Here is a 115343-nt window from a genome sequence, read left to right as displayed (position 1 = left end):
CCCGAGACCGCCTGGCAGGCGCTGCGGCTCAGCCTCGGCAGGCAGGAGACCGCGATCGCCGTCGCGGACGTGGACTGGGAGCGGTTCTGGCCGCTGTTCACCTCCGCGCGACCCGCCCCGCTGCTCTCGGACCTGCCCGAGGTGCGCGGCCTCGGCCGGGGCCTGGCCGAGGACACCGGCACCGGGGCCGATCCCGGCGCCGCCGAGGCCCTGCGGAGCAAGCTCGCCGGGCTCTCCCCGGCCGAACAGGACCGGGCCCTCACCGACCTGGTCTGCGCCCACGCCGCCGCCGTCCTCGGGCACTCCTCCGCGAGCGCCGTCGACGCCGAACGCGCCTTCAAGGACCTCGGCTTCGACTCGCTCACCGCGGTGGGCCTGCGCAACGGCCTGGGCGCCGCCACCGGCCTCAGCCTGCCTGCCACCCTCGTCTTCGACTACCCGACGCCCGCCGCGATGGCCGGTTACGTACGCGATCACCTGCTGGCCGGGGCACGCCAGGAGGCGACCGCCGCCGGGGTGCAGTCGGGCCTGGACCAGCTGGAGGCGGACCTGCTGTCCGTCGCCCTGGACAAGGACGAACGCAAGAACCTCACCCGGCGCCTCGAAGGACTTCTGTCCCGCTTCAAGGACGCCCAGGCCGCCGCCGACGAGGAGTCGGTGAGCGGAAAGCTCGATTCGGCTTCCGACGAAGAGATCTTCGCCTTCATCCGTGAGGAATTCGGAAGGCCCGAGTAGGGCGTCCTCGGATCGGTCAGCATTTCCCACTTCCATTTTCGAGAGGTCCCCCATGGCGAAAGAAGAGACGCTCCGCGATTACCTGAAGTGGGTCACGGCCGATCTGCACGACACGCGCCGCCGCCTGCGGGAGGTGGAGGACGCCGGCCACGAGCCGCTGGCGATCGTCGGCATGGCCTGCCGCTTCCCCGGCGGGGTCTCCTCACCCGAAGACCTGTGGCAGCTGGTCTCCGAGGGCGGCGACGCCATCGGGCCCTTCCCCACCGACCGCGGCTGGGACCTGGACGCCATCTACGACCCGGACCCCGAGCGCTCCGGCCGCACCTATGTGCGCGAGGGCGGATTCCTCTACGAGGCGGGCGAGTTCGACCCCTCCGTCTTCGGGATCTCGCCGCGTGAGGCGATGGCGATGGACCCGCAGCAGCGGCTCGTCCTGGAGGCCGCCTGGGAGGCCTTCGAGCGCGCCGGGATCGACCCGCACGCGATGCGCGGCAGCCGCACCGGCACCTTCGTCGGCTGCTACAACCTCGACTACTGCTGGTCCCTGCCGGAGATCCCCGAGGGCTACGAGGGCCACCTCACCACCGGCAGCGCCTCCGCCGTGGTCTCCGGCCGCATCGCGTACACCTTCGGGCTGGAAGGCCCGGCGGTCTCCGTGGACACCGCCTGCTCCTCCGGTCTGGTCGCCCTGCACATGGCCGCGCAGGCGCTGCGGCAGGACGAGTGCAGCATGGCCCTGGTCGGCGGCGTGACGGTGATGTCGACGCCGCTGGAGTTCATCGGCTACAGCGAGCAGCGCGGCATGGCCGCCGACGCCCGCTGCAAGGCCTTCTCCGCCGCGGCCGACGGCATGGCCCTCGCCGAGGGCGCGGGCATGCTCCTGGTCGAGAAGCTCTCCGACGCCGAGGCCAAGGGCCACGAGATCCTCGCCGTGATCCGCGGCTCGGCCACAAACCAGGACGGTGCCTCCAACGGCCTGACCGCCCCCAACGGCCCCGCCCAGCAGCGCGTCATCAAGCAGGCCCTCGCCAACGCCCGGCTCACCACCCAGGACGTGGACGTGGTCGAGGCGCACGGCACCGGCACCGCCCTCGGCGACCCCATCGAGGCGGGCGCCCTGCTCGCCACCTACGGCCAGGGCCGCACCGGGGCCGAGCCGCTGCGCCTCGGCTCGGTGAAGTCCAACATCGGCCACACCCAGGCCGCTTCGGGCCTCGCCGGTGTCATGAAGATGGTCATGGCGATGCGGCACGGCGTCCTGCCGAAGTCCCTGCACGCCGCCGAGCCCTCCCCGCACATCGACTGGACCTCCGGCGCCGTCTCCCTGCTGACCGAGGCCACCCCCTGGAGCACGCCCGAGGACCGCCCGCGCCGGGCCGCCGTCTCCTCCTTCGGCATCAGCGGCACCAACGCCCACGTCATCCTCGAACAGCACGTCCCGGCCGCCGCGCCCGAGACCGCCCCCGCGGCCCCGGACAAGCAGCCCGAGGGCGCCCCCGAGTCCGTACCCGGCGAGACCGTCCCGGCCGCGCTCACCAGCGCCCTCATCCCGTGGACCGTCTCCGCGAAGCTCCCCGAGGCGCTGCGCGGACAGGCCGCCCGGCTGGCCGAGTTCACCCGCGGTGAGGGCGCCCTGCGCCCCGCCGATGTCGCGGCGGCCCTCACCCGCAGCCGCGCCGCCCTGGAGTCCCGGGGTGTCGTCCTCGCCGAGGACCGCGAGGGCTTCCTCACCGCCCTGGACGCCCTCGCCGAGGCGGCACCCGCCGCCGGAGTGATCGAGGGCGGCACCGTCAAGGGCGCCGACCGCACCGTCTTCGTCTTCCCGGGCCAGGGCTCCCAGTGGGCCGGGATGGCGGTCGAACTCCTCGACTCCTCCCCGGTGTTCGCGAGCCGCCTCGCCGAGTGCGCGGACGCCCTCGCCCCGTACGTGGACTGGTCCCTGGTGGACGTCCTGCGGCAGACCGAGGGCGCCCCCGGCTTCGACCGCGTCGACGTGGTGCAGCCCGCGCTCTGGGCGGTGATGGTCTCGCTCGCCGAGGTGTGGCGTGCGGCGGGTGTCGCCCCGGCCGCGGTGATCGGCCACTCCCAGGGCGAGATCGCCGCCGCGGCCGTCGCGGGCGCGCTCTCCCTCGGCGACGCCGCCAAGGTCTCGGCGCTGCGCGCGAAGGCGCTGCTCGCGCTCGCGGGCAAGGGCGGGATGGTCTCGGTCGCCGAGGCCGCCGACTCCGTACGGGAGCGGATCTCCGCCTGGGGCGAGCGCCTTGCCCTCGCCTCCGTCAACGGCCCCCAGTCCACGGTGGTCTCGGGTGACCCCGAGGCCCTGGACGAGCTGATGGCCGCCTGCGAGCGGGACGGGGTCCGGGCCCGCCGGATCAACGTGGACTACGCCTCGCACGGCCCCCAGGTCGAGCACATCCGCGCGGAGGTGCTGAGCGCGCTCTCCGGCATCGCGCCGCGCACCGCCGAGGTGCCCTTCCTGTCCACGGTCACCGGCGAGTTCGTCAACGGCACCGACCTGGACGCCGAGTACTGGTACCGCAACCTGCGCAACACCGTCCGCTTCGAGGACGCCGTACGCACCCTGCTCGACCGCGGCCACGGCGCCTTCGTGGAGGCGAGCGCCCACCCGGTGCTGACCGTCGGCGTGCAGGAGACCATCGACGCGGTGGGCGCCCCCGCGGTCACCCAGGGCACCCTGCGCCGCGACGAGGGCGGTGCCGCCCGCTTCCTCACCTCGCTGGCCGAGGCCTGGACCCACGGTGTGCCCGTCGACTGGGACACCGTGCGCCCCGCACCCGCCCCGGACACCGCCGTCCACCTGCCCACCTACGCCTTCCAGCGGCAGCGCTACTGGCTGGAGGTCGCCGCGAGCGGTGCCGGCGACGTCGCCGCGGCCGGGCTCGGCGCCACCGACCACCCGCTGCTCGGCGCCGCGGTCCGCCTCGCCGACGGCGACCAGGCCGTGCTGACCGGACGCCTCTCGCTGCGCACCCACCCCTGGCTCGCCGACCACGCGGTCAGCGGCACCGTGCTGCTCCCCGGCACCGCCTTCGTCGAGCTCGCGGTGCGCGCGGGCGACGAGGTCGGCCTCGACCGCCTCGACGAACTCACCCTGGAAGCACCCCTGTTGCTCCCCGAGGACGGGGCGGTGCGGCTCCAGCTCGTGGTCGGCCCCGCGGAGGCCGACGCGCGCAGGCCGGTGAGCCTGTACTCGGCGCCCGAGACCGCCGAGGAGGACACCGCCTGGACCCGGCACGCCACCGGACTCCTCGGCAGCGCGGGCCGCGCCCCCGGCACCGCGCTGACCGCCTGGCCCCCGGCGGGCGCCGAACCGGTCGCCCTGGAGGACTTCTACGAGCGGCTCGCGGGCGCCGGATACGAGTACGGCCCGGCCTTCCGCGGACTGGCCTCGGTCTGGCGGGTCCCCGGCGGCGAGGAGGTCTACGCCGAGGTCGCCCTCGACCACGACCACCAGGACGAGGCCGCCCGCTTCGGCCTGCACCCCGCCCTGCTCGACGCCGCCCTGCACGCCGGTCTCGTCTCCGCGGCCTCCGGCGGCGAGGGCGTCCGGCTGCCCTTCGCCTGGAACGGCGTCACCCTGCACGCCCAGGGCGCCACCTCGCTGCGGGTGCGGATCACCCCGGCCGGGGACGAGGGCGTCGCCCTGGAGATCGCGGACGCCGCCGGACAGCCGGTCGCCTCGGTGGCCTCGCTCGTCTCCCGGCCGGTGGAGACCGCTCGGCTGAGCAGCCGCCCCGCCCCGCAGGACGACTCGCTGTTCCGCCTGGAGTGGAACGAGGCCGGATTCGACGGCGAGGTGCCCGACCCGGCCGACTGGGCGCTCCTCGGCGAGGACCGCCTCGACCTGCTCGCCGCCTTCGAGCAGCTCGGCCACTTCCCGCAGATCTTCGACGAGGTCGCCGTGCTCGGCGAGAGCGTCGACGCCGGACTGCCCGCCCCCGGGGTCGTCGTGCTGCCGCTCGGCGGCCAGGCCTCCGGCGGTTCCCTCGCCGAGGCGCCGGGCCGGGCCACGGCGCAGCTCCTCGGCGTGCTCCAGGAGTGGCTGGCCGACAGCCGCCTGGAGGACTCCCGCCTGGTGGTCGCCACCCGCGGCGCCGTCTCGGTACGCCCCGGCGAGGACGTCACCGACCTCGCCCACGCCACCGCCTGGGGCCTGCTCCGCTCCGCGCAGGCGGAGAACCCGGGCCGCATCCTCCTGGTCGACCTGGACGCCGCCGACCCGGACGCGGCCGGGCTGCTCCCGCGCGCCGTCGCCCTCGCCGCGGAGCACACCGAACCGCAGGCCGCCGTCCGCGCGGGCGCGGTGCTCGTCCCGCGCCTGCTGCGCGGACCCGCCGCCCTGGTGCCGCCGAAGGACACCAACTGGCAGCTGCTTCCCGGGCGTTCGGGCACCCCCGACGACCTCGCCCTGGAACCGGTGGCCGAACTCCCGCTCGGTGAGGGCGAGGTACGGATCGCGGTCCGCGCCGCCGGCCTCAACTTCCGCGATGTGATGATCGCCCTCGGCATGTACCCGGGCGAGGCCACCATGGGCAACGAGGCCGCGGGCATCGTCGTCGAGACCGGCCCCGGCGTCTCCCGACTCGGGGTCGGCGACCGCGTGATGGGCCCGGTGCCCGGCGCCTTCGGCCCCCGCACCACCGCCGACCAGCGCCTGCTCGCCCGCATCCCGGACGGCTGGAGCTTCGAGCAGGCGGCCTCCGCCACCACCGCCTACCTCACCGCCTACTACGCCCTGGTCGACCTCGCCGGGCTGCGCGCGGGCGAGAAGGTCCTCGTGCACGCCGCGGCGGGCGGCGTCGGCACCGCCGCCGTCCAGCTCGCCCGCCACCTCGGCGCCGAGGTCTTCGGCACCGCCAGCAAGGGCAAGTGGGCAGCACTGCGCGCGGCCGGACTCGACGAGGCCCACCTCGGCTCCTCCCGGGACGCCTCTTTCGCCGCGCACTTCGCGGCGGCCGGCCCCCTGGACGTCGTACTGAACTCGCTCAGCGGCGAACTCACCGACGCCTCCCTGGGGTTGCTGCCGGACGGCGGGCGCTTCATCGACATGGGCAAGACCGACATCCGCGAGCCGCAGGCCGTGGCCGAGGCCCACCCGGGCGTCCGCTACCGGGCCTTCGACCTCCTGGAGGCGGGCCCGGACCGGATCGCGGAGATCCTCGCCGAACTGCTGCCGCTGTTCACCTCCGGCGCGCTCGCCCCGCTGCCGGTACGCGGCTGGGACATCCGGCGCGCGGGCGAGGCCTTCCGCTTCATGGCCGCCGCCCGGCACACCGGCAAGCTGGTCCTCACCCTCCCGCGGGGCTGGGACCCCGAGGGCACCGTCCTGATCACCGGCGGCACCGGCACCCTCGGCGGACTGCTCGCCAAGCACCTCGTACGGGAGCAGGGCGTACGGCAGCTGCTGCTGACCAGCCGCCGCGGGCCCGAGGCCCCCGGCGCCGCCGAACTCCTCGCCGAACTTGCCGACTTGGGCGCCACGGCCCGGGCGGTGGCCTGCGACGCCGCCGACCGCGGACAGCTCGCCGCGGCCCTCGACGGCATCGACGCGGCCCACCCGCTGCGCGGTGTGGTGCACGCCGCCGGTGTCCTCGACGACGGCGTGATCGCCTCGCTCACCCCGGAGCGGCTCGACCACGTCATGCGGCCCAAGTCCACGGCGGCTGCCCATCTGCACGAGCTGACCGCCGATCTGGACCTGACCGCCTTCGTCCTCTTCTCCTCGGCGGCCGGTGTCCTCGGCGGCCCCGCCCAGGGCAACTACGCGGCGGCCAACGCCTTCCTGGACGCCCTCGCCCAGCACCGGGTGGCGAAGGGGCTGCCCGCCTCCTCGATGGCCTGGGGCCTGTGGGGCGAGGCCAGCGGCATGACCGGGCACCTCGACGAGGAGGACGTCGCCCGGATGGCCCGCTCCGGCATGGTCGCCTTCTCCGCCGAGGAGGGCATGCGGCTCTTCGACGCGGCCCTCGCCAGCGGCGAACCCCTGCTGGCCCCGGTCCACATGGACGGCGCCGCCCTGCGCGCGATGGCCGCCTCCGGCGCCCTCCCCGCGCTCGCCCGCGGTCTTGTCCGCGTGCCGGGCCGCCGGATCGCCCAGTCCGCGGCCGAGGGCGGCTCCGCCTTCGCCCGCCAGATCGCCGCCCTCGGCGCCGACGACCGGCAGCGCACCCTGCTCGACCTGGTCCGCACCCACGCCGCCGCCGTCCTCGGCCACAGCGGCAGCGCCGCCGTCGGCGCCGAACGCGCCTTCAAGGACCTCGGCTTCGACTCGCTCACCGCCGTCGAACTGCGCAACCGGCTCGGCGCCGCCACCGGACTGCGCCTTCCCGCGACCGTCGTCTTCGACCACCCCACCCCCGCCGCGCTCGCCCGGCAGATCGGCTCCGAACTCCTCGGCGCCGCACCGAAGGAGACCGTCGAGGAGACCCGTACCGCGGTCGCCGACGACAGCGACCCGGTGGTCATCGTCGGCATGTCCTGCCGCTTCCCGGACGGCGTGGACTCGCCGGAGGCGCTGTGGCAGTTGGTCACCGAGGGCCGCGACGCCATCGGCCCCTTCCCCACCGACCGCGGCTGGGACCTCGCCGGAATCTACGACCCCGAGCCCGGCATCCCCGGCAAGAGCTATGTGCGCGAGGGCGGATTCCTGCACGAGGCGGGCCAGTTCGACCCCGAGCTGTTCGGGATCTCCCCGCGCGAGGCCCTGGCGATGGACCCGCAGCAGCGGCTCGTCCTGGAGGGCACCTGGCAGGTCTTCGAGCGCGCGGGCATCGACCCCGCCGCGCTCAAGGGCAGCAGGACCGGCGTCTTCGTCGGCGCGGTGCCCTCCGGCTACGCCACCGAACTCGCCGAGATCCCGGACGGTGTCGAGGGCTACTTCGGCACCGGCCTGTCCAACAGCGTCATCACCGGCCGCGTCGCCTACACCTTCGGACTCGAAGGCCCCGCGGTCACCGTCGACACCGCCTGCTCCTCGGGCCTGGTCGCCCTGCACCTCGCCGCCAACGCCCTGCGCCAGGGCGAGTGCAGCATGGCCGTCGCCGGAGGTGTGGCCGTGATGTCCACCCCGGTGGAGTTCATGGAGTTCGGCCGCCAGCGCGCGCTCGCCCCGGACGCCCGCTGCAAGGCCTTCGCCGCCTCCGCCGACGGCACCAGCTTCTCCGAGGGCCTCGGCGTGCTCCTCCTGGAACGCCTCTCCGACGCCCGCCGCAAGGGCCACCAGGTCCTCGCCGTGGTCCGCGGCTCGGCCACCAACCAGGACGGCGCCTCCAACGGCCTCACCGCCCCGAGCGGCCCCTCCCAGCAGCGGGTGATCCGCCAGGCCCTCGCCAACGCCCGCCTCTCCGCGCTCGACGTGGACGCGGTCGAGGCCCACGGCACCGGTACGAAGCTGGGCGACCCGATCGAGGCGCACGCCCTGCTCGCCACCTACGGCCAGGGCCGCGAGGAGGAACGCCCGCTGCTGCTCGGTTCGTTGAAGTCCAACATCGGCCACACCCAGGCCGTCTCCGGCATCGCGGGCGTCATCAAGTCCGTGATGGCGCTCCGGCACGGTGTACTGCCGAGGACCCTGCACGTGGACGCGCCCTCCCCGCACATCGAGTGGGACCAGGGCGCGGTGGAACTGCTCACCGAGGAGCGGGCCTGGCCCGAGACCGGCCGCGCCCGCCGCGTCGGCATCTCCTCCTTCGGCATCAGCGGCACCAACGCCCACCTCATCCTGGAGCAGCCCGCCGAAGCCGGGCCGGACGGCACGGACCGCGCGCCCGCCCGCCAGGACGCCCCCGCCCTCGCGGAGGTGCTCGCCCCGACCGTCCCCTGGCCGCTGTCCGGCAAGAACCCCGGCGCCCTCCAGGGCCAGGCCGCCCGGCTCGCCGCCCACCTGGCCGAGGACCACGACCTCTCCCTCTCCGACCTCGGCCTCTCCCTCGCCACCACCCGCGCCCGGCTCGAACACCGCGCGGTCGTCGTCCTCGGCAGCCGCGAGGAGGCCCTCGGCGGCCTCGGCGCCCTGGGCGAGCAGATGCCCGCGGGCAATGTCGTCACCGGCGCCGCGGACCTCTCCGGCAAGACGGTGTTCGTCTTCCCGGGTCAGGGTTCGCAGTGGGCGGGGATGGCGGTCGAACTCCTGGACTCCTCCCCGGTGTTCGCGGCCCGGTTCGCCGAAGTCGCGGGCGCTGTCGAGGCGTACGTGGACTGGTCGGTGGAGTCGGTCGTACGGGGTGCGGACGAGGCTCCGTCGCTCGACCGCATCGAGATCCTCCAACCGGTGCTGTTCACCGTGATGGTGTCGCTGGCCGCGCTGTGGCGCGCCGCCGGTGTGGTGCCGGACGCGGTGGTCGGTCACTCGCAGGGTGAGATCGCCGCTGCTGCCGTGTCCGGCGCTCTGTCGCTTGGGGATGCGGCTCAAGTGGTGGTGCTGCGTTCGCAGTTGTTCGCGGATGAGTTGGTCGGCAAGGGTGCGGTGGCGTCGGTTTCCTTGCCTGCGGCTGAGGTCGAGGCTCGTATCGCGCGTTTCAACGGTGACGCTGAGGTGTTGTCGATCGCGGGGAACAATGGTCCGCGTTCGGTGACGGTCGCGGGTCAAGTCGCGGCTCTGGAAGAGCTGGTGGCGGAGTTGGAGGCCGAGGGTGTCCGGGCGAAGGTGATCGGTTCGACGGTCGCTTCGCACTGCGCTCAGGTGGACCCGCTGCACGAGCGGATCCTCGATCTGCTGTCGTTCGTGCAGCCGCGTGAGGGCTCCGTTCCGCTGTATTCGACGGTCAACGGCGAGGTGCTGAGCGGTGCCGAGTTGGATGCTTCGTACTGGTTCGAGAACTGCCGTCGTTTGGTCAGCTTCGAGCCGGTCGTACGCGCCCTGATCGCCGATGGTTTCGACGTGTTCGTGGAGTCGAGCGCGCACCCGGTGCTGACCTACGGCATCAGCGAGACCGCCGAGGCCGCGGGCCGGGACGTCCTCGCGCAGGGCACCCTGCGGCGCGAGGAGGGCGGGCTCGCCCGGTTCTACAGCTCCCTCGCGGGGGTCTGGACCCGGGGCGTGGACGTCGACTGGGCCGGGGCCTTCGCCGGGCGCGGGGCCCGGGTGGTCGACCTGCCGACCTACGCCTTCCAGCACCAGCGCTACTGGCTGGAGTCCGGCACCGCCGCCGCGGCCTCGCCGCTCGCGGACGAGATGACCGCCGGGTTCTGGACCGCGGTGGAGAACGAGGACCTGGACGCCCTCTCCGGCACCGTCGGCATCGACGCGGAGCTGCCGCTGCGCGAACTCCTCCCGGCGCTGTCCTCCTGGCGCCGCGGCCGCCACGAGCAGACCACCGTCGACTCCTGGCGCTACGAGGTCAACTGGGCGCCGCTGGCCGAGACGTCGGAGGCGAAGCTCGACGGGGACTGGCTGGCCGTACTGCCCGCCGGGGCCGAGAGCGAGACCAAGGCCGTCCTCGACGCGCTCGCGGCGCGCGGCGCCCGGCTGCGTACCGTGACGCTCGACCCGGCCGCGCCCGACCGCGAGGCCTGGGCCCGGGAGCTGACCGAGGCGGCGGAGCAGGAACCGGCCGGGCTGCTCTCGCTGCTCGGTCTCGCCGAGGAGCGGGAGGCGGCGGCCACCGGCACCCTGGTGCTCTTCCAGGCGCTCACCGACTCCGGTCTGGGCGCCCCGCTGTGGGCGCTCACCCGGGGCGCGGTCGCCACCCCGGGCGACGGGCCCGCCGACCCGGTGCAGGCACAGCTGTGGGGCTTCGGGCGGGTCGCCGCCCTCGAACAGCCCCGCGACTGGGGCGGTCTGGTCGATCTGCCGGAGGAGTTCGACGAGCGGGCCGCCGACCGGCTCGCCCGGGTGCTTGCCGGTCTCGGCGACGAGGACCAGGTGGCGCTGCGCGAGACCGGCGCCTTCGGCCGCCGCCTGGCCCGCGCCCCGCTGGCCGGTGCCGAGCCGGTACGCCGGTGGAAGCCCTCCGGCACCGCCCTGGTCACCGGCGGCACCGGCGGTGTCGGCGCCCATGTCGCCCGCTGGCTGGCCCGCAACGGCGCCGCCCACCTGGTGCTGACCAGCCGCCGCGGGGCCGAGGCCCCCGGCGCGGCCGAACTCGCCGCGGAACTGCGGGAGTCGGGCGCCGAGGTCACCCTCGCCGCCTGCGATGTCTCCGACCTGGAGCAGCTGGCCGCGGTCCTCGCGGACATCCCCGAGGAGCAGCCGCTGCGGGCCGTGGTGCACGCGGTCGGCATCGTGCAGACCACCCTCATCGGGGACACCACCGTCGAGGACTACCGGCGCATCAACGCGGGCAAGATCCGCGGCGCCGAGCACCTGGACGCCCTGCTCGGGGACACCCCGCTCGACGCCTTCGTGCTCTTCTCCTCCAACTCCGGGGTCTGGGGCAGCGGCCGGCACAGCGGCTACGCCCCCGGCAACGCCTACCTGGACGCCTTCGCCCAGCGGCGCCGGGCCCGCGGCCTGCCCGCCACCTCGCTGGCCTGGGGTGCCTGGGGCGGCGGCGGCATGATGGAGGGCGAGGGCGTCGAGGAGTACATGCGCAAGCGCGGTGTCCTGGAGATGGCACCGGAACTCGCCCTCTCCGCCATGGTCCAGGCCGTGGAGCACGAGGAGGTCTTCCGGGCCATCGCCGACGTGGAGTGGGAGCGCTTCGTCCCCGGCTTCACCTCCGGCCGCCCGAGCCCGCTGATCACCGGCATCCCAGAGGCCGTGCGGGCGCTGAAGGCCACCGAGCAGGACAGCGCGGAGACCGGTGCCGCGAGCGGGGCCGCCGCGAAGCTCGCCGAGCGGCTCGGCGCCGCGACCCCGGCCGAGCGGGACGCCATCCTGCTCGACCTGGTACGCGGACAGGTGGCCGCCGTCCTCGGGCACGCCTCCGGGGAGGACATCGAGCCCGGGCGGGCCTTCAAGAACCTCGGCTTCGACTCGCTCACCGCGGTCGAGCTGCGGGACCGCCTCGGCGCCGCCACCGGCCACAAGCTCCCGGCCACCATCGTCTTCGACTACCCCAACCCGACCGCCCTCGCCCAGCACCTGCGGGCCGCCGTCCTGCCCGACTCGGCGCAGCCCGTCGGCTCCGTACTCGACGAACTCGACCGCCTGGAAGGGGCGTTGGCCGCCTCCGAGCCGGACAGCGACACCCGCACCAAGCTGAAGAAGCGGCTCGAAGCACTGCTGTGGACCTGGGGCCAGAACCCCGCCGACACCGCAGCGGACGCCGAAGAAGGCGACCTGGAGTCGGCCTCCGCCGACGACATGTTCGCCCTGCTCGACAAAGAGCTCGGCACCTCCTGACCCCGACCACACCAGTCCCCGGCCGGAGTCCGTCCGGCCGGTGCCCCGAACCCGGGGCACCGGCCGCGGCGGGCCCGGCCCTCCGCCGCACGCGGCCTCACGGAGATCTCGACCATGGCGAACCACGCGAACAACGAAGAGAAACTGCTCGAATACCTCAAGCGGGCCACGGCCGATCTGCAGCAGACCCGCAAGCGCCTGCAGGCCGTCCAGGCGGCGGAGCACGAGCCCATCGCCCTCGTCGGCATGGCCTGCCGCTACCCCGGCGACGCCGACTCTCCCGAGGCGCTGTGGGACCTGGTGGCCAAGGGCCAGGACGCGGTGGGCGCCTTCCCCGGCAACCGCGGCTGGGACATCGAGTCCCGCTACAGCGCGGACCCCGACGTCCCCGGCAGCAACTACGTACGGGAGGGCGCCTTCCTCTACGACGTGGACGAGTTCGACGCCGACTTCTTCGGGATCAACCCGCGTGAGGCGCTCGCCATGGACCCGCAGCAGCGGCTGCTCCTGGAGACCGGCTGGGAGGCCGTGGAGCGCGCGGGCATCGCCCCGCTGAGCCTGACCGGCAGCGCCACCGGCACCTTCGTCGGCTTCAGCGCCATGGACTACACCTCGGGCATGACCGAGGTGCCCGAGGAGGTCGAGGGCTACATCGGCACCGGCAACCTCGCCAGCGTCATGTCGGGCCGGCTCTCGTACTCCCTCGGTCTCGAAGGCCCGGCGGTCACCATCGACACCGCCTGCTCCTCCTCGCTCGTCGCCATGCACATGGCCGCGCAGGCGCTGCGGGCGGGGGAGTGCTCCATGGCCCTGGCGGGCGGCGTCACCGTGATGTCCAACCAGGCCGGGTTCATCGAGTTCAGCCGTCAGCGGGCGCTCGCCCCGGACGGCCGCTGCAAGGCCTTCGCCGCCGCGGCCGACGGCTTCGGGCCCTCGGAGGGCGCCGGGATCGTCGTCATGGAGCGCCTCTCCGACGCCCAGCGCGCGGGCCGCCGGATCCTCGCCGTGCTGCGCGGCTCCGCCGTCAACCAGGACGGCGCCTCCAACGGCCTCACCGCCCCCAACGGCCCCTCCCAGGTACGCGTCATCCGGCAGGCCCTCGCCAACGCCCGGGTGCCCGCCGCCGAGGTCGACGCGGTCGAGGGCCACGGCACCGGCACCACCCTCGGCGACCCCATCGAGGCGCAGGCCCTGCTCGCCACCTACGGCCAGAACCGGCCGGAGGGGCAGCCGCTCTGGCTCGGCTCGCTGAAGTCGAACATCGGCCACACCTCGGCCGCCTCGGGTGTCGCCAGCGTCATGAAGATGGTCATGGCCATGCGCAACGGCCTGCTCCCGCAGACCCTGCACGTGGACGCGCCCTCGCCGAAGATCGACTGGGACTCCGGCGCCGTCGAACTCCTCACCGAGGCCCGCGACTGGCCCCGCACCGGCCGCCCCCGCCGCGCCGGTGTCTCGGCCTTCGGCATCAGCGGCACCAACGCCCACGTCATCCTCGAAGAGGCCCCGGCGACGGAGGCCCCGGCCGAGGGCGCCGAGGCGAGCGACCCCGCCGCGGACCCCGCCAGCGGCGAGGCGGCCCCGGCGCTCCTGTCCCGGCTCGGCACCACGGTGCCCTGGCTGCTCTCCGGACGGACCGCCAAGGCCCTGCGCGGGCAGGCCGAACGGCTCCGCCGGTACGCGGCCACCGGCGACCTCGACGCCACCGCCACCGGTGTCGCCCTGGCCACCTCGCGGTCCGCCTTCGACCACCGCGCCGCCGTCGCCGCCCCCGGCCACGAGGACACCCTCCGCGGCCTGGCGGCCCTCGCCGAGGGCGACCTCGCCGCCGGCGCGCTCCAGGGCCGCGACCAGGGCGGCAAGTCCGTCTTCGTCTTCCCGGGTCAGGGTTCGCAGTGGGCGGGGATGGCGGTCGAACTGCTTGATTCCTCGCCGGTGTTCGCGGCTCGTCTGGGGGAGTGCGCGGAGGCGCTGGACCCCTTCGTGGACTGGTCCCTGGTGGATGTCCTGCGGCAGACCGAGGGTGCCCCCGGCTTCGATCGCGTCGATGTGGTGCAGCCCGCGCTCTGGGCCGTGATGGTGTCGCTTGCCGAGGTGTGGCGTGCGGCGGGTGTCGCCCCGGCCGCGGTGATCGGTCACTCGCAGGGTGAGATCGCGGCTGCGGCGGTGTCCGGTGCGTTGTCCCTGTCGGATGCGGCGAAGGTTTCGGCGTTGCGGGCGCGGGCGTTGCTGGCGCTGGCGGGTAAGGGCGGGATGGTCTCGGTAGCGGATGCGGCCGGTTCCGTACGGGAGCGGATTTCGGCCTGGGGTGAGCGGCTTGCGCTCGCTTCGGTGAACGGTCCGCAGTCGACGGTGGTTTCGGGTGATCCCGAAGCCCTCGACGAGCTGATGGCGGCCTGTGAGGCGGAGGGGGTGCGGGCCCGGCGGATCAATGTGGACTACGCCTCGCACGGCCCCCAGGTCGAGCAGATCCGCGAGGAGGTGCTCGGCCTCCTGGACGGTATTCAGCCACGCACCGCCGAGGTGCCGTTCCTCTCCACGGTGACCGGTGAGTTCGTGACCGGCACCGAGCTGGACGCCGAGTACTGGTACCGCAATCTGCGCAACACGGTCCGATTCGAGGACGCCGTACGGCAGTTGCTGGCCTCGGGGCACAGCCTGTTCCTGGAGGCCAGCGCGCACCCGGTGCTCACCGTGGGCGTGCAGGAGAGCATCGACGCCGCCGGTGCCGCCGCCACCTCGCAGGGCACCCTGCGCCGCGAGGAGGGCGGCCCCGACCGGCTGCTCGCCTCCCTCGCGGAGGCCTGGGCGCACGGTGCCGCGGTCGACTGGCGCCTGGTCTACGCCGGGCACGAGGCCTCCGGCGCCGACCTGCCCACGTACGCCTTCCAGCGGCAGCGGTACTGGCTGGATGTCGCCGCCGCGGCCGCCGCCGATGTCACCGCGGCGGGGCTCGGCGCCACCGACCACCCCCTGCTCGGCGCCGCGGTCCGGCTCGCCGAGGGCAACCAGACCGTGCTGACCGGGCGGCTCTCGCTGCGCACCCACCCCTGGCTCGGCGACCACGTGGTCTCCGGGGTGCGGGTGCTGCCGGGCGGCGCCTTCGTCGAGCTCGCGGTGCGCGCGGGCGACGAGGCCGGCTGCGACCGGCTCACCGAACTCGCCCTGGAGACCCCGATGGTGATCCCCGCCGAGGGCGCCGTCCAGGTGCAGGTGGTGGTCGGTCCGGAGAGCGACACGGGACGCGCCGTCACCGTCTACGGGCGGCCCGAGAGCGCCGGGGACGCGGGCGAGTGGACCCGGCACGCCCACGGCCGCCTGGAGCGCTCGGACAGCCCCGAGGGCGGCACCGAACTGACCGCCTGGCCGCCGAGCGGCGCCGAGCGGGTCGACCTCGACGGCTTCTATGAGGGGCTGCACCAGCAGGGGTACGGGTACGGCCCGGTCTTTCAGGGGTTGGCCGACGTCTGGCTCGCGGGCGACGGTGGCGGTGTGTTCGCCGAGGTGACGCTGCCAGCGGAGCAGCAGGAAGACGCAGGCCGGTTCGGCCTCCACCCGGCCCTGCTCGACTCGGCGCTCCACGCGCTCGCGGTCAGCGGGCCGGAGGCGGAGGAGGGCACGGCCTGGCTGCCGTACGCCTTCACGGGGCTGCGCCTGTACGCGGCCGGTGCCACCCGGGTGCGCGTCCACCTCAAGCCGGTCGGCCCCGAGGAAGTGGCCCTCGTGGTCGCCGATGTGACCGGGCGTCCGGTCGCCACCGTCGACTCCTTCGCCTCCCGGCTGGTCTCCGGCGCCGAGCTGAGGGCCCTCGCGGACGCGGTTGCCGGAGGCACCGCCGCGGCCGTCCTGCCGGGCGCCCCGCTGCGCCGCGCGGCGGCCGGGCAGGACGACGCCGAGGCCGAGTCCTTCACCGCCCGGCTCGCCGCGATGGGCCCCGAGGAGCAGGAGCGCGCGCTGACCGACCTGGTGCGCAGCCGGGTCGCCGCGGTGCTCGGGCACGGCGAGAGCGAGACCGTGGAGGCCGAACGCGCCTTCCGCGACCTCGGCTTCGACTCGCTCACCGCGGTCGAGCTGCGCAACCGGCTCACCGCCGCCACCGGCCTGAGCCTGCCCGCGACGCTCGTCTTCAGCCACCCCACCCCGCTGGCCCTCGCCCAGCACCTGCTCGACCAGCTCGGCACCGTGGGCGCCGCGGAGGGCCCGGTGGCCCGCGAGTTCGCCGCCCTCGAAGCGGCCCTGTCGGCCGAGGCCCCCGAGGGCGAGGACCGCGAGGCGGTCGTCGGCCGCCTGGAGGCCCTGCTGTGGCGGTGGCGGGAGCGCTCCGGCTCCGGTTCCGGGGGTGTGATCGAGTCCGGCGCCCTCGACTCGGTGTCCGACGACGAGATCTTCGACCTGATCGACAAGGAACTGGGAGCTTCCTGACCTGCTCCTCCAGCCCCGTATCCACAAGGAGAACTCGACAGCATGTCGACGAGCAACGAAGCGAAGCTCCGCGAGTACCTCAAGCGCGTCACCACCGACCTCAGCCAGACCCGCCAGCAGCTGCGCGAGGTGGAGAACGCCGGCCACGAGCCGCTCGCCATCGTCTCGATGGCCTGCCGCTTCCCCGGCGGCGTCACCGACCCCGAGGGCTTCTGGCAGCTGATCGCCTCCGGCACCGACGCGATCAGCACCTTCCCCACCGACCGCGGCTGGGACGTGGAGAACCTCTACGACCCGGACCCCGACAAGCCGGGCACCACCTACGTCCGCGAGGGCGGCTTCCTCGACGACGCCACCCTCTTCGACCCCGAGCTGTTCGGCATCTCGCCCCGCGAGGCCGCCGCGATGGACCCGCAGCAGCGGCTCTTCCTGGAGACCGCCTGGGAGACCCTGGAACGCGGCGGCTTCGACCCCCTGTCGCTGAAGTCGACGCAGACCGGGGTCTTCGTGGGCGCCGTCGCCTCCGACTACGCCTCCCGCCTGGACGCGCTCCCGGAGGGCACCGAGGGCTACATCGGCACCGGCACCATGTCCTCCGTGCTGTCCGGCCGCATCGCCTACACCTTCGGCCTGGCCGGTCCCGCCGTCACCGTGGACACCGCCTGCTCCTCCGGTCTGGTCGCCCTGCACCTGGCGGTCCAGGCGCTGCGCCAGGGCGAGTGCGACCTGGCGCTCGCGGCCGGGGTCGCCGTGATGGCGAGCCCCGCCGCCTTCGTCGAGTTCAGCCGCCAGCGGGCGCTGGCCCCCGACGGCCGCTGCAAGGCCTTCGGCGCGGGCGCCGACGGCACCACCTGGTCCGAGGGCGCGGGCGTCCTCCTCGTGGAGCGCCTCTCCGACGCGCAGCGCAACGGGCACCAGGTCCTCGCCGTGATCCGCGGCTCCGCCCTCAACCAGGACGGCGCCAGCAACGGACTCACCGCGCCCAGCGAGCCCGCCCAGCAGGAGGTCATCCGCCGCGCCCTCGCCAACGCCCGGCTCACCGCGGCCCAGGTCGACGCGGTCGAGGCGCACGGCACCGGCACCACCCTCGGCGACCCCATCGAGGCGCAGGCCCTGCTCGCCACGTACGGCAAGGAGAAGAGCGCCGAGGCGCCGCTGTGGCTCGGCTCGGTGAAGTCGAACATCGGCCACGGCGGACCGGTCGCGGGCATCGCCGGGGTCATCAAGATGGTGCAGGCGCTGCGGCACGGACAGCTGCCGCGCACCCTGCACGCCGAGGAGAGCTCCCCGCACATCGACTGGTCCAGCGGCGCGGTCAAGCTGCTCACCGAGGCGCGGGACTGGGCCCCGGGCGCCGATCCGCGCCGGGCCGGTGTCTCCTCCTTCGGCGTCAGCGGCACCAACGCCCACGTCATCCTCGAAGAGGCCCCGGCCGCCGAGGAGCCGGCGGACACCCCGGCCGAGGACGCGGGCGGCCCCGCCCTGTGGACCCTCTCCGGGCGCACCGAGGCCGCGCTGCGCGCCCAGGCCGCCCGGCTGCTCGACCACGTCCGCGAGGGCGCCGACCTCGCCTCCACCGGCTGGTCGCTGGCCACCACCCGTACCGCGCACCCGGTCAGGGCCGCGGTCGCGGCGCCGGACCACGCCTCCTTCCTCTCCGGTCTGCAGGCCCTCGCCGACGGCGACGACCTCGGCAGCCAGGCCGTCCCCGGCGCCGACCGCCCCGTCTTCGTCTTCCCCGGCCAGGGTTCGCAGTGGCCGGGTATGGCGGTCGAACTCCTGGACTCCTCGCCGGTGTTCGCGGCGCGGTTGCAGGAGTGTGCCGAGGCGCTGGCCCCGTACGTGGACTGGTCGCTGCTGGATGTGCTGCGGCAGGCGGACGGTGCTCCGGGCTTCGACCGGGTGGATGTCGTGCAGCCCGCGCTGTGGGCCGTGATGGTCTCCCTCGCCGAACTCTGGCGCGCCAACGGCATCCGCCCGGCGGCGGTGCTCGGCCACTCCCAGGGCGAGATCGCCGCGGCCGCCGTCTCCGGTGCGCTGTCGCTCGAGGACGCCGCGAAGGTCTCGGCGCTGCGGGCCAAGGCGCTGCTCGCGCTCGCGGGCAAGGGCGGCATGGTCTCGGTCGCGGCCCCCGCCGCCGAGGTCACCACCCGTATCGAGGCCTGGGGTGAGCGCCTCTCGCTCGCCTCGGTCAACGGCCCCCGCTCGACCGTGGTCTCCGGTGAACCGGGCGCCCTGGACGAGCTGTTGGCCGCCTGCGAGCGGGACGGGGTGCGCGCCCGCCGCATCAACGTCGACTACGCCTCGCACTCGGCCCAGGTGGAGTCCATCCGCGAGGAGGTGCTCGGCGCCCTCGCCGGGATCACCCCGCGCACGGCCGAGGTGCCCTTCTTCTCCACGGTCACCGCCCTGCCGGTGACGGGCACCGAGCTGGACGCCGAGTACTGGTTCACCAACCTGCGCACCACCGTCCGCTTCGAGGAGGGCGTCCGCGCCCTGCTCGCCTCCGGGCACGGCCTCTTCGTGGAGTCCAGCGCCCACCCGGTGCTCACCATCGGGGTGCAGGAGACCATCGACGAGCTCGGCTCCTCGGCGGTCACCCTCGGCACCCTGCGCCGCGAGGAGGGCGGCCCGCTGCGCTTCCTCAGCTCGCTCGGCGAGGCCTGGGCGCACGGCGCCGCCCCCGACTGGGCGGCCGTCTACCGCGACCGCCCGGTACGCCGCGTCCCGCTGCCCACCTACGCCTTCCAGCACCGCAGTTACTGGCTGGAGGACGAGAGCGCGGCCGCCGCGAGCGGCACCGCCCCCGGCGGCCCTGTCGACGAGGTGGACGCCGCCTTCTGGGCCGCCGTCGAGAACGGCGACCTCTCCGCGCTCGACGGCCTCGACCTCGCCGCCGACCAGCCGATCGGCTCCGTACTGCCCGCCCTGACCGACTGGCGGCGTACCCGAAGGGAAAAGTCCGTCATGGACTCCTGGCGCTACCGCACTGTGTGGACCGTCGCCGAGACCGCCGAGCCCGCCCTCACCGGCACCTGGCTCATCATCGAACCCGAGGGGCAGGCCGAGGACCTCGCCGAGGCCGCGGCGCGGCAGCTCAAGGAGCACGGCGCCCAGAGCATCCGCATCACGGTCGAGATCGACGCCGCGGACCGCTACACCCTGGCCCAGCAGATCCACGAGACGCTGACCGAGGGCACCGAGATCACCGGTGTGCTCTCGCTGCTCTCCCTCGACGAGCGCCCGCACCCCGAGTACGAGGCGCTGCCGCTCGGCCTCGCGGGCACGGTCACCCTGGTGCAGGCCGTCCTCCAGGTCCGCGAACTCGCCGAGTTCGACGCGCCGGTGTGGTCGCTGACCCAGGGCGCCGTCTCGATCGGCGACACGGACGCCGTCACCAGCCCGGTGCAGGCCGCCGTCTGGGGCCTGGCCCGCGTCCTGGTGCAGGAGCACCCGCGGCTGTGGGGCGGCATCGTCGACCTGCCGCAGCAGGTGGACGAGAAGGCCTGGACCCGGCTCGCCCGGGTGCTCACCGAACCCGGCGACGAGGACCAACTCGCCATCCGCTCCTGGGACATCCTGGTCCGCAGGCTGGTCCGCGCGCCCCTCGGGGACACCGCCCCGGCCCGCGAATGGAAGCCCGAGGGCACCGCCCTGGTCACCGGCGGCACCGGCGGCCTCGGCGCCCACACCGCCCGCTGGCTGGCCCGCAGCGGCGCCGAGCACCTGCTCCTGGTCAGCCGCAGCGGCGCGGACGCCCCCGGCGCCGCCGAACTCACCGCCGAACTCGAAGAGCTGGGCGCCCGCGTGACCCTCGCCGCCGCCGACGTCTCGGACCGCGAGGCGCTCGCCGGGGTGCTCGCGGCGATCCCCGCCGAGACGCCGCTGACCTCCGTCTTCCACACCGCCGCCGTCCTCGACGACGGCATGGTCGACACCCTCACCCCGGACCGCCTGGAGCGCACCTTCCAGGTCAAGGCGCGCGGCGCCCAGCACCTCGCCGAACTCACCGCCGACGCCGGGCTGACCGCCTTCGTGCTCTTCTCCTCCTTCGGCGCCTCCTACGGCTCCGCGGGCCTCGGCAACTACACGCCCGGCAACACCTTCCTGGACGCCCTCGCCGAGCAGCGGCGCGCCCAGGGGCTGCCCGCCACCTCGGTGGTCTGGGGCACCTGGGAGGGCAGCGGCATGGCCGACAACGGCGTCGGCGAGCGGGCCCGCACCCAGGGCGTCTGGGAGCTGCCGCCCGAGCAGGCCACCGCCGCGCTCCAGCAGGCCCTGGACCACGAGGAGACCAACCCGGTCCTCATCGACATCCGCTGGGACAGCTTCTCGCTCGGCACCAACACCGAGCGGAACAGCCCGCTGTTCGAGATGGTGCCGGAGGCCGCCGCCAAGGTGGCCGCCGCGCAGGCCGAGGCCGAGTCCGCCGCCGAGGAGAGCGCCGGCGCCCCCGAGGCCCTGCTCGCCCGGCTGCAGGCGCAGCCGCCGTCCGAGCAGGAGCGCGTCCTGCTCGAACTGGTCCGCAAGCAGGCCGCCTCCGTCCTCGGCCACGGCAGCACGGGCGAGGGCGCCCTCGCCGCCGTCGGACCCGACCGGCCCTTCAGGGAACTCGGCTTCGACTCGCTGAGCGCCGTCGAACTGCGCAACCGGCTCGGCGCCGCCACCGGCCTCAGCCTGCCCTCCACCCTCGTCTTCGACCACCCGACGCCCGCCGAACTCGCCGCCGAGCTCCGGACCGAACTCCTCGGCGAGAGCGGCGGGGTGGAGCCGGTGCTCGACGAGATCGGGCGCCTGGAAGCCGTACTGGGCTCCGCCCCGGAGGACCCGGAGGCCCGCGCGGCCATCACCGGCCGCCTCCAGGCACTGCTGTCCACCTGGACCGGCAAGGGCGGGAACCAGGGCGAGAGCGATGTGGACGCGGCCTCCGACGACGAGCTGTTCGGCCTGCTCGACGACGAACTCGAAACGAAATAACCCATGAACGGCGCCGCTTCGGCCTTCCGCTTCCCGTGCCCGGTCCTGTTTCCGGTAGGTGACTGAGTTGAGCAACACCAATGAAGACAAGCTCCGCGAATATCTGAAGCGGGCCACCACCGACCTGCGCAACGCGCGCAGGCGGGTACGGGAGCTGGAAGAGCCGGAGCCGGTCGCCGTGGTGCGCATGGCCTGCCGCTTCCCCGGCGAGGTCGCGAGCCCGGAAGAGCTGTGGGACCTGGTCGCCGAGGGCCGGGAGGGCATCTCCGGCTTCCCCGAGGACCGCGGCTGGGACCTGGAGGCGCTGTACGACCCGGACCCGGACCGGGCCGGGACCTCGTACACCCAGCAGGGCGGATTCCTTCAGGAGGTCCCGCAGTTCGACGCCCAGCTCTTCGGGATCTCGCCGCGTGAGGCGCTGGCCATGGACCCGCAGCAGCGGCTGCTCCTGGAGACCGCCTGGGAGGTCCTGGAGCGGGCCGGTATCGACCCGCACTCGCTGAAGGGCAGCAGCACCGGCGTCTTCGTCGGCGCCTCCTCCTCCAGCTACGGCGGCGACCTGGAGGAGGTCCCGGAGGGCGTCGAGGGCTACCTCGGCACCGGCAGCGCGGCGGCCGTGGTCTCCGGCCGCCTCGCCTACACCTTCGGCCTCGAAGGCCCCGCGGTCACCGTCGACACCGCCTGCTCCTCCTCGCTCGTGGCCCTGCACCTCGCGGTGCAGGCGCTGCGGCAGAACGAGTGCGGGCTCGCCCTGGCCGCGGGCGTCACCGTGATGTCCACGCCGGGGCTCTTCGTCGAGTTCAGCCGCCAGCGCGGGCTCGCCTCCGACGGCCGCTGCAAGGCCTTCGGGGACACCGCGGACGGCACCGGCTTCGCGGAGGGCGTCGGCGTTCTCCTCCTGGAGCGGCTCTCCGACGCCCGCCGCAACGGGCACGAGGTCCTGGCCGTGATCCGCGGCTCCGCCGTCAACCAGGACGGCGCGAGCAACGGCCTCACCGCGCCCAACGGCCCCTCCCAGCGCCGCGTCATCAAGCAGGCGCTCGCCAACGCCCGCCTGGAGGCCGCCGAGATCGACGCGGTCGAGGCGCACGGCACCGGCACCACCCTCGGCGACCCCATCGAGGCCCAGGCCCTCATCGCCACCTACGGCAAGGGCCGCGCGCCCGAACGCCCGCTCTGGCTCGGCTCGGTGAAGTCGAACATCGGCCACACCCAGGCCGCCGCGGGCATGGCCGGCGTGATGAAGATGATCATGGCCATGCGCCACGGCGTCCTGCCCAGGACTCTGCACGCCGACAGCCCCAGCACCAAGATCGACTGGTCCGCGGGCACCGTCCGGCTGCTCCAGGAGGACACCCCCTGGGAGCGGCGCGAGGACGCCCCCCGCCGCGCGGGCGTCTCCGCCTTCGGCGTCGGCGGCACCAACGCCCACGTCATCCTCGAACAGGACACCCCCGCCGAGCCCGCCCCCGAGGCCCCGGCCGCCGAGCCCGCCCCGCGCGTCCTGGACACCCGGCTGCTTCCCTGGCTGGTCTCCGGCAAGAACCCCGGCGCCCTGCGCGCCCAGGCCGACCGGCTGCACGGCTTCGCCACCGCCTCCGAGGCCGCGCCCGCCGACATCGCGCTCTCGCTGGCCACCACCCGTGCCGCCCTGGAGCAGCGCGGCGCCGTGGTCGCCGCGGACCGCGCCGCCCTCACCTCCGGCCTGACCGCCCTCGCCGACGGCACCTCCAGCCCGGCCGTGGTCCAGGGCACCACCCTGCCCGGCGCCGGAGTCGTCTTCGTCTTCCCCGGTCAGGGTTCGCAGTGGCCGGGTATGGCGGTCGAACTCCTGGATTCCTCGCCGGTGTTCGCGGCGCGGTTGCGGGAGTGCGCCGAGGCGCTGGCCCCGTACGTGGACTGGTCGCTGCTGGATGTGCTGCGGCAGGCGGACGGTGCTCCGGGCTTCGACCGGGTGGATGTCGTGCAGCCCGCGCTGTGGGCCGTGATGGTCTCCCTCGCCGAACTCTGGCGCGCCTCGGGGGTGCGTCCCGCCGCGGTCATCGGCCACTCGCAGGGCGAGATCGCCGCCGCGGCCGTCTCCGGTGCGCTGTCGCTCGGTGACGCCGCGAAGGTCTCGGCGCTGCGGGCCAAGGCGCTGCTCGCGCTCGCGGGCAAGGGCGGCATGGTCTCGGTTGCGGCCCCCGCCGCCGAGGTCACCACCCGTATCGCGGCCTGGGGCGAACGCCTCGCCGTCGCCTCCGTCAACGGCCCGCAGTCCACCGTGGTCTCCGGCGAACCGGGCGCCCTGGACGAACTCCTCGCCGCCTGCGAGCGGGACGGGGTGCGCGCCCGCCGCATCAACGTCGACTACGCCTCGCACGGCCCCCAGGTCGAGACCATCCGCGAGCAGGTCCTCACCGCCCTCGACGGGATCCGGCCGGGCCGCACCGGGGTGCCCTTCCTCTCCACCGTCACCGGCGAGTTCGTCACCGGCACCGAGCTGGACGCCGCGTACTGGTACACCAACCTGCGCAACACCGTCCGCTTCGAGGACGCCGTACGCACCCTGCTCACCGAGGGCCACGGGCTCTTCATCGAGGCGAGCGCGCACCCGGTGCTGACCGTCGGCGTGCAGGAGACCCTCGACGACGCCGGGCAGCCCGCCGCGACCCTCGGCAGCCTGCGCCGCGAGGAGGGCGGCCCCGGGCGCTTCCTCACCTCGCTCGCCGAGGCCTGGACCCGCGGCGCCCCCGTCGACTGGCCGCGCCTCCTCGGCGGCCCCGGCACCCGTACCGTCGAACTCCCCACCTACGCCTTCCAGCAGGAGCGCTACTGGCTGGAGTCCGACCCCGCCGCCGAGAGCGCGGGCGGGCTGCCCGCCGACGAGATCGAGGCCCGCTTCTGGGACGCCGTCGAGCGCGAGGACCTGGAGGAACTCGCCGGGACCCTGGACGTCGACGAGGACGGCGACCACGGCCTGAGCAGGCTGCTTCCCGCCCTCGCCTCCTGGCGCCGGCGCCGCCGCGAGGGCGCCGAGATCGACCGCTGGCGCTACCGCGTCGAGTTCACCCGGCTCGGCGACCCGGGGCAGGCCCGGCTCGACGGCACCTGGCTGCTCGTCGTCCCCGAGGACGCGGACGCTCTCGCCGCCTCCTGCGCCGGGGCCCTGGAGCGGCACGGCGCCGACACCCTGACGCTGCCCGCCGCGACCGCCGACCGCACCGCCCTCGCCGAGACCCTCGGCGCCCTGGCCGGCACCCCCCTCGCGGGCGTGCTCTCCCTCACCGGCCTCGCCGCCGAGGACCCGGCCCTGCTCACCCTCACCCTGGCCCAGGCCCTGGCCGACGCGGGACTCACCGCCCCCCTGTGGTGCGCCACCCGGGGCGCCGTCTCCGCCGTCCGCGGCGACGCGCCCGCCACCCCCGCCCAGGCCCAGGTCTGGGGCCTCGGCCGCGTCCTCGCCCTGGAGGCGCCCCGCACCTGGGGCGGCCTGATCGACCTGCCCGCCGCACCCGACGAGCGGGCCCTCACCCGCTTCGTCCAGGCCCTCGCCGCGAGCGGCGAGGAGGACCAGATCGCGGTACGCGACACCGGGCTCTACGGACGCAGGCTGGTCCGCGCCCGGCTCGCCGACCGCGAGAGCGGCCACGAATGGCGGCCGCGCGGCACCGTCCTGATCACCGGCGGCACCGGGGGAGTGGGCGCCCACGCCGCCCGCAGGCTCGCCTCGCTCGGCGCCCCCCACCTGCTGCTCACCAGCCGCCGCGGTCCCCAGGCGCCCGGCGCCGCCGAACTCATCCGCGAACTCGGCGAGTTGGGCGCCCGCGCCACGGTCGTCGCCTGCGACGCCGCCGACCGCGAGGCGCTGGCCGCCGCGCTGGCCTCGGTGCCCGAGGACGCCCCGCTGACCGCCGTCCTGCACGCGGCGGGCGTCCCCCAGTCCACCCCCTTCGACGCGCTCACCCCCGAGGAGTTCGCCGAGGTCACCGCGGGCAAGGTGCGCGGCGCCGAGCACCTCGACGCCCTGCTCGGGGACACCCCGCTCGACGCCTTCGTGCTCTTCTCCTCCAACTCCGGGGTCTGGGGCGCCGCGGGCCACACCGCCTACGCCGCCGCCAACGCCCACCTCGACGCCCTCGCCGAGCAGCGCCGCGCCCGCGGACTGCGGGCCACCTCGCTGGCCTGGGGCGCCTGGGGCGGCGGCGGGATCATGGACACCGAGGGCGCCCGCGCCTACATGGCCAAGCGCGGCGTCCTGGAGATGGAGCCCGCGACCGCGCTCACCGCCCTGCTGCGCGCCGTCGACCACGAGGAGACCTTCCTCGCCGTCGCCGACGTCGACTGGGCCCGCTTCGCCCCCGGCTTCACCTCCGGCCGCCCGAGCCCCCTGCTCGACGGCGTCCCCGAGGCCCGCGAGGCACTGCGCGCCGCACAGCCCGGTGAGGGCCAGGAGGGCACCTACGCCTCCGAGTTCGCCGAGCGCCTGGCCGGTGCCACCGAGGCCGAGCGCGAGGAGATCACCCTGGACCTGGTGCGCACCGAGGCCGCCGCGGTCCTCGGGCACACCACCCTGGACGCCGTCGCCCCCGACCGCGCCTTCAAGGACTTCGGCTTCGACTCGCTGACCGCCGTCGACCTGCGCAACCGCCTGACCACGGCCACCGGTCTCACCCTCCCCGCCACCCTGGTCTTCGACCACCCCACCCCGACGGCGCTGGCCCGCTTCGTCCGCGCCGAGGTCCTCGGCACCCCCGACCGGTCCGCCGAGCGGGCCGGGACCTCCAACACCGCCACCGACGAACCCCTCGCCATCGTCGCCATGAGCTGCCGCTACCCGGGCGGGGTGCTCTCGCCCGAGGACCTGTGGCAGCTGGTCGCCGAGGGCCGCGACGCCATCTCCGGCTTCCCCACCGACCGCGGCTGGGACCTGGGCTCGCTCTACGACCCGGACCCGGACGCGCTCGGCACCAGCTATGTGCGCGAGGGCGGATTCGTCGACAGCGCCACCCGTTTCGACCCCGGCTTCTTCGGGATCTCGCCGCGCGAGGCGCTCACCATGGACCCGCAGCAGCGGCTCCTCCTGGAGACCTCCTGGGAGACCTTCGAGCGCGCCGGGATCGACCCGGAGACCCTCAAGGGCAGCAGCACCGGCGTGTTCATCGGCGCCGGATACCCCGGCTACGGCGAGGGCATGGAGATGCCCGAGGGCTCCGAGGGGCACATGCTCTTCGGCGCCTCCGCCGCCGTCGTCTCCGGCCGCGTCGCCTACACCTTCGGCCTCGAAGGGCCCGCGGTCACCGTCGACACCATGTGCTCCTCCTCCCTGGTCGCCCTGCACCTCGCCGCGCAGGCGCTGCGTAGCGGGGAGTGCTCGATGGCGCTGGCGGGCGGCGCGATGGTGATGTGCTCGCCCGGCGTCTTCATCGGCTTCAGCCAGCAGCGCGGACTCTCCCCGGACGGCCGCTGCAAGTCCTTCGCCGAGGAGGCGGACGGCACCGGCTGGTCCGAGGGCGTCGGCGTGCTGCTCCTGGAACGCCTCTCGGACGCCGAGCGCAACGGCCACCAGGTCCTCGCCGTCATCCGCGGCTCGGCCACCAACCAGGACGGCGCCTCCAACGGGCTGACCGCCCCCAACGGCCCCGCCCAGCAGCGCGTCATCCGCCAGGCCCTCGCCAACGCCGGCCTCACCGGCGACCAGGTCGACGTGGTCGAGGCGCACGGCACCGGCACCACCCTCGGCGACCCCATCGAGGCGCAGGCGCTGCTCGCCACCTACGGGCAGGACCACAGCGCGCAGAGCCCGCTGCTGCTCGGCTCGGTGAAGTCCAACATGGGCCACGCGCAAGCCGCTTCGGGCGTCGCGGGCGTCATCAAGATGGTGATGGCGATGCGGCACGGCATCGTCCCGCGCACCCTGCACATCGACAACCCCAGCACCGAGGTCGACTGGAACTCCGGGGCGGTGGAACTCCTCGCCGAGTCCCGCGACTGGCCCGAGACCGGCCGCCCCCGCCGCGCCGCCGTCTCCTCCTTCGGCGGCAGCGGCACCAACGCCCACCTCGTCCTGGAGCAGGCCCCCGCACCGGCGCCCGCCGAGCCCCGGCCCGCGGCCGAGGCACCCCGGCTGCCGCTGCCCTGGCTGCTCTCCGGCCGCGGCACCCCGGGACTGCGCGCCCAGGCCGCCCGCCTGCGCGACTTCTTCGCCGCCGACGGGACCCTGGACGCCACCGACCTCGCGTACTCGCTCACCACCACCCGCGCGGCCCTGGAGACCCGCGGCGCGGTGCTCGCCGAGGACCGCGAGGGCCTGCTCACCGCGCTGACCGCGCTCGCCGAGGGCAGCCCCGCACCGGGCGTCGTCTCCGGCACCGCCAAGCCCGCGAAGACCGCCTTCCTCTTCTCCGGGCAGGGCAGCCAGCGCCCCGGCGCGGGCCGCCAACTGCACGCCGCCTTCCCGGTGTTCGCCGAGGCCCTGGACGAACTCTGCGCGGAGTTCGACCGCCACCTCGACCGTCCGCTGCGCACCCTCCTCTTCGCCGAGGAGGGCACCGAGGACGCCGCGCTCCTGGACGCCACCCGCTACACCCAGCCCGCGCTCTTCACCCTCGAAGTGGCCCTCTTCCGCCAGCTGGCCGCCCTCGGCGTACGGCCCGGGGTCCTGGTCGGCCACTCCATCGGCGAGATCGCGGCCGCCCATGCCGCCGGGGTGCTCTCCCTGGCCGACGCCTGCGCCCTGGTCGCCGCCCGCGGTCGCCTGATGCAGGAACTCCCGGCGGGCGGCGTGATGATCTCGCTGCGCGCCACGGAGGAGGAGGTCCTGCCGCTGCTCGCCGAGGTGGCGGACCGCGTCTCGGTCGCCGCCGTCAACGGGCCTGCTTCGGTGGTGATCTCCGGCGAGGCCGAGGCCGCCCGGGAGGTCGCCGCCCGGCTCGCCGAGCAGGGCCGCAAGACCCGCGAACTGACCGTCTCGCACGCCTTCCACTCGCCGCTCATGGAGCCGATGCTCGCCGAATTCCGGCGCGTGGCCGAGCAGTTGACCTACCAGGCGCCCACCCTGCCGGTGGTCTCCAACCTCACCGGCGAGCAGCTCACCGAGTTCGGCGCCGACTACTGGGTCCGGCACGTACGCGAGGCGGTCCGCTTCGCCGACGGCGTCCGCACCGTCTTCGGGCTCGGCGCCAACACCCTGATCGAGCTGGGCCCCGGCGGCGTGCTCACCGCCATGGCCCAGGAGTGCGTCGAGGACGGCGGCCCCGCCCCGCTGCTGGTGCCCGCCCTGCGCAAGGACCGCCCCGAGCCCGAGGCCTTCCTCGGCGCCCTCGCCCAGGCCTGGGCGCACGGCGTCGACGTCGACTGGAGCGGACTGTACGAGGGCCGCGCGGCCCGCCGCGTCGACCTGCCCACCTACGCCTTCCAGCACGAGCGCTTCTGGCCCGAGCCGCGCACCGCGGGCGCCGCCGACGCGAGCGGCCTCGGACTCACCGACGCCGGGCACCCCCTGCTCGGCGCCGCCACCGAACTCGCCGACGGCGCGGGCCTGTTGTTCACCGGCAGGCTCTCCCCGGAGACCCAGCCCTGGCTCGCCGACCACGCGGTCGCCGGCACCGTCATCCTGCCCGGCACCGCCTTCGTCGAGCTCGCCGTACGGGCCGGTGACGAGGCGGGGACCGGCCGCCTGGAGGAACTCACCCTGGAGGCCCCGCTGCCGCTGCCCGAGCGCGGCGGCGTCCAGATCCAGGTGCGCGTCGGCGAGGCCGACAGCGCGGGCCGCCGCCCGGTGGCCGTCCACTCCCGGCCGGAGAACGCCGCCGGACGCCCCTGGACCCGGCACGCCAGCGGTGAACTCGCCCCCGCCGCAGGGGAGTCGGCCCCCGGGCTCGGCGCCTGGCCGCCGCCCGGCGCCGAGGCCCTCGACGTCGGCGACTTCTACGCCGGTGCCGCCGAGGTCGGCTACGGCTTCGGCCCCTCCTTCCAGGGCCTGACCGCGGCCTGGAAGCACCCGGAGAGCGGCGAGGTCTTCGCCGAGGTCGTGCTGCCCGAACCGCAGCAGGCCCAGGCGGGCAAGTACGTACTGCACCCCGCCCTGCTCGACGCCGCCCTGCACGGCATGCGCCTCGGCGACTTCGTCGAGCAGACCGGCGAGGCACGGCTGCCCTTCCTCTTCAACGGGGTCCACCTGCACGCCGCGGGTGCCTCGGCGCTGCGGGTGCGCATCGCCAAGGCCGGTACGGACACCATCGCGGTGACCGCCACCGACACCGCGGGCCACCCCGTCGCCACCCTCGACTCCCTGGTCCTGCGCCCGGTCGCCACCGCCTCGCTCCAGCAGTCCGCGGGCGAGGCCGAGGGCCTGTTCCGTCTCGACTGGGTCCCCGTACCGGCCCCCACCACGGCCGCCGCGGGCACCTGGGCGGTCCTCGGCGCCGACACCCCCGGCCTCGCGGACACCCTGCGCACCGCGGGCGCGGCCGCCTCGTACCCCGATGTCGCCGCCATGAAGGCCGCGCTCACCGCGGGCGACCCGCTGCCGGACACCGTGCTCCTCCCGCTCGGCCCGCAGACCGGAGGGCAGGAGGCCGGTGCGGACGCCGTACGGGAGTCCACCGCCCGCCTCCTCGGCCACCTCAAGGACTGGTTCGCCGACACCTCCTTGGAGGACGTCCGGCTCGCGGTCCTCACCCGCGGCGCCGTCGCCACCCGCACCGGCGAGGACGTCACCGACCTCGCGCACGCCCCCGCCTGGGGCCTGGTCCGCTCCGCGCAGACCGAGAACCCCGGCCGCCTGGTCCTGCTCGACCTCGACCCAAAGGCCGAGGCGCCCGCCGCCGCGCTGCCCGGCGCCCTCGCCGCGACCGCCGAGGTGGACGAGCCCGGGGCCGCATTGCGCGGCGAGACGCTGCTCGTCCCGCGCCTGGTGACCACCGCCGGATCGGGCTCCCTGACGCTGCCCGAGGAGGCCGCCTGGACCCTGGACACCCGGGCCCGCGGCACCCTGGACAACCTCGGCCTGCTGCCCCGCCCGGAGGCGGAGGCACCGCTCGCCGAGAACACCGTACGGATCGCCGTGCACGCCGCCGGACTCAACTTCCGCGATGTGATGATCGCCCTCGGCATGTACCCGGGGGAGGCCTTCCTCGGCAGCGAGGCCGCGGGCGTGGTCACCGAGACCGGCCCCGGCGTCACCTCGCTCGCCGTCGGCGACCGCGTCATGGGCATGATCCCGCACGCCTTCGGGCCGCTCGCCGTCGCCGACCACCGCATGGTCGCCCGGATCCCGGCGGGCTGGACCTTCGAGCGCGCCGCCTCGGTACCGGCCGCCTTCCTCACCGCCGCCTACGCGCTGCGCGACCTCGCGGACCTCAAGCGGGGCGAGAAGGTGCTCGTCCACGCCGCCGCGGGCGGTGTCGGCATGGCCGCCGTGCAGCTCGCCCAGCACCTCGGCGCCGAGGTCTTCGCCACCGCCAGCAAGGGCAAGTGGGACGCGCTGCGCGCCGCCGGACTCGACGAGGCGCACATCGCCTCCTCCCGCGACGCCGACTTCGAGGAGTACTTCTACGCCTCCTCCGACGGCAAGGGCATGGACGTCGTCCTCGACTCGCTCAGCGGCGAACTCGTCGACGCCTCGCTGCGCCTGCTGGCCAAGGGCGGCCGCTTCATCGAGATGGGCAAGACCGACATCCGCGACCCCGAGCAGATCGCCCGCGACCACGGCGGCGCCCTCTACCGGGCCTTCGACCTCGCCGAGGCCGGACCCGAGCGCACCGGCGAGATGCTCGCCGAACTCGCCGCGCTCTTCGACTCCGGCGACCTCACCCCGCTGCCGGTCCGCAGCTGGGACATCCGGCGCGCCCCCGAGGCCTTCCGCCTGATGAGCCGCGCCCAGCACATCGGCAAGATCGTGCTCACCGTCCCGCAGCGCTGGGACCCCGAGGGCACCGTCCTGATCACCGGCGGCACCGGCACCCTCGGCGCCCTGCTCGCCCGCCACCTGGTCACCGCACACGGCGTACGCCACCTGGTGCTCGCCGGGCGGCGCGGACCCGAGGCCCCCGGCGCGGCCGAACTGGTCGCCGAGATCGCCGAGTTGTGCGGTACGGCCCAGGTCGTCGCCTGCGACGCGGCGGACCGGGAGCGGCTGGCCGCGGTGCTGGCCGACATCCCCGCCGAGCGCCCGCTGCGCGCCGTCGTGCACACCGCGGGCATCGTCGACGACGGCGTCCTCGGCTCCCTGGACGCCGAACGCCTCGCCGCCGTACTGCGGCCCAAGGCGGACGCCGCCCTCAACCTGCACGAGCTGACCCGCGACCTGGAGCTGACCGACTTCGTCCTCTACTCCTCCGCCGCGGGCGTCTCCGGCAACTCCGGCCAGGCCAACTACGCCGCCGCCAACGCCTTCCTGGACGCCCTGGCCCACCACCGCCGCGCCCAGGGGCTGCCCGCCCGCTCGCTGGCCTGGGGCATGTGGGAACCGGCGGGCGGCATGACCGCCGACCTCGCCGAGACCGACGTGGCGCGGATGACCCGCGGCGGCGTCACCCCGCTCACCCCGGAGACCGGCCTCGCCCTCTTCGACGCCGCCGCCCGGCTCGACGAGGCCCTGTACGTGCCCGTACGGCTCGACCCGGCCTCGCTCGGCGGCCAGAGCGGCGGCGCGGTACCCGCGCTCTACCGGGCCCTGGTCCGCACCCCGGTGCGGCGCAGCGCCCAGGCCGCCGCCGCGGCCTCCGAGCCCGAGGAACTGCTCGGCCGCCTCGCCGGGCGCACCGCCGCCCAGGCCGCCGAGATCCTCCTCGACCTGGTCCGCACCCACGTCTGCGCGGTGCTCGGCATCACCGACCCGCGTACCGTCGAGGCCGACCGCGCCTTCAAGGACATCGGCTTCGACTCGCTGACCGCGGTCGAACTGCGCAACCGCCTGAACAGCGCCACCGGGCTCCGGCTGCCCGCCACCCTGATCTTCGACTTCCCCTCCCCGGGCGAACTCGTCGACCACCTGCGCACCGAACTGGCCCCCGAGGCCGCCGGCGCCCAGGACACCGGCACCGGCTCCGAGGAGGCCGACGAGCAGCAGATCCGGCGCGTCCTGTCGAGCGTTCCGGTGCGGCGGCTGCGGGAGGCCGGACTCCTCGACGCGCTCCTCGAGCTCGGCGCCGCCCCGGTCGGCGAGACGGCCGCGCAGCAACCGCAGCAGGCCGCGGCGATCGCCGAGATGGACGTCGACGCCCTCGTCTCGCTGGCCCTCGACAACAGCAACTCCTGACGCGCCCGTGGAGCGGAGAACCAAGCCATGAGTACCCCAAGTACCTCTTCGGACAAGCTCGTCGAAGCGCTGCGGGCATCCCTGACCGAGACCGCGAACCTGCGCGAGCAGAACCGCCGCCTCGCCGACGCGCCGCACGAGCCCATCGCGGTCGTCGCCATGAGCTGCCGTTACCCCGGCGGCCTCGAATCCCCGGAAGAACTCTGGGAGTTCGTCCTCGGCGGCGGCGACGCCGTCACCGAGTTCCCGGTCAACCGGGGCTGGGACCTCGACGAGCTGCACGGCCCCGAGGCGGGCGGCAGCGTCGCCACCGAGGCCTGCTTCGTGCACAACGCCGACGAGTTCGACCCCGCCTTCTTCGGGATCTCCCCGCGCGAGGCCCTCGCCATGGACCCGCAGCAGCGGCTGCTGCTCGAATCGGCCTGGGAGACCTTCGAACGCGCCGGTATCGACCCGGGAACCCTCAAGGGCAGCCCGACCGGCGTCTTCGTCGGCGCCACCCAGCCCGCCTACGGCCAGAACCTCACCGACGTCCCCGAGGGCGTCGCCGGGCACCTGGTCACCGGCGGCGTCGCCAGCGTCATCGCCGGACGCCTCTCCTACACCTTCGGCCTCGAAGGCCCGGCGGTCACCCTCGACACCGCCTGCTCCTCCTCCCTGGTCGCCCTCCACCAGGCGGTGCAGGCGCTGCGCCAGGGCGAGTGCTCCATGGCGCTCACCGGCGGCGTCACCGTGATGGCCACCCCCGGCCTCTTCGTCGGCTTCAGCGAGCAGCAGGTCATGGCCTTCAACGGCCGCTGCAAGGCCTTCGCCGCCGGAGCCGACGGCACCGGCTGGTCCGAGGGCGTGGGCCTGCTCCTCCTGGAGCGCCTCTCCGAGGCCCGGCGCAGGAACCACCCCGTGCTCGCCGTCATCCGCGGCACCGCCGTCAACCAGGACGGCGCCAGCAACGGCCTCACCGCCCCCAGCGGCCGCGCCCAGCAGCGCGTCATCCGCCAGGCGCTCGCCAACGCCCGGCTCAGCCCCCAGGACGTGGACGCCGTCGAGGCGCACGGCACCGGCACCCGCCTCGGGGACCCGATCGAGGCGCACGCCCTGATGGCCACGTACGGCAAGGAGCGCGGCGAGAACCCGCCGCTGCTGCTCGGCTCCATCAAGTCCAACATCGGCCACGCGCAGGCCGCCGCGGGCGTCGGCGGTGTCATCAAGACCGTGATGGCCCTCCAGCACGCCAAGCTGCCCAAGTCCCTGCACATCGAGGAGAAGTCCCCGCACATCGACTGGTCCGCCGGGGCCGTCGAACTCCTCCTCGAACCCCGGGACTGGCCGCGCAGCGACCGGCCCCGCCGCGCCGCCGTCTCCTCCTTCGGACTCAGCGGCACCAACGCCCACGCCATCCTCGAACAGGCCCCCGAGGCAGCCGACCCGGCCGCCGAGGACACCGCCGAGCCGCGGCCCGCCCTCTTCTCGGGCGACCCGCTGGTGCCCTGGATCGTCTCGGCCAAGAGCGCCGGCGGCCTGGAGGCCCAACGCGCCCGCCTCGGCCGCCACGTGAGCGGCCGCGACTCGCTCGGCGCGACCGACCTCGGCTATTCCCTCGCCGCCACCCGTGCCGCCTTCGAGCACCGCGCGGTCGTCCTCGGCACCACAACCGAGCAGCTGCGTACGGGACTTGAGGCACCGGACGTGGCGGGCGTCTCCTCCGTCTCCGGCAAGACGGTGTTCGTCTTCCCGGGTCAGGGTTCGCAGTGGGCCGGTATGGCGGTCGAACTCCTGGACTCCTCCCCGGTGTTCGCGGCGCGGTTCGCCGAAGTCGCCTCTGCTGTAGAGGAGTACGTGGACTGGTCGGTGGAGTCGGTGGTCCGGGGTGCGGACGGCACCCCGTCGCTCGACCGGATCGAGATCCTTCAGCCGGTGCTGTTCACGGTGATGGTGTCGCTGGCCGCGCTGTGGCGCGCCGCCGGTGTGGTGCCGGACGCGGTGGTCGGTCACTCGCAGGGTGAGATCGCTGCTGCTGCCGTGTCCGGCGCTCTGTCGCTTGGGGATGCGGCTCAAGTGGTGGTGCTGCGTTCGCAGTTGTTCGCGGATGAGTTGGTCGGCAAGGGTGCGGTGGCGTCGGTTTCCTTGCCTGCGGCTGAGGTCGAGGCGCGTATCGCGCGCTTCAACGGTGACGCTGAGCTGTTGTCGATCGCGGGGAACAATGGTCCGCGTTCGGTGACGGTCGCGGGTCAAGTGGCGGCTCTGGAAGAGCTGGTGGCGGAGTTGGAGGCCGAGGGTGTCCGGGCGAAGGTGATCGGCTCCACGGTCGCTTCGCACTGTGCTCAGGTGGACCCGCTGCACGAGCGCATCCTCGATCTGCTGTCGTTCGTGCAGCCGCGTGAGGGCTCCGTTCCGCTGTACTCGACGGTCAACGGCGAGGTGCTGAGCGGCGCCGAGTTGGATGCTTCGTACTGGTTCGAGAACTGCCGTCGTCCGGTGAGCTTCGAGCCGGTCGTACGTGCGCTGATCGCCGACGGTTTCGATGTGTTCGTGGAGTCGAGTGCGCACCCGGTGCTGACGTACGGCATCAGTGAGACCTCTGACGATGTGGGTGTGGAGGTGCTTGCGCAGGGGACGCTGCGGCGCCAAGAGGGCGGCCCCCGCCGGGTGTTGACCTCCTTCGCCGAGGCCTGGACCCGTGGTGTCGCCCTCGACTGGACCGCGGTCTTCGCGGGACGCGGGGCGAAGGCGGTGGACCTGCCGACGTACGCCTTCCAGCGGCAGAGCTACTGGCTGGAGTCCGGGAGCCCGGCGGCGGGGGCTCCGGCCGCGAGCGCCGCCGACGAGGTGGAGGAGGCCTTCTGGGCGGCTGTCGAGAGCGAGGATCTCGCCGCGCTCACCGGGACCGTGCCGAGCCTGGCCACCGAGGAGGCCCGTACCGCCCTGGGTGAGCTGCTGCCCGCCCTCGCCTCCTGGCGCCGCGGGCACCGGGAGCGCTCCACCCTGGACTCCTGGCGCTACGGCATCACCTGGAAGCCGCTCACCGCGCCCGCCGCCCGGCTGGAGGGCAGCTGGCTCCTGGTCACCGGGCAGGAGGAGAGCGACGGCCGGGCCGCGCTGCTCGCCGCGGGGCTGGCCGCGCACGGTGCCGAGACCGTGGTCCTGGAGACCGATCCGCTCGCCCTCGGCCGCACCGCGCTCTCCGGTCAGCTCGCCGAGGCCGTCGCCACCCTGCCCGAACTGCGCGGCATCCTCTCGCTGGTGGGCACCGGGGCCGCGAACGGCGCCGCCTCGACTCTCCTTCTGGTGCAGGCACTCGCCGACGCCTCGGTGCAGCTCCCGCTGTGGTGCGCCACCCGCGGTGCCGTCTCCGTCGGTCAGGGCGACGCCCCGGCGGAGCCCGATCAGGCCGCGCTCTGGGGCCTCGGCCGGGCCGTCGCCCTCGAACAGCCCGCCGTTTGGGGCGGGTTGATCGACCTGCCGGAGACCCTCGACGAGCGCGCGCTCGGCCGGGTCGCCCGGGTGCTCGCCGGAATCGAGGAGGAGGACCAGGTCGCGATCCGCGCCACCGGCACCTTCGGCCGCCGCCTCGCCCGCCGCCCGCTGCACGACGCCGTACCCGAGCGGGTCTGGCAGCCGCGCGGCACGGTGCTCGTCACCGGCGGCACCGGGGGAGTGGGCGCCCACCTCGCCCGCTGGCTCGCGGACAACGGCGCCGCCCACCTCGTCCTCACCGGCCGCCGCGGCGCCGACGCCCCCGGCGCCGCCGAACTCGCCGCTGAGATAAGGGAGTCGGGCACCGAGGTCACCCTCGCCGCCTGCGACGCCGCGGACCGCGAGGCGCTCGCCGCGGTACTGGCGGCCGTCCCGGAGTCCGCGCCGCTGACCGCGGTGGTGCACGCGGCGGGGCTGCCGCAGTCCACCCTCGCCACGGACACCACGTACGAGGACTTCGTGCAGCTCACCGCGGGCAAGGTGGAGGGCGCACGCCACCTCGACGCCCTGCTCGGGGACCGCGAGCTCGACGCCTTCGTGCTCTTCTCCTCCAGCTCCGGCGTCTGGGGCGCCGGTCGGCACACCGCCTACGGGGCGGCCAACGCCTGGCTCGACGCGCTCGCCGAGCAGCGCCGGGCCCGCGGGCTCACCGCGACCTCGGTGGCCTGGGGCGGCTGGAGCGGCGGCATGATGGCGCTGGAGGGCGCGGGCGAGTACATGCGCCGGCGCGGAGTCGGCGAGATGGCGCCCGAGCGGGCGCTGGCCGCGCTGCGGCGGGCCGTCGAGCACGACGAGACCTTTGTCGCGGTCGCCGACGTCGACTGGGAGAAGTTCGCGCCCGGCTTCACCTCGGAGCGGCCGAGTGCCCTGCTCACCGGGCTGCCCGAGGTCCGCAGGGCCCTCGCCCCGGCCGCTGTCGCCGCCCCCAAGCAGGCCGAGGAGTCCGCCTCCGACCTGGTGCGCAGCCTGCGCGCGGGCACGCCCGCCGAACGGGAGGCACAACTGCTCGGCCTGGTGCGCACCGAGGCCGCCTCGGTGCTCGGGCACGCGGGCGCCGAGGACGTCGAACCCGGCCGCGCCTTCCGCGAGATCGGCTTCGACTCGCTCACCGTCGTCGAGCTGCGCAACCGGCTCAGCGCCGCCACCGGCCTGAAGCTGCCCACCACCCTCGTCTTCGACCACCCGAGCCCGCTGGCGCTCGCCCGCTTCCTCGGCGGCGAACTCCTCGGCACCGAGGAGGAGTCGGCGCCCGCCGGTGCCGCCCCGGTCGCCGCGGGCGCGCACCACGAGGACCCGGTCGTCATCGTCGGCATGAGCTGCCGGCTGCCCGGCGGCGTCACCAGCCCCGAGGAGCTGTGGCGGGCCGTCGCCGCGGGCGAGGACCTGGTCGGCGACCTGCCGGCGGACCGCGGCTGGAACACCGCCGCGGCGGCCCTCTCCGCGGACGGCGACCCGCAGGCCGTACGCCTCCTCGACCAGGCCGGACTGCTCAGCGGCATCCACGACTTCGACCCCGCCTTCTTCGGCATCTCGCCCGAGGAGGCCCTGGTCATGGACCCGCAGCAGCGGATCCTCCTGGAGATCGCCTGGGAGGCCTTCGAACGCGCGGGCGTCGACCCCGGGGAGCTGGCCGAGGAGAAGGTCGGCGTCTTCGCGGGGCTCGGCTACCAGGGCTTCATGCCCGGCGCGCGCATCCCCGCCGAGAGCGAACCGCACCTGGGCAGCGGCATCGGCCCCGCCTTCGCCTCCGGGCGCCTGGCCTACGCCCTCAACCTCAACGGCCCCGCCCTCACCGTGGACACCGGCTGCTCCTCCTCCGCGGTGGCCCTGCACCTGGCGGTGCAGTCGGTGCGCCGGGGCGAGAGCGCGATGGCCCTGGCGGGCGGCGTCACCGTACTGTCCAGCCCGGTGGCCTGGCACCACATGGGCGGCGCCGCCGCCGACGGCCGCTGCAAGCCCTTCTCGGAGGACGCGGACGGCACCGGCTGGGGCGAGGGCGCGGCGATGATCCTCGTCGAACGCCTCTCCCGGGCCCGCGAGTTGGGCCACGAGGTACTGGCCGTGGTGCGCGGTTCCGCGGTCGGCCACCACGGCGCGAGCAACGGCCTCTCCGCGCCCAACGGCGCCTCCCAGCAGCGGCTGATCCGCGAGGCGCTGGCCGACGCCGGGCTCGGCGCGGCCGAGATCGACGCGGTCGAGGCGCACGGCACCGGCACCCCGCTCGGCGACGCGGTCGAGGCGGAGGCGCTGCTCGCCACCTACGGGCGGGAGCGGCCCGCGGACCGTCCGCTGAAGCTCGGCACGGTGAAGTCCAACATCGGCCATCCGCAGGCCGCTTCGGGCGTCACCGGGGTCATCAAGACCGTCCTGTCGATGCGCCACCGGCTGCTGCCGGGCACCCTCAACATCAAGGAGCCCGCGAGCCGCGTGGACTGGTCGGCGGGCGCCGTCGAACTCGTCACCGAGGCCACCGCCTGGCCGGAGACGGGCGGACCGCGCCGGGCGGGCGTCTCCTCCCTCGGCGCCAGCGGCACCGAGGTGCACCTGATAATCGAGGAGGCACCCGCGGCCCCCGAGCATCCGGAGAGCACCGGGGCCCGCCCCGTGGCGCTGCCGCTCTCCGGCCACACCCCCGAGGCGCTGCGGGCCCAGGCCCGGCAGCTGGGCGAGCAGGTGCGGAGCAACCCCGAGCGCAGCCCCGCCGACTACGCGTACTCGATGGCGACCGGCCGTGCCCTGTTCCGGCACCGCGCGGTGGTCGTCGCCGCCGACCGCGCCGAACTCCTCGACGGACTCGGGGCCTTGGCCGCGGGCGAGGAGCGCCCCGGCCTGGTCGCGGCCCCGGCCGAAGTACCGCGTACCGCCCTGCTGTTCACCGGCCGGGCGGCGGAGAGCGCCGAACTGCGGGCGGCCTTCCCGGTGTTCGCCGAGGCCTGGGAGGAGGTGCACGCCCACCTGGACGTGACCCTGCCCGCCCCGCTGCCCGACGCGGCCGAGGCCTTCGCCGCGGAGGTCGCGCTGCACCGGCTCCTGGACACCTGGGGCATCGCGCCCTCGGTGCTGCGCGGCCACGGCCGGGGCACCCTCGCCGCCGCGCACGCCGCCGGGGCCCTCGGGCTCGACGGTGCCGTGGCCCTGCTCGCCGCCCTCGCGGCGGGCGAGGGGGAGCAGTCCGTACAACGGGCCCTGCGGGCCGCGGAGATCGCCGAGCCCGCGCACCGGCTGCTGACCGCCGGGGGTGAACCGCTCACCGCGGAGCGGCTCGGCGACCCGGAGTTCTGGACGGCGGCCTGGGCCGAGCCGGACGCGGCGCCCGCGGATCCGGCCGCCTTCGAGGCGGGAGCCGCCGGCGCCCGCGAGGTCCTCGGCCTCGCGGGGGAGCGCTACGCGGGCGGCGCCCGCATCGACTGGACCGCGGTGTTCACCGGCTCGGGAGCGCGCCGGGTGGACCTGCCGACCTACCCGTTCCAGCGGGAGCCGCACCGGATCTGACAGCACGTCAGCCGGTGTCCCGGCACCCGTCCGACGCGTGCGGTCCGACCGGGCCGTACGTCAACCACCTTCACCACAGGAGGACTTCATGCAGGACGAGCAGAAGCGCAAGGAGATCGTCGCGGAATACTTCCGCAAGGTGAACGAGGGCGATGTCGACGCCATCGTCGAGATGTTCACCGAGAACGCCACCATCGAGGACCCGGTCGGCAAGGATGTCCGCGAGGGCCGCGCAGCGCAGCGCGAGTACTTCAACAGCAACGTCACCGCCGAGGTCACCATCGAGCCGGGACACCTGTCGGCGGGTCAGGACGGCAAGTCCGTCGCCGTCGCCCTGGCCGCGGAGATGACCAACATCCTCGACCCCAACCGCACCCGTGTGAAGATCAACGCCGTCGACGTCTTCACCCTCACCCCCGAGGGCAAGATCGACAGCATGCGCGTGTTCTGGGGCATGACCGACATCGGCGTCTGAGCACACCGCACCACGAACCGGACGAAGGAGAACGCTCCCCGATGAGCACGCAGCGCACGCAGGGCAGTCAGGACGCCGACGACGAGCTGTGGGTACGGCGCTTCCACCCCGCACCCGAGAAGCCGGTACGCCTGGTGTGCCTGCCGCACGCCGGTGGCTCCGCGTCCTTCTTCTTCCCGTTCTCGGCAGCGCTCGCCCCTCACGCCGACGTCCTGGCGATCCAGTACCCGGGCCGCCAGGACCGGCGGGGCGAGCCGCTGCTCGGCACCGTCCAGGAGCTGACCGACGCCGTCTTCGAGGCGCTGCGGCCCTGGCACGACCGGCCGCTGGTGTTCTTCGGCCACAGCATGGGCGCGGTGCTCTCCTTCGAGCTGGCCCGCCGCTTCGAGCGCGAGGGCGCCCCGGTGCAGGGGCTCATCGCCTCCGGGCGCCGGGCCCCCACGGTGCACCGCGAGGAGAACGTGCACCAGCGCGGCGACGACGCGCTGATCGCGGAGATCCGCGCGCTGAGCGGCACGGACACCGGGCTGCTCGCCGACGAGGAGCTGCTGCGGATGGTGCTGCCCGCGATCCGCAGCGACTACAAGGCCATCGAGACCTACCGCTACCGGCCGGACGGGACCCAGCCGCCGCTGACCTCGCCCGTCAGCGTGCTCACCGGGGAGTCCGACCCGCGGGTCAGCATTCCCGAGGCGCAGGCCTGGCAGGAGCTCAGCAGCGGGAAGTTCACCTTCCGCAGCTTCCCCGGCGGCCACTTCTATCTGACGCCGCGCCAGGCGGAGGTGACCCGCGCGGTGGCCGAGGACCTGGCCGCCTTCGCCCGGGTCCCGGCGAACTGACGGCGCCGTACCGACCTCACGAAACGGAAAACGGTAATCCATGGAGACGAAGCCGGCGCAGTTCACGGCCGAGACCGAGAACCTCCTCATCGCGCTCTACTCCCGCGCCCACGACGCCAAGTCGGCCAAGCCCATCCTCAACGACCGGATGGCGGTCACGGTCAGCGAGTCGATCGAGTACGACTACGCCAAGCTGAAGATCCGCGACGACGACGCCATCAGCCTCGCCATCCGCGGTGAGCTGATCGACGGCTGGATCCGGAGCTTCCTGGACACCCACCCGGACGCGGTCGTACTGCACCTGGGCACCGGTCTCGACGGCCGCGTCCACCGGATGGACCCGCCCGCCTCCGTGGAGTGGTACGACCTGGACCTGCCGGAGATCGCCGCGCTGTACGCGCAGCTCTTCCCCGAGCGGGAGCACCACCACGTCATCGGCTCCTCGGTGATGGACCTCAAGTGGCTGGAGCAGGTGCCCACCGACCGGCCCACCGTCATCGTGGCCGAGGGCCTGCTCGTGTACTTCACCGAGGAGGAGGTCAAGGGGCTGATCCGCAAGCTCTTCTCGGTGTTCCCGAGCGGTCAGCTGATCTTCGACGCGTACACGCCCTTCTCGGTGAAGGCGATGAACAAGCACTGGACGGTCAAGGCCTCCGGCAAGCGCTTCGTCTGGGGCCTGGCCGAGCCCGCCTCCCTGGAGCAGTGGCACCCGGGCGTCAAGCACCACGACGCCTGGACCTTCTTCGGCTCGCCCTATATCGCGCACATGCCGTGGACCTCCCGCGTGGTCTGCAAGATCATGAACGCGATACCGGCGCTGCGGCACTACAACCGCGTGATGCGCTACTCCTTCTGAGCCCGCTCCCGCCGAGCCCGCTCCCGGCCGCCTGCCCCGCGCACCCCGCGGGGCAGGCGGCTCGCGTACCGGAGGCGCAGGGGGCGGACCGAACGCGGAACGGCCCCCTCGGAGTGCTCCGAGGGGGCCCGGTGTTCTCTGGCGTGAATCGCGGTGCAACCGGTTCGGTGGGCGTTTCGTCCGGTCCCGGGTCAGAACTCCTCGGGCGCCAGCACCCGTCCGGTGGCCCGTTCGGTGACGCGGATGGCCTCCAGGGGGCAGTTCTCGGCGGCGTCCAGCACCGTCTCGTCGGGCTCCACGGGGGAGCCGAGCGCCTGCGAACGGCCGCCCACCAGGCCGAAGAAGGCGGGCGCCGCGTGGACGCACATGCCGGTGCCGGTGCAGGACAGCCGGTCGACGCTGACCTCCCAGTCGCCGTCCCGCGGCCCGCCGCCGGTCTCCTCCCGCGCGGTCGGCGTCCCCGCGGCGCTCACCAGCGCACCGGCAGCGCGAGCGGCCCGCGGACCAGCAGGCTGGAGCGCCAGCGGATCGCCTCGTCCTCGATGTCCAGCTCCAGGGTGGGGAAGCGGTCCAGTACGGATTCGACGGCCACCGCCAGTTCCATCCGGGCGAGTTGGGCGCCCACGCAGAAGTGGACCCCGTGGCCGAAGCCCATGTGGTGGTTGTCCTCGCGGCCGAGGTCGAGCTCGTCCGGGTTCTCGAAGAACTCGCCGTCCCGGTTGGCCGAGTGTATGTGTACATACACGGACTCACCCTCGGCGATCCGCTGCCCGCCGATCTCCAGGTCCTCCGTCGCGATCATGGCGGCGTGGTGCCCGGTGCCGAGCGGGATGTAGCGCATCAGCTCGTCCACGGCCTGCGGCATCAGCTCGGGTTTCTCGCGTAACAGGGCGAGTTGGCCGGGGTGGCGCAGCAGCGTGTAGAGGAAGTTGGTGATCTGGTTCGCGGTGGTCTCGTGGCCGCCGGCGAGGAGCACCACGGAGATCGAGATCAGCTCCTGCTCGCTGAGCCGGTCGTCCTCGTCCCGGGCCTGGATCAGCGCGGTGAGCATGTCCTCGGTCGGCTGCGCCCGGCGCTGGGCGATCAACTTGGCCAGATACAGGCAGAGTTCGTTGATACGGGAGGTGAACTCGGCGTGCGGCAGGGTGTCGCCCTGCATCAGCGCGTCCGCGCCGCGGCTGAAGATCTCGCGGTCCTCGTAGGGCACCCCGAGCAGTTCGCAGATCACCCGGGTGGGCAGCGGCCAGGAGAAGGTGGACACCAGGTCCCCGCCGCTGCCCTGGGCGGCCAGGTCCCCGGCGAGTTCGGCGGCGATCTCGGCCACCCGGGGGCGCAGCATCTCCACCCGCCGCCGGGTGAAGGCCTTGGTGAGCAGGCGCCGCAGCCGGGAGTGGTCGGGCGGGTCCATGTACATGATCCCCTCGGGACCCACTTGCATCTCCTGGCGCCGCGGTACGTCCGCGTTCACCACCGCCGCGCGGCTGAGCCGCGGGTCCGCGAGCGCGTTGCGTACGTCCTGGTAGCGCGTGGCGAGCCAGGCCTCGCCGCCGTAGGGCAGGCGGATCCGGCTGATCGGCTCCTCGCGGCGCAGCTCGGCCAGGACCGGCTCGATGACCAGGCCGTCGACAGGGGTGAAGGGGAAATCACGCACGGGCCCGTGCGCGACGGGACAGGAAGACTTTGAGGCAGGCATGACACTCCTCGAAGATTCGTGACTAGTGCAACGTTCCCGAGGGCGCTCTCGCCGGGTCAACCCCTAGCTTGCACCCGTAAACACCCCTGACTGTCCGGTTCCGTATGGTGCTCGATTGCCGACGCGGCAACCTGGCCGCGATGCTCGACCACACCACACCGTGAAAGGGGTGCGCGTTGGCGCCCAACGAGTACGCAATCACCGCGGAAGGCCTCACCAAGGACTTCGGCAAGTTCCGCGCGCTGGACGGTCTCGACCTGTCCGTGCGCACGGGAGAGGTCCACGGCTTCCTCGGCCCCAACGGTGCGGGTAAATCCACCACCATCCGTGCCCTGCTCGGCCTGCTCAAGCCCACCGCGGGCAAGGCCACCCTGCTCGGCAAGGACCCCTGGGCCGACGCCGTCGAGGTGCACCACAAGCTCGCCTACGTCCCCGGCGACGTCAGCCTGTGGCGCAACCTCAGCGGCGGCGAGGCCATCGACCTGTTCGGGACGCTGCGCGGCGGCATCGACAAGTCCCGCAAGGCGGAGCTGATCGAGCGCTTCCAGCTCGACCCGACCAAGAAGTGCCGCGCCTACTCCAAGGGCAACCGGCAGAAGGTCGCCCTGGTCTCCGCCTTCGCCAGCGACACCGAGCTGCTCATCCTCGACGAGCCCACCTCCGGACTCGACCCCCTGATGGAGGCCGTCTTCCAGGAGTGCGTCAAGGAGGTCAAGGCGCAGGGCCGCACCGTCCTGCTCTCCAGCCACATCCTCGCCGAGGTCGAGGCGCTCTGCGACCGCGTCAGCATCGTGCGCCGCGGCCGCACCGTGGAATCGGGCTCCCTGCAGGAGCTGCGCCACCTCACCCGCACCTCGCTCAGCGTCGAGACGCAGCGCCCGGCCACCGGGCTCGCGGAGCTGGCCGGCGTCCACAACGCGGTGGCCGAGGGCAACCACCTCAAACTCGACGTGGACAACGCCCAGTTGGAGCCCGTACTCGCCAAGGTCCTCGGCTTCGGCGTGATCTCCCTGAACAGCGCCCCGCCCACCCTGGAGGAGCTGTTCATGCGCCACTACGGCGACGCCCCCGCCGAGGACGGCGACGGCGGCAAGGGCGGCGACGGCGGCAAGGACGCCGAGGACCGCGCGAAGGCGGAGGCGGCCACCCGATGAGCGAGAAGTCCCCCTACACCGGTACGCAGGCGCTGCTGAAGCTCGCCACGCGCCGCGACCGGATCCAGCTCGCGGTGTGGATGTACGGCACGGCCGCCCTCGCCTACAGCGCGGCCAACAGCGTCAAGAGCACGTATGAGAACGAGAAGGCGCGTGTTGACGCCGTCCAGTTGCTTTCGGACAACCCGGCGCTCCTGCTGACCCGCGGCGCGCCCGTCGGCAGCAGCCAGGGCGCCGTCTCGATGGTGCAGGTCTTCTCCTATCTGTGCGTGCTCGCCGCCCTGATGAGCACGATGGCCGTGGTGCGCCACACCCGGCAGAACGAGGAGACCGGCCGCGCCGAACTCATCGGCGCCCAGCCGGTGGGCCGCCAGGCCGGTCTGATGGCCGCCCTGCTGCTCGCCCTCCAGGCCAATATCGGCCTCTTCATCTTCCTCGGCATCGTGCTGCCGCTGGCCGGTCTGCCGATCGGCGGCTCGCTCGCCGCGGCGGCCGCCGTCGCCAGTGTCGGCCTCGCCTTCGCCGGTGTCGCCGCCGTCACCGCCCAGCTCGCCGGTACCGCGCGCGGCGCCAACTCCCTTGCCGGGGCGGCGATCGGCGCGGCCTTCCTGATCCGCGGCGTCGGCGACGCGCTCGGCGACGTCACCGAGAACGGCACGGTCGTCCACAGCGCCTGGCCGTCCTGGCTCTCGCCGATCGGCTGGGGCACCCTGGTGCACCCCTTCGGCGACGAGCGCTGGTGGGTGCTCGCCCTGCCGCTCGCCTTCGCGCTGCTCACCATGGGGCTCGCGCTGCGGCTTTCGGCCGAGCGCGACCTCGGAGCGGGCCTCCTCGCGGACCGGCCGGGACCGGCCGAGGCGCCGCGGGCCCTGCTCAGCCCGCTCGGCCTCGCCTGGCGGCTGCAGCGCGGCGCCCTGCTCGGCTGGCTCGTCGGCATCGCCGTCCTGGGCGCCACCATCGGCGCGATCGGCAAGTCGGCCGCCGACGCCCTCAAGGACAACGCCGACCTCACCGACACCCTCGGCAAGATCGGCGGCGGGGGTACGGACGACCCCGCGGGCGTCTTCTTCGCCTCCATGATGGTGATGGTGGGCGCCGTCGCCGCCGGGTTCACCGTGCAGGCGCTCCTGAGGCTGCGGGCCGAGGAGACCTCGGGGCGCCTGGAGGCCGTGCTCGCCACCTCGGTGAGCCGGGGCCGCTGGGTCGCCGGCCATGTCCTGGTCGCCGTGCTCGGCGTGGTGGCTTTGCTGCTCGTCTCCGGACTCGCCGCCGGCCTCACCTACGGCGCCGCCACCTCGGATCTCGGGCAGGCCCTCAGCGACCTGACCGGCGCCGCGCTCGCCCAGGCCCCCGCCGCGCTCGTCCTCGCCGGGTTCGTGGTCGTCGTCTTCGGCGCGGTGCCGGGCCTCACCTCGGGCGCCGCCTGGGGCGGACTCGCCCTGTGCCTGGTCGTCGGACAGCTCGGCGGACTGCTGAAGCTGCCGCAGGCGGTGCGCGACCTCTCGCCGTTCACGCACCTGCCCGCGCTGCCCGCGGCCGAGGCCGAGGCGCTGCCCTTCATCGTCCTGCTCGCGGTGGCCGCGGTGCTCGCGGCGGCCGGTGCCGCCCTCTTCCGCAGGCGCGACCTCGCCCCCTGACCCCAGCCGAGAACGCAGCGGTACGGCCCGGACTCCCGCGGGAGTCCGGGCCGTACCGCTGTGTCCGGGAAAGCCGGGAAAAGCCCAGGGGACGGGAAGGTCGGGAGGAACGAACAGGCCGCCCGTGCCGGGGTGTTCCGGAGCGGGCGGCCAGTGTTCTTCCGGGGGTAACCCGGCGGACTCATTCCTCGCCGGGGTCGAGCAGGCTCAGGTCCGATTTCCCCCAATAGACCCACACCGCCTCGATGAGGCCGTGCGAGCCGGTGCGGAAAATGCTCGTGAGATCGAACTTGATGCGCTTCTGAAACGGGTTGGTGGGCTTGTCCAGATAGCCGTGTTTCGTCAGCGTGGGGCCGAGCGGGAGATAATTCATGTAGACGGCGACCGGGATGGCCACATGGATACCGTCCTGGGCGGCGACGGGAATTCCGGCGACATCGACCGTCTTCGCCTCCGCGGCCCGCTGGAAATGCGGCCGCAATTCGTCGTGCCCGATCATCGGAACCGAGCCGACCGGGTCCTCGAAACGCACGTCCTTCGTATAGAGGCCGAGCATGTGATCCACGTCGCCACTCGTCATGCGGCGGCAGTGTTCGAGCGCGAGTTCTTTCCGCGTCGCCTCGTCAAGCATGTGCTCCTCCTTGTGCCGCGTCGACGAGAGCGACATCACTCGTGCCCCAATAGGCCCGCATGTCCTCGATGAGGCCGTCGGCGCCCGCCCGGATCACCATCAGGAAGTGGAATTGCATGCGCTGGCCGGTGGGATCGGCCGGCGTGGGCAGCACCCCGTACCGGGTGAGGACCGGCCCCAGCGGCAGGTAGTCCATCGTCGCGGTGACCGGGACCGCGGCGTGCAGCCCGTCCTGGGCGGCCACCGGCCTGCCCGCGATCTCCACGGCGTTGCTGGTCACCGCGCCGGTGGCATGGGCACGCAGCGCCTCGTGGCCCTGCTGGGCGCCGGCTCCGACCGGATCCTCGAAACGGACCTCGGGGGAGTACAGCTTGAGCAGGCCCTCGACATCACCGGCATTGACCCGCCTGGTGTGTTCGAGGATCAGCTCTTTCAGTGCCGCCTCATCCAGCATGAATTTCTCTCCTTCCGGCAGGCGTGCCCACATCCTGGCAACGGCGCGGACGGGGCGCCAGGATGACCGGTATGTGTTAGGGGTCGACCGCTCTGGCTAGGGGTTCAGCGCTCTTCTACGCCGGTGCTAGCGTCGCCGGGATCGGAATTGCCGCACGTGATGTCCGGGAGAAATTCCCCGTGCCCGCGGCCGACGGAAGGGTCACCCATCTCATGACCGGAGAAACGCACGCCGTCGTTCTCGGCGGCGGTCTGACCGGAATGCTGACATCCGCCGTCCTCGCACGGCACCTGGACAAGGTCACCGTCATCGAGCGCGATGTGCTGCCCGAAGGCCCCGAACTGCGCAAGGGCGTACCCCAGGCCCGCCACGCCCACCTCCTGTGGTCCGGCGGCGCCCGCGCCATCGACTCCGTACTGCCCGGCACCGTCAAGCAGCTCATCGCCGAGGGCGCGCACCGCCTCTACCTGCCGCGGGACGTGGTCTGGCTGACCCCGCACGGCTGGCAGCACCGCTTCTCCGGCAGCCAGTTCATGGTCACCTGCAGCCGCGCCCTGCTCGACTGGGTGGTGCGCCGCCAGGCCCTCGCCGAGCCGAAGATCACCGTGCGGCAGGAGACCGAGGTGCTCGGCCTGCTCGGCGGCGCCGGGCAGGTCACCGGTGTCCGGCTGCGGGACAGGTCCGGCGAGAGCACCGAGCTCGCCGCCGACCTGGTGGTCGACGCGGGCGGCCGGGCCTCCGCGCTGCGCCGCTGGCTGCCCGAACTGGGCCTGGACCAGGTGGAGGAGGACGTCGTCGACTCCGGGATCGCCTATGCCACCCGGGTGTTCAAGGCCCCGGCGCCGGTCGCCCAGGGCTTCCCGATGGTCAACATCGCCGCCGCACCCGGACTCGGCAAGCCCGGCCAGAACGGCGCCCTGGTGCCGATCGAGGACGGCAAGTGGCTGGTCACCCTCGCCGGTACCCGCGGCGGCGAGCCGCCCACGGACGACGACTCCTTCCTGGACTTCGCCCGCGGCCTCCGGCACCCCGTCCTCGCCGACCTCCTGGAGCGCGCCGAGCCGCTCGGCCCGGTCAAGGGCTCCCGCTCCACGGTCAACCGCCGCCTCTACTACGACCGGGTGGCGAACTGGCCCGACGGGCTGCTCGTCCTCGGCGACGCCCTCGCGGCCTTCAACCCGGTCTACGGACACGGCATGAGCTGCTCCGCGCTGAGCGCCAAGGCCCTGGACGCCGAACTCAGCCGCAGCGGACTGGCCCCCGGCATGGTCCAGGCCGTGCTGCAGAAGGTCGCCAAGGTCGTCGACGATCCCTGGCTGCTCGCCACCACCCAGGACATCTGCTACCCGGGCACCAAGGTCACCGCCCAGGACCCGCGGATCGCCCCGCGCGGCGACCAGGAGCAGCAGTTCGCCGACCTGCTCAGCACCGCAGCCCTGCACGACCCGGTGGTCAGCGCCGCCGCGATGCAGGTGACCGCGCTCGCCGCCCCCGTCAGCAGCCTGGAGTCCCCGCACCTGGTGGCCGCCCTGCGCAAGGGCAAGGCCCACGAGCCGCTGACCGCACCGCCGTTCAAGGACGCCGAACTGGCCGTACTGGACGGGGACGCCGCGGGCGCGGCGGCCTCCGCCTGAGGTCCGCCGGCCGCATCGGCATCGCGCGAGGGGCCGCCGGGAACAGCGAACGCACTGTTCCCGGCGGCCCCTCGGCGCTGCCGGGCGCCATTTCGGCACCCCATGGGGGGACTTGCTGCCAGGCGGCGCGCCGTGGATGGCAGCAAGAAGTCAGCCGGGAATGTGTGCCTCGTCACTGTCTCTGCCCGCCGGACGGTCTGCCGCCGCCCTCGCCGGAGCCCGGTGCACACGCCGTACCCCCGAGCGGAACCTTGCGTTCAGGCCGCCCCTCGCGGGCGCATATGCCGCCGCACCGCCGCGACCTGGCTGAACGAGAGGACCAGGCCCAGGTTTTCAGCCAGGCATAACCAGAATTATCAGGCCGCTAACACCCGCCCCCAGGGCCTGCCCGGCAGCTGTGTGGGAACTCTGTGTGCCCGGCGTCAGAAGATGTCCCGCAACTTGTGGCCACCGGTTGCCCCTTCACCGGTTCGTAGGATGAGAGCGCGGCTGACCGGTAGGAAAACTTTGGCTTCGGGGGAGGCGGTCCGTGACTCTTTACGACCGTGACAAGGAATTCACACGCGTCGAAAAGGCGCTCGACTCAACTTTTTCCGGGACGGCCGGAATCGTCCTTCTGGAGGGGGCGGTCGGCTGCGGCCGCACCGAGTTCCTCAAGGAGTGCGCCGACCTCGCCCAGGAGCGCGGCGCCCGCGTCCTGTACGGCGGCGGCGCCGAGGGCGAGGCACTCCCGCACGGACTGCTGCGCAGGCTGCTCGCCCCGCTGGCCCCGCGCGGCGGACAGCAGCGGAGCATCCCGACCCACCAGGAGTTCGCCGAGACCCTCGCCGAGGCGGCCGAGGACGCACCGGTGGTCCTGTGCGTCGACGACTTCCCGCACGCCGACGGGCCCTCCCTCGGCTACCTCCTCCACCTCGCCCGCGTGGTGCGCCGCCAGCGGATCCTGCTGATCCTCACCGGCCCCCTGCACGAGCGCACCGACAGCCCCGTCCTCGGCACCGAACTGCTGCGCCACCCCGGCTTCGTACGGATCCCGCTCACCCATCTGAGCCCCGCCGGAACCGCCGCGCTCCTCGCCGAGCACGCCGGTGCCCCGGTGGCCGCGCCGCCCGCGGAGCGGCTGCACGCCCTCAGCGGCGGCAACCCGCTGCTGCTGCGCGCCCTGCTCGCCGAACAGCCCCTGCCGCAGCGGGAGTCGCAGGAGTGGCCCGCGCCCGAAGCCGGGGGCCCCTTCACCAAGGCGCTGCTCACCTGCCTGCACCGCAGCGGCTCCGGAGTGCGCGAACTGGCCCGCGCCGTCGCGGTCCTCGGTGAGCACGCCACCCCGGAACTGGCGGCCCGGCTGGCCGGCACCACCCCCAGCCGCGCCCGGCAGGGCCTGACCGCCCTGGAGAGCGCGGGCCTGACCCGCGACTGCCGCCTGAGCCACCCGGCCGTGGCCGCCGCCGTCCTCGACGACCTGCCCGCGGCCGAACGCACCGCCCTGCACGGCCGCGCCGCGCACATCCTCGACGAGGCCGGGGTACGGGCCGCTTCGGTCGCCCGGCACCTGCTCGCCGCCGGGACCGCCGAGGGCCCCCGGGCGGTGCGCGTGCTCCACGAGGCCGCCCGGCAGTCCCTGGTCACCGGCGACGACTCCCGGCACGCGGTGGCCTGCCTGGAACTGGCCCGCAGCGGCTGCGCGGACGAGAGCACCGACTGGGACCTCGACCTGCGGCTCGCCGCCGTCACCTGGCGCTTCGACCCGGCAGCCGCCGAGGCGCACCTGAAGGGCCCGCTCGCCGCGCTGCGCGCCGCACGCCTCGGCGCGGCCGCCGCCGGGCACCTCGCCCGGCTCCTGGTCACCCAGGGGCGGATCGAGGAGGCCGCCGAGGCCCTGGAGTACCTGGCCCGCGCCACCGGTTCCGGCGGCGGGGCCCAGTGCACCCGGGAGGACCCGCTGCGCGGACTCTTCGCGCTGCCGCCCACCGAGGACAAGCCCGCGCCCGCCCCGGCCGCCGGGGAGAGCGGCGCCGAGCAGCCCGCCGAGCCGGTGCGCACGGTCTCCGCCGAGCTGCGCTCCTCGGCCTCGCTGTGGACCCACCCGGGCACCCAGGCCGACGAGCAGGCCATCGACAAGCTCCTCGAAGGCACCCCGCTGGCCCAGAGCACCTTCGACCCGATGGTCCAGGCGGTCCGCACCCTGGTGCACACCGACCACGCCGACCGCGCGGTGACCTGGTGCCGGACGCTGCGCCCCGAGGGCAGCACCGCCCCCGGCTGGAACGCCGTCTTCGGCTACCTCCAGGCCGAGGCGCAGCTGCGCCTCGGCGACCTCGCGGGCGCGGAGCAGCAGGCCGAGGCCGCGATGGAGGCGGTCGCCGACCGCGGCGGCCTCTTCCAGTTCGGTCCGCTCGCCACCCTCGTGCTCGCGCAGACCGCGCGGGGCAGCTACGACGCGGTGGCCCGCCAGCTCCAGACCTCCGTGCCCGAGGAGCTCTTCACCAGCGTCTACTCCCTCAACTTCCTGCGCGCCCGCGGCCATTACTACCTGGCGACCCACCGCCACAAGGCCGCGCTCGGGGAGTTCCTCGACGCGGGCAGGCTGGCCCGCCGCTGGGGCCTGGACCGGCCGCAGCAGCTGCCCTGGCGCACCGACGCCGCCGAGGCGCTGCTCGCCCTCGGGGAGCACCGGCAGGCCGAGCGCTTCGTCCTCGAACAGCTCGCCACCCCGGACGCCCGCGGCCCCCGGCTGCGCGGGGTCACCCTGCGGCTGAGGGCGGCGACCACCCCGCTGCGCCAGCGCCCCAAGCTGCTGACCCGCGCGGTCGACGAACTCCGCCGCTCCGGCGACCGCTTCGAACTCGCCCGCGCCCTCGCCGACTTGGGCCGCTCGCTGCAGATGATGGGGGAGGGCACCCGGGCCGCCATGGTCACCCGGCGCGCCTGGCACCTGGCCGCGCAGTGCGGGGCCGTCCCGCTCGCCGAGCAGATACTCCCCGGCCAGGGCGGCCAGGACCGCAAGCCGAACACCCCCGAGAAGGAGCCCGCCGAGGCCGGTGCGAGCGACACCGACCAGCTCAGCGAGTCGGAGAAGCGGGTGGTCTCGCTGGCCGCCTACGGCTACACCAACCGGGAGATCTCGGCGAAGCTCTACATCACCGTGAGCACCGTCGAACAGCACCTCACCCGCGTCTACCGCAAGCTCAACATCACCCGCCGCCAGGAACTGCCGATGGACCTGCACTTCGAGACCCTGGAGCACGCGGGTTAGTCAACTCGACTGCTGCGTACGGAATATGACCGTACGTCAGCCCATGCGCGGCACCGTCGGACCCGGCCCGAGCGCCGGGTCCGACGGCGTTCGGCGGCGCGCCCTCGACTTCCCCTGCCGGCAGGGTCCGTACTGGGGCTCTGAGGGGGTTACTCAGGGGTGTGGAGCCCGTCTACCCGTCCGTAGCGTCGAGGGGTCAAGCCGAAGAGTGAGCTGGGAGAGAGCCGATGGTCCGTCACCCCTGGGACGTTCAGGCGCCGGACGCACCCGTGCGGCTGTTCTGCCTTCCGTGGGCCGGAGGCAGCGCCGTCTTCTACCAGCGGGCCTGGCAGAGAGATTTCGCACCGGACGTCGATGTGCGGCCCCTCGAACTCCCGGGCCGCGGCATCGAGTCGGACGAGAAGCTGCTGCGCCGGGTCGACGACCTGGTCGACTTCCTCCTCGACCGCCTCACCCCGCTCCTGGACCGCCCCTACGCCCTCTTCGGCCACAGCATGGGCGCCCTGCTCAGCCTGGAACTCACCCGGCGCCTGGCCGCCGAGGGCTACCCCGCGCCGGTCCGCCTCTTCCAGTCCGGCAGCGGCATCCCCGGACGGCGGCACCGCACCACCGGCCGCGCCCTGCACACGCTGCCCGAGAACGAGTTCCGGGAGTGGCTGCGCACCACCGGCGGGACGCCCGCGGCCGTCTTCCAGAACCCCGAACTCCTCGACCATCTCTCGCCGTTGCTCCGTGCCGACTTCGAACTCTGCGATGTCTACCGGGAGCGCGGCGGTGCCCCGCTGTCCTGCCCGGTGACCGCGATCGGCGGCGACGCCGACCCGTACGTCCCCGTCGAGGCGCTCTCCGAATGGAGCGAGATCACCACCGGGCCCTGCGAGTTGATGGTGCTCTCCGGCGGCCACTTCGCCTTCCAGGACCACCTGGACCGCGTGCGGTCCTATGTCGCCGCGGCGCTGCGGACCGCGACGGCCGGACTCACCCACTGACCAGCCCGTACGCCGCGCCACCGGACCCCACCTGCTGAGCGGCGGCAAAGCCGCGGCGAGGCATGCCCCCGCCCGGCCGCCGCTCCGCCGCCGGAACGCGCGAGCCGCAGCGGGCCGCGTGGGCGTGAGCCGCCGGCCCGGAGGAGGAACCGTGATCCCGCTGTCCCATGCCCAGAACCGGCTGTGGCCGGCTGACCGGCTGGGCACCGGCCACGAGGCCTGCCATCTGCCGCTGGTGCTGCGGCACTCCGGCCCGCTCGACGTGCGCGCCCTGCGCCTCGCGCTGACCGACCTCGTCGCCCGGCACGAGATCCTCCGCACCGTCTTCCCCGAACGCGCCGGGGTGCCCTACCAGCAGATCCTCACCGAGGCCCCGCTCCCGCTGCCGGTCGAGGAGAGCGGCCAGGAGCGGCTGACCGAGGACCTGCGCCGGGTGAGCGCCGAACCCTTCGACCTGCGGACCGGCATCCCGCTGCGGGCCCACCTGTTCAGCCTCCCCGGCGGCAGCCACGTACTCCTGGTGGTGCTGCACCGCATCGCCGCCGACGAGGACTCCCTCTCCCTGCTGCTCACCGGGCTCCGCGAGGCGTACGCGGCCCGCCGCGAGGGCGCGCCGCCGTCCTGGAAGCCGCTGCCGGTGCAGTACGCCGACTTCGCGCTGTGGCAGCGCGAGGTCCTCGGCGATCTGCGCGACCCGGACAGCCTGCTCAGCCGTCAGCTCGGCGAGTGGAGCACGGCCCTCGCCGGGCTGCCGCAGCGGCTCACCCTGCCCGCGGACCGGCCGGGGCCCGCCCGGTGGGAGAGCCCGGCGGGCTGCGTGCGCTTCAAGGTCGGGGCCGCCCTGCACCGGGACCTCCTCGACCTGGGGCGCGGCAGCAGGGCCACCCTCTTCATGGTGCTGCACGCCGCCCTGGCCGCCCTGCTGACCTCCCTCGGCGCGGGCGAGGACATCCCGGTCGGCTCACCCGTGACGGGCCGCGCCGACGAGGTCCTCGAAGGGGTCGTCGGCTGCTTCACCAACACCCTGGTGATCCGCTCCGACACCGCCGACAAGCCGTCCTTCCGCGAACTGCTCGCCCGGGTCCGCGAACGCGTCCTGTTCGCCTACGCCCACGGCGACGTCCCCTTCGACCTGCTCGCCGAGGAGATCGCCCCGGCCTCGGCCGCCGCCCGCGCCCCGCTCGTCCAGGTCCTGCTGTCGCTGCGCACCGAACGCGCCCAGGAGCCCGCCGGGGAACCGGAGTTCACCCGCGAGGAGCCCGCCCGCCGCACCGCCCCGGCCGAACTGGATCTCGCCTTCACCCAGCGCCGCGCCGGGGACGGCACCCCGCAGGGCATGACCGCGGTGCTCACCTACGCCGCCGACCGCTTCGACCACCCGACCGCCCAGTCCCTCGCGGGCGAGCTGCACACCCTGCTGCGCACCGCCGTACGCGAGCCGCTCCCGCCGCCCGGCACCGAGGAGCTCCTCGGCCCCGAGCAGCGCGGTCCCTTCGCCACCGCCGAGGCGGAGCAGCCCGGTTCACGGATGCGCCGCAGCAGACGCGAGCGCCTCGGCCACCGCCGGGAGGAGGTCGCCGCGGCACCGGGGGAGGGGCCCGGCGAGGACCTGTGCGCCGCGGCGGCGGCCCGGGCCAGGCCCCCGGCGACCCCGCTGGAGTCGAGCCTGTGCCGGATCCTCGCCGAGGTGCTCGCCGTGGAGGAGGTGGAACCCGAGGACGACTTCTTCGAGCTGGGCGGGGACTCCCTGCTCGGCATGCGCGTCCTCAGCCGGGTCCGCGCCCGGCTCGGCATCGAACTGGGCGTCTGCGCCCTCTTCGACGCCCCGACCGCCGCCGGTCTCGCCGAGGCCTTCACCCGCGCCGAGCAGGACGCCGCCGACGACGACGAGCGAGGCGACGAGCCGCCCGGAGGGCAGCCGTGCGGGGAGGGCCCCCGCGCCTGAGGTCCCTCCCCGCACGTCGGCGGCGCCGCGGACGGACCGCGGCGCCGCCCGCTCACTCGGCGACGTACGTGGTGGCGCTCCAGTCCAGGACGAGGAGTTCACGGCCGCCCTGCCGCACGGTCTCGCCGCTCGCCTCGAAGTGGTCGTAGCGGTTGCCGCGGAGGAGCTTGAACCTGCTGCCGGGGTCGGCGACGAAGTGCTCCCGCTCGTGCAGCGGGTAGTTCTCGGCCGGGCCACCGCGGAGGATCACATTGGTCTGCTGCTCGGACTGCGTCATGTGCGGGCGCTCCCTTGTGCGGATCGGGGTCGGAACCTGCCGGTCCGCCCCGGCACCGCGGTGGACCGCGACCCGCTCCGGGGCCGCGCGCCCGGCTCCGGTGGCCTGCGCGCCGGCCCGCGCGCACCTCTGTTGCAGCGGTGCTCGCGAGTCCGGTCCCCTCGGATCCGGGGCCCGACGGCCGTGAAGGGTCCGCGCGTGCTCGCGCGGGCCGCGCCCCGGCCGTCCGGCCCGCCCCGGGCGGACATGGCACCGATGAAGCCATGGCCCGCTAAAGTGCGGCCTGCGTCACACTTCCGTACGGCGGACACCGGTGAGCGGGGAGGTCCCGCGGCTCGGAAGCTCAGTCGCTCAGTCGCTCAGTGGTTCCGGGTGCCGTCTCCGCGCGGGTCGGTGTCCCAGAGGTGGGTGCAGTCGGGGCACTGGAGGAAGACCCTCGGGCCCTTGTTGCTCAGCAGGTACTGCCAGTGCCGGGTGCAGCTGCGGCCCGCGCCGCAGGTACCGCAGTCCGCGCCGTGATCGCAGTTCGGGCAGGGCAGCCAGGCGCGGCGCCCGATGTCCGCCATCGGGTCGAGCGGCATCACGGCCGGGCCTGCCGGTCCTCCAGGACACCCGCGGCCACGAGCAGCTCGTAGGTCTTCTGCTGCTCCGCGTCGAGACCGGAGTAGAGCAGATCGTGGGCGGCGCGCTCGCCCTCCAGTACGGCCACCGGGTCCCAGTCGGAGCCGAGCGCCTCGACGACCGCGGCACGGCGCCGCATCTCGCCCTCCGTCAGGTCGACGCCGAACGCGAACTCGCTCACGGGGACCACCTTCACTACCGGGAACACAGGGCTGACCTCCAAGGCTCGCCCCGCTCCGCCGGTCCGTGCAATGACCCAGGTCACGTAGGGGTCGGTGTGACACGGATCGTCCGCGTACGGTCCCGCTACGTGTTTGCACGCCTGAGGCCGTGCCCGCGGCCGTGCCCCGGAACCCGCCGCCGGGCGGTCACCCGGGCCGCGGTTCAGTGGGCCGGGCGCAACCGCCAGACGCCGGGCCGCAGTTCGAGTCCGCCCGGGCTCCCGGGGGCGTCGCGCACCCCGGCCAGGCAGCGCCGGGCGTAGGCCTCCAGGCGGGGCTCGCCGAGCGCCGCGGCCAGCCGCAGGCACTCCGCGAAATGCCGCTCGGCCGCCTCGGGCCGCCCGCGGTCCAGGGCCAGCAGCGCGCCCACCCGCCGGGCCTCGTACCGGCCGCGTCCGCCGTCCCCGCTCGCCGCGAGCGCGAGGTCGAGCAGCCGGGCCGCCTCGGTGAACCCGCCCGCGTCCAGGCTGAGTTCGGCGAGCCCGGCGAGGCAGCGGCCGGTCTCCTCGGCGTCCGGGACCCCGCGCGCCAATGCGAGGGCGGCCGCGTAGTGCGCGCGGGCTGCGGTGTGCTCCCGCCGCTGCCAGGCCAGGTCGCCCAGCGAGCGGCGCAGGCGCGCCTCGGCCCGGCGGTCGCCCGCGCGCCGGGCCGCGTCCAGGGCGCGGGTGTGGCCCTCCCGCCAGGGCCCCCAGTCGGCCTGCTCCTCGAAGGAGGGGGTGAGCGCCTCGGCGAGCCGCACCACCGGGGCCCACAGCCCCAGGTCATGGGCCCGCTCCAGGAGCCGTACGAGATCCGGGTGCGCGGCGCGCTCCGGGCTGCCGCCGTGGTACGCCGCCGCCAGCCGGGTGGACAGGTGGTCGCAGAGCCGACCGGTCGCGGCCCGCAGCACCGGTGCCTCGTCCTCCGCGTGCAGCCGCTCCAGGGCGAGCAGCCGCAGCGCCTCGGGCAGCCGGAAGCGGGCCCCGCCCGGTGCGGCGGCGGGCACGGTGGTGAGCAGGCCCTCGGCGAGCAGCGCGCCGAGCCGGTCCTCCGCGGCCCCCGGTCCGCTGCCGAAGAGCGCCGCGGCGGCGGGCACCGTGAAGGGCCCCGGCGGCAGCAGCCCGAGCAGCCGGAAGCCCGCCGGGTCCGCGGCGGTCCCGTACGCGGACTCCAGGGACCGGGCGAAGCGGGCGCTGCCGCGGCGCAGCAGCCCGAGCCGGGTGTCCTCCGCGCGCAGCCGCTCGGCGAGGCGGTCGGCGTCCCAGTGCGGGTGGAGCGGGAGCAGCCCGGCCGCGGCGCGCAGCGCGCCCGGCAGCGCCCCGCACCGGCGCACGATCCGGTCCAGGACGGCCGGATCCGGGGCGCCGCCGGAGGCCTCCGGCCCCTGCTGCGCCCTGCGGGCGGCGAGCAGCAGCTCCCGCGCCTCGGCCGGGTCCAGCTCGCCGAGCCGGAGGGTCCGGCCCTCGACGCCCGCCGGGCTCCGGCGGCAGGTCGCGAGGACCACGCTGCCGGGGGCGGCGGCGCACACGGGCAGGATCAGCTCCGCCCGGTCGGCCCCGTCCAGGACGAGGAGCAGCCGCCGCCCGGCGGTGAGCGTCCGCAGCAGTGCGGCCAGCTCGGCGCCGTGCTCCGGCAGCGTGCCGGTGGCCCCGCAGCGGCGCAGCACCTCGGCGAGCAGGCGGGCCTCGTCGCGGGGCGCCCCCTCGGCCCCGCACTCCACCAGGACCCGGCCGTCCGGGAAGCCCGCCGCGTGGGCCGCCGCGAGCGCCAGCGCCGTCTTGCCGGTCCCGGGCCCTCCGGTCACCAGGACGCAGCCGCCCGCGCTCGCGGCCAGCTCCGCGCCGAGGGCGTCCAGGGCGGCGGTCCGTCCGGTGAACAGCGGTTCCGGCGGCGGGAGTTCGTCCGCCACCCGGTCCGGGAGGCGTACCGGTGCCGTCCCCGGCGCGGTCTGCGGCGCCTCCGTGAGCACCACCGGTGCCTCCGGCGGGCCGAGCAGGGTCTCGTCGGCGGCGAGGATCCGGCGGTGCAGCTCCTGGAGCGCGCGGCCCGGCTCGATCGCCAGCTCCTCGACCAGGGTGCGGCGCAGGGCGGCGAAGGCGCGCAGCGCCTCGGCCTGCCGCCCGGTGCGGTAGAGCGCCACCATCAGATGCGCGTGGAACTCCTCGCGCAGCGGGAACTCCGCGGTCAGGCCCTGGAGTTCACCGACCAGGTCGTGGTGGCGGCCCTGGTGCAGCTCGGCGCGTATCCGCTGCTCCAGGGCGCTGGTCCGCAGCTCGGCGAGCCGGGTCGCGGCGGTGCCAAGCAGGGCGCCGTGCGGGGTGTCCGAGAGCAGCGGGCCGCGCCAGAGTGCCAGGGCGCGGCGCTGCCGGTCCGCCGCCCGGTCCCAGTCCCGGTCCTCCATCGCCTCGCGCCCGCGCGCGTGCAGGGACTCGAAGGCGCTCAGGTCCAGCTGCTCCGGGTCCACCTGGAGGAGGTAGCCGGGCATCCGCGTCTCCAGCGTCCCGGTGCCGGGGGCGCCGCCGAAGAGCCGCTTGCGCAGCTGGGAGACGTACACCTGGAGGGTCGTCTTCGCGGTGCGCGGCGGCCTGTCGCCCCACAGCTCGTCGATCAGTCCGGCCACCGAGACGATCTCGCCGCGGCGCACCAGGAGCGTGGCGAGCACCACGCGGAGCTTGGCGGCGCGCGGGGTGAGGGTGCTCCGCCCCGGCTCGGCGGCCCGCACCGCCAGGGGACCCAGTACCTGGAACCGCATCCGAGCCCCCGTCCCCCTCGCGACCCCGGCCCCCACCCGGCCGCACTCGCCCTTGCCTCCACCGTAGGAGCCCGCACACCCCGAACGGCACCCGGGCCGCCCCTGTTCCGGCCGCCGCCACCCCTGCCCGGGCTCCGGGGGCCCGCCGGAGGCGTACGTTCCGGTGGCAGGAGCGCTCCGGCCCACCCGCAAGCACCGCTTTAGTCACCGGCCGCAGCATGCGAGGGGCCGCGGCGGCAGCACACCGGCATCCCCGATCCGCCGGTCGCGACAGCGAGGGGGCAGGCGTTGACAGGGTTCACGACGTTCACCGAGGTGCTGCGCGAGCGGGCCGCCGCACATCCGGGCCGCGAGGCCCTGGTCTTCCTGCCCGCCTCCGGCGGCGCCCCCGAACGCCTCGACTACGGGACGCTCGACGCCGCCGCCCGGAGCCTCGCCCACCGCCTGTGCGCCCTCGGCGCCCCCGGTCGCCCCGTCCTCCTCGCCCACCCGCCGGGCCCCAACTTCCTGAAGGCGCTTGCCGGTTGCTTCTACGCGGGTGCCGTCGCCGTGCCCGTACCGGTGCCGGGACCGGGCGGCGAACGCCTGCACCGGCTCACGGGTGTGCTGCGCGACAGCGGCGCCCGCCTCGTCCTCACCGACGAGGAGCACGCCCCCGACCTCTCGCTCCGGCTGGCGATGGCGGGCCTCGGCGACACGGTCTGCCTGGCCGCGGACCGGCCGGAGGCGACCGCCCCCGGTGGCGAGGAACCCCCCGCGCGGTCCGGCGGCGACCTCGCCCTGGTGCAGTACACCTCCGGCTCCACCACCCGCCCGCGCGGCGTCCTGCTCAGCCACCGCAACCTCCTCGCCCAGCAGTCCACCCTGCAGAACATGCTCCGCTCCACCCCCGCGGACCGGCTCGGCGGCTGGCTGCCGCACTTCCACGACCTGGGCCTGATCGCACACCTGCTGCACGCCCTGTGGCTGGGCACCCGGTGCGTCCAACTCCCCCCGGAGACCTTCCGGAAGAGCCCGGTGCGCTGGCTGGAGGCGATCGGCGAGCACGGCATCACCATCGGCGGCGCGCCCCACTTCGCCTACGAGCGGTGCGTCGAGGCGGTCACCGAGGAGCAGGCCGCGGGACTCGACCTCTCCGGCTGGCGGCTGGCCCTCGACGGCGGGGAACCGGTGCGCCCCGCGGGGCTCGTCGCCTTCACCCGCCGCTTCGCGCCCGCCGGATTCCGCGCCGAGGCCCTCTGCCCCGGCTACGGACTCGCCGAGGCCGCCCTCGCCGTGAGCTGCGGACGGCCCGGACTCCCTTATGCCGTACGGGACTTCGACGCCGCCCGTCTCACCGCGGGCGAACTGCGGCCCGCCGCGCCCGGCGCCGCGAGCCGCGCCCTGGTCGGCCTGGGCCGCCCCGCGGGCTGCGAGCTGCGGATCGTGGACCCGGCCGACGGCAGCGAACTGGCCCCCGGCCGGGTCGGGGAGATCTGGGTCCGCGGCGAGGGCGTCGCCCGCGGCTACTGGAACCGCTCCCCAGGCGGCACGGACACCCCGGACGGCGCGGAGACCTTCGACGCCACCCTCGACAGCGGCGAGGGCGGCTATCTGCGCACCGGCGACCTCGGCGCCCTGGAGGCCGGGCAGCTCTACGTCACCGGCCGCCTGAAGGACCTCCTCTTCCTGGAGGGGCGCACGATCCACCCGGCCGACATCGAGGCGGCCCCGCGCGAGCTGAGCCCCGCCCTCGGCACCGGAGTCGGCGCCGCCTTCACCGTGGAGGCGGACCGCCCCCGCCTCGTCCTCGTCCAGGAGATCCGCGCCGACCGCACCGACCCGGGCCGCCTGCCCGCCCTCGCCGCCCGGATCCGCCTGCTGATCGCCGAGGAGTTCGAGGTGCCCGCCGAGAACATCCTCCTCGTCGCCCCCGGCACCGTCTCCCGCACCACCGACGGCACGGTGCACCGCGCCCGCACCCGCACCCGCTTCCTCACGGGCGAAACGGAGAGCCTGTACGAGACGCTCACCCCCGATGTCCGCGCCCTGGTCCGCCCCGAGCACACCGCGCTCGGGCACGACCTGCTCCAGCGCCCGGTGCCCGCCGAAGCGGACCTCGCGTGGTGAGCACCCACGCCGGTGCCCCGGGCACCGGCGTCGCCCGCCGCCCCGAGCCGCCCCCGGTGCGCGCCGCCCGCCTGGAGGACCTGCTCGGCGACCCGGCCGCGCACCGGCCCGCCGGTCACCGGGCGCTGCTCGCCGCCGACCGCCGGGGGCAGCCGCCGGCGGAGGCCGAGGCCCTGCTCGACGACTTCGGGATGGGCGCGGAACTCGTCCCCCGCGCGCTCGGCGGCCACTTCGACTCCGCCGAGGGACTGCTGCGGATACTGCGGCCGGCGGCCCGGCGCGATCTCGCCCTGGGCGCCGGGGCCTTGGACTCCTTCGCGGCGGCCTCGCCGGTGTGGGCGGCCGGGCGTCCGGACCAACGCGCGGCCCTGGCCGCCCTGTTGCGCTCCGGGGAGCGCGCCGCCCTCGTGGCCCCGGCCGGACTCGCGGACCACACCCTCCAGGTACGCGGGCCCGGCCTCCGCGGCGAGGCACCCGGGATCGCCCAACTCCCGCGCGCCCGGGCGCTGGTGGTCTTCCCCCGCCGGGAACCGGAGCGCACCGGCCACACCGCCCTGCTGCTCGACCCGGCCGCCCTGCCCCCGGACCGCGCCCGCCTGCGCCCCCGCGCACCCGGGCCCGGACTGCGCCATATCTCGTACGGAGACCTGGAGTTCACCGACTGCCCGGTACCCGGCGGGAGCCTGTTCGGCGACCCCGGGGACGGGATGCCGCTCGCCCTGCGCTCGCTGCGCACCGCCCGGACCCTGACCGCGGCCCTGTGCGTAGGCGCCGCCGACACCGCCCTGCGCACCGCCGCCCTCGCCGGACGCGCGGACCGCAACTCGCGTGGCCCGCAAGCCGGTTCGGAACGGCGCGACCCCCGGCGCACCGCCGCCGTCCTCAGCGCCGCCTTCGCCGATCTGCTGCTCTGCGACAGCCTCGCCCTCGCCGCCACCCGCGCCCTGCACCTGCGCCCCGCGGAATCCGCGCTCTGCTCGACGGCCGCGGCGAGCCTCCTGCCCCGGCTGCTCCGCGGGACCCTCCAGGACCTCTCCACCCTGCTCGGCGCCCGGATCCTCGGCGAGGAGGGCGGCGCGGGCATCCTCGCCAAGCACCTGCGCGACCTGCCCGCCCTCGGCGCCGCCGCGCGCTGCCGGGCCGCGCTCATCCCCCAACTGCCGCTGCTCGCCCGGGAGTCCTGGTCGCGCGAGCCGGAGCCCTCCGGCGAACTCTTCCACCCCGGCGGCCCCTTGCCGCCCTTCGCCCATGCGCCGCTCACCACGGCGGCCCGCCGGGACGTACTGGGCGCCGCCCTCCTCGCCACCGCCGAGCAGCCCTTCCCGGACGACCCGGCGGGGCGCACCCTGGCCACCCTGACCCGCCAACTGTGCGCGGACCTGCTGGACTTGAGGGATACGGCCCGCGCGCTGCCCGCACCCCGCCCCGGTCACGCCGCCGCCCCGGCCTGGTTCGCGCTCGCCGACCGCTGTGTGCTGCTGCTCGCCGCCGGGGCCGTCCTCGGCGTCTGGCGCCACCGGCGTGCCGCGGGCGACCCCTTCCTCGCCGACCCCGCCTGGGCCGCCGCCGCCCTGCACCGACTCGCCGTCCGGCTCGGCGCCCCCGCCGTGGACCTGCCCGCCTCCTGCACCGCCCGCCTGCACGCCGAGGTCCTCGCCCGCTGCGCCCGCCGGGAGAGCCTCGACCTGTACCGCACCGCCCTCGCCGGATGACCCGCCGCCCCCGTACGCCGAGGAGTACCGGATGACCCGCCCCGCCCCCTGGTACGAGAGCGCCGCCCTGCACGGCTGGCTGGCCCACCGGCTCTCGGTCTACCTGGAGCGGCCCCCGGTCCGTATCGACCCCACGGTGCCCCTCGTCGAGTACGGACTCGACTCGGTGGGCGCGCTGAGCCTGTGCGGCGACATCGAGGACGACTTCGGCCTCGCCGTCGACCCCCGCCTCGCCCGCGAACTCCCCACCGTGACCGCCCTCGCCGGATATCTGACCGCACAGGGCGCGCACCTCGACCGGCCCGAGGGGTGGCCGTGGTGAGCACCCCGGCCGCCCCCGGTCTCGACCGCTCCCTCGCCGTCACCCCGGCCGAGGGCGGGCGGGACGCCATCCGTGAGGCCCTGGCGCGGCACGGCACCGCGCTGGTGCACGGCTGCCTCGCCGACTGGGAGACCGCGGACCAGGACAGCCCCGCCATCCGTGCGCTGCGGGGCCGGGACCGGGAGCGCTACCTCGCCCTGCCCGGCGCGGCGCGCGCCCGCTTCGCCGCCTCGCGCCGCCTGCTCGCCCATCTGGTGGCCGCCGCGCTGGACACCCGGCCCGGGGAGTTGGAGCTCGGCCACGACCCCACCGGGCGGCCCCGCGTCCGCGGCCTCGACGAGATCTGCCTCAGCCTCAGCCACACCGGGCGGCTCCTCCTCGCCGGGCTCACCACCCGGGGGCTCCTCGGCGTCGACGCCGAGGCCGCCGACCGGGCGCTGCGCTCCCGGAGCCTGGTCAGGCAGCTGTGCACGCCCTGGGAGCTCGGTGAACTCGCCCTCCTCCCGGAGGCCGCGGGCGATGCCGGACTGGTCCGGCTGTGGACCCTGAAGGAGGCGTACACCAAGGCGATCGGGCAGGGCATGCAGTTCCCCTTCACCGAGTTCGGCTTCGGCTTCGGGGACGGGCCGCTGCGGCTGCTGCTCCCGGACGGGCGCCCCGGCGCGGACCCCGCGTGGTCCTTCGGCAGCTTCGGCCTGGTGAGCGGCGGCGAGGCCTACCGGGTGAGCGCCGCCCTGCTCGACGAGGGCCGCGCCCCTTCGCCGGGACTGGTCCTCGACGCGGAGGTGGCCGGGGCCGTCACCGCCGCGCTGTACGGCGACGGCCCCGGGCCCTGAGGGGCGGCGGCCCCGGGCCCTGACGGGCGGGGAGCCGTCGGGCCGGGTCACGGCAGGTGGGTCACCGTGGCGGTGGCCTCGATGACGGTGCGCCGCTGCTGGCTGAGGGTCAGCGTCAGGGGCGCCCGGCGGCTGCCGTCGGCCGCCCGGTGCGGGGCCCCCGCGATCGCCGTGCAGCGCAGGGGGAGTTCGGGCTCCGCGTAGCCGCGTACCTGTGCGTCGAGCGAGGAGAGCAGCAGCCCGGCCATGGGGAGCCGGTGGGTGCGGTGGGCGGCGAGCAGCGAGGACTGGCGCACCGCTTCGAGCAGCAGGGCGGAGGGGACCGGATGCCCGGCCGGGGGCCGCAGCGGGTGCGCCGGGGGGATCAGGACCCGCGCCGAGAGCCGCCCGCTGGAGGCGAACTCGGCGTCCTGGAGCAGGACGTTGTCCGGCCGGAGGCGGCCCACCGAGGCGGGCTCCACGGGAGGCGCCGCCGGATCCCGGTCCGCCGGGGCCCGGTCCGGATCCCCGTACGCGGGCGTCTCGTGGCCGTCGAGGGCTTCCCGGCGGCTGGTGCTGCGGTGCCGCGCGCCGAGCAGGGGCGCCAGGAAGATCAGTTGGGCGGTGGCCGTGCCCGCGGGGCGGTCGTCGATGTCGAGTGCGGCGCGGAACTCCAGGGCGCGCGGCACATGGTCGATGACCTTGTCGGGGGTGACCGTCATGGCGACCGTCAGCAGTCCGGGGCCCGCCGCGGTCCGCCAGGCGCCGAGGTCGCCCGCCTCGATGCCGAACCGGTAGAAGAGGCCGGTGCGCTGCGGGGCGATCCCGAAGTGCTGCGGGCCGATGAACTCCGCGGCCTCGCGCACCATCTCCGCGGCCGCCGCCAGCTCGTGCCAGGTGCCCGGGCCGTCGTTGAACAGCGGGTGGGCGCGCGGGAGTTCACCGGTGAGCACGAACTCCTCGGCGGGCCCGGGCGCCGTGGACCGCGGCCGGTGGATGAGGTGGCGGGTCGGTAGGGCGCGGACCGCCGCACCGGACGCGTAGTCGCTCACCAAGGGGCCTCCCCGGGGGTCTCGGCTGCCGGACAGAGCTGTGCAGTCCAAGACTGGGTCAACAGCCGGGCCGGTACCAGGGCGCGCGGATGGCAGTTTGCTGCTGGTCAGCTACTGCGGTGCCCCGGCACCGGCCGCCGGGCCCCGGTTCGGAGCCCCTCGGTGCGCGCGCCTCAGTACGTGAGCATCGCGTACAGCCCCAGGTGGTTGGACTTGGTGCTGTTCACCGTGTGGTCGACGGGGGAGGGGGCCACGGTGCCGCGGACGAAGAGGTAGTCGATCTTGCGGGTGCCGTGGGTGGGCTTGGCGCCGTAGCCGGTCATGCCCTGGGCGGAGAGAGTGTCGGCGGGGATGCCGGAGCGGTTGGCGTCCATGCCGACGACGCGGAGGGTGGAGGCGTTCATCAGGCGGGTGGCGTCCGCGCCGAGGTGGATGCCGGTGCCGCCGATGCCCTTGTCCTTGTCCCCGGCGCAGGCGTGCGCGGAGTTCTCCTGCGGCAGGTGCATGGTGGCGGCGAAGACGCTGGTACCGGTGGTCTTCACGGTGAACCGGGCCGCGATGGCGCTGGTGCGCCGCCACTTGTGCGCGTTGGTCGCGCCCTCGTCGGCGTTCGGCGGCTTGTAGAGGGTGCAGCCCTGGCCGTCGGCGTAGGCGGTACCCGGCTTGAGCCAGCCCGCGCTCCAGTAGTCCGCCACGTCACCGGAGGCGAGGTTCAGGCGCTGGGAGTTGTAGAGGATGCCGTTGGTCTGCTTCTTCTTCAGGTTCCCGAGGTCCTGCGAGGAGCAGTGGTGCGAACCGCCCCACTCCTCGGGGTCCTCGTTCGCGAGCACCGTCTTGTACGTCCCCTTGGGCAGGCCGAACTTGGCGGAGAGCTGGTCGGCGTAGGCGTCGGCCTGACCGCGCCCGCGGATCTGCTGGACGATCAGCAGATCGGGTGCCTTGACCCCGGCCGTGCCGGTCTTGCCGCTGTCGTCGACGAGGAGGGAGGAGAGGTGGTCCGGTCCCGAGATCCGGGTGCAGCTCCCGTCGGAGTTGTTGCGCACCAGGTTCTCGATGTTGTTCGAGTAGACCCGCAGCGTCCGGTCCTCGGCGGCGGCCGGGGCGTTCGCCCCGGTGCCGCCCTCGCCGGTGCTGGCGTGCGCCGCGAGCGGGGCGGCGAAGGCGGCCGTCAGCAGGGCCGCCCCGGTCAGGCGGCCGAGGCTTCCTCGGGTGGCGGGCATGGACCAGCTCCTCGATGTGGGGTGCGCGCGCCGGCGCCCGGGCACGAGGGCTCGGGCGCCGGTAAGTTCCGTACGCGCAAGGGCGGTTGGGGCGAGCGCTGAGATCCTAGAGGCTCCCCGCCCGGCCCGCCCCCGGACCGGCTCAGTCCGCAACAGGCAGGACGCACACCGGAGTCGGGGCCGCGAAGGGCGTACCGACGGCCTTGAGGGTGCCGGTGGCCTCGTCCCGGGCGAAGACGCCGACGCTGCCCGACTTCTGGTTCGCGGCGAACAGCCAGCGGCCGGTCGGGTCCAGCGAGATGTGGCGCGGGTAGGAGCCCTGGGCGGGCACCGTGTCGAGCAGGGTCAGCTCGCCCCCGCCGCCGCCCACCGCGAAGCGCGCGATGCTGTCGTGGCCCCGGTTGGAGACATAGACGTAGGCGCCGTCGGGGGAGAGCAGGACCTCGGCCGGGTAGTTGCGCTCCCCGGCGGGATCGCCGGACGGCACGGTCGGCAGGGAGTCCAGGACGGTGATCTCGCCGCTCGCGTCGTCGTAGGAGCAGACCGAGAGGGAGTCGCCCAGTTCATTGGCCACGTACAGGTGGCTGCCGCCGGGGTGGAAGGCCGCGTGCCGGGGGCCGAGCCCGGGGGTCACCCGGTTCTGGACGACGGCTTCGAGCTTCCCGGTGCCGGTGTCCAGGCGGTAGGTGTAGACGCTGTCCGTGCCCAGGTCGACCGCGAGGACGAACCGGCCGGAGGGCGTGCCCAGGACCATGTGCGCGTGCGGGCCCTCCTGGCGGTCCGGGTCCGGACCCGAGCCGGTGTGCTGGACGAGGTCGCTGGCCTCCCGCAGGCTCCCGTCCGCCGCGAGGGGGTGGACGCTCACGCTGCCCGAGGTGTAGTTGGCGCTCAGGACATGGCCGCCCTCGCCGTGGACCAGCAGATGGCAGGGCCCCTCGCCGCCGGTGGGGCTGCTGCCGAGGACGCTCAACTCGCCGTCCCGCACGGCGATCGCGGTGACCGAGCCCTGCTGCTCGTTGACCGCGTAGAGGTGTCCGGGCGCCGAGGCGAGAAAGGAGGGGTCGCTCACCCCGGCCAGGCTGCCCTTCCCGGTGATCGCCCCGGTGCCCGGGTCGAAGGCGGCGATGCCTATGCCCTGGCCGCCGCCCGAGGAGGTGTAGGTCCCGAGGTAGAGCGGCACGGTGGCGGCGGCGCGTGCCGCGCGGGCCGGGCCGGAGGTGAGGGCGACCGCGGCGGCGGCGCCGGTCGCGGCGAGCAGCGTCCGGCGGCTGAGACGGCCCGTCCCCAAGGGGCGGTGCGGGGTGCCTGTCATGGTGTGGGGGTCCTTCCGGTCGGTGGGGGGAGCGGTCAGGCGGCGGTGGCGAAGGGCGGCCGGGCGTGCGGGACCTCGAGCGCGTCGAGCCGGGTGCGGTGCCCGTCCAGGCGGGCGGTGAAGTCCGCGTAGTCGCCCGCACCGCCCCAGACCCGGTCGGCCAGGGCGCACAGCCGGGGGTAGACCAGGTACTCGATGTGCGCGGGGGTGGCGACCAGTTCGGTCCACAACTGGCCGGAGGCGCCGAGGACGCGGTCCGCGGCGGCGGCCCCGTCCCCGGGCGGCGTCAGGTCGAGTCCGTGCACGGCGGGCAGGTCGACCACCAGGCCGGACTGGGCGAGCAGCCCCGGATCGCCCTCCTCGCGGGCGTAGTCGAAGTAGGTGGCGCGGTGGTCGGCGAAGACGACGTGCTGGCCGCGCCGGGCCGCGGCCCAGGCGTGCGCGGGCTCGCGCCAGCTCATCACCGTGCACTCCTCGGGCAGCGTGGTCCCGGTCTCGGCCCAGGCCACCGGCCGCCGCCCGGCCCGTACCAGGTGGTCGGTCATCCGCTGCATGAACCAGGGGTGCAGCGCCCCGGGACCCGCGAGGCCCTCCCGGCGGACCCGGTCGAGCGCGGCCGGGCTGCGCTCCCACTCGGTGGTCGGGCACTCGTCCCCGCCGATGTGCACATGCTCGGAGGGGAAGATCTCCATGGTCTCGTCCAGGACGGTACGGAAGAAGTCGAGGACGTGGTCCGAGACGCCGAGGGTGTTCTCGCAGACGCCCCAGCGGGTCCAGACGTCGAGGGTGCGCCCCGGGTCGTTGCCCAGCTCGGGGTAGGCGGCGAGGGCGGCGCGCACATGGCCGGGCATCTCGATCTCGGGGACCACCGTCACCCCGCGGGCCGCCGCGTAGGCCACCAGCTCCCGCAACTCGGCCGCGGTGTAGGCCCCGCCGTGCGGCGTCCCGTCGTAGCGGGTGCTGCGGGAGGGCCCGATCATCGACTCGGCGCGGTGGCCGCCGATCTCGGTGAGCCGGGGGTGGGCGGCGACGGGCATCCGCCAGCCCTGGTCGTCGGTGAGGTGCAGATGGAAGACGTTCAGCTTGTGCAGGGCGAGCAGGTCCACGTAGCGCCGCAGATAGGAGACGGGCTGGAAGTGGCGGGCGACATCGAGCATCGCGCCGCGCCAGGGGTGCCGGGGCACATCGGAGATCTCCACACACGGCAGCGCCCACTCCACGCCCGGCTGGGGATCTGCGGCGAGCGCCTGCGGCGGCAGCAGCTGCCGCACCGTCTGCACCCCGCGCAGCAGCCCGGCCGGCCGCGCCGCCCGCAGCAGCACCCGGTGCGGGCTGACGGTCAGCCCGTACCCCTCCTCGCCCAGTCCGCTGAGCGCGGGATCGAGGACGAGGACGAAGGCGCCGTCCGCGGCGGCGGGCAGCGGCAGCCCGGTGGCCGGGGCGAGCAGGGTGCGCAGGAGCCGCGCGGCCGGTTCGGTGCCGGGGCCGAGGCGCAGCCCGGTGCCGGTGTCCAGGCGGAAGGCGCCGGTGCGGTGGGCGCTGAGGAAGCGGGGGCGGGGGACCAGGGCGAGTTCCGGGCGGTGCAGGTGCACGGGGGTCTCCAGGGTCGGGTGCCGCGGGACGGGGTGCCGGGGATCAGCCCTTGACGCTGCCCGCGGCGAGACCGGAGGTCACATGCCGCTGGAGGACGAGGAAGATGATCAGCGCCGGGAGCGCGAAGAGGGTGGAGGCGGCCATGGTCGCTCCCCAGTCGGTGCCGAAGGTGGACTGGAAGGAGGAGAGCCAGACCGGCAGGGTCCGGCTGTCCTGCTCCTTGATGATGAGGAAGTTGGCGTAGGTGAACTCGTTCCAGGCGGTGATGAAGCCGAAGAGCGAGGTGGCCATCAGGCCGGGCGCCAGCAGCGGGAAGGCCACCCTGCGGAAGGCGCCGAGGCGGGTGCAGCCGTCGACCTGGGCGGCCTCCTCCAGCTCCGGCGGGATGCTCGCGAGGAAGCCGCGCAGCACGACCACGGTGAACGGCAGCGTGATCATGAAGTAGATCAGGGTCAGGGTGGGCAGCCGGTCGAGCATGTCGGTGTCCCGGGAGATGATGTAGATCGGGATGATCAGCGACTCCCAGGGCGCCATCTGCGCGAGGAAGACCGCCAGCATGAACTGCCTGCGCCCGCGCCAGCGCAGCCGGGCCACCGCGTAGGCGGCGCCGAGCGCGACCAGCAGGGCGAGCAGCACCGCGCTGAGCGTGACCAGGATGCTGTTGCGCCAGAACAGCCCGAAGCCGTCGGCGGAGACCGCGTCCTGGAAGTGGCGGAAGGTCCAGTCCCCGGGGACCAGCCGGGGGTCGTAGGACTGGATGTCCTGGGAGGGCTTGAAGGCGGTGGTGACCATCCAGTAGACGGGGAACAGGCACAGCACCACGGTCACCGTCGCCGCCAGGTACAGCGGCGAGCGGCGAATCCAGCGGACCGGCCGGCCGCGGCCCGCGCGCGGGGCAGGCGAACCGGCCCTGGGCGCGGCCGTCTTGACGGGTGCGGTGGTCACAGGTGCTCGCCCTCCTGACGGAACAGCTGGCGGAAGTAGAAGACGAGGACGCCGCTCATGAGCAGCACGGTGACCATGGAGGCCGCGGAGCTGAGGTCGTAGCGCTGGTTGGACAGGGCGGTCTGCACCGCGTAGACGGGCAGGATGGTGGTGGCGTCGCCGGGGCCGCCCTTGGTCATCACCCAGATCTGCACGAAGGCCTTGAAGGTCCAGATCACCTCCAGGGACAGCACCAGCATGAACAGCGGCCGGATCAGCGGGAAGGTCACCGAGCGGAACAGCCGCCCCGCGCCCGCCCCGTCGATCCGCGCCGACTCGTACAGCTCGCGCGGCACGGTGGTCAGCGCCGAGTAGAGGGTGATCGCGGCGAAGGGCACCGACTGCCAGACGATCAGCGTCACGATGATGGCGAAGGCCGCCTTGTCGTGCGCGAGCCAGGCGTAGCCCTCGTAGGAGCTGAAGCCGAGGCTGACGAGGACCTCGTTGACGATGCCGAAGCGGGAGTGGAAGAGCCACTGGAAGACGGTGGTCGCGGCGATCACCGGCATCGCCCAGACCAGCACCAGCGAGCCGAGCACCACCGTCCGCCCGAAGCGGCCCAGCCGCTCGATCATCAGCGCCACCAGCATCGAGAGCACCATGATGAGGACGACGTTGACGGCCATGAAGAGGAAGGTCCGGCGGACGACCTCCCAGAAGCGGGCGTCGCCGAGCAGCTCCCGGTAGTTGCGCAGCCCCACGAAGGAGGCGTCACCGACGATCAGTTGGCGCAGCCGGAAGTCCTGGAAGGAGATCACCACGGCCCGCGCCAGCGGATACAGGAGCAGGTAGAGCATGCCCGCCACGGCGGGGGCGATCAGTACGTAGGCCCAGGGCGAGTTCCGGTCGCTCGCGCGGGGCCGGTCCGCCGGGGGCCGGGGCCGCCGCCGGGCCGCGGGGGCGGCGGCCGGCGACGGGGTGCCCGGCTCGTGGACGATGGACACGGCGGCTCCTCGTCGTCTGCGGTGGGGGTGTCCGGTCGGGGCCGGGGTCAGGAGCCGCCGGCGAGCGCGCCGGTGATGGTGCGGGAGGCCTTCGCCGCCTCGCTCTTGGCGTTGCCGCCGGTGAGCACCGCGGTCATGTAGTTCTTGATCGGGTTCTTCGCCTCGACCGCGGCCCACTCCGGGGTGTTGGGCGTGGCCCGGCCGTTGACGGCTCCGATCGCCATCGCCGCCGCGCCCGGTTCGGAGTTGACCGCCTCGGCGAGGGTGACCTTGTTGGGCACATAGCTCATGGTCCGCGCCAGCTTCTTCTGCCAGGCGTCGCCGGTGAGTTCCTTGATCATGGTGTACGCCTCGTCCTGGTGCGCGGCGGCGGCCGGGACGACCAGGTCGGAGCCGCCGGTGAAGACGGCCCCCGGCTTGTCGGCGCTCTTGCCCGGGATGGGGAAGAAGCCCAGCTTGTCCTTGAGCTCCGGGTTGTTCTCGGTGACGATGTCGGCGGCCCCGGGCACCGCGATGATCTGCGCGGTGTCGCCCTTGGCCATCACCTCGGCCTGCGGCGGCTGCGCCTCGTCGGAGTCCTTGGGGCCCTTGCCGAGTGCCTGGAGCCGCTCGTAGAACTCCATGCCCTTGAGCGCCTGCGGGCTGTCCAGGCCGCCCTGCCACGTGCCGTTGCGGTTCACCGCGAGGTCGCCGCCCTCGTCCCAGATGAACCCGGCCAGGGCGTACCAGTTCTGCCCGGGCAGGTAGATGCCCTGCGTGGCCCCCTTGTTGACCTTCTCGGTGGCCTTGATCCACTGCTCCCGGGTGGTGATCTTCGAGGCGTCCACCCCGGCCTTCTCGAAGAGGTCCTTGCGGTAGACCACGACCCGGTTGGCCGCGTAGTACGGGATCCCGTACTGCTTCTTCTCGTAGGTACCCGGCTCGGCGAGGCCCTTGACCCAGGCGTCGCCGCCGAGTTCCCCGACCTTGTCCGAGAGGTCGGTCAGGCCCTCGCTCTGGGCGTACTGGGCGACCTGGGTGTTGCCGACCTCGATGACGTCCGGGGCGTCGTTGCTTGCCAGCGCGGCGGTGACCTTCTCGCCGATGCCGTTCCACTCCTGGATCTGGATCTTCAGGTCGATGTCCGGATGCGCCTTCTCGAAGCCGGTCTCGAACTGCTTCTGGAAGGCCGCCGAGACGCTGCCGCGCATCAGCCACACATCCACTCCGGTCCTGCCGCCCTCCCCGCCGCCGGAGTCACCGGAGGAGGAGCAGGCGGCCAGCGAAAGGCTCAGTGCGGCGGCTCCGAGCAGGACGAGCGGGCGATACGACATGGTTCACCTCAAGATGCCTGGGGCGGACAGAGCACGACCCTGTGAACGGCGGGAGTCGGGTAAGTGCGTACTCGCCGACCGTGAGGCATGAAGTTGGCATAGACCAATGTGGCCGTCAAGGGCCGTTGCGCTATGCGCGTCGAGCGGACTTCAGCGGAGGAAACGCCCCTATCGCGCCGAGCCGTGCCGGATCGGCGGCCGGGCGCGGGCGGGTCAACAGGCGTGCGTATGCCTCCTGTTGACCCGCCACCTGCACCGATCAGGGCGCCGGGACCTCGTCCACGAAGGAGGTACCGGCCGCGCGGTAGGCCTCGACCTCCGCCCCCACCTGATCCGGCGTCAGATTCTCGTCCTTGACGTGCAGGACGTAGTCGACCTGCTGGTGGTAGGAGCGCGGGCCGGTGTCCGGCTGCCCTTCGAGGTCGATGAGCCACTGGTTGAAGTTGATCGACATCGGGCGCTCGGGAAGGTACGCGGCGTCGTGCGTGGCGAAGACGCTGCCGTCGATCCAGTACGTGATGGCCCCGCCGTCGATGGTCATCACCAGGTCGTGCCAGCCCGCGAAGGAGGTCCGGCTCTCGCTGTGCTGGTTGACGGCCTCCCAGGGCTCGGGGTTGTAGGTCTCCCAGGAGGTGGTGAAGAGGGTGCTGGAGGGCTCGCCCCAGCCGCCGTTGGGCAGGTACTCGAAGTCGTACTCGGCGTAGTCGTCGGCCATCGGGGCCTTGAGGTCGTTGATGGTGAAGAAGGTCTGCACCACCCGGTCGCCGTCGGGTCCGGACTCCGGGGCGTCGCTGAAGTGCACCCGCGCCGCATAGGTGCCGTTCTGGAACTTCTGGCTCCTGGTGAGGATCTCGGTCTGCCGGGTGGACTCGGGCGTCCCGGCCGTCGAGGTCTCCAGGTCGAGCACCGAACTCCCCTCCGCCGTACGGAAGGTGACCTGCGCCGGGTCCCAGACGGCACCCGGCACCCCCGGGCCGCCGGAGCCGCCGCGCACGCTCCAGCCATGGTCCGCGAGGGCGGGATCGGCCGAGTCGGTGTAGGCGAAGTCGTCGAAGAGGGCGGGCGCGTCCGCCGCCGGGGCGGTGCCGCGGGGGAGCGCGGGGGCGGCCGTGGCGGCGGACGGCAGGCAGAGCAGGGCGGTGCCCGCGGCCAGCGCGGACAGTGTCACGGCGGTACGCGGCCGGGGCCTTGGTGAACGAGTCGGCATGCGGGGTCCTTTCGGTACGTCCGCCGGGGTGCGCGGCGGACGGCGGGGGCGGAAGGGACAAGAGCGTGGGGGAGTGCCACCGGGGGCGGCGCCCGCGCTTGTGTGCGGAGGGCGGGGCGGGCGCAGGGCAGGGCGTTCGCGCACTTGACCAGTTGCCTGCGCCGGGCTTTACCAGTCGGGCAGATCGAAGGTGGCATGGACCAGTGGCGCCGTCAAGACTCCGCGTCGGGCGGCCGAGGAGCCCGCAACTGACCGGATAAGACGTCGAGTTGGGCCTGTGTGTCCCGTTCCTGCCGCCGTCCGCCCGCCTTGCTTTACCAGTGGTCAGGTGTTTGGATGACGAGGCGTCAGTGCAGCGTCCGGCGAGGAACGAGAGTGCGCCATGGAGATCCCCGAGACCACCTCCGGGGCCGTCCTGAAGCGGGAGCGGGTGCGCGCCGCGATCCTGGAGATCATCGAGGAGCGGCACCCCGGAGCGGTGATCCCCTCGGAACGCGTCCTGTGCGCCCGGCTCGGCGTCTCGCGGCCCACCCTGCGCGCCGCCGTCGACGAGTTCGTCCGCGCCGGACGGCTGGTGCGCGAACACGGCAGGGGCGTCTTCGTCGCCGCGGAGAAGATCACCCAGGAGCTGGTCCCCGGCGCCGAGGTGCTGAGCGTTCCCCCGGCCGCGGGCGTCTGGACCAGCAGGCTCCTGGAGACGGCGATCCGCCCGGCCGGGGCGCGGGTGGGCCGCAAGCTGCGCCTCTCGCCCGCCGCGCCGATCCGGCACCTCACCCGGCTGCGCCTCGTCGACGGCGCGCCCATGGCGATCGAGTACCTGCACCTGCCGGCCGAGCTGGTCCCGGCGCTCACCGAGGCGGAGTTGGAGGACGGCGACCTCTACGCCCACCTGCGCGCACGGCACGGCGTCGAGGTCGCGGAGGCCGACCAGTCCATCGAGCCCACCGTCACCACCGAGGCGGAGGCCGCGCTCCTGGAGGTCCCGGTGCTCTCCCCGGCGCTCCTCTTCGAACGCCTCACCTCGGACCGCGCGGGACGGCTGGTCGAGTACGTGCACTCGCTCTACCGCGGCGACCGCTACCGCATCCGCTCCCGGCTCACCCTCAGCCCCTCCGGCGCCCCGCAGCCGCCCGAGGCGCACCATCCCGGTATCCCGCCCGGGGATTTCGCCCCCGACCGGCCTGTGTCATTCTCGGCGCACGGCGTGGTGCAGGACGGCTGAGGCCCGTGCTCGGCACGCGTCGTCCGCCGCCCGGCTGTACGCCCCTGACCGGCGCCCCGCACTTGCTGCCTGACAACTTGACGCCAGTGGCCGGGCGTTGGCTGCCCGCCCCGGGGATGCGAGGGTCCACAGGACTGCACACTCTTCGACAGGGGGACGTCTCATGGGCTTGGCCGGTGGAGGCAAGGCGGCGATCGTGGCGGTCGCCGCGGCAGTTCTGTCCGTGGTCCTGGGCGGCGGCTTCGCCCAGGCGTCCGAGGCGCACGCGGGTGCGGATCCGGCGGTGCCGGTGACGTCCGCGGAAGGTGTCGCCACGGACACCGGCCCCGCGGACGACGGCTGGGGCTGAGCCCCGCCACGGGGGGCTGCATCTCCCGTGCGGGCCCGGTCCGCCTGGGCTCGGCCCGCCCGGGTCCTACCCCGCCGGGCCCGACTCCGCGCGGTGGCCTGCCCTCCGAGGCGACCCGCGCGCCGCGCGCGCTGATCCGGCCTCCCGCCGGATCAGCCCCGCGCGCCCGCTCCCACCACCGTTTGGCGGCGCCCCGCGGCCCCCTCAGCCCCCACCCCGTACGAGCCCCGGGTCCTCCAGGACGCGCCCCACCGTCAGGGCGGCGGCGCCGGTGAGGGGGCCGCGTCTGCCGAGGGTCGAGGCGCCGAGGGCCTCGGGGGACCAGGGCCGCACGGTGACCCGGCGGGCCAGCTCCCGGCGCATGGAGGGCAGCAGCCAGTCGGCGAGTTCGGCGTAGGCGCCGCCGAGGACCACGGCCTGCGGATCCAGCAGGTTGACGGCGCCCGCGAGCGCGATGCCCAGCGCCGTACCGGCCCCGAGGACGGCCGCGCGCACCCGCTCCTCGCCCGCCGCCGCCCGCCGCACCAGCTCGGCGACGGCGTCCCCGCCGGTTTCCCGCAGCCCGGCGGCGCGCAGCACGGCGGCCTCGCCCGCGTACTGCTCCAGGCAGCCGCGCGCCCCGCAGGGGCAGGCCCGGCCGCCGGGCCGGACCGGCACATGGCCCAGCTCCCCGGCGAAACCGAGGGCGCCGCGCAGCAGTTGGCCGTCCACCACGAGCGCCGCGCCGATGCCCGCCTCCGCGGAGACGTGCACGAAGTGCCGGGCGGGCGTCAGGTGCAGCTCGGCGAGGGCGCCGAGGTTGGCCTCGTTCTCCACGGTCAGCGGCAGCGGGAGCCGCCACAGCCGGTCGAGGGCCACCTCCTGCCAGCCCAGGTTGGGCGCCCGGACCACGGTGCCGGGCCGCGGCCCCACCAGACCCGGCACCGCGAGGACCGCGGCCACCGGACGCAGCCCGAGCGCCGCGGCCCGGCGCAGCGCCTCCTCGGCGACCGCCGTCAGCTCGGTGAGCACCTCCGGCGCGGACCGCCCCCGGTTGGCGGCCGGGCGCCGCACCCAGACGCGTACCTCGCCGCGCATGTCGCTGACGCAGGCGCCCAGATGGCCGACGCCGACCTCCAGGCCGCAGCCGGCCGGGCCGCGGTCGTTGAGGGCGAGGGCCCGCCCGGGCCGCCCGGCCCGGCCGCTGCTGACGGTGCCCTGCTCCACGAGGAGGGCGTCGGCGCGCAGTTCGTCCGCCAGGCTGGCCGCGGTCGGGCGGGTGAGCCCCGTCGCGGCGGCGATCGCGGCCCGGGAGAGCGGGCCCCGCTCCCGCACCGTGCGCAGCACCAGCGAGAGGTTGCGCCGCCGCACGTCCTGCTGCGAGGCGGGCCCCGCCCCGGGCGGCTCCTCGCCGTACATCCGCTGCCCCTTCCCGGCCGAAACGCCCCGCTCGCGCACCCGTCAACTGCCGTACGGGGGGCCATGCAGCCGTACGAGGGGTTCCCCTCCCCGGCTCCCGCATCCTAATTTGTAAAACGGGCTTACCAATAGCCCCGGTGCACTGCGCACCGCCCGCGCACTCCCGAGGAGCCGCCCCATGCCCGACAGCCTCACCCCGGTACCCGCCCACAAGTTCTCCTTCGGACTGTGGACCGTGGGCTGGCAGGGCCGGGACCCCTTCGGCGACAGCACCCGCGAGGCGCTCGACCCGGTGGAGACCGTGCACCGGCTCGCCGGACTCGGCGCCTACGGGGTCACCTTCCACGACGACGACCTGATCCCCTTCGGCTCCGGCGAGGCCGCCCGCGAGGCGGCGGTGGCCCGCTTCCGCCGCGCCCTGGACGAGACCGGCCTGACCGTCCCGATGGCCACCACCAACCTCTTCACCCACCCCGTCTTCAAGGACGGCGCCTTCACCGCCAACGACCGCGACGTACGCCGCTTCGCGCTGCGCAAGACCCTGCGCAACATCGACCTCGCCGCCGCGCTCGGCGCCCGCACCTATGTCGCCTGGGGCGGGCGCGAGGGCGCCGAGTCCGGTGCCGCCAAGGACGTCCGCCTCGCCCTCGACCGCCTCAAGGAGGCCTTCGACCTGCTCGCCGACTACGTGGTGGAGCAGGGCTACCCGCTGCGCTTCGCCCTGGAGCCGAAGCCGAACGAACCGCGCGGCGACATCCTGCTGCCCACCGTCGGCCACGCCCTCGCCTTCATCGAACGCCTGGAGCGCCCCGAACTCTTCGGCGTGAACCCGGAGACCGGGCACGAGCAGATGGCCGGGCTCAACTACACCCACGGCATCGCCCAGGCCCTGTGGGCGGGCAAGCTCTTCCACCTCGACCTCAACGGCCAGAGCGGGATCAAGTACGACCAGGACCTCCGCTTCGGCGCGGGCAATCTGCGCGACGCCTTCTGGCTCGTCGACCTCCTGGAGAGCGCGGGGTACGAAGGCCCCCGGCACTTCGACTTCAAGCCGCCGCGCACCGAGGACGCCGAGGGGGTGTGGGCCTGTGCCGCGGGCTGTATGCGCACCTATCTGCTGCTCAAGGAGCGCGCCGCCGCCTTCCGCGCCGACCCCGAGGTGCAGTCCGCGCTGAAGGCCGCCCGCCTCGACGAACTCGCCCGCCCCACCCTGCACTTCGGCGAGAGCCCGGCCGAACTCCTCGCCGACCGCAGCGCCTTCGAGGACTTCGACGCCGAGGCGGCGGGCGCCCGCGGCATGGCCTTCGAACACCTCGACCAGCTCGCCGTCGAGCACCTGATGGGCGCCCGCTGAGCACTCGCCGAGCGCCCGCTGAAGCGAGGGAGCGCGGGGGAGTGGGGCGGCGGTCGGCAGGGCGCAATTCCTCTGCTGCTTGAAGGAGTTGCGGCACGAGTCTTGACGCCGTGTTCACAAGTCAGAACCATGACTGGGCAGCGAGCGCGCTCATGAGTCTTCCACCGTTCATTTAGTGAAGTAGGAGAAAGCGCCCATGCCTACACCCCCCACCGAGCCGACGGGCCGTCCCACCCCGACGGAAGGCCGGCCCGCCCGCCGGACGATCCTGGCGGCCGCCGCCGCGGCCGTCCCCGCCGCGGGACTGCTCTCCGCCCAGAGCGCCGCCGCGGCCCCCGCCCCCGCCACCCCGGGCGGCGCCGGGGCGGGCCGCGCGGCCGCCCCCGACCTCGGGCCCAACGTCCTGGTCTTCGACCCCGCCACCCCGGACATCCAGGCCAAGCTGGACGAGATCTTCACCAAGCAGGAGAAGGCCCAGTTCGGCACCGGCCGCTACGCCCTCTTCTTCAAGCCGGGCACCTACAACGGCCTCAACGCCCAACTCGGCTTCTACACCGCCATCGCCGGGCTCGGCCTGGTCCCCGACGACACCACCATCAACGGGGACGTCACGGTGGACGCGGGCTGGTTCGACGGCAACGCCACCCAGAACTTCTGGCGCTCCGCCGAGAACCTCGCCCTGGTCCCGGTGAGCGGCAGCAACCGCTGGGCCGTCTCGCAGGCCGCGCCCTTCCGCCGGATGCACGTCAGGGGCGACCTCAACCTGGCCCCCGACGGCTACGGCTGGGCCAGCGGCGGCTACATCGCCGACAGCCGCATCGACGGCAAGGTGACCCCGTACTCGCAGCAGCAGTGGTACACCCGCGACAGCTCGGTCGGCGGCTGGGAGAACGCGGTCTGGAACATGGTCTTCTCCGGCGTCGAGGGCGCCCCCGGGGACAGCTTCCCGGAGCCCCCGTACACCACCCTGCAGACCACCCCCGTCTCCCGCGAGAAGCCCTTCCTCTACCTGGACGGCGAGGAGTTCAAGGTCTTCGTCCCCGAGAAGCGGACCGACGCCAGGGGCACCACCTGGGGCAACGGCACCCCGCGCGGCACCTCGCTGCCGCTCAGCGAGTTCTACGTGGTCAAGGAGGGCGCCGACGCCGCGGCCATCAACGACGCGCTCGGCCAGGGCCTCAACCTCCTCTTCACGCCCGGCATCTACCACGTCGACCGGGCCATCGAGGTCACCCGCGCGAACACCGTGGTCCTCGGGCTCGGCTACGCCACCCTGATCCCCGACAACGGTGTCACCGCGCTGAAGGTGGCCGATGTCGACGGCGTACGCCTCGCCGGCCTCCTCCTCGACGCGGGCAGCACCAACTCGGAGACCCTGCTCGAGGTCGGCCCCGACGGCGCCTCCGCCGACCACGCCGAGAACCCGATCACCGTCCAGGACGTCTTCATCCGCATCGGCGGCGCCGGGCCCGGCAAGGCCACCACCAGCATGGTGATCAACAGCAGGCACACCGTCGTCGACCACACCTGGGTCTGGCGCGCGGACCACGGCGACGGCGTCGGCTGGGAGACCAACCGCGCCGACTACGGCGTCCGGGTCGAGGGCGACGACGTGCTCGCCACCGGACTCTTCGTCGAGCACTTCAACAAGTACGACGTCCAGTGGAACGGCGAACGCGGCCGCACGATCTTCTACCAGAACGAGAAGGCCTACGACGCCCCCGACCAGGGCGCCATCCAGAACGGCGACCTGAAGGGCTTCGCCGCCTACAAGGTCGCCGACTCGGTCACCACCCACGAGGGCTGGGGACTCGGCAGCTACTGCTTCTACAACGTCGACCCCACCATCCGCCAGGGCCACGGCTTCGCGGCGCCCAACGCCCCCGGGGTGAAGTTCCACCACCTGCTCGTCGTCTCGCTCGGCGGCAAGGGCCAGTACGACCACGTCATCAACGACCTCGGCGACCCGACCTCCGGCGAGGACACCGTGCCGTCGAAGATCGTCCAGTACCCCTGAGACCACCGGCTCGCCTGAGCCCGTACCCCGTGAGCCGTACCCCGTGAGCCGTGCTCGCGGTCCCCGGTGCGCCTGCCACGCTCCCCGCGCGGCAGGCGCACTCGCGTCCGGGGGCCCGCACCGGCGGGCCGCGGTCCCAACCCCCTTGCCCAGGCCCCAACTCCCTTGCTCAGCAAGCGGGTTGGTGTGCAACAGCGGAGTGCCGCCCCTCCCGCGGGGCGGGTGCTTTCTGGGAGAGTGCGACGGCCCCGGGGAGGGCACCTCGCTCCAGCCTCCGCGCGCCGGGACCTGAGCCGCCCTGTTCCGCCCTGTCCTGCCCTGCTCCGCCCTGCCCTGCTCGCGGGGCGGGGAGCACCGCGCGCCGTACGACTGTGCACGTACCCGGAGAAGCAGCCCGACCCGGCGTCGGGCGGATCTCCGGGACCGAGCGCCGCCCGAGCCGAGACGCCATGCCCGCCGCAGGATCGGAGTCCCGATGGAAGAGGCTGTCCGCGAGATCCGTGTCAGCGAGGCGCTGCAGCAGCCGCGGTGGGGCGATCCCCGCCAGGTGCGCCGGGTCCGGGAGGCACTGGCGGCCCGGCCGCCGCTGGTGCGCGCCGAGGACATCGCCCGGCTGCGGACCCGGCTCGCCGCGGTCGCCCGCGGAGAGGCGCTCGTCGTCCAGGCGGGGGACTGCGCGGAGGACCCCCGGGAGTGCACCCGGGTGGACGCCGCCCGCAAGCGTGCCGTGCTCGACCTGCTCGCCGGGGCCCTGCGGGCGACCGCGCACCGCCCGGTGATCCGGGTGGGCCGTATCGCCGGGCAGTTCGCCAAGCCGCGCTCCCGGCCGACCGAGCGGGTGGGCGACTGCGAACTCCCCTCCTACCGCGGCCACATGGTGAACGCGCCCGAACCCGACGCGGACAGCAGACGCCCCGACCCGCTGCGCATCCTCACCGGCTACATGGCCGCCGCCGAACTCCTCGGGCACCTCGGCTGGCGCCCCGGCGCCGGGACCGCCCCGCCCGAGGCCGCGGTGTGGACCAGCCACGAGGCGCTCCTGATGGACTACGAAGTGCCCCTGGTCCGCACCGCCGAGGACGGCACCCCCTTCCTCGGCTCCACCCACTGGCCGTGGATCGGGGAGCGCACCCGGCAGGTCACCGGCGCCCATGTCGCCCTGCTCGCTGAGGTGGGCAACCCGGTGGCCTGCAAGGTCGGCCCGGGGACGACCCCCGCTGAACTCCTCGCGCTGTGCGCGCGGTTGGACCCGGAGCGGGAGGCGGGACGGCTCACCCTGATCGCCCGGATGGGCGCCGAGAAGGTCGCCGAGCTGCTGCCCCGGTTGGTCGCCGCGGTACGCGCGGCCGGGCACCCGGTGATCTGGCTGAGCGATCCGATGCACGGCAACACCCTCACCGCGCCCGGCGGTCACAAGACCCGGCGGGTGCGCACCCTCGCCCAGGAGGTGTCCCGCTTCTGCGCGGCGGTCCGCGGCGAGGGCGGCGTGCCCGGCGGGCTGCACCTGGAGACCACCCCGGACGAGGTCACCGAGTGCGTCTCCGGGGACGCGGCACTCGACCACGTCGGCGACCGCTACACCAGCCTGTGCGATCCGAGACTCACCCCCTGGCAGGCGCTCTCCGTGGTCCAGGCCTGGGGGACCTGAGGGCCCGGGGACCGCGCCCGCCCGGCACCGACCGCTGACCCGCTGGAGGCTCCATGCATGCCTATGTCGTCGTCGACGCGTTCGCGAGAAAACCGCTCACCGGCAACCCGGTCGCCGTGTTCTTCGACGGCGACGACCTGCCCGCCGCCCGCATGCAGCGCATCGCCCGCGAGATGAACCTCTCCGAGACCACCTTCGTCCTCCAGCCCCGGGAGGGCGGCGACGCCCGGGTGCGCATCTTCACCCCGGTCAACGAACTGCCGTTCGCCGGGCACCCGTTGCTCGGCACGGCGATCGCGCTCGGCACCCGTACCGAGGCGGAGCGGCTGCGCCTGGAGACCGCCATGGGTGTCATCCCCTTCGAGCTGGAGCGCGAGGGCCCGGTGGTGCGGGCCGCGCGCATGCGGCAGCCGGTCCCCACCTGGGAGCCCTTCGACCGGGCTCCCGAACTCCTCGCCGCCCTCGGCCTCGACGGCTCCACCCTGCCGGTGGAGATCTACCGCAACGGCCCCCGGCATGTCTTCGTCGGCCTCGACAGCGTGGCGGCGCTCTCCGCCCTCGACCCGGACCACCGGGCGCTCGGCGCCTTCCCCGACATGGCCACCAACTGCTTCGCCGGGGCGGGCGGCCGGTGGCGCAGCCGGATGTTCTCCCCGGCCTACGGCGTCGTCGAGGACGCGGCCACCGGATCCGCGGCCGGTCCGCTGGCGATCCACCTCGCCCGGCACGGCCTCGCCCCCTACGGCACCCGGATCGAGATCACCCAGGGCGTGGAGATCGGCCGCCCCTCCCCGATGCGGGCCCTCGCCCTGGGGCAGGGGGAGCGGGTGGACACCGTCGAGGTCGCGGGGGACGGCGTCGTGGTGATCGAGGGCACCCTGACGGTGTGACCGGCCCCCGCCGCGGGCCGGGACGAGAAGCGAGGAGTGCGTATGAGCAGCAGCAGGTCGGAGTCGCTGACCGGGACGCTGAGGACCGCGTTCCCCGAGTACGCCGAGCCCCCCGCGCAGCCGCTCGGGCTCCTGCGCGAGTGGCTGGACGAGGCCACCCGCCTCGGCGTCCGGGAGCCCCGGGCCCTGGCCCTGGCCACCGCGGACGCCCGGGGCCGGACCTCCTCGCGGACCGTCGTCCTGAACCAGGTCACCGACGAGGGCCTGGTCTTCGCCTCGCACGCCGGGAGCCGCAAGGGCCGCGAGATCGCCGCCAACCCCTGGGCCTCCGGCGTCCTGTACTGGCGGGAGAGCAGCCGCCAGATCGCCGTCGCGGGCCCGGCACGCCCGCTGCCCGCGGCGGACTCCGACGCCCTGTGGCAGGCCCGGCCGGTGTTCACCCATGCCATGACCACGGCCTCCCGGCAGAGCGAGCCGCTGCGCGACCTCGCGCACGCCGAGGAGCTGCGGGCGAGGGCCCTGGGGCTCGCGGCTCCGGAGGCCCCGCTGCCCCGCCCCGCCTCGTATGTCGGCTTCCTGCTGGTGCCCGAGTCCGTCGAGTTCTGGGCGGACGGCGCCGACCGCCTGCACGAACGGCTCCGCTACGAGAGCGGAGCCGACGGCTGGGAGGTCACCCGGCTCCAGCCGTGAGGCGCGGTGCGCGGTGCCGCGCCGGGCCGGTGCCGCCCGGCGCGGACCGGCGCGGGTTCAGATCCGGGCGCTGAAGGGGCAGGCCCAGTCCGAGGGCTTGCGCCGCCCCGAGTAGCGGCGGGCCTCGGACAGCTCCTCGTACTCCACCAGGTTCGGGTTGATGCTGCCGGACAGCTGCACGTCCTGCTTGCGTATCTTCTCCTGGAGGCGGTCCCACAGGCCCGCCGCCTTGATCCGGTCGAACTGCGCGTGCGAGTTGAAGGCCAGCATCGGGAAGGGCGGGCGGCGGCCGACCCTGCTGTGCGTCTCGTGCAGTCCGATGACGAAGAAGGGGTGCCCGGCGACGCTGTAGGCGAAGCGTCCTGAGGCGGGGTCGGACTCGTAGCCCTCGGCCCAGGTGTGCGCCACGCTGTCGTGGTCGTGCAGGGCCTGGAGGTGCTCCCACATCCGGCACTCGAAGTCGACGTCGCTCAGGTCCAGCGGACCGGAGAAGGTGGCGACGAAGCTGGTGAAGGGCTTGGCCTCCCAGTCCACGGACTTCACGTACCGCTCCAGATCGGCCGCCATCAGGCGGGCCGCGGAATCCTCCCCGAGCCAGGTGTAGTGATGATGGGTGATGCCGCCCTGTCGCCAGGCCGAACGGCCGGCGAGGCACGGAAAGGAGTCTCCGAGCAGGAACTGCCCGACTTCAGCGGCAGCGGCGTCAACCAGCATGTTGTGCGACTTTCTTGTGAAGGTGAGGTCCCGGGCCGGAATGTGGCCTCAGGCAGTGAAGAACGCGGGTGGCCCACCCGTCAAGTGACCTTCGGTCCCGACTCCCGAGGCCGACTGCCCTTTCCGTATTCTCGCAGGTCACGAGGGTGCCTCCGGCCCAGTCGATCACCGTGCCCCAGCGCTCCTCGAAGGCCCCGCGCCGGGCCCTCGCCGATCTCCGCTCCCGGGCGCGCGCCGCCCCCGCGCCCGGTCGCCCCGCAGGCCCCGCCGGATGCCCGGGTGTAATGCCCGAAGCTGCGGGCAGCCGAGCAGCAGTGCTACGGGGAGTGATGTGCGATGGAGTGCCGGACGAGGCCCGAGGACGGCGCCGGGGAACCGGTCGGCCAGGAGCTGCGGCTCGCCGAACCGCAGAGCGCGGCCGAGGCCCGCCGCGCGGTGGAGGAACTGCTGGCGGAACGTGCCCGGCCGGGGGAGGTCTCCCCGGTGAGCGACGCCCTCCTGGTCGCCACCGAACTGGTCACCAACGCGCTGCGCCACGGTGGTGGCGTGGCCGAGTTCCGCACCGCCGTGACGACGGGCGGACTGCGACTCTCGGTGAGCGACCGCAGCAGCAGCTTCCCCCGGGTGCTGCCCCAGGGCCGCGCCATGACCCCCGGCGGCTACGGCTGGCCCCTGATCCGGCGCCTGGCCCGGGAGATCGACATCGCCCTGCTCCCGGACGGCGGCAAGCGCATCAGCCTGCTCGTACCCCTACGCTGAGATCCGGCGCCCTCCCGCCCCGGCACCCCGAGTGCCCTTTCCGGTACGGAAGACGTGAGGCCGCCGCGAGCCGAAGGGGGACGCGATGCGCCCGCGGAAGTGGAAGGCGCCCGCCGCTCCGGAGCGGGCCCGGCAGCGCGTGAGCACGCCCCCGCTGCCCCCGGTGCACCGGCTCGCACTCCCCGCCGCCGGGCCCGAGGACGTCGTCCTGGACGCCGAGGGCCGGATCCTCACCGGGGTCGCCGACGGGCGGCTGCTGCGGGTCGACCCGGACACGGGGGAGGTCGCCACCCTGGCCCGCACCGGCGGCAGACCCCTCGGCCTGGAGTTCTGCCCGGACGGCACCCTCCTGGTCTGCGACAGCCGCCGCGGACTGCTGCGCGTCACGCCCGCGGGCGCCGGGGAGAGCGGGGACGCCGGGCAGGCAGAAACCGGCGACGCGGATGCCGGGCAAGCGGCCACCGGTGACGCGGGCGCCGGGCTCGGCAGCGTCGAGGTGCTGGTCGGCCAAGTCGAGGGCGAGCCGCTGACCTTCGCCAGCAACGTCGTCCTCGACCCGGCCGACGGCACCGTCTACTTCACCGCCTCCAGCCGCCGCTTCGACCTGGAGCACTACCTCGGCGACCTCATCGAGCACTCCGGGACCGGGCGGCTGCTGCGGCGCCGCCCCGACGGCCGGGTGGACACCCTCCTGGACGGGCTGCACTTCGCCAACGGCCTGGTCCTGGCGCCGGACCGCTCCTTCCTCGTCCTCGCCGAGACCGGCGGCTACTGCCTCACCCGCTACTGGCTGACCGGGCCGAAGGCGGGCACCCGCGAGGAACTCCTCGGCAATCTGCCGGGATTCCCGGACAACCTCGCCCTCGGCAGCGACGGCCTGATCTGGGTGGCCCTCGCCACCCCGCGCAATCCGCTGCTCGACCGGCTGCTGCCGCTGCCCGGGCTGCTGCGGCGGCTGGTGTGGGCGCTGCCGCAGTGGGCGAGCCCCGGGCCCGCGCGCACCACCTGGGTCCTCGCCGTCTCCCTCGACGGGAGCCTCGTCCACGACCTCCAGGCCGAGGGCGGCTCCTACGCGATGGTCACCAGCGTCCGGGAACGCGAGGGACGGCTCTACCTCGGCAGCCTCCACGAGAGCGCCCTCGCCACCACGTACGTTCCCTGACCTCCTCCGCCGCGCGGCGCAGCCCCCTGACCGGGGCGCTGTGCGGACGTTCAGCAGACGTATATCGCCGCCCTGTGTACTCCTTGCACGCCTTGACACGGCAAGGCGCTCGGAACGCAGACGGAGGCGCGGATGCTCACCGAGAGGGTGCTGCAGTGCGGGGACGTAGCGGAAGTCGAGCGACTCGAGTACTGGCAGGAGCTGGTCGGCGAGAGACATGCCGAAGGGGAGCTGTTCAGCGAGCACCGGGACGACTTCTGGGCGCGCTACCGCTTCATGGACCTGGGCGTCGTCACGGCCTGGCCCGCGCAGTGCAAGCCGCTGGTCTTCCGGCGCACGGCCCGGCACGTCCGCCGCTCGGACCCCGAACTCCTGCACGTCTCGGTGCCGTTGTGCGGCTCGCTGCGGATCAGCCGGGGCGAGGAGCAGTACACGGTCGGCTCGCGTGAACTGGTCGTCGCCGACAGCTCCCGGCCGAGCGTCGTGCACGTGGGCTCCGGCAGCGGGCTCTACGCCTGCGGGGCGGTGGAGATCCCCAAGGCGCTGGTGCCGCTGCCCCGCCGCCAGATCCAGGAGGCGGGACGGCTGCGCCCCAGCGCACGCACCGGATACGGCGCGCTGCTCGGCCAGTTGCTGACCCAGCTCGCCGGACCCGCCCGCCAGTACCAGCCCGCGGACGCGCCCCGCCTCGGGATGCTGATGATCGACCTCTTCTCCGGGCTCCTCGCCCAGGCCTTCGACGCCGAGAGCGCGCTCAGCCCGGAGTCCCACCGGCGCTCCCTGGTCCTGCGGATCAAGGCCTTCATCCTGGAGAACCTGCACGAGGCCGAGCTGACCCCGTCCGCGATCGCCGAGGCGCACCACATCTCCGTCAGCTATCTGCACCGCCTCTTCGAGAACGAGGAGGCGACGGTCGCCGCGTGGATCCGCCGCAGACGCCTGGAGCGGGCCCGGCGCGACCTGGCCGACCCGGCCCAGGCGGCCACCCGCATCCACGCGATCGCCGCCCGCTGGTGCTTCGCCAACGCCTCCGACTTCACCCGCGCCTTCCGTACCGCCTTCGGCACCTCGCCCAGGGACTTCCGGGGGAGCGTGCTCAGCGGTCAGGACCCGGCGGACACCGACTGAGCGGGTGCGGGCGCCGGGGGCAGGAAGAGCCGCCCCGACAGGGCGCCCCGCGCCGTCCGCCAGGCCACCGTCACCCAGGCGGCCACGAGCAGGGCGTAGAGAGCGAGAGCGGCCCCGGTGAACAGCGCGGAGTCCAGCCGGAGCGCCAGGGCGCTGCTGCCGGTGACACAGGTGCCGAGCGGGAAGGTGAAGCTCCACCAGCTCAGCGAGAAGGGCAGGCCGCCCCGTGCGGTGCGCACCGTGAGGGCCGCGGCGAGCGCCAGCCACAGCATGGCGAACCCCCAGACCGGCACCCCGTAGAGGAAGCCGAAGACCTCCGCGCCGGTGGCGTAGGGCCCCGGCAGGGCGAGCGGTGCGGCCCCGCCCAGGAGGTTCGCGGCGGTCACCGACTGCCCGAGGGGGCCGAGCACGAGCCAGAGCGTCGGCACCAGGGCGGCCGGGCCGGGGCCGTGGTGGACCAGCCTGCCCCAGACCTGGGTCAGCACGAGCAGCGCGGCGAAGAGGCTGATCCCGAACATCGCGTAGCAGGCGAGCAGCAGCGCGAGCCGGCCCTGCCCCGGCGGCAGATGCGAGACGAGCGCGGCGCCCCCGGCCGCCGAGACCATCGGCGGGACCACCGGCATCAGCCAGCCCCCGAAGGCGGAACCGGCCGCCGCCGGGCGCCCGGTGATCGCCCGGTACGGAATCCAGACGCAGGTGGCGAGGCCGAGCAGGGTCCCGGCGGACCACAGCACCGCGTCGACGCCGAGCGCGGCCTCGGCGCCGATCCAGTCCCGGCCGAGGGACAGGGTCCCGGCGCCCACCGTCACCAGCGCCATCGCCGGGGCGCCCCAGTAGTGCGCCGCCACCGGGTGGCGGGCGTGGCCGAGGGCCGCTTCCCGGTGGCGGGTCCAGTGCACGGCCCAGGCCGCGGTGAGCGCGAGCAGCAGCAGCGCCGCGAGCGCCCAGACGGCGGTGGCGAGGGGACGCAGCCCCGGGGCGTGGAGGGGCAGCCCGGCCGCCGCGTTCGCCACGATGCCGGTGCCCATCACGCAGGCGAACCAGTTCGGGCCCAGATGCCGGAAGAGGTCGGCCGGGCGGTCCAGCGCGCTCAGCACCCGGCCCGGTGGCCGGGCGTACCCGGATCGCGTCCGGGGGCTCTCGTCGTCCGTCGTGGAGCGGGCGGAAGTCTCCGGACCCGTCCTGGGGTCCTTCGGCGGGATCGGGCTGCGGTCCCGGACGGCGGCAGGGGTGCTCATGGGGTCCACTCTCGAAGGCCCGTCCCCGCTCCGGTAGGGGCCGGTACGGCATGGGGTCATAGACTGGGCCTATGCCTCTGCCCAACCGGGTCAGCGACCTCGGCCCCTTCGACCTGCTGCTCTCCGTCGCCCGCCTCGGCAGCGTCGGGGCGGCCGCCCGGGCGCACGGCATCAGCCAGCCCGCTGCCAGCTCCCGGCTGCGGCACCTGGAGCGCCGCCTCGGCCTCGAACTGCTCACCCGCTCGCCCACCGGCTCCCGGCTGACCGAGCACGGCGCCCTGGTCACCGACTGGGCCCGCACCGCCGTCGAGGCCGCCGCCACCCTCGAAGCGGGCATCGCCTCCCTGCACCACGGCGCCGAGTCCCGGCTCCCGGTCGCCGCCAGCATGACCATCGCGGAGTACCTGCTCCCGCACTGGCTGGTACGGTTCCACGCCACCGTGCCCGGCACCACCATCGCCCTGACCACCGGCAACTCGGACGAGGTGGTGGCCGCCGTCCTGGACGGCAGCGCCCGGATCGGCTTCGTGGAGAGCCCGCGCGTCCCCGGAGCACTGCGCTCGCAAGTCGTGGGCCGCGACGAGCTGACCCTGATCGTGGCCCCCGGGCACCCCTGGAGCCGCCGCGCCCGCACCGGGATCACCCCCGCGGAACTGGCCGCGACACCGCTGGTCAGCCGGGAGCGCGGCTCGGGCACCCGGCTCTCCCTGGAGCGCGCCCTCGCCCGGGGCACCGAGGCGCCTCTCGCCGAACCCCTCCTGGAGCTCTCCTCCACCACCGCGATCAAGACCGCGGTCGCCGAGGGCGTCGCGCCCGCCGTCCTCAGCAGCCTCGCGGTGGCCCGGGACCTCGCCGCGGGCACCCTCGTCGCCGTCCCGGTGACCGGACTCGACCTCCACCGGCGGCTGCGCGCCGTCCACCGCAGGGGCCACCAACTGGTCGGCGCGGCACGGGACTTGGCCGCCCTCGCCCGCCGCTCCTTCGAGGCCGCCACCCGCGCGGAGGGGACCGGCGGGCAGTCCGCCCCGCTCAGCCCGGGCGGACCTCGGCCAGCACATTGACGCCGTCCACCCAGCCGACCGTCGCATTGGCGCAGCGCACCGCGTGCGCGGCACCCGCCGTGTGCGGATCCGGCAGGGCGAGCCCGAGCCGGCAGCCGCCGCGCGGGGCAGGTCCATGGACGCGAGCGCGGCGCGCATGGACTCACCGCACGGCCACCGGTCCCGCCGGGTCGCCCGGCACCGGTACCGGAACGCCCCATACCGCTCTCGGCGGGACGAAGGTCACACCGCGCGCGGACCCGCGGCCCTACCGCGCCCCGCGCGCGCACTGCGATGCTGCTGGGGTGTCCCTGATCCAGGAGCCCGAGCCCATCACGGCCGACCCGCCGCCCGGACCCGCCACCGGCCCGCTGCTCACCCAGTCCTGGCTGGACCTCGCCTTCCTGCACTGGGCCTACCCGCCCGAGGACGTGGCCCCGCTGCTCCCCGAGGGCACGGTGCCCGACACCCTCGACGGCCTGACCTATGTGGGCCTGGTCGCCTTCCGCATGCACCGCGTCGGCTGGTTCCGGCTCCCGGGCATCCCGTACCTCGGCACCTTCCCGGAGACCAATGTGCGCCTGTACTCCGTGGACGAGCGGGGGCGGCGCGGAGTGGTCTTCCGCTCGCTGGACGCCTCCCGGCTGATACCCGTCGCCGTCGCCCGGTCCGCCTTCCGGCTGCCGTATCTGTGGTCGAAGATGTCCGTACGGCAGGAGGGCGACCTCCTCACCTACACCAGCAGGCGGCGCTGGCCGGGACCGCGCGGCGCCGGAAGCCGGATCGTCGTACGGCGCGGCCCGCGCCTCGCGGAGCCCACCGCTCTGGAGCACTTCCTGACCGCCCGCTGGGGCATGCACAACACCTTCCTCGGCCGGTCCCTCTACCTGCCGAACACCCACCCGCGCTGGCCGCTGCACCGGGCCGAACTCCTGTCCTGCGAGGAGGACCTGGTCGCCGCCGCGGGTCTGCCGCGCCCCGTCGGCCCGCCGGTGAGCGTGCTCTACTCGCCCGGCGTACCGGTGCGCTTCGGCCGCCCGGCCCGGCCCGGCGGCATCCCGACCCCCTAGGGGCCGCCGCACCGCTCGGCGCCCCGTGCCCGGAGCCGGCCCCCGCCCCGGCACGCTTCCCGGATCCCGCAGAGCGCACAACCATCGGCCCCCCTTCGCCGTCCACCCAGGTGGACATCGCATGACGAGCGAAGGAACTCCTGTATGCCCCTGATACGACACTCCGGTTCCCGCGGCACCCGGCGCCGCGGCCGTGCGGCGGCGCCGCTGGCCGCCGCGCTCCTGGTGGCGGGCGGCCTGAGCATCTGGTCGCTCACCCCCGAGCAGGCGCACGCCGCGGAGGGCAAGGCCGCCCCGGCCGACGACTTCAACGGCGACGGGTACGCGGACCTGGTCTCCGGCGCCCCCGGCGGCACCGTCTCCGGCAAGGCGGGAGCCGGGTACCTGGCCGTGACGTACGGCTCGGCGGACGGACTCGACCCCGCCGAGCGCACGCTGGTCAGCCGCTCGACCGGCGGGGTGCCCGGCTCGGCCGTCGCGCAGCAGCACTTCGGCCGGAGCTTCAGCAAGGGCGACCTGGACGGCGACGGCTACAGCGACCTGGTGGTCGGCTCCGCCGCCGGATCGCCGGGCGGCGTGGTCCTCTGGGGCTCGCCCTCGGGCCTGAGCGGCGGCACCGCGCTCGCCGGGTTCGGACAGGCCCCGCAGATCGGCGACTTCGACGGTGACGGCCAGGCCGACCTCGCCCTCTTCGGCGACGCCGAGGTCGAGGGCGACGACCCCGTCACCCAGCAGGCGAACCTCTGGAAGGGCCCGCTCACCCGCGCCGGAGAGCCCGCCCAGCGGCTCGACTTCCTCGACAGGTCCCAGTGGTGGGGCTACGACGACGAGGGCCCCGGCTGCGACACCGACGACTCCTGCGTCGACGGACCCCACTCGCTCAGCGGCCCGGTCGAGGCCGAGGCGGTCGGCGACGTCAACGGCGACCGGCGCGATGACATCGCTGTCTGGGAGTACGAGGGCGACGGAGTCTGGGGCAACCACGTCCTGCTCGGCGGCGCCTCCGGCTTCAAGAACAGCGGCACCCTCGGGGAGATCGGCAGCATCGGCGACGACGGGGCGACCGCCGTGGGCGATGTCGACGGCGACGGCTACGGCGATGTGGTCATCGGCGCGGGCGAGGGCACCGGCAAGGTCACCGTCGTGCACGGCTCCGCCGAGGGCCCCTCCGCCGAGCGCACCCAGTCCTTCGACCAGAGCCTGCCCGGCTTCTACGGGGCCGAGGAGAAGGGCGACCGTACGGGCTCCTGTGTCGCGGTGGCCGATGTGACCGGCGACGGCCGCGCGGAGGTCGCGCTCGGCATCAGCGGCGAGGACTTCAGCGGCCTGACCGACGCCGGTTCGGCCGCCCTGCTCCACGGGAGCCCCTCCGGCGTCACCGGCGAGGGCAGCCAGGTCTTCCACCAGAACAGCCCCGGGGTGCCCGGAGTCGCCGAGAAGGGCGACAAGTTCGGGGCGGCCTGCGCGCTGCTCGATGTGAACGGTGACGGCCACCGCGACCTCGCGGTCTCCTCCACCGCCGAGAACGCCTCGGCCGGTGCGCTGTGGTCCCTGCGCGGCACCGCCGAGGGGGTGACCACCACGGGTGCGACCGCCTTCGGGCCCGGGGACCTCGGCGCCCCGGTGACCAAGGCGCTGCTCGGCAGCCACCTGCGCTGAGTCCGCGGCTGCCGGGCGGTCCGCCGCCCGGCAGCACGCCGGTCCTGCGGGGGAGGGCGCCCGCTCCCCGGCCGTACGACCCGTGGCGGGCCGAACGTCCCGGTCAGTCGCGGGAGTTGCCCGCGTGGCGGATCCAGGCGAAGACGCCCACCACGAGCAGGAGGCCGAAGAGCAGAGCGAGCATGGTGCCGCTGCTCAGGCCGCCGCCCCCGGTCGTGCCGTTGTGATAGCCGCCGCCCCGGTAACCGCCGCCACGGGAACCCGAGGAGCCGCCACGGGAGCCGCCGGCGGCGAGGACGAGGTGCGCGTAAGGACTCATGATCGGCAAACTAGCCTGGTTCCGGGCGCAGTCCACCGGCTGTTGCAGGCCGGTGACATGCACCGGACACGGCCGCGACGCCCCCGCCTCCCGCACGGCCCTGCGCGCGGGACGCCCCTCGGCTCGGACGACGTGAACCCCCGAGACTCCCCGAACTCCCGCCGCCTCAGCGGCGAATCGCGTGCAGGTACCAGATCATCCCGGTGGCCCGGCCCTGCTCGTCCCACTGCACCTCGTCCGGGTCGACGTGCAGGCCCAGCCGCACATAGCCCTCGGTGGCCTCCGCCAGCTTCTCCTTGGTCAGGGCCATGGTGTAGAAGTCCGGCCGGATGTCCTGGATGTCCCACCGGGGGCCCAGGTTGGCGTGCAGGTTCTCCCGGCTGACCTGGAACTGCGGCAGCACGAACCCGGTGGCCTCGTCCGCGAAGCAGAAGAGGTGCAGCTGCGCGCCGGGCGCCGTGACGCGGTGCAGCGCCTCGGCGTACGCGCGCTGCTGCTGCTCGCTCAGGCAGTGGTAGAGCGCGCTGTCCAGGACGGTGGTGAACCGCCCGTCCTCCAGCTCGGCCAGCCGCGTCGCGTCCGACTGCACGAACTCGGCGGTCACGCCCAGCTCTTCGGCCCGCCGCCGCGCCCGGTCGAGCGCGGTCGCCGCGGCGTCGACGCCGGTCACCCGGTGGCCCTTGCCCGCGAGGAAGAGCGCGTTCTCCCCGAGGCCGCTGCCCGCGTCGAGGATCTCCCCGGCGAGCCTGCCCTCGCCCTCCAGACGGGCCACGAAGTGCTGCGCCTCGCCGATGTCCCACGGGGTGACGGAGAAGGTCACCTCCGAGCCCCTGACCGGCGGAGCCCCCTGGTACGTGGCCTCGAAGTCGACATCCTCGACGGAGAACGACGGAGTTTCCGGCATGCCAGATTCCTTCCCGAACGCAGCGGCGAGACCCGCGAAGTGAGCGTACGGTACCCACGCGCACACCCATACGTGAACATCGTGCCCTTGTGTCACACCATTACCGGCCAGCGGATTCGGCCCCCGCGAGCCGCGCATCGAGGCCCGGCAGCCAACTGCCCGGCGGACGCGCCAGCCACCCGTACCGCCCGGCGAGCCCGGCGGCGGCCGACAGCAGCGCGTCGAGCCCCGGATGACGCAGCCCCCGGCGCCACACCAGCGAGACCGCGGCGAGCGGCACGGGGTCGGTGAGCGGGCGCAGCACCGTCCCGTCGAGGGTGAGGAACTGGGTGGTGGCGAGGACGGACCAGCCCTGCTTGCGCATCAGCCGGGCGAACTCCTGCTCGCCGTCGATGGAGGGGAAGGGCGCGGCGGAGCGGATGCCGCGCGCGGCGAAGAGCTGCTCGGCCAGCGCCGTCCACTCGGCCGTCGCCGGGTTCCCGGCCCCGGTGTAGAGGGTCTCGCCCGCGAGCCGGTCGAGCGGGATCGCGGGCAGCGCCGCCAGCGGATGGTCCTCGGGCAGCAGCACCGCCATCGCCTCGTAACGGACCAGCCGGTGCTCCAGTCCGCTGCGCGCGGCGGCGGAGAGCCCCGCGACGCGGCCGAAGGAGACATCGAGGCGCCCCGCGAGGATCTCCTCGGCCGCCCCGGTCAGTCCGCTGTGGAAACGCGCGGTCAACTCGGTCTCGGGCGACGCCCGTCGGGCCTCCTCCAGTACGCGGTTGCCGGTGGCCGCCGGGGCGCGGATGTCGACGAGCAGGGGCCGGTCCGCGTCGGGGGCGAAGGCCGCGAGCAGCGCCTCCTGGACCTCGGCCAGGCGGCGCGCGTACGGAATGAGCCGGTCGCCCGCCTCGGTCAGTTCGACCCGCCGGGTGGTGCGCAGGAACAGCGCGGCGCCCAACTGCCGCTCCAGACGGGCGATATCGCGGCTCAGGGCCTGCTGCGCGAGGTGGAGCCGGGCCGCCGCACGCGAGAAGTGCAGCTCCTCGGCGACGGCGAGAAAGGCCCGCAGGAGGCGGGGGTCGATGTCGTGCGGCACCGCGCCATTGAAGCATCGCCGCGATTGACAACTCCCGTGCGTCAATGGCCCCTCAACAGGTGTTGGACGCCCGGGACCGCCCGACCGGAGGCTGTCCGCCATGGGCAACCACCTTCCTCGGCCCGCCCCGGGCCCCTACCGCCGGCTCTTCTCCGCCCCGGGCGCCACCGCCTTCACCGCGGGCAGCCTGCTCGCCCGGCTGCCCATGGGGATGTCCGGCGTCAGCCTCGTCCTCATGGTCGCGGGCACCCGGGGCTCCTACGCCCTCGCCGGGGCCGTCTCCGCGGTCGGCCTCGGGGTGACGGCCGTCGTCGCGCCGCTGATCGCCCGGCTCGTCGACCGCCACGGCCAGGCGCGGATCGCGATACCCGCGGTCGCCCTCTCCGCCTCGGCCTCCGCGGTCCTGGTCCTGTGCGTGCGCCGCGAGGCACCCGACTGGACCCTCTTCGCCTCCTACGCGGCCACCTCCTGCGCCCCCAACACCGGCGGCATGGCCCGCGCCCGCTGGAGCCACCTGTACCGGCAGGACCCGGCGGCACGGCACGTGGCCAACTCCTTCGAACAGGTCGCGGACGAGGCCTGCTTCATGCTCGGCCCGGTGCTCGCCGCCTTCCTGTGCACGGCGCTCTTCCCGGAGGCGGGCACCCTGGCGGGCGCCGCCCTGCTGCTCTCCGGCGTCCTGCTGTTCTGCGCCCAGCGCGGCACGCAGCCGCCGACGGGCTCCGGCACGGCGCGGGGGCGGGCACCGCTGCGGACCGCGGGCATGCCGGGAGTGCTGCTCACCTTCGTGTGCACGGGCGTGATCTTCGGCGCCCTGGAGGTCACCACCCTCGCCTTCGCCGAGGCGCGGGGGCACCGGGGCGCGGGAGGCGCGCTGCTCGCTCTGCAGGCGGCCGGTTCGTGCGCGGCGGGGCTCCTCCTCGGGCTGCGGGCCCCGGCCGCCTCGCTGCCGCGGAGGTTCGCCCGGTGCACGGCGGCCATGGCCGCGCTGACCACCCTGCCGCTGCTGGCCCGGGACCTGCCCGTGCTCGCCTGCTGCCTCTTCCTCACCGGTTGCGCCAGCGCCCCCGCGATGGTCACCGGGATCACGCTCGTACAGTCCCTGGTGCCCGAGGACCGGCTCAACGAGGGCATGACACTCGCGGTGACCGGCATCCTCACCGGCATCTCCGCCGGAGCCGCCGCGGCCGGCTGGACCGCCGAGCACCTGAGGCCGGGCTCCGGCTACTGGATCCCCTGCGCGGCGGCCACGCTCGCGGCACTGACCGCGCGCCTGCGTGCCGCCCGCAGCGAGAGCCCCGCGCCTGCCGGGCGCGCGCAGCAGGGGGCCGGGCCGTGACCCGCCGGGTACCACCGGCCACGTCGAGCGGAGTGACGGTGCACGGCGGCGGTCCCGGCGTCCCGACCGGCAGCGGCTCCTGGGCTCCTAGGCGCTCCCGGCGGGCGGATCGGCCAGGATGCCCACCAGCAGCCCCGTGGACTGGCCCACCTCGATGAGGTAGCCGTCCGGGTCCCGCAGATAGCAGCGGAGTTCGGCCTTGCGGTCGAGGGGCGGGGTGAGGAACTCCGCGCCCTTCGCCGACCACCGCTCGTAGCAGTCCGCGATGTCGGCCACGCGGAGGTTGAGGAAGCTCGTCGCGGTCCCGGGATCGGTGGGCGGGTGCAGGGTGACATCGGGCTTGTCGGGGGTGGGGCCGCCACCGGGGTTCATGAGGATCCAGCTGTTGGCGAGCTTGACGATGCACGGGTTCTCGGCGAGCACCACCTCCCCGCCCAGGATCTCCGTATAGAACGCCCGCGACCGCGGTACGTCCGCGACCGTCAGGAAGTGGGTGACGAGCAGGCCCGTGTCCGGGGCCGGAAGGTCGTCTCGGCGCATGTCGTGCTCTCCCTCGCCGGATGGCGGATGCGGGCGTGGCCGCGGCCGGGGCGGATCGCCGGAGGGGCACGACCCCGGGGGGAGGACGGACCGGCCGCTCGGCTGCCCGGGCCTCACTCCGTGGGCCGCACCCGGGCCGCACTCGTGCCCTGATGCCACTCCATGGTGGGTCCGGGTGGCCCGATGCGAAAGTCGGGCGGTACGCGGCCCGGCCCCGGGCGGCCCCGGAGCGGTCAGGACACCCCGCACCGCCGTGTACGTGCTCGTACGTGCCGCTCCGCACCGCCGCCTACGCGCGTGCTCGTACGTGCCGCTGCGGACCAGGGCCGGGTCCGGCGCCGTACGCCCGCTCACTCGCAGGGCACGACCGCGACCGGCGCCACCGCGTGCTGCAGTGCCGCATGGGTCACCGGGCCGATCCGGGAACCCAGCGGCAGATGCCGCCGCGCGCGGTGGCCGACGACGAGGAGCCCGGCCCCGGCGGCGGAGTGGAGCAGCTGCGGACCGACGGCCCCGGAGCGCAGCACCCCCTCCACGGGGACCTCCGCCTCCCCGGCCCCGGCCGCCGCGAGCGCCGCGCGCAGCGCGGGGGAGGCCGCCGACTTGGCATCGGCCCCCACCTTCGGATTCGGCAGCGCGGAGGGGTAGGAGTAGACCCCCTGGAGACTCCAGACGTGGACCGCCCGCAGCGGGTGGTGCTCGCGCCGGGCGGCCTGGAGCGCGTGGGCGAGGACCGGGTCGGGCACCGTCCGCAGGTCAAGCCCGGCCACCACGGGGCGCTCCGTGTCCGCACCGTGGGCGCTGCCCTCGGGCACCACGACCACCGGGCCGCGGGCGTGCGCGACCAGGCCGAGCGCGAGCGAGCCGGTGAGCCGGGTGGTCACGGCGTGCGCGGGGCGCGAACCGATCACCACCAGCTGCGACTTCTCGGTGCTCGCCGCGAGCGCCTTCGCCGGATCGTCGGCGACCTCCTCGACGGTGATCTCCAACTGCGGGTGGCGGGTGCTCAGTTCGGAGACCTTCGCGGAGAGCCAGGAGTGGTCCGGCTCGGGCGGGTGGGACCCGGCTCCGGGCCGCCGCCGGGCCCGCAGGAACCTGAGCGGAGCCGCCCGCAGGACCGCCTCGCGCGCGGCCCAGTCCGCCGCCGTCATACCTTCCGGGGACCGCGCGGCCCCCACCGTCACGGGCAGGACCATGATCTGCCTCCGCACCCGGACGCCACGTCCGCCGCCGCGCCCGTCGCCGTCGGTTCTCCCCTCCCAGGAGAGCACCGGCGGGGCGCGGCGGCCAGCATCCCTGGTCACGCTCCCGGTGCGGACCGGCCCCCGCGCCGGGGCGGATGTGCGGCTGCTCACCCACCCGGCGTGGCCGCCGTCACTTCGCCCCGGCGGATCCCGCTCTACACTCGGCGCCGCTCGCCATTGATCAACACCCGTTGATCCGGATCGATGACCAGCGCGAGCACATGCGCATGCAAACGCGCAAGCACGAGCACAAGTACCAAGACCAGCACCAGCACCAGGAACCTCAGGGGGACCGCAATGCCGACTGCCGCCGAACCGGCTTCCGCGCCGATCTACGAGAGCCTCGTCGAGGAGCGCGGTGATGTGCCCGCCGAGGCACGCGAGACCGCCGAGGAAGTGTGGCGCGAGGTCGAACTCGCGGTGGACTTCCGGTCCGCGGCCGTCTGACCGGGGGCCGCTCCCGGACCACGCCCGTCGCGGGACCCCGTTGTCAGACCCCTCCGCTACCTTGCGGGCATGGCTGAATTCGTACTGGTAGCAGGGGCATGGCTGGGTGGCTGGGCGTGGGAGGAGGTGGCGCCCGCGCTGAGAGCCGCGGGGCACGGCGTCCATCCGGTGACGCTGCCCGGTCTCGCCGAGAAGCGCGAGGAGACCGCCGTGGGCCAGCAGGCCCATGTACGGGAGATCGTCGAGGCGGTGGAGACAGGCGGCCTGAGCGAGGTCGTCCTCGTCGGCCACAGCTACTCGGGCATCCCGGTGGGCCAGGCCGCGGAACGGATCGGTGAGCGGCTCGCCCGCGTGGTCTTCGTCGACTCCGAGGTCCCGGTGGACGGCGAGTCCTTCGCTTCCGGCTGGTGGCAGGGCCCCGCCGAGCTGGAGGCCTCACTCGAGAAGAACGGCGGCTCTTGGGCGCTGCCCACCGCCCCCGACTTCGAGGGCCAGGGGCTCACGGACGAGCAGATCGCCCGGTTCCTCGGCGCCGCGACCCCGCACCCCGGCGCGAGCCTCACCGAGCCCGCCGTCCTCGGCCGCCCGCTCGGCGAACTCCCCGCCACCTACCTCAAGTGCCTGCTCGACGGCCCCGAGCCGAACCCGACCGTGGCCGCCCTCCTGACCAGCGCGCGCTGGGAGCTGGTCGAACTGGACACCGGCCACTGGCCGATGTTCTCCCGGCCCGGGGAGTTGGCACAGATCCTGCTGCACTCGGCACCGGCGGCCTGAGGACCGGGCCCACGGGGGAGGGGGCGCACCGCGGAGAAACGGCGCCGGGCCGTCCAGGTTCTTCCTGAACGGCCCGGCACGGTACGGGAGTCGGCGGATCTTCGGATCAGCGGGCGGCGCTCTTGTGCAGCGCCTTCTCGACGCCGTTGGCCCACAGCTGCTCGACCTTGGCGCGCTCGGCGGCGTCGGGCTGCGAGTTGGTGCAGGAGGTCCCGGGGCCGTGACCGGACATCAGCTGGCTGCAGGGGCCGTCGTAGGTGTCCGGGAGGCCGAGGACGTGGCCGGTCTCGTGGGCGGTGACGCGGGTGGAGTCGTACTCCTCGTTCTGCGCGTAGTCGAGGAAGATGTACCCGTTGCCGTGACCGTCGGTCGAGGCGTACGAGCCGCGGGGGTCGTTGCCCTCGCGGTACTCGAAGTCGGCGTTGGAACCTTCCTGGAGCTGGACGTTGGCGACGGCGCTGTTCCAGATGCCGACCGAGTTGGCGATCTGCTCGGCGAAGGCGGGGGCGCCGGAGGCGTCGTAGGTGACGGTGACGGCCTTGATGCCCGGGTTCTCGGCGCGCTTCTCGGCGACCGACTTCATCACGGCCTCGAAGAAGGCCGCGTTCGCCTTCGCCTCCGCCTTCGAGCCCTGGTACGCGGCGGCCGAGGTGGTGGCGGTCGGCGCCTGGGCGGCACCGGCGGGGGCGGCACCGAAGGCGGCGAGGGCACCGGCGGTCAGCGCGATACCGGCGGAAGCGGAGACGAAACGACGGGAGAGCTTCATGGTGGGGGGACTCCTACTCGTTCTGTGGGGGCGAGAACGGTTGGCACAAGGAGTGTCATGGAGGAGCGAAGCCGCCGGATGATGCCAAAGTGCGATAGGGGCCGCCTATCCCCCCTGGGGCAACGGGCTTGTCCTGCACGGCAGTTGGCGAGGACAGCCGTCCGGAGGCAGCCATCAGGAGGTGCCGGTCGGGCGGAAGCCGCTACCGGACCCGCCTCTTCGCCCGGGCGTCAGGAACCCGCCCCTTCCACCCCGGCCCCCTCCGCCTCGCGCAGGGCCCTCGCCAGCCGGTCGCGGATCTCGGTCTGGGCGGACAGCCGGGCGTCGAGCACGGCGAGCCGCTCCCGGGCGACTTCCAGCCCGCGGCCGCTGGGACTCGCCGCGGCGACATCACCGTCCAGGCAGGGCAGGAAGACCCGGACATCCTCCAGGGTCAGCCCCGCGGCCAGAAGGTAGCGGATATTGCGGACCCGGACCACCGCCGAGTCCGCGTAGTGCCGGTAGCCGTTGGCGGCGCGCGTCGAGGAGAGCAGCCCGGCCTGCTCGTAGTGGCGCAGGGCCCGTGCCGTGGTCTCCGTGGCAGCCGCCAGCTCGCCGATCCGCATCCGCCCACCTCCGGCCGCCATGCCTATCACGCCACCACGGCACCGCCGTCCACCGCGAGCACCGCTCCGGTCACGAACGAGGCCTCCGCACCGGCGAGTCGGGTGATCGCCCAGGCCACCTCCGCCGGCTGCCCGATCCGGCCCAGCGGGGTGTGCGCCACCTGCCACGCGCGCACCGCCGCCTGCCGCTCGGCGCTGAGCCCCTGATGGTCGCCGATCGGGGTCTCGACGGCGCCGGGGGCCACCGCCACCACCCGGATACCCCGGGGCGCCAGTTCGACCGCCCAGCTGCGGGTGAGCGATTCCAGTGCCGCCTTGGTCGCCGCGTAGACGGAACTGCCGGGCCAGGCCCGCTGGCCCACCGATGTACTGACGTTGACGATCACCCCGCCGGAGGCCTCCAGGGCGGGCAGCGCGGCCTCGGTCAGCAGGACGGGCGCGACCAGATTGGTCGCGAGCTGGGGGCCGATCGTCTCCGCACCGAGCGAGCCGAGAGGGCCGCCGCGGACGACGGCGGCGTTGTTGACCAGTACGTCGAGTCGCCCGTGCGCCTCCAGGACCCGGCGGACGATCCGCTCCGGCTCCCCCTCGGCGGTGAGGTCCCCGGCCAGCGCGGTGATCCGGGGATCGGCCGCCGAGGTCTCCCGGAGCGGGCCGAGGCGCCGCCCCACCACGACGACCTCCGCCCCTTCGGCCGCGAAGGCAAGGGCGGTGGCCCGCCCGATCCCGGTACCGCCCCCGGTGACGAGAACGGTCCGGCCGCCCCGCGGCCCGCGACCGCCGTCCTCGCCGCCGTGCGGCTCGCTGTCGCCGTCATGCCGTACGCCGCTGTGGTGTTCCATGGCGAAGAGGGTCCGACCCTGCCGCCAGCGGCAGGGTCAAGTCCGCGTCGTCCGCGTCGTCCGCGTCGTCCGCGTCGTCCGCGTCGTCCGCGTCGTCCGCGTCGGCTCTTCGGGGACGGCGGCGCGGGAGGAGGCCGGGGGAGACCGCGTGCCCGGCGAGGCCAACGTGCCCGCTCCGCCCGGTGGTTCAGGCCGTGACGGCCGCCGGTCCGAACCAGCGCGTCAGCGCCCTGCCCAGACTCTCCGCGTCCGCCTGCGCGTCGGTGGCGCCGGTGGCGGGCGGTGCCCAGGCGAGGTAGCCGTCGGGCCGGATGAGAAGGGCCTCGGGAAGGGGCGCGGCGGGGCTGCCCTCGCCCGGGGTGTGCTTGGCGGAGACGGCGATGACGCGGTCCGCCCACCCGGCGGGGAGCGGCTGCGCCGAGGCGGAGCCGGGCGCGGTGAGATGGAGCGGCCTGCCGTCGAGGAGCAGTTCGGCGATCCGGGTACGGGTGCCGTCCTCCAGGGTGAACGCGGTCTCGGGGTCGATGCGGCAGCCGAGGAGGGGATGGGGCTGCTCCTGCCCGGTCTCCATGTCGTAGCGGACGGTCAACCCGCTGACGTGACCGGCCAGATGGTGCGCGGCCTCCGGGTAGGCGAGCAGCTCCCGCAGGGTGGCACGCAGGGGTTCGAGTTCGTCGCCGGTGAGGTAGAGCGTGGAGGCGGCGTGGGTGTCGCGGAGCAACTGCTGCCCGATGGGGTGGCGTTCGGCGTGGTAGCTGTCGAGCAGGGCGTCCGGGGCCCGGCCGCCGAGCACCGCGGCGAGCTTCCAGCCGAGGTTGGCGGCGTCCTGGATGCCGGCGCTCAGCCCCCAGCCCGCGAGCGGCGGCGTGTGGTGCGCGGCGTCCCCGGCGAGCAGCACCCGGTCCTTGCGGTAGTGGGTGGCGAGCCCGGCCGCGTTGTCGAAGTGGCAGATCCACCGTGCCTGCGCGTGGTGCAGCGACTCGCCGGTCATGCGCTGCCAGGCGTCGGCGACGTCCTCGTAGGTGAGGGGCCGCTCCAGCCGGGGCGGGAGCGACTTGTCGTGGATGAGGATGCGGTAGTACCCGTCGCCGAGGCTGACGGAGAGGATCATGTTGCCGCCGGGGATGCGCTGCCCGGTGGGGCGCTGGCTGACCTCGGCGCCGGTGATGTCGGCCATGAACATGCCCCGGGTCGCCTCCCAGCCGGGAGCCTTGATGCCGGCCGCGGTGCGGATGGTGCTGCCGCCGCCGTCGCAGCCGACCACGTACGCGGCGGTGTCCTCGAAGGCGCCCTCCGGTCCGTCGAAGTGGACGGTGACGTGGTCGGGGTCCTCGGTGAGGCGCGTCGCCGCGTAGCCGCGCCGGATGGGGACGCCGAGTCCGGTGATCCACTCGGTCAGCAGTTCCTCGGTACGCGACTGGGGCAGACCCAGCACGCCCCGGTGGTTCTCCGTCAGCGCACTGAGGTCGATGCCCACGCCGCCGAAGTGCCCGTTCTGGCCCCAGCGGATGGTGCCGAGACGGCTGAGGAGTCCGCGCTGGTCGAATATCTCGGCGACGCGTTTGGTGAATCCGAGCGCCCGCGATTCCCCCGACGGTGCCGGAAGCTTGTCGTAGACGACGACGTCCGCCCCGCCGAGGCGGATTTCCCCGGCGAGCATGAGTCCGACGGGCCCGGCCCCGACGATGATGACGCGATTCTCCACGTTGCGGCTCTCCCGTGTGAAGTGAATTCTGCCTGAGGTGCGCGACTGCGGGCACCGGTCAATTCGGTTCGGTGTGACGTGAATTGAGCGGTGCGGTGTGCTGCGGCGGGCGGGGTGGGGCGGATTTTTCGTGAGGGTAGCCGGTCGGGTGCGCCCGTGCGAGTGCGGTGTTTCCGCGGTTGAACGGGCAGGTGGCGCGGCTCGGTGTGTGGTCCGGGTACGCGTTGACGGCGGGGCGGGTCGGTTGCTTGGTTGTGGGGGCTGGATTCGGGGTGTGGCTTTTCGATGTCGAGGGGGCTGTGATGGAACATGTGGTGTCGGCGGACGGGACCGCCATTGCTTACGAGCGAAGGGGAGAAGGCCCTCCCCTGGTGCTGCTCGGCGGCGGATTCCGGGACCACCACATCTTCGATTCGATCGTCGCCGAGTTGGAGGCGAATTTCACGACCTTCGCCTATGACCGCCGGGGCCGCGGGGAAAGCGGTGACGCCGAGAAATACGCGGTGGAGCGCGAGGTGGAGGACCTGGCCGCCGTGATGGAGGCGGCGGGCGGCGAGCCTTTCGTCTTCGGGGGATCGAGCGGCGCCCTGCTGACCCTGGAAGCGGCGATGGTGGGCGCGCCGATGAGGAAACTGGCGCTGCTCGAACCGCCGTACCGGGTGGCGGGCCATGTGGGCCCCCCGCCGGGTTTCGCGGAACGTCTGGACAGTCTGCTGGAGCAGGGGCGCCATGGTGACGCCGCCGAGATGTTCCTGCTCGAACTGGTGGGTTTCACGCCCGAGATGGTCGAGGAGTGGAAGAACTCGCCGATGTGGGCGGCGAACGAGGCGGTGGCGCACACCCTGCCCTACGACACGGCGGTCTGCGGCGACGGACGTCTGCCGGTCGAGCGGCTGGCCCGGACGCAGGTGGAGACGCTGGTGGTCAGCAGCACGCGGACCGGCGACTGGCTGCGCGCGGCCTCCCAGGAGACGGCGAAGGCACTCGGGCGGGGCCGGCATCTGGAACTGCCCGGGGTCTGGCATCGCGTACCGCCCGAGGTGCTGTGCCCGGCGCTGATCGAGTTCTACACGGACTGATCCGCTCTCTGCGGCGGGGGTCCGGTTCGGCACGGCAGCAATTCCCGGGAGAGCGGCTCTCTGAACTTCCGCTCTCCCGCTTCTCATGCCGCCCGCCATTCTTTTCTCTCTTGTTCCTCTCCTGACTTTCCGATGCGGTCTGCGGACTGCGGTCGTTCTGTTCTTCTGTCTTTCTGTGGTCTGTTTCGTCTGTCGTCTGTCGTCTGTTGTTTACGGGTTCCCGGGTTTCTTCCCTTCCCCGTCGTGGGGTTGGGGTCGCGTTGCGGTGTGTGGGAAGGGCTGATCGGTGTGGGTGAGTTCGGCGAGCGCGATGGCTCGGGCGTGTGGGAGACCGACGTGGTCATCGTGGGCGCGGGCCCGGTCGGGTTGATGCTCGCCGGGGAGCTGCGGCTGGGCGGCGTGGACTGCGTGGTCCTGGAACGCGAGGCGGTACCGGTCGACCAGTCGCGCGCGCTGGGGTTCACCGCCCGGACGATCGAGGTCTTCGACCAGCGGGGCCTGCTGCCGCGTTTCGGGGGATTCGGCACGATCGACATGGGGCATTTCGGCGGGGTCGGCCTCGATTACCGCGAGGTGGAAGGCGGCTCGTACGGGGCGAAGGCCGTACCTCAGTCCTTGACGGTGGCGGTCCTGGAGAAATGGGCCGAGGAACTCGGGGCGCGCATACGCCGCGGGTGGGAGGTCACGGAATTCACCGAGGAGGACAAGGGGGTGGTGGTCGAGGCACGTTCCGTAGAGGGCGGTCAGGTCCGTGTGCGCGGGGCTTTTGTGGTCGGATGCGACGGAGGCAGAAGCCTGGTGCGCAAACGGGCGGGGGTGGAATTCCCCGGTTCGGACGCGGGCGTGGAGATGTCCTTCGCCGAGGTGGAGGGCGTACGGGTGCGTCCCCGCCCCAACGGTGAACGCGTACCCGGCGGAATGGTCCTCTGCTTCCAGCAGGGCCCCGAACGCTTCAGGGTGACCTACTACGACCGTGCCGCGGTACCGCAGCGCGAGGTGGTCCGCCCGTCCTTCGAGGAAGTGGCCGAGGCCTGGCTGCGGTTGACCGGTGAGGACATCAGCGCGGGACGGCCGCTGTGGGTCGGGCGGTTCACGGATGCGAGCCGCCAGGCGGTGACGTACCGACGCGGGCGGGTGCTGCTCGCGGGGGACGCGGCCCATGTGCATCTGCCGATCGGCGGCCAGGGCATGAGCGCCGGTGTGCAGGACGCGGTGAACCTCGGATGGAAACTGGCGGCCGAGGTGCAGGGCTGGGCGCCGGGGGGCCTCCTCGACAGCTACCACGAGGAACGGCACCCGGTGGGCGCACGGGTGCTCACCAACACCTTGGCGCAGCGCACCCTCTACCTCTCGGACGATTCGATGGACCCGATGCGCGAGGTCTTCGAGGAGCTGACCGCGTACGAGGAGGTACGGACCCACCTGATCGGCATGGTCACGGGCCTGGACATCCGCTACGAGGTCGGGCCGGGCGACCATCCCCTGCTCGGACGGCGCCTGCCCGCACGGCAGTTGACCGGCCTGGACGGTACACCGGTCGAGGCGTTCACCCTGCTGCACCGGGCGCGGGGCGTCCTGCTGGACTTCACCGGCTCCACCGCCACCGGGGGTGCTCCCTGGGCGGACCGGGTGGACACCGTTGCCGTCCGGTGCACGGACACGGCCGCGCGGGAGCTGTTCGCGGGCGTGGGGGCGGTCCTGGTGCGCCCGGACGGATACGTGGCCTGGGTGGGCCGGGAGGACCAGCCCCCGGAGGGGCTGACCGAGGCCCTTGCCCGGTGGTTCGGAGTCCCGGCCGCGGCCTGAGGGCCGGTGCGCGATGTCGGCCGAGGGGTGCGGCAGCTGCTGGCTCCGGCGCGGCCGGCGTGATGGGCAAGGTGTGCGGGTGTGCAGGTGTCTGGTCCGTGGCGATGAGGGGTGATGAGCGTGTCGGGTGGGCGAGTTGCCCTGGTGACGGGGGCGAACAAGGGGATCGGACTGGAGGTGGTGCGGCAGCTCGCGGGGCTCGGGGTGGAGTGCCTCCTCGGGGCGCGGGCGGAGGTGCGGGGCAAGCGGGCCGAGGGGGAGTTGGCCGCCGCCGGTCTGCGGGTGCGGGCGGTGCGGCTGGATGTGACCGACCCCGTGTCGGTGGCCGCGCTCGCGAAATGGGTGGAGCGGGAGTACGGGCAGCTGGACGTGCTGGTCAACAACGCCGGAATCGTGGGGAGTTTCAACGGTCCTCCCAGCGAGGTGGGCGGGGAGGACATGCGGGAGGTCTTCGAGACCAACGTCTTCGGTGTGGTCACGGTGACCAACGCGATGCTGCCGCTGCTCCGCCGCTCTCCCGCGGGCCGCATCGTCAACCTGTCGAGCGACGCGGGTTCCCTCACGCTGAACGCGGATGAGCAATCCCCTTTCCGCGGCTACAACCTGATGACGTATCAGTCCTCGAAGACGGCCCTGAACGCCCTGACGGTCGCCTACGCGAAGGAGCTGCGCGGGACGGGAATCAAGGTGAACTCGGCGAACCCCGGATTCACGGCCACGGACATCAACGGTCACCGCGGGCACCGCACGGTCGAGGAGGGCGCCCGTATCGCGGTCCGCCTGGCGACGCTCGGCCCCGACGGCCCGACCGGCACCTCCCAGGACGACAACGGCACGGTTCCTTGGTGACGCCGTGACGACGAGGAGTCGCAGAAGCGGCGGGGCGTGAAGTCCCCGAGGCGTAGGCAAGGGGGAGGAGCTGCGGCGAGAGCCGGGGCCCGAACCGCGCTCCCGGTGGCGGGATCGATGGAGGTGTGCCGGGGCCCGGAGGCGGGCGAGGTGGTCGCGCCCCGGGAGACGGGCATCGCCGTGTCGCAGTTCCCCGGGGAGTCGGTGCTGACCTGACCGAGAACGGGCCGAGGATTCTCGCCCGCCGGAGCGTGGAGGTGCTGGGACTGTGAGAGCTGTCGTCGTCTGGTGGGATCTGGAGGGCTCGGGCCAGACCATCTCCGCCCTGCGGGGCTCGCTGGAGGCGGAGGGTGCCGCGTCCTGGGAGCGGGTCGAGGGGCTGTGCCTGAAACTCTGGGTGGCTGATCCGACGGGCAACCGGTGGGGCGCGGTGATGGTGTGGGAGCGGGAGGTGCCTCCCGTGGGCTCCCTGCCCGCGAACCGGGCCGCTGAGCTGATCGGTTCTCCGCCCACCGTGCGCGTCGAGTTCGAGGTGGAGGCGGCGGTGGCGGGCTCGGCGTGGGGCGCGCTCGTGCCTCAGACGGAGGGGTGAGGCGCTGTGGGCCTGCGGAGACCCGGATGTCCGATCACTGTGTGTGATGGTGCGGCTGCTCTGTCGGTCTTCCTCGTCGGCCCGGCCGAGGCGGGGCTCCGCCTGTGCTGACCCCTCCCGCCCTGTTGCTCCTCGCGTTCCTCCGTCCGCTTCGCCGGGGTGCCGGTCGCTCCTGGCCGCCGGTTCTGCGCGCGTAGTGCTTCACGTCGGCCCTCCGCGCCCGTGATCGGGGCGGTGTGGGCAGGCGGCTGGTGGGGTTCTGTCGGTACTTTGTTTGTATGAGTTTCGTGGGGTTTGGCGAGTTTGGGGCGCACGCCGGCGCCGGCACCGGGTCAGGGGTGGGGCGGTACGAGCGGTTGATGTTCTGGGTGGTTCTCGGGGTACCGCTGCTGTTGCTGCTGATAGATCTGGCGGGCGGGAGGACGATCCGGATCAGCGGGCTGATGGTCGCCGCCCCGCCGCTGGCGGCGGTGTTCTGCGGACCGGGTGCGGTGCTGGTCATCGGCCTGGCGACGCTGGGCTCCGTGGTGGTGGCGTCCTGGTTCAACGGTCTGGTGGGGGTGGCGAACTTTCCGGTGGTCGTCGCGACGGCGGTGCTGATCTGCGGGGCCTCGACCATGGCGAGCGCGATCCGGCGGCGGCGCGAGCGGGAGCTGACACGCGTACGGCGGGTGGCGGAGGTGACACAGCGTGTCCTGCTGCGGCCCTTGCCCCACCGGGTGGGGCCGCTGGCGGTGGCGTCCTGCTATCTGGCGGCGGAGGAGGAGGCCGCGATCGGCGGGGACCTGTTCGCCGCCGCCTCGATGGGGACGACCGCCCGGGTGCTGGTGGGTGATGTGCAGGGCAAAGGGCTGTCGGCGGTGGCGACCGTCTCGGATCTGCTGGGCGCCTTCCGCCGGTCGGCCCGCAGCCGTACGCCGCTGCCCGAGCTGGCCCCTTCGCTGGAGAGCAGTCTGTGGGAGGACCTGGAGGAGCGGGGGAGTGAGGACAAGGAGGGGGCCGGGGCCGAGGGGCGCGGGGTGAAGCGGCGCCAGCTGGAGGGGTTCGTGACGGCCGTGGTGGTCGACCTGCCGGAGGGCGAGCACCGTATCCAGGCGCTGAACTGCGGGCACCCCTCGCCGCTGCTGCTGCGGGACGGACAGGTGACCGAGCTGGCCGCGAGCCGCCCCGCGGTGCCCCTGGGGCTGGGTGATCTGGCCGCGGAGCCGGTCCGGGTCGACGCCTTCGACTTCGCTCCCGGTGACACCCTGCTCCTCTACACGGACGGGGTGATCGAGTGCCGTGACGCGGCGGGGTCCTTCTATCCTCTTGCCGAACGCGTCGCCCGTTGGACCGACCGCGACCCCGAGCGCCTGCTGGCGACGATCCGCGAGGACCTGCGCTCCTTCGCCCACCCGCGCCTGGAGGACGATGTCGCCCTGGTCGCCATCCGCCGGGATTCCTGACCGCCCGACGGTCTGACGGCTGGGGGTCCTGACAGGCGGGGCTCTCGAGAGCCGGGCATGGAGATCCTGAGCTCTGCCCGTCCAGCAGGAACCGATTATTCGCCGCTGTGCACCCTTCGCTGCCGGTACCTGGTCCTGACTCTGAGACCTCCGGCGGCCTCACCGCACGTCACCGATGAGTACGGGCCGTGGCCGGGGCGCTGTCCGGCGTCTTGACGGCGGGAGCGCCTCGTCAGGCTGGTTCCGGTATCCGGTTTTAGGCTGGTTGGGGGAGATGCCTGGCCAGGTGGGGGAGGGCGCGGGAGGTGGTGTGTCATGGGTTCGGTGCGGTTGCTGAGTGTGGTGCCGCGTGACTTCCGGGCGCCCTTGATGTCCTTGGCACGGGAGGTGGGCTTCCCCGCCGACGCGCGGGTCTGCGAGGCGGGTGGCGTGGCGGACCGCTTCTGGGTGGTGCGGTCGGGGGTGGTGTCCCTGGACGTGTGGGTGCCGGGGCGGGGAAGACTGGTGGTGGATTCCCTGGGGCCGGGCGACCTGCTGGGGTGGTCGTGGCTGTTTCCGCCGTTTCAGTGGGACTTCGGGGCGGAGGCGTTCACGCAGGTGCGCGCCTACGAGTTCGACGGTGCCTCGGTACGGCAACTCTGCGATATGCAACCGGCGTTGGGGGTCATGCTGTTGCGGGGCGTCGCGGAGGTGCTCGCGGAGCGGTTGGGTACCACGCGGGCGGAGCTGGTGGAGCAGCATCGGACGCACAGCGGTCCGCTGCCCTCCTGACCGATCCGGAGTCTTCTCCGCGTCAGGGTTCCGGCCCCCGGTCGCGGGCGTCAAGTGGCCTGCCCTGACGCCGGATTCGCGCTTCCGGGCGTCAACTTCCTTATGCCCCCGGTTCCTTGGTCGTGGCGGTGTCCGCAACCCCTGCTTGCTGGGGGAGTGGGGGTGAGTCTCGGCTGCCCCGGTTCTGGTGAGTAAGGTTAGCCTTACTTTACGATGCGGGGTTGTGTGTCCTGACGTGCCCTGGCCCTTGGCTCGACGGATGTCTGGACGCGTGACGGGACGGAGCCGGATGCGGCCCCGGGGGACGTGGGGAGGAAGAGGCGATGCCGTGAACGGGGGCTGGCGAGTAAGCGGCTTCCCGTACCGGCGGGGGATTTTGTCGGCGGGGCTTCTTGTGCGGGCGGGCTTGTGTGTCGTTGGTTTCTGCGGGCGGGTGAGTGAGTAGTGCGTACCAAGGGTTCTTTTCCCGGTGACCATTCCGTTTCTGTTTCCCCTTCGGGTTCCGCTCCGGATTCACCCTCGGATTCGGGATTGGGATTGGGATCGGTTTCGGATTCGGGATCTCCTTCTGCTTCTGCGGAGGTTGTTGCCGGGTCCGGCAATGGTGTGGTGCGGGTGTTGTTGCGGGGCGGTGGCCTGGTGGTTGTGGGTGGGGTGCTGTTGGTGTTGGTGGTGCTGAGCGTGGGAGTGGGGGTGAAGGGGGTTTCGTGGGGCGAGGTCTGGCGGGCCTTGTGGGGTGACGACGGTTCGTATGCGGCGGGTGTGGTGCGGGAATTGCGGGTGCCGCGGACCATGGTGGGGCTGTTGGCGGGGGCCGCGCTGGGGGTCGCGGGGGCGCTGATGCAGACGTTGACGCGTAATCCCTTGGCGGATCCGGGGTTGTTGGGAGTGAATGCGGGAGCGTCGGCGGCGGTGGTTTTCGCCATCGGTTTCCTGGGTGTGGGGAGCTTTCTGTCGCTGGTGTGGTTCTCGTTCGCGGGGGCGGCGTTGGCGAGTGTGGTCGTGTATGTGCTCGGGGCCTCGGGGCGCGGGGGGCCGACTCCGGTGCGGTTGGCCCTGGCGGGGGCGGCGGTGAGCGCGTCCCTGGGCGGGCTGATCGCGGGGCTGACGGTCTTCGACGCGGCGACCTACGACTATCTGCGGTTCTGGATGGTGGGGTCGTTGGCGGGGCGGCGGCCCGAGCTGGTGGGCGAGTTGGCGCCCTTTGTCGGAGTGGGACTGGTGTTGGCCCTGCTGCTGGCGCGGTCGCTGAACTCCCTTGCGCTGGGGGAGGAGTTGGGGAGAGGGCTCGGGGTGCATGTGGGGCGGACGCGGCTGGGGACGGTCGTCGCGGTGACGCTGCTGTGCGGGGCGGCGACCGCGGCGGCGGGCCCGATCGGCTTCGTGGGCCTGGTGATTCCGCTGGTGGCGCGTTGGCTGGCCGGGCCTGATCTGCGATGGAGCCTGCCGTACTGCATGCTGCTCGCGCCGGTGCTGCTGCTGGGCGCGGACATCGTGGGGCGGCTGGTGCTGCCGGAGGGGGAGTTGGAGGTCGGTGCGGTGACCGCGCTGATCGGAGCCCCGGTGTTCATCGCGATGGTCCGCCGCCGCAAGGAGGTGTCCCTGTGACGGCCGCCCGGGTGTCCGCACCGACCGAGCCCGAGTCCGAGTCCACCGCCGCGCCCGCCGGTTCTGCCGCCGGGGGTGCGCAGGCGGCCGGGGGGATGTGGTCCCTGCGGTGGCGGGGTGTCTCGATGCGGGTGCACCGGCGTACGGCGTGGGTGTGTGCCTGGTGCCTGGCGTTCGCGGGCGTGCTCCTTGTGGTGAGCCTGTGCACGGGGGCGTACGCGGTGGCTCCCGCGCAGGTGGCGCGCGCCCTGTTCTTCGGTACGGGTGATCGGCTCGCGGTGTTCTTCGTGACCCAGGAGCGGCTGCCGCAGGCGCTGCTCGCCTTGCTGGTGGGGTGCGCGCTGGGGGTCAGCGGCGCGGTGTTCCAGAACCTCTCGCGCAATCCGCTGGCCAGTCCCGATGTGATCGGCTTCAACAGCGGGGCGGCGACGGGTGCGATCGCGGTCCTGGTGGTGGGCGGAAGCAGTGCCCAGGTCGCGGTCGGGGCGATCGGCGGGGGGCTGGCGACCGCGGCCGTGGTGTTCCTGCTGGCGAGCAGGGGCGGGTTGCACGGTGTGCGGCTCGTGCTGATCGGCCTGGGGGTGACGGCGATGCTGGGGTCGGTCAACTCGTATCTGCTGACCCGTTCCACGCTGCACAACGCGCAGAACGCGCACATCTGGCTCATCGGTACCTTGAGCGGCCGTTCCTGGGGGGCGGTCCAGGTCATGGCCGTGGCGCTCGCGGTGCTGCTTCCGGTGAGCGTGGTGATGGGGCGGCGGCTGCGGATGCTGGAGATGGGCGACGACCTGGCCCGGGGGCTCGGGGTCGGCGTGGGGCGCAGCCGTCTGGTGCTGACGGTGCTGGGTGTCGGGCTGTGCGCGGTCGCGGTGGCCAGTGCGGGACCGGTGCCCTTCGTGGCCCTGGCCGCTCCGCAGATCGCGATGCTGGTCGCCCGCAGCCCGGGGGTGAGTCTGATGGCGGCCGGGGCGAGCGGGGCGCTGCTCCTCTCGGCGGCGCATCTGGTCTCCAACCAGGTGCTGCATCTGTTCGCCCGGCTGCAGTTGGTCGACGACAGCCGGCAGGACAGTCAGCTGCCGGTCGGGGTGACCACCGCGGTCCTCGGCGGCGTCTACCTCGCCTGGGTCCTCTTCCGCAGGCGCCGCACCACCGTCTGACCGGCGCCCCGCAACGGCCCCCGGAGGCACGGCTCCCGGTCGCGCCGGGGCCCAACTCGCCACCGGAGAAGCGCCGTTCACCCGCCCCAACGGGAGCGTGTCCGCTAACCCGCTCCCGGTGCTCGTCAACAGACCCGGCGCAGGCCGGTGTTCACAGGTGGTGGGGGATGCAGGGTGTGAGGTGGTCGGAGGTGCGGGGGCTTGCCTCTGTCTGCGTATGAAGGTTAGGCTTACCTAAGTTGATTGTACGGAGGAGGATTCGTGACGAACCCATTCGAGGACGAGGACGGGGTGTACCTGGTGCTCGTCAACGACGAGGGGCAGCACTCCCTGTGGCCGTCGTTCGCCGAGGTCCCCGCGGGGTGGACGGTGGCGCACGGTGAGGACAGCCGTGCCGCATGCCTGGAGTACGTGGAGAAGAACTGGACGGATCTGCGCCCCAAGAGCCTGATAGAGAGCATGGCCGCCGACCCGTCATGAACCTTTCCTCACTGTTCACGCGGGACGCCCTGGGCAGACGCGGGTTCCTCATCGGGGCGGGCGCCGTGGGCGGTGGTGCCGCCTGGGCGAGCGCCGCCCTCCTCACCCACCCCGGTACCGGTACCGGTGCGGGTGCGGGTCGCGCGGTGGCCACCCGCCCCGATCTGATGACCGCGGCGCTGGGCAGCGGCCTGGAGAGGGTGCCCGGCGCTCTCACACAGGCCCGCGCCACCGCCTCCCGGTCCCGGGGCGGCGTGACGGCCGCCGCGCGGGCGGCCCGGGCGGCGGAGGAACTGGCGCCGTTCGCGGACCGGTTGCCGGTGCCGCCGGTGCTGCGCGGCCGCGGCGGGCGGCTCACGGTGTCGATGCGTACGGCTTCCGTACGGCTGCATCGGGACCTGCCGGCCACCCGGCTGTGGACGTACGAGGGCGGGCATCTGGGGCCGACGATCGAGGCGCGCAGCGGACAGCGGCTGCGGATCGCCTGGGAGAACGACCTCACCGGCGCCTTCCCCCTCGCCGCGGTCCGGGTGCCCTTCGCCTTCGAGGAGGGCCAGCCCCTGATGTGGGACCGGCCCGGCCGGGAGGGCGCCGACCCGCGCGGGGACGTCGCCGCGCTGCCGCCGTGGACCGCGGTCCATCTGCACGGCGCGGTCACCGGCGGCGGCAACGACGGCTGGGCCGAGAACGCGGTGCTGCCCGGGCACGCCCAGCTGAGCGAGTACCCGAACCAGCAGGCCGCGACCGGGCTCTGGTACCACGACCACGCCATGCACATCACGCATCTGAACGTGATGAGCGGGCTCGCCGCCGGTGCCTACCTGATCCGCGACGCCGAGGAGGACGGCCTCGATCTGCCCGCCGGGGAGCGGGAGTTGCCGCTGGTCCTCTTCGACCGCAACCTCGATCTGGACGCCGAGGGCCGCTTCACCGGCGACCTGCTCTACAAGGGCGTCGTCGTCGCCGACGACCCCTACGAACTGGTGCGGCCCTTCACCGGCCCCTTCACCCTCGTCAACGGGCGCATCTGGCCCTACGCGGAGGTGGCGGGCGGCTGGTACCGGCTGCGCCGCTACACCATCCGCCACCACCGGCCCGAACTCGGCGAGGTGGACCTGGACTTCGTCCTGCACGGCGCCGACCAGCTCGCCTCCGGCTGGGCCGAACGCGCCACGGTCGGCGAGGAGTCCATCTGGTTCGGGCCCAGCCCCGCCTACCCGCTGCGAGAGGGCGCCGCCTGGAGCCTGCTGCTCGGCGACGAGACCGCGCTGCCCGCCCTCGGCGTACTCCTGGAGGAACTGCCCGCGGGCCACCCGGTGACCGTCCTCGCCGAGATCGCCGACCCCGACGAGCAACTCCCGCTGCCCACCCGCGCCGACGCCGACATCCGCTGGCTGCACCGCGGCGACCGACCACCCGCACCGACGAACCCGAGCCCGCCGCCCTGCCCGGCCCCCGCACCTCCGCTCCCGCCTCCGGCCAAAAGCCCCTGGGCGCAGGCAAGTCGAGCACGGCCCCGCGCGGCGTCCTGGAGGCCGACGAGGTGCGCTACGCCTACGTGGACGGCGTGGAGGTGCTGCACGGACTCTCCCTCACGGTGGAGGCGGGGGAGCGGCTCGGCCTGGTCGGCCCGACCGGCGCGGGCAAGACCACCCTCGCCAAACTCCTCACCGGCCTCTACACCCCCGACAGCGGCAGCGTCCGCTACGACGGCGTGGACCTGCGCGCGCTGCCCCCGGGGGAGCTGCGCCGCCGTATCGTCCTGGTCCCGCAGCGCGTGCACATGATCGCGGGCTCCCTCCTGGACAACCTCGCCCTGGTCCCCGGCGAACCCGGCGAGGCCGCGGTACGCGAGGCCCTGGACCGGTTGGGCCTCACCGACTGGGCGGAGCGCCTGGCCCAGGGGCTGCACACTCCGCTGGGCGCCGGCCAGGGCGAACTCTCGGCGGGCGAGCTCCAACTCGTCGGCCTGGTACGGGCCGCCCTCCTCGACCCCGCGGTCCTGGTCCTGGACGAGGCCACCGCCGACATCGACCCCGCCACCGCCCGGAAGCTGGAGACCGCGCTGGACACCCTGCGCACGGACCGCACCCTCCTGGTGATCGCCCACCGCCAGTCGACCATCGACCGACTGCCGCGCGTGGTGCGTCTCGACGGGGGCGCCGTGGATTCCGTCCTGGCGGCCGGCTGACCGCCCGTAGCTCTCAACATCCCATCTCTGGCGGGGTGTTGAGAGCTACCTGGCGCGCGGTGGCCGACGGGTGTGGCAGAGTCGGGCGGGGCATCGGCCCGGCACCCGCGAAGGATCCTTCCTCCTCTTCTCCTCGCGGCCCGGGCGGGCATGAAGGGGGCGATGTGACGCGGGTGATCGACGACCGCTTCGAGTTGGTGCGACGGCTCGGCGGCGGAGGCATGGGAGTCGTGTGGCTGGCACGCGATCTGGTGCTGCACCGTGATGTCGCCGTCAAGGAGGTCCATCCGCCCGACCCCGGGCTCGCCTCCTACGACCCCGAGGCGGCCGCCGCCCTGCGCGCCCGCGTCCTGCGCGAGGCCCGGGCACTGGCCCGCATCGTCCACCCCAATGTGGTGACGATGCACCACATCATCGACCGCGGCGAGCGCACCTATCCGCTGCTGGTCATGGAGCTGGTCACGGGCGGTTCGCTCCAGGACCGCCTGGAACGCGGCACCCTCCCGCCCGTCGAGGCGGCCACCCTGGGCCGCGGCATTCTCGCGGGGCTGCGCGCCGCCCACGCCGCGCACATCCAGCACCGCGACATCAAGCCCCCGAACATCCTGCTGCGGGGCGACGGCCATCCGCTCCTCACCGATTTCGGCATCGCCGCGGTCCACGGCTCCACCGTCCTGACCGCGGCCGGTTCGGTCATCGGCACTCCGGACTACATGGCCCCGGAGCGCGTCGCGGGCCAGGACGGCGGCCCCGCAGCCGACTTGTGGTCCCTGGCGCTGACCCTCTACGTCGCCGTCGAGGGCCGCAACCCCTTGCGCCGCGCC

Annotated in this window: 70 protein-coding genes and 6 pseudogenes (2 of these 76 cut by a window edge); 47 read left to right on the top strand and 29 right to left on the bottom strand. The window is 74.1% G+C overall.

From position 1 onward, the window contains the following. The 9 genes and pseudogenes from MID12_RS32210 to MID12_RS00500 all read left to right on the top strand — a co-directional run. A pseudogene (locus MID12_RS32210) lies at positions 1-735 on the top strand (type I polyketide synthase) (its annotated part extends 4203 nt beyond the left edge of the window); the annotation flags it as partial. A 52-nt stretch (positions 736-787) separates the two neighbouring features. Further along, positions 788-12040, top strand: coding sequence for a type I polyketide synthase (locus MID12_RS00535; protein ID WP_263164110.1), 11253 nt, complete (start codon positions 788-790; stop codon positions 12038-12040). Between the two features lie 126 nt (positions 12041-12166). Next, a pseudogene (locus MID12_RS00530) lies at positions 12167-16462 on the top strand (type I polyketide synthase); the annotation flags it as partial. 42 nt (positions 16463-16504) lie between these two features. Then, positions 16505-21439, top strand: a complete 4935-nt coding sequence (locus MID12_RS00525) for a type I polyketide synthase (RefSeq protein ID WP_263164104.1) — start codon at positions 16505-16507, stop codon at positions 21437-21439. A 67-nt stretch (positions 21440-21506) separates the two neighbouring features. After that, positions 21507-32681, top strand: coding sequence for a type I polyketide synthase (locus MID12_RS00520; RefSeq protein ID WP_263164101.1), 11175 nt, complete (start codon positions 21507-21509; stop codon positions 32679-32681). A 45-nt stretch (positions 32682-32726) separates the two neighbouring features. Beyond that, positions 32727-39647: pseudogene (locus MID12_RS00515) on the top strand (type I polyketide synthase); the annotation flags it as partial. An 88-nt stretch (positions 39648-39735) separates the two neighbouring features. Further along, positions 39736-40122, top strand: a complete 387-nt coding sequence (locus MID12_RS00510; protein ID WP_040246047.1) for a nuclear transport factor 2 family protein — start codon at positions 39736-39738, stop codon at positions 40120-40122. 41 nt (positions 40123-40163) lie between these two features. After that, the gene (locus MID12_RS00505) at positions 40164-40961 is read left to right on the top strand and encodes a thioesterase II family protein (RefSeq protein ID WP_281373523.1); all 798 of its coding nucleotides are present in this window, start codon (positions 40164-40166) and stop codon (positions 40959-40961) included. A 40-nt stretch (positions 40962-41001) separates the two neighbouring features. Further along, the gene (locus MID12_RS00500; RefSeq protein WP_263164095.1) at positions 41002-41817 is read left to right on the top strand and encodes a class I SAM-dependent methyltransferase; all 816 of its coding nucleotides are present in this window, start codon (positions 41002-41004) and stop codon (positions 41815-41817) included. A gap of 191 nt (positions 41818-42008) precedes the next feature. Here MID12_RS00500 and MID12_RS00495 read toward each other — a convergent pair whose 3' ends face one another. Then, the gene (locus MID12_RS00495) at positions 42009-42290 is read right to left on the bottom strand and encodes a ferredoxin (RefSeq protein ID WP_263164092.1); all 282 of its coding nucleotides are present in this window, start codon (positions 42288-42290) and stop codon (positions 42009-42011) included. Continuing rightward, positions 42287-43468 carry a cytochrome P450 gene (locus MID12_RS00490; protein ID WP_040246044.1) on the bottom strand — a complete coding sequence of 394 codons (1182 nt, stop codon included), beginning with the start codon at positions 43466-43468 and terminating at the stop codon, positions 42287-42289. Before MID12_RS00490 ends, MID12_RS00495 begins: the two co-directional genes overlap by 4 nt. Positions 43469-43686: 218 nt before the next feature. On the opposite strand from MID12_RS00490, the gene MID12_RS00485 reads away from it, so the two are divergent. Continuing rightward, positions 43687-44664 carry an ABC transporter ATP-binding protein gene (locus tag MID12_RS00485; protein WP_263164087.1) on the top strand — a complete coding sequence of 326 codons (978 nt, stop codon included), beginning with the start codon at positions 43687-43689 and terminating at the stop codon, positions 44662-44664. After that, a complete protein-coding gene (locus MID12_RS00480) occupies positions 44661-46301 on the top strand; it encodes an ABC transporter permease (protein ID WP_263164085.1) in 1641 nt (546 codons plus the stop codon). Before MID12_RS00485 ends, MID12_RS00480 begins: the two co-directional genes overlap by 4 nt. A gap of 181 nt (positions 46302-46482) precedes the next feature. On the opposite strand, the gene MID12_RS00475 is transcribed toward MID12_RS00480, so the two are convergent. Continuing rightward, the gene (locus MID12_RS00475) at positions 46483-46932 is read right to left on the bottom strand and encodes a nuclear transport factor 2 family protein (RefSeq protein WP_040246040.1); all 450 of its coding nucleotides are present in this window, start codon (positions 46930-46932) and stop codon (positions 46483-46485) included. Beyond that, on the bottom strand, positions 46925-47386 hold the full coding sequence (locus tag MID12_RS00470) for a nuclear transport factor 2 family protein (protein WP_263164084.1): 462 nt from the start codon (positions 47384-47386) through the stop codon (positions 46925-46927). Before MID12_RS00470 ends, MID12_RS00475 begins: the two co-directional genes overlap by 8 nt. Before the next feature lie 212 nt (positions 47387-47598). Here MID12_RS00470 and MID12_RS00465 point away from each other — a divergent pair, with 212 nt between their 5' ends. The 4 genes from MID12_RS00465 to MID12_RS00450 all read left to right on the top strand — a co-directional run bounded on the left by MID12_RS00465 (position 47599) and on the right by MID12_RS00450 (position 55207). Then, complete coding sequence (locus tag MID12_RS00465) at positions 47599-49020, top strand: NAD(P)/FAD-dependent oxidoreductase (protein ID WP_263164083.1); 1422 nt, start codon at positions 47599-47601, stop codon at positions 49018-49020. A 529-nt stretch (positions 49021-49549) separates the two neighbouring features. Beyond that, positions 49550-52273 (top strand): AAA family ATPase, encoded by a 2724-nt coding sequence (locus MID12_RS00460; RefSeq protein ID WP_263164082.1) that lies wholly within the window; start codon positions 49550-49552, stop codon positions 52271-52273. 227 nt (positions 52274-52500) lie between these two features. Next, a complete protein-coding gene (locus MID12_RS00455) occupies positions 52501-53262 on the top strand; it encodes a thioesterase II family protein (RefSeq protein WP_263164081.1) in 762 nt (253 codons plus the stop codon). Positions 53263-53413: 151 nt separating this feature from the next. Further along, positions 53414-55207: a condensation domain-containing protein gene (locus MID12_RS00450; protein WP_263164080.1), complete on the top strand. Its 1794-nt coding sequence runs from the start codon at positions 53414-53416 to the stop codon at positions 55205-55207. A gap of 52 nt (positions 55208-55259) precedes the next feature. Here MID12_RS00450 and MID12_RS00445 read toward each other — a convergent pair whose 3' ends face one another. From MID12_RS00445 to MID12_RS00430, 4 genes are all read right to left on the bottom strand, one after another. Continuing rightward, positions 55260-55484, bottom strand: coding sequence for a DUF5988 family protein (locus MID12_RS00445; RefSeq protein WP_040246038.1), 225 nt, complete (start codon positions 55482-55484; stop codon positions 55260-55262). 359 nt (positions 55485-55843) lie between these two features. Beyond that, positions 55844-56068 carry a hypothetical protein gene (locus MID12_RS00440; protein WP_040246037.1) on the bottom strand — a complete coding sequence of 75 codons (225 nt, stop codon included), beginning with the start codon at positions 56066-56068 and terminating at the stop codon, positions 55844-55846. After that, positions 56065-56301 (bottom strand): DUF6400 family protein, encoded by a 237-nt coding sequence (locus MID12_RS00435; protein WP_411577034.1) that lies wholly within the window; start codon positions 56299-56301, stop codon positions 56065-56067. Before MID12_RS00435 ends, MID12_RS00440 begins: the two co-directional genes overlap by 4 nt. A 188-nt stretch (positions 56302-56489) precedes the next feature. Then, complete coding sequence (locus MID12_RS00430; protein WP_263164044.1) at positions 56490-59057, bottom strand: BTAD domain-containing putative transcriptional regulator; 2568 nt, start codon at positions 59055-59057, stop codon at positions 56490-56492. A gap of 288 nt (positions 59058-59345) precedes the next feature. On the opposite strand from MID12_RS00430, the gene MID12_RS00425 reads away from it, so the two are divergent. Genes MID12_RS00425 through MID12_RS00410 form a run of 4 tightly spaced genes read left to right on the top strand, consistent with a single transcriptional unit; the run spans position 59346 to position 64036 of the window. Continuing rightward, positions 59346-61166 carry a fatty acyl-AMP ligase gene (locus MID12_RS00425; protein WP_263164040.1) on the top strand — a complete coding sequence of 607 codons (1821 nt, stop codon included), beginning with the start codon at positions 59346-59348 and terminating at the stop codon, positions 61164-61166. Continuing rightward, positions 61160-62878, top strand: a complete 1719-nt coding sequence (locus tag MID12_RS00420) for an acyl-CoA dehydrogenase (protein ID WP_263164039.1) — start codon at positions 61160-61162, stop codon at positions 62876-62878. The genes MID12_RS00425 and MID12_RS00420 overlap by 7 nt, the downstream gene beginning before the upstream one ends. Positions 62879-62909: 31 nt before the next feature. Next, positions 62910-63200 (top strand): acyl carrier protein, encoded by a 291-nt coding sequence (locus MID12_RS00415; RefSeq protein WP_040246033.1) that lies wholly within the window; start codon positions 62910-62912, stop codon positions 63198-63200. Next, entirely contained in the window at positions 63194-64036 is an 843-nt protein-coding gene (locus MID12_RS00410; protein ID WP_263164035.1) for a 4'-phosphopantetheinyl transferase family protein, read from the top strand. Before MID12_RS00415 ends, MID12_RS00410 begins: the two co-directional genes overlap by 7 nt. A gap of 47 nt (positions 64037-64083) precedes the next feature. Here MID12_RS00410 and MID12_RS00405 read toward each other — a convergent pair whose 3' ends face one another. From MID12_RS00405 to MID12_RS00370, 9 genes and pseudogenes are all read right to left on the bottom strand, one after another. Then, positions 64084-65067 (bottom strand): AfsA-related hotdog domain-containing protein, encoded by a 984-nt coding sequence (locus MID12_RS00405; RefSeq protein WP_263164032.1) that lies wholly within the window; start codon positions 65065-65067, stop codon positions 64084-64086. 173 nt (positions 65068-65240) lie between these two features. After that, positions 65241-66287 carry a hypothetical protein gene (locus MID12_RS00400; protein WP_078844666.1) on the bottom strand — a complete coding sequence of 349 codons (1047 nt, stop codon included), beginning with the start codon at positions 66285-66287 and terminating at the stop codon, positions 65241-65243. A 142-nt stretch (positions 66288-66429) separates the two neighbouring features. Then, positions 66430-67599, bottom strand: a complete 1170-nt coding sequence (locus tag MID12_RS00395; RefSeq protein WP_263164027.1) for a lactonase family protein — start codon at positions 67597-67599, stop codon at positions 66430-66432. A gap of 35 nt (positions 67600-67634) precedes the next feature. After that, positions 67635-68756, bottom strand: a complete 1122-nt coding sequence (locus MID12_RS00390) for a beta-N-acetylhexosaminidase (protein ID WP_411577033.1) — start codon at positions 68754-68756, stop codon at positions 67635-67637. Between the two features lie 87 nt (positions 68757-68843). Beyond that, positions 68844-69113: pseudogene (locus MID12_RS32350) on the bottom strand (glycoside hydrolase family 20 zincin-like fold domain-containing protein); the annotation flags it as partial. A 121-nt stretch (positions 69114-69234) separates the two neighbouring features. Next, positions 69235-70053: a carbohydrate ABC transporter permease gene (locus tag MID12_RS00385; RefSeq protein WP_040255929.1), complete on the bottom strand. Its 819-nt coding sequence runs from the start codon at positions 70051-70053 to the stop codon at positions 69235-69237. A gap of 80 nt (positions 70054-70133) precedes the next feature. Next, positions 70134-71114: a carbohydrate ABC transporter permease gene (locus MID12_RS00380; protein ID WP_411577032.1), complete on the bottom strand. Its 981-nt coding sequence runs from the start codon at positions 71112-71114 to the stop codon at positions 70134-70136. Between the two features lie 53 nt (positions 71115-71167). Continuing rightward, positions 71168-72433 carry an extracellular solute-binding protein gene (locus MID12_RS00375; protein WP_040246027.1) on the bottom strand — a complete coding sequence of 422 codons (1266 nt, stop codon included), beginning with the start codon at positions 72431-72433 and terminating at the stop codon, positions 71168-71170. Between the two features lie 259 nt (positions 72434-72692). Beyond that, a pseudogene (locus tag MID12_RS00370) lies at positions 72693-73496 on the bottom strand (glycoside hydrolase family 16 protein); the annotation flags it as partial. Between the two features lie 526 nt (positions 73497-74022). On the opposite strand from MID12_RS00370, the gene MID12_RS00365 reads away from it, so the two are divergent. Then, positions 74023-74862 (top strand): GntR family transcriptional regulator, encoded by an 840-nt coding sequence (locus MID12_RS00365; RefSeq protein WP_040246026.1) that lies wholly within the window; start codon positions 74023-74025, stop codon positions 74860-74862. Between the two features lie 163 nt (positions 74863-75025). Further along, on the top strand, positions 75026-75211 hold the full coding sequence (locus MID12_RS00360; protein ID WP_263164018.1) for a hypothetical protein: 186 nt from the start codon (positions 75026-75028) through the stop codon (positions 75209-75211). 204 nt (positions 75212-75415) lie between these two features. Here MID12_RS00360 and MID12_RS00355 read toward each other — a convergent pair whose 3' ends face one another. Next, positions 75416-76609, bottom strand: coding sequence for an ROK family protein (locus MID12_RS00355; protein ID WP_263164015.1), 1194 nt, complete (start codon positions 76607-76609; stop codon positions 75416-75418). Positions 76610-76787: 178 nt separating this feature from the next. On the opposite strand from MID12_RS00355, the gene xylA reads away from it, so the two are divergent. The 5 genes from xylA (at position 76788) to phzG (ending at position 83208) form a co-directional block, all read left to right on the top strand. Next, positions 76788-77963, top strand: a complete 1176-nt coding sequence (gene xylA / locus MID12_RS00350) for a xylose isomerase (protein ID WP_040246023.1) — start codon at positions 76788-76790, stop codon at positions 77961-77963. 196 nt (positions 77964-78159) lie between these two features. Then, on the top strand, positions 78160-79980 hold the full coding sequence (locus MID12_RS00345) for a coagulation factor 5/8 type domain-containing protein (RefSeq protein ID WP_263164010.1): 1821 nt from the start codon (positions 78160-78162) through the stop codon (positions 79978-79980). A 475-nt stretch (positions 79981-80455) separates the two neighbouring features. Continuing rightward, positions 80456-81628 carry a 3-deoxy-7-phosphoheptulonate synthase gene (locus tag MID12_RS00340; protein WP_263164007.1) on the top strand — a complete coding sequence of 391 codons (1173 nt, stop codon included), beginning with the start codon at positions 80456-80458 and terminating at the stop codon, positions 81626-81628. 53 nt (positions 81629-81681) lie between these two features. Next, positions 81682-82518 carry a PhzF family phenazine biosynthesis protein gene (locus tag MID12_RS00335; RefSeq protein ID WP_040246020.1) on the top strand — a complete coding sequence of 279 codons (837 nt, stop codon included), beginning with the start codon at positions 81682-81684 and terminating at the stop codon, positions 82516-82518. Between the two features lie 42 nt (positions 82519-82560). Continuing rightward, entirely contained in the window at positions 82561-83208 is a 648-nt protein-coding gene (gene phzG / locus MID12_RS00330; RefSeq protein ID WP_317633351.1) for a phenazine biosynthesis FMN-dependent oxidase PhzG, read from the top strand. Between the two features lie 57 nt (positions 83209-83265). Here the strand turns inward: phzG and gntA are convergent, their stop codons facing one another. Continuing rightward, positions 83266-83922, bottom strand: coding sequence for a guanitoxin biosynthesis heme-dependent pre-guanitoxin N-hydroxylase GntA (gene gntA / locus MID12_RS00325; RefSeq protein ID WP_040246017.1), 657 nt, complete (start codon positions 83920-83922; stop codon positions 83266-83268). 336 nt (positions 83923-84258) lie between these two features. Here gntA and MID12_RS00320 point away from each other — a divergent pair, with 336 nt between their 5' ends. The 3 genes from MID12_RS00320 (at position 84259) to MID12_RS00310 (ending at position 86971) form a co-directional block, all read left to right on the top strand. Further along, the gene (locus MID12_RS00320) at positions 84259-84681 is read left to right on the top strand and encodes an ATP-binding protein (RefSeq protein ID WP_063778597.1); all 423 of its coding nucleotides are present in this window, start codon (positions 84259-84261) and stop codon (positions 84679-84681) included. Between the two features lie 85 nt (positions 84682-84766). Continuing rightward, positions 84767-85843 (top strand): SMP-30/gluconolactonase/LRE family protein, encoded by a 1077-nt coding sequence (locus tag MID12_RS00315; protein WP_263164001.1) that lies wholly within the window; start codon positions 84767-84769, stop codon positions 85841-85843. A gap of 132 nt (positions 85844-85975) precedes the next feature. Then, positions 85976-86971, top strand: coding sequence for a helix-turn-helix domain-containing protein (locus tag MID12_RS00310; RefSeq protein WP_040246016.1), 996 nt, complete (start codon positions 85976-85978; stop codon positions 86969-86971). On the opposite strand, the gene MID12_RS00305 is transcribed toward MID12_RS00310, so the two are convergent. Continuing rightward, a complete protein-coding gene (locus tag MID12_RS00305; RefSeq protein WP_263163997.1) occupies positions 86947-88209 on the bottom strand; it encodes a TDT family transporter in 1263 nt (420 codons plus the stop codon). The two genes, MID12_RS00310 and MID12_RS00305, sit on opposite strands and share 25 nt — an antisense overlap. A 71-nt stretch (positions 88210-88280) precedes the next feature. On the opposite strand from MID12_RS00305, the gene MID12_RS00300 reads away from it, so the two are divergent. The 3 genes from MID12_RS00300 to MID12_RS00290 all read left to right on the top strand — a co-directional run bounded on the left by MID12_RS00300 (position 88281) and on the right by MID12_RS00290 (position 91978). Continuing rightward, complete coding sequence (locus MID12_RS00300; protein WP_263163996.1) at positions 88281-89270, top strand: LysR family transcriptional regulator; 990 nt, start codon at positions 88281-88283, stop codon at positions 89268-89270. 284 nt (positions 89271-89554) lie between these two features. Continuing rightward, a complete protein-coding gene (locus MID12_RS00295; RefSeq protein ID WP_040246014.1) occupies positions 89555-90319 on the top strand; it encodes a YqjF family protein in 765 nt (254 codons plus the stop codon). A 144-nt stretch (positions 90320-90463) separates the two neighbouring features. Continuing rightward, on the top strand, positions 90464-91978 hold the full coding sequence (locus MID12_RS00290) for an FG-GAP repeat domain-containing protein (protein WP_263163993.1): 1515 nt from the start codon (positions 90464-90466) through the stop codon (positions 91976-91978). A gap of 103 nt (positions 91979-92081) precedes the next feature. On the opposite strand, the gene MID12_RS00285 is transcribed toward MID12_RS00290, so the two are convergent. The 3 genes from MID12_RS00285 to MID12_RS00275 form a co-directional block, all read right to left on the bottom strand. Continuing rightward, on the bottom strand, positions 92082-92297 hold the full coding sequence (locus tag MID12_RS00285) for a hypothetical protein (RefSeq protein ID WP_263163991.1): 216 nt from the start codon (positions 92295-92297) through the stop codon (positions 92082-92084). 166 nt (positions 92298-92463) lie between these two features. Further along, a complete protein-coding gene (locus tag MID12_RS00280; RefSeq protein WP_263163989.1) occupies positions 92464-93201 on the bottom strand; it encodes a class I SAM-dependent methyltransferase in 738 nt (245 codons plus the stop codon). 100 nt (positions 93202-93301) lie between these two features. Next, positions 93302-94279: a LysR family transcriptional regulator gene (locus MID12_RS00275; protein WP_263163987.1), complete on the bottom strand. Its 978-nt coding sequence runs from the start codon at positions 94277-94279 to the stop codon at positions 93302-93304. Between the two features lie 100 nt (positions 94280-94379). On the opposite strand from MID12_RS00275, the gene MID12_RS00270 reads away from it, so the two are divergent. Next, complete coding sequence (locus MID12_RS00270; protein WP_263163986.1) at positions 94380-95618, top strand: MFS transporter; 1239 nt, start codon at positions 94380-94382, stop codon at positions 95616-95618. An 87-nt stretch (positions 95619-95705) separates the two neighbouring features. Here the strand turns inward: MID12_RS00270 and MID12_RS00265 are convergent, their stop codons facing one another. After that, the gene (locus MID12_RS00265; RefSeq protein WP_040246008.1) at positions 95706-96158 is read right to left on the bottom strand and encodes a VOC family protein; all 453 of its coding nucleotides are present in this window, start codon (positions 96156-96158) and stop codon (positions 95706-95708) included. A 350-nt stretch (positions 96159-96508) separates the two neighbouring features. Further along, positions 96509-97354 (bottom strand): universal stress protein, encoded by an 846-nt coding sequence (locus tag MID12_RS00260; protein ID WP_263163983.1) that lies wholly within the window; start codon positions 97352-97354, stop codon positions 96509-96511. Positions 97355-97699: 345 nt separating this feature from the next. Between MID12_RS00260 and MID12_RS00255 the strand changes: the two genes are divergently transcribed. Beyond that, positions 97700-97849 (top strand): hypothetical protein, encoded by a 150-nt coding sequence (locus MID12_RS00255; protein WP_163011091.1) that lies wholly within the window; start codon positions 97700-97702, stop codon positions 97847-97849. 69 nt (positions 97850-97918) lie between these two features. Next, the gene (locus MID12_RS00250; protein WP_263163979.1) at positions 97919-98623 is read left to right on the top strand and encodes an alpha/beta fold hydrolase; all 705 of its coding nucleotides are present in this window, start codon (positions 97919-97921) and stop codon (positions 98621-98623) included. Between the two features lie 106 nt (positions 98624-98729). On the opposite strand, the gene snpA is transcribed toward MID12_RS00250, so the two are convergent. From snpA to MID12_RS00230, 4 genes are all read right to left on the bottom strand, one after another. Next, positions 98730-99389, bottom strand: a complete 660-nt coding sequence (gene snpA / locus MID12_RS00245) for a snapalysin (protein WP_040246006.1) — start codon at positions 99387-99389, stop codon at positions 98730-98732. A 230-nt stretch (positions 99390-99619) separates the two neighbouring features. Next, the gene (locus MID12_RS00240) at positions 99620-99994 is read right to left on the bottom strand and encodes a MerR family transcriptional regulator (RefSeq protein ID WP_263172767.1); all 375 of its coding nucleotides are present in this window, start codon (positions 99992-99994) and stop codon (positions 99620-99622) included. Between the two features lie 26 nt (positions 99995-100020). Next, on the bottom strand, positions 100021-100836 hold the full coding sequence (locus MID12_RS00235; RefSeq protein WP_263163976.1) for an SDR family NAD(P)-dependent oxidoreductase: 816 nt from the start codon (positions 100834-100836) through the stop codon (positions 100021-100023). 187 nt (positions 100837-101023) lie between these two features. Then, positions 101024-102541, bottom strand: a complete 1518-nt coding sequence (locus MID12_RS00230; protein ID WP_263163974.1) for an FAD-dependent monooxygenase — start codon at positions 102539-102541, stop codon at positions 101024-101026. A 302-nt stretch (positions 102542-102843) separates the two neighbouring features. On the opposite strand from MID12_RS00230, the gene MID12_RS00225 reads away from it, so the two are divergent. From MID12_RS00225 to MID12_RS00170, 12 genes and pseudogenes are all read left to right on the top strand, one after another. Then, a complete protein-coding gene (locus MID12_RS00225; RefSeq protein WP_040246003.1) occupies positions 102844-103620 on the top strand; it encodes an alpha/beta fold hydrolase in 777 nt (258 codons plus the stop codon). 288 nt (positions 103621-103908) lie between these two features. Further along, complete coding sequence (locus tag MID12_RS00220; protein WP_263163971.1) at positions 103909-105426, top strand: FAD-dependent monooxygenase; 1518 nt, start codon at positions 103909-103911, stop codon at positions 105424-105426. A 114-nt stretch (positions 105427-105540) separates the two neighbouring features. Further along, the gene (locus MID12_RS00215; RefSeq protein ID WP_263163969.1) at positions 105541-106275 is read left to right on the top strand and encodes an SDR family oxidoreductase; all 735 of its coding nucleotides are present in this window, start codon (positions 105541-105543) and stop codon (positions 106273-106275) included. Between the two features lie 268 nt (positions 106276-106543). Next, positions 106544-106867, top strand: coding sequence for a hypothetical protein (locus tag MID12_RS00210; RefSeq protein ID WP_040246001.1), 324 nt, complete (start codon positions 106544-106546; stop codon positions 106865-106867). Positions 106868-107226: 359 nt separating this feature from the next. After that, positions 107227-108312, top strand: coding sequence for a PP2C family protein-serine/threonine phosphatase (locus MID12_RS00205; protein ID WP_052481995.1), 1086 nt, complete (start codon positions 107227-107229; stop codon positions 108310-108312). 315 nt (positions 108313-108627) lie between these two features. Continuing rightward, entirely contained in the window at positions 108628-109083 is a 456-nt protein-coding gene (locus MID12_RS00200) for a cyclic nucleotide-binding domain-containing protein (protein WP_263163966.1), read from the top strand. A gap of 606 nt (positions 109084-109689) precedes the next feature. Then, positions 109690-110691 (top strand): FecCD family ABC transporter permease, encoded by a 1002-nt coding sequence (locus tag MID12_RS00195; RefSeq protein WP_263172765.1) that lies wholly within the window; start codon positions 109690-109692, stop codon positions 110689-110691. 95 nt (positions 110692-110786) lie between these two features. Then, positions 110787-111848, top strand: coding sequence for a FecCD family ABC transporter permease (locus MID12_RS00190; protein ID WP_411577031.1), 1062 nt, complete (start codon positions 110787-110789; stop codon positions 111846-111848). 261 nt (positions 111849-112109) lie between these two features. Next, a complete protein-coding gene (locus MID12_RS00185) occupies positions 112110-112328 on the top strand; it encodes an MbtH family protein (RefSeq protein ID WP_040245994.1) in 219 nt (72 codons plus the stop codon). Further along, positions 112247-113680, top strand: a pseudogene (locus tag MID12_RS32205) (siderophore-interacting protein); the annotation flags it as partial. The gene MID12_RS00185 and the pseudogene MID12_RS32205, both read left to right, overlap by 82 nt. Before the next feature lie 191 nt (positions 113681-113871). Beyond that, the gene (locus MID12_RS00175) at positions 113872-114519 is read left to right on the top strand and encodes an ATP-binding cassette domain-containing protein (protein WP_317633350.1); all 648 of its coding nucleotides are present in this window, start codon (positions 113872-113874) and stop codon (positions 114517-114519) included. Between the two features lie 221 nt (positions 114520-114740). Next, on the top strand, positions 114741-115343 hold the beginning of the coding sequence (locus MID12_RS00170; RefSeq protein ID WP_317633414.1) for a bifunctional serine/threonine-protein kinase/glutamate ABC transporter substrate-binding protein. It continues 1533 nt past the right edge of the window; 603 of the gene's 2136 nt are visible here — the first part of the coding sequence; the start codon lies at positions 114741-114743; its stop codon lies off the right edge, out of view.

This window comes from Streptomyces sp. SCSIO ZS0520, from assembly GCF_025643355.1.
Classification (GTDB): Bacteria; Actinomycetota; Actinomycetes; order Streptomycetales; family Streptomycetaceae; genus Streptomyces; species Streptomyces physcomitrii.
The sequence above is the reverse complement of the archived record's forward strand: the minus strand, read 5'-3'. Positions and strand labels throughout refer to the sequence as shown.

Coding starts and splice junctions, on each gene's coding strand:
- MID12_RS00475 (WP_040246040.1), bottom strand. CDS start 46,932: ATGCTTGACGAGGCGACGCGGAAAGAACTCGCGCTCGAACACTGCCGC.
- MID12_RS00455 (WP_263164081.1), top strand. CDS start 52,501: ATGGTCCGTCACCCCTGGGACGTTCAGGCGCCGGACGCACCCGTGCGG.
- MID12_RS00430 (WP_263164044.1), bottom strand. CDS start 59,057: ATGCGGTTCCAGGTACTGGGTCCCCTGGCGGTGCGGGCCGCCGAGCCG.
- MID12_RS00215 (WP_263163969.1), top strand. CDS start 105,541: ATGAGCGTGTCGGGTGGGCGAGTTGCCCTGGTGACGGGGGCGAACAAG.
- MID12_RS00205 (WP_052481995.1), top strand. CDS start 107,227: ATGTTCTGGGTGGTTCTCGGGGTACCGCTGCTGTTGCTGCTGATAGAT.
- MID12_RS00500 (WP_263164095.1), top strand. CDS start 41,002: ATGGAGACGAAGCCGGCGCAGTTCACGGCCGAGACCGAGAACCTCCTC.
- MID12_RS00340 (WP_263164007.1), top strand. CDS start 80,456: ATGGAAGAGGCTGTCCGCGAGATCCGTGTCAGCGAGGCGCTGCAGCAG.
- MID12_RS00470 (WP_263164084.1), bottom strand. CDS start 47,386: ATGCTGGATGAGGCGGCACTGAAAGAGCTGATCCTCGAACACACCAGG.
- MID12_RS00260 (WP_263163983.1), bottom strand. CDS start 97,354: ATGGTCCTGCCCGTGACGGTGGGGGCCGCGCGGTCCCCGGAAGGTATG.
- MID12_RS00415 (WP_040246033.1), top strand. CDS start 62,910: ATGACCCGCCCCGCCCCCTGGTACGAGAGCGCCGCCCTGCACGGCTGG.
- MID12_RS00240 (WP_263172767.1), bottom strand. CDS start 99,994: ATGCGGATCGGCGAGCTGGCGGCTGCCACGGAGACCACGGCACGGGCC.
- MID12_RS00375 (WP_040246027.1), bottom strand. CDS start 72,433: ATGTCGTATCGCCCGCTCGTCCTGCTCGGAGCCGCCGCACTGAGCCTT.
- MID12_RS00250 (WP_263163979.1), top strand. CDS start 97,919: ATGGCTGAATTCGTACTGGTAGCAGGGGCATGGCTGGGTGGCTGGGCG.
- MID12_RS00510 (WP_040246047.1), top strand. CDS start 39,736: ATGCAGGACGAGCAGAAGCGCAAGGAGATCGTCGCGGAATACTTCCGC.
- MID12_RS00400 (WP_078844666.1), bottom strand. CDS start 66,287: ATGCCCGCCACCCGAGGAAGCCTCGGCCGCCTGACCGGGGCGGCCCTG.
- MID12_RS00265 (WP_040246008.1), bottom strand. CDS start 96,158: ATGCGCCGAGACGACCTTCCGGCCCCGGACACGGGCCTGCTCGTCACC.
- MID12_RS00285 (WP_263163991.1), bottom strand. CDS start 92,297: ATGAGTCCTTACGCGCACCTCGTCCTCGCCGCCGGCGGCTCCCGTGGC.
- snpA (WP_040246006.1), bottom strand. CDS start 99,389: ATGAAGCTCTCCCGTCGTTTCGTCTCCGCTTCCGCCGGTATCGCGCTG.
- MID12_RS00395 (WP_263164027.1), bottom strand. CDS start 67,599: ATGACAGGCACCCCGCACCGCCCCTTGGGGACGGGCCGTCTCAGCCGC.
- MID12_RS00235 (WP_263163976.1), bottom strand. CDS start 100,836: ATGGAACACCACAGCGGCGTACGGCATGACGGCGACAGCGAGCCGCAC.
- MID12_RS00255 (WP_163011091.1), top strand. CDS start 97,700: ATGCCGACTGCCGCCGAACCGGCTTCCGCGCCGATCTACGAGAGCCTC.
- MID12_RS00290 (WP_263163993.1), top strand. CDS start 90,464: ATGCCCCTGATACGACACTCCGGTTCCCGCGGCACCCGGCGCCGCGGC.
- MID12_RS00505 (WP_281373523.1), top strand. CDS start 40,164: ATGAGCACGCAGCGCACGCAGGGCAGTCAGGACGCCGACGACGAGCTG.
- gntA (WP_040246017.1), bottom strand. CDS start 83,922: ATGCTGGTTGACGCCGCTGCCGCTGAAGTCGGGCAGTTCCTGCTCGGA.
- MID12_RS00390 (WP_411577033.1), bottom strand. CDS start 68,756: ATGCTCGATGTCGCCCGCCACTTCCAGCCCGTCTCCTATCTGCGGCGC.
- MID12_RS00445 (WP_040246038.1), bottom strand. CDS start 55,484: ATGACGCAGTCCGAGCAGCAGACCAATGTGATCCTCCGCGGTGGCCCG.
- MID12_RS00225 (WP_040246003.1), top strand. CDS start 102,844: ATGGAACATGTGGTGTCGGCGGACGGGACCGCCATTGCTTACGAGCGA.
- MID12_RS00335 (WP_040246020.1), top strand. CDS start 81,682: ATGCATGCCTATGTCGTCGTCGACGCGTTCGCGAGAAAACCGCTCACC.
- MID12_RS00270 (WP_263163986.1), top strand. CDS start 94,380: ATGGGCAACCACCTTCCTCGGCCCGCCCCGGGCCCCTACCGCCGGCTC.
- phzG (WP_317633351.1), top strand. CDS start 82,561: ATGAGCAGCAGCAGGTCGGAGTCGCTGACCGGGACGCTGAGGACCGCG.
- MID12_RS00480 (WP_263164085.1), top strand. CDS start 44,661: ATGAGCGAGAAGTCCCCCTACACCGGTACGCAGGCGCTGCTGAAGCTC.
- MID12_RS00305 (WP_263163997.1), bottom strand. CDS start 88,209: ATGAGCACCCCTGCCGCCGTCCGGGACCGCAGCCCGATCCCGCCGAAG.
- MID12_RS00310 (WP_040246016.1), top strand. CDS start 85,976: ATGCTCACCGAGAGGGTGCTGCAGTGCGGGGACGTAGCGGAAGTCGAG.
- MID12_RS00280 (WP_263163989.1), bottom strand. CDS start 93,201: ATGCCGGAAACTCCGTCGTTCTCCGTCGAGGATGTCGACTTCGAGGCC.
- MID12_RS00190 (WP_411577031.1), top strand. CDS start 110,787: ATGTGGTCCCTGCGGTGGCGGGGTGTCTCGATGCGGGTGCACCGGCGT.
- MID12_RS00345 (WP_263164010.1), top strand. CDS start 78,160: ATGCCTACACCCCCCACCGAGCCGACGGGCCGTCCCACCCCGACGGAA.
- MID12_RS00320 (WP_063778597.1), top strand. CDS start 84,259: ATGGAGTGCCGGACGAGGCCCGAGGACGGCGCCGGGGAACCGGTCGGC.
- MID12_RS00300 (WP_263163996.1), top strand. CDS start 88,281: ATGCCTCTGCCCAACCGGGTCAGCGACCTCGGCCCCTTCGACCTGCTG.
- MID12_RS00360 (WP_263164018.1), top strand. CDS start 75,026: ATGGGCTTGGCCGGTGGAGGCAAGGCGGCGATCGTGGCGGTCGCCGCG.
- MID12_RS00525 (WP_263164104.1), top strand. CDS start 16,505: ATGTCGACGAGCAACGAAGCGAAGCTCCGCGAGTACCTCAAGCGCGTC.
- MID12_RS00535 (WP_263164110.1), top strand. CDS start 788: ATGGCGAAAGAAGAGACGCTCCGCGATTACCTGAAGTGGGTCACGGCC.
- MID12_RS00465 (WP_263164083.1), top strand. CDS start 47,599: ATGACCGGAGAAACGCACGCCGTCGTTCTCGGCGGCGGTCTGACCGGA.
- MID12_RS00365 (WP_040246026.1), top strand. CDS start 74,023: ATGGAGATCCCCGAGACCACCTCCGGGGCCGTCCTGAAGCGGGAGCGG.
- MID12_RS00200 (WP_263163966.1), top strand. CDS start 108,628: ATGGGTTCGGTGCGGTTGCTGAGTGTGGTGCCGCGTGACTTCCGGGCG.
- MID12_RS00355 (WP_263164015.1), bottom strand. CDS start 76,609: ATGTACGGCGAGGAGCCGCCCGGGGCGGGGCCCGCCTCGCAGCAGGAC.
- xylA (WP_040246023.1), top strand. CDS start 76,788: ATGCCCGACAGCCTCACCCCGGTACCCGCCCACAAGTTCTCCTTCGGA.
- MID12_RS00315 (WP_263164001.1), top strand. CDS start 84,767: ATGCGCCCGCGGAAGTGGAAGGCGCCCGCCGCTCCGGAGCGGGCCCGG.